The organism is Chromobacterium sphagni (genome assembly GCF_001855555.1).
Classification (GTDB): domain Bacteria; phylum Pseudomonadota; class Gammaproteobacteria; order Burkholderiales; family Chromobacteriaceae; genus Chromobacterium; species Chromobacterium sphagni.
Genome location: NZ_MKCT01000050.1, coordinates 56,931 through 148,465 on the forward strand (window position 1 = coordinate 56,931; position 91,535 = coordinate 148,465).

92 protein-coding genes, 12 tRNA genes and 1 riboswitch (1 of these 105 only partly in view) are annotated in these 91,535 nt (G+C 64.0%); of the genes, 50 read left to right on the top strand and 54 right to left on the bottom strand.

Annotated elements, in window-relative coordinates; translation table 11 throughout:
- The 5 genes from BI344_RS16750 to htpX form a co-directional block, all read right to left on the bottom strand.
- Positions 1–911, bottom strand: partial view of a porin gene (locus BI344_RS16750; protein ID WP_071114003.1) — the 5' portion only. It extends 178 nt beyond the left edge of the window; 911 of the gene's 1,089 nt are visible here — the first part of the coding sequence; its start codon is at positions 909–911; the stop codon falls past the left edge of the window.
- A gap of 362 nt (positions 912–1,273) precedes the next feature.
- Positions 1,274–2,734, bottom strand: coding sequence for an ATP-binding protein (locus BI344_RS16755; protein WP_071114004.1), 1,461 nt, complete (start codon positions 2,732–2,734; stop codon positions 1,274–1,276).
- Positions 2,731–3,447 carry a response regulator gene (locus tag BI344_RS16760; RefSeq protein WP_071114005.1) on the bottom strand — a complete coding sequence of 239 codons (717 nt, stop codon included), beginning with the start codon at positions 3,445–3,447 and terminating at the stop codon, positions 2,731–2,733. Before BI344_RS16760 ends, BI344_RS16755 begins: the two co-directional genes overlap by 4 nt.
- Before the next feature lie 152 nt (positions 3,448–3,599).
- A complete protein-coding gene (locus BI344_RS16765; RefSeq protein ID WP_239690935.1) occupies positions 3,600–4,592 on the bottom strand; it encodes a TerC family protein in 993 nt (330 codons plus the stop codon).
- A gap of 53 nt (positions 4,593–4,645) precedes the next feature.
- The gene (htpX, locus tag BI344_RS16770; protein WP_071114006.1) at positions 4,646–5,527 is read right to left on the bottom strand and encodes a protease HtpX; all 882 of its coding nucleotides are present in this window, start codon (positions 5,525–5,527) and stop codon (positions 4,646–4,648) included.
- Between the two features lie 132 nt (positions 5,528–5,659).
- Between htpX and nhaR the strand changes: the two genes are divergently transcribed.
- From nhaR to BI344_RS16805, 7 genes are all read left to right on the top strand, one after another.
- Complete coding sequence (nhaR, locus tag BI344_RS16775) at positions 5,660–6,541, top strand: transcriptional activator NhaR (RefSeq protein ID WP_193431003.1); 882 nt, start codon at positions 5,660–5,662, stop codon at positions 6,539–6,541.
- A gap of 130 nt (positions 6,542–6,671) precedes the next feature.
- On the top strand, positions 6,672–7,253 hold the full coding sequence (locus tag BI344_RS16780) for a GspH/FimT family pseudopilin (protein WP_071114008.1): 582 nt from the start codon (positions 6,672–6,674) through the stop codon (positions 7,251–7,253).
- The gene (pilV, locus tag BI344_RS16785; RefSeq protein ID WP_206600418.1) at positions 7,250–7,777 is read left to right on the top strand and encodes a type IV pilus modification protein PilV; all 528 of its coding nucleotides are present in this window, start codon (positions 7,250–7,252) and stop codon (positions 7,775–7,777) included. The genes BI344_RS16780 and pilV overlap by 4 nt, the downstream gene beginning before the upstream one ends.
- On the top strand, positions 7,774–8,457 hold the full coding sequence (locus BI344_RS16790) for a PilW family protein (RefSeq protein ID WP_071114010.1): 684 nt from the start codon (positions 7,774–7,776) through the stop codon (positions 8,455–8,457). The genes pilV and BI344_RS16790 overlap by 4 nt, the downstream gene beginning before the upstream one ends.
- Complete coding sequence (locus BI344_RS16795) at positions 8,454–9,008, top strand: pilus assembly PilX family protein (protein ID WP_071114011.1); 555 nt, start codon at positions 8,454–8,456, stop codon at positions 9,006–9,008. Before BI344_RS16790 ends, BI344_RS16795 begins: the two co-directional genes overlap by 4 nt.
- A 2-nt stretch (positions 9,009–9,010) precedes the next feature.
- On the top strand, positions 9,011–12,292 hold the full coding sequence (locus tag BI344_RS16800) for a pilus assembly protein (RefSeq protein ID WP_083370272.1): 3,282 nt from the start codon (positions 9,011–9,013) through the stop codon (positions 12,290–12,292).
- 23 nt (positions 12,293–12,315) lie between these two features.
- Positions 12,316–12,750: a type IV pilin protein gene (locus BI344_RS16805; protein ID WP_071114013.1), complete on the top strand. Its 435-nt coding sequence runs from the start codon at positions 12,316–12,318 to the stop codon at positions 12,748–12,750.
- Positions 12,751–12,836: 86 nt separating this feature from the next.
- On the opposite strand, the gene BI344_RS16810 is transcribed toward BI344_RS16805, so the two are convergent.
- The 25 genes from BI344_RS16810 to BI344_RS16930 all read right to left on the bottom strand — a co-directional run bounded on the left by BI344_RS16810 (position 12,837) and on the right by BI344_RS16930 (position 33,550).
- The gene (locus tag BI344_RS16810; protein ID WP_071114014.1) at positions 12,837–13,097 is read right to left on the bottom strand and encodes an acyl-CoA-binding protein; all 261 of its coding nucleotides are present in this window, start codon (positions 13,095–13,097) and stop codon (positions 12,837–12,839) included.
- A gap of 101 nt (positions 13,098–13,198) precedes the next feature.
- Positions 13,199–13,792: a hypothetical protein gene (locus tag BI344_RS16815; RefSeq protein ID WP_139167061.1), complete on the bottom strand. Its 594-nt coding sequence runs from the start codon at positions 13,790–13,792 to the stop codon at positions 13,199–13,201.
- A 67-nt stretch (positions 13,793–13,859) separates the two neighbouring features.
- Positions 13,860–14,594, bottom strand: coding sequence for a DsbC family protein (locus BI344_RS16820; protein ID WP_071114016.1), 735 nt, complete (start codon positions 14,592–14,594; stop codon positions 13,860–13,862).
- Between the two features lie 17 nt (positions 14,595–14,611).
- The gene (locus BI344_RS16825) at positions 14,612–15,763 is read right to left on the bottom strand and encodes a UbiH/UbiF family hydroxylase (protein WP_071114017.1); all 1,152 of its coding nucleotides are present in this window, start codon (positions 15,761–15,763) and stop codon (positions 14,612–14,614) included.
- A gap of 4 nt (positions 15,764–15,767) precedes the next feature.
- A complete protein-coding gene (locus BI344_RS16830) occupies positions 15,768–16,937 on the bottom strand; it encodes an FAD-dependent oxidoreductase (RefSeq protein WP_071114018.1) in 1,170 nt (389 codons plus the stop codon).
- A 4-nt stretch (positions 16,938–16,941) separates the two neighbouring features.
- Positions 16,942–18,237, bottom strand: a complete 1,296-nt coding sequence (gene pepP, locus BI344_RS16835) for a Xaa-Pro aminopeptidase (RefSeq protein ID WP_071114019.1) — start codon at positions 18,235–18,237, stop codon at positions 16,942–16,944.
- 169 nt (positions 18,238–18,406) lie between these two features.
- Positions 18,407–19,132 (bottom strand): YebC/PmpR family DNA-binding transcriptional regulator, encoded by a 726-nt coding sequence (locus tag BI344_RS16840; protein WP_071114020.1) that lies wholly within the window; start codon positions 19,130–19,132, stop codon positions 18,407–18,409.
- 98 nt (positions 19,133–19,230) lie between these two features.
- Positions 19,231–20,007 (bottom strand): flagellar biosynthetic protein FliR, encoded by a 777-nt coding sequence (fliR, locus tag BI344_RS16845; RefSeq protein ID WP_071114021.1) that lies wholly within the window; start codon positions 20,005–20,007, stop codon positions 19,231–19,233.
- The gene (gene fliQ / locus BI344_RS16850; protein WP_071114022.1) at positions 20,007–20,276 is read right to left on the bottom strand and encodes a flagellar biosynthesis protein FliQ; all 270 of its coding nucleotides are present in this window, start codon (positions 20,274–20,276) and stop codon (positions 20,007–20,009) included. Before fliQ ends, fliR begins: the two co-directional genes overlap by 1 nt.
- Entirely contained in the window at positions 20,273–20,764 is a 492-nt protein-coding gene (locus BI344_RS16855; RefSeq protein ID WP_239690934.1) for a GNAT family N-acetyltransferase, read from the bottom strand. The genes fliQ and BI344_RS16855 overlap by 4 nt, the downstream gene beginning before the upstream one ends.
- Before the next feature lie 17 nt (positions 20,765–20,781).
- Positions 20,782–21,534: a flagellar type III secretion system pore protein FliP gene (gene fliP / locus BI344_RS16860; protein WP_071114024.1), complete on the bottom strand. Its 753-nt coding sequence runs from the start codon at positions 21,532–21,534 to the stop codon at positions 20,782–20,784.
- Entirely contained in the window at positions 21,534–21,992 is a 459-nt protein-coding gene (fliO, locus tag BI344_RS16865) for a flagellar biosynthetic protein FliO (RefSeq protein WP_239690933.1), read from the bottom strand. The genes fliP and fliO overlap by 1 nt, the downstream gene beginning before the upstream one ends.
- 5 nt (positions 21,993–21,997) lie before the next feature.
- Positions 21,998–22,441, bottom strand: coding sequence for a flagellar motor switch protein FliN (fliN, locus tag BI344_RS16870; RefSeq protein ID WP_071114025.1), 444 nt, complete (start codon positions 22,439–22,441; stop codon positions 21,998–22,000).
- Positions 22,438–23,442, bottom strand: a complete 1,005-nt coding sequence (fliM, locus tag BI344_RS16875; RefSeq protein WP_071114026.1) for a flagellar motor switch protein FliM — start codon at positions 23,440–23,442, stop codon at positions 22,438–22,440. Before fliM ends, fliN begins: the two co-directional genes overlap by 4 nt.
- A 5-nt stretch (positions 23,443–23,447) precedes the next feature.
- Positions 23,448–23,906: a flagellar basal body-associated FliL family protein gene (locus BI344_RS16880; RefSeq protein ID WP_239690932.1), complete on the bottom strand. Its 459-nt coding sequence runs from the start codon at positions 23,904–23,906 to the stop codon at positions 23,448–23,450.
- Positions 23,907–24,076: 170 nt separating this feature from the next.
- Positions 24,077–25,015: a flagellar hook-length control protein FliK gene (locus BI344_RS16885; RefSeq protein WP_071114028.1), complete on the bottom strand. Its 939-nt coding sequence runs from the start codon at positions 25,013–25,015 to the stop codon at positions 24,077–24,079.
- A 53-nt stretch (positions 25,016–25,068) separates the two neighbouring features.
- Complete coding sequence (fliJ, locus tag BI344_RS16890) at positions 25,069–25,518, bottom strand: flagellar export protein FliJ (RefSeq protein WP_071114029.1); 450 nt, start codon at positions 25,516–25,518, stop codon at positions 25,069–25,071.
- 11 nt (positions 25,519–25,529) lie between these two features.
- Positions 25,530–26,924 carry a flagellar protein export ATPase FliI gene (gene fliI, locus BI344_RS16895; protein WP_071114030.1) on the bottom strand — a complete coding sequence of 465 codons (1,395 nt, stop codon included), beginning with the start codon at positions 26,922–26,924 and terminating at the stop codon, positions 25,530–25,532.
- Entirely contained in the window at positions 26,905–27,756 is an 852-nt protein-coding gene (locus BI344_RS16900; protein ID WP_071114031.1) for a flagellar assembly protein FliH, read from the bottom strand. Before BI344_RS16900 ends, fliI begins: the two co-directional genes overlap by 20 nt.
- Entirely contained in the window at positions 27,737–28,735 is a 999-nt protein-coding gene (gene fliG, locus BI344_RS16905) for a flagellar motor switch protein FliG (protein ID WP_071114032.1), read from the bottom strand. Before fliG ends, BI344_RS16900 begins: the two co-directional genes overlap by 20 nt.
- Entirely contained in the window at positions 28,728–30,476 is a 1,749-nt protein-coding gene (gene fliF / locus BI344_RS16910; protein WP_071114033.1) for a flagellar basal-body MS-ring/collar protein FliF, read from the bottom strand. The genes fliG and fliF overlap by 8 nt, the downstream gene beginning before the upstream one ends.
- Positions 30,477–30,529: 53 nt before the next feature.
- A complete protein-coding gene (gene fliE / locus BI344_RS16915) occupies positions 30,530–30,853 on the bottom strand; it encodes a flagellar hook-basal body complex protein FliE (RefSeq protein ID WP_071114034.1) in 324 nt (107 codons plus the stop codon).
- A gap of 2 nt (positions 30,854–30,855) precedes the next feature.
- Positions 30,856–32,232 carry a sigma-54-dependent transcriptional regulator gene (locus BI344_RS16920; protein WP_071114035.1) on the bottom strand — a complete coding sequence of 459 codons (1,377 nt, stop codon included), beginning with the start codon at positions 32,230–32,232 and terminating at the stop codon, positions 30,856–30,858.
- A gap of 17 nt (positions 32,233–32,249) precedes the next feature.
- Positions 32,250–32,945 (bottom strand): chemotaxis protein CheB, encoded by a 696-nt coding sequence (locus BI344_RS16925; protein ID WP_071114036.1) that lies wholly within the window; start codon positions 32,943–32,945, stop codon positions 32,250–32,252.
- Positions 32,946–33,037: 92 nt separating this feature from the next.
- Entirely contained in the window at positions 33,038–33,550 is a 513-nt protein-coding gene (locus BI344_RS16930) for a low molecular weight protein-tyrosine-phosphatase (RefSeq protein ID WP_071114037.1), read from the bottom strand.
- Positions 33,551–33,724: 174 nt separating this feature from the next.
- Between BI344_RS16930 and BI344_RS24100 the strand changes: the two genes are divergently transcribed.
- From BI344_RS24100 to BI344_RS24105, 6 genes are all read left to right on the top strand, one after another.
- Positions 33,725–33,952 (top strand): PAAR domain-containing protein, encoded by a 228-nt coding sequence (locus BI344_RS24100; protein WP_139167062.1) that lies wholly within the window; start codon positions 33,725–33,727, stop codon positions 33,950–33,952.
- 386 nt (positions 33,953–34,338) lie between these two features.
- Positions 34,339–35,589 (top strand): hypothetical protein, encoded by a 1,251-nt coding sequence (locus BI344_RS16935; RefSeq protein ID WP_083370273.1) that lies wholly within the window; start codon positions 34,339–34,341, stop codon positions 35,587–35,589.
- A gap of 364 nt (positions 35,590–35,953) precedes the next feature.
- Positions 35,954–36,310, top strand: a complete 357-nt coding sequence (locus BI344_RS26195) for a transposase (protein WP_083339002.1) — start codon at positions 35,954–35,956, stop codon at positions 36,308–36,310.
- 332 nt (positions 36,311–36,642) lie between these two features.
- Complete coding sequence (locus BI344_RS16940; protein ID WP_139167063.1) at positions 36,643–36,918, top strand: hypothetical protein; 276 nt, start codon at positions 36,643–36,645, stop codon at positions 36,916–36,918.
- Between the two features lie 127 nt (positions 36,919–37,045).
- Positions 37,046–37,507 carry a CsbD family protein gene (locus BI344_RS23185; protein WP_083370274.1) on the top strand — a complete coding sequence of 154 codons (462 nt, stop codon included), beginning with the start codon at positions 37,046–37,048 and terminating at the stop codon, positions 37,505–37,507.
- Positions 37,508–37,857: 350 nt separating this feature from the next.
- A complete protein-coding gene (locus BI344_RS24105) occupies positions 37,858–38,349 on the top strand; it encodes a CsbD family protein (protein ID WP_139167064.1) in 492 nt (163 codons plus the stop codon).
- Positions 38,350–38,622: 273 nt separating this feature from the next.
- Here BI344_RS24105 and BI344_RS16955 read toward each other — a convergent pair whose 3' ends face one another.
- Positions 38,623–38,886 carry a hypothetical protein gene (locus BI344_RS16955; protein ID WP_071114041.1) on the bottom strand — a complete coding sequence of 88 codons (264 nt, stop codon included), beginning with the start codon at positions 38,884–38,886 and terminating at the stop codon, positions 38,623–38,625.
- A gap of 350 nt (positions 38,887–39,236) precedes the next feature.
- Here BI344_RS16955 and BI344_RS16960 point away from each other — a divergent pair, with 350 nt between their 5' ends.
- On the top strand, positions 39,237–40,154 hold the full coding sequence (locus tag BI344_RS16960; RefSeq protein WP_158020809.1) for a SphA family protein: 918 nt from the start codon (positions 39,237–39,239) through the stop codon (positions 40,152–40,154).
- Here BI344_RS16960 and BI344_RS16965 read toward each other — a convergent pair.
- Positions 40,123–41,091: a LysR family transcriptional regulator gene (locus BI344_RS16965; protein ID WP_083370275.1), complete on the bottom strand. Its 969-nt coding sequence runs from the start codon at positions 41,089–41,091 to the stop codon at positions 40,123–40,125. The two genes, BI344_RS16960 and BI344_RS16965, sit on opposite strands and share 32 nt — an antisense overlap.
- 94 nt (positions 41,092–41,185) lie before the next feature.
- On the opposite strand from BI344_RS16965, the gene BI344_RS16970 reads away from it, so the two are divergent.
- Positions 41,186–42,178, top strand: a complete 993-nt coding sequence (locus BI344_RS16970) for a bile acid:sodium symporter family protein (protein ID WP_095210846.1) — start codon at positions 41,186–41,188, stop codon at positions 42,176–42,178.
- Between the two features lie 30 nt (positions 42,179–42,208).
- Here BI344_RS16970 and uvrB read toward each other — a convergent pair whose 3' ends face one another.
- On the bottom strand, positions 42,209–44,221 hold the full coding sequence (uvrB, locus tag BI344_RS16975; protein ID WP_071114089.1) for an excinuclease ABC subunit UvrB: 2,013 nt from the start codon (positions 44,219–44,221) through the stop codon (positions 42,209–42,211).
- Between the two features lie 297 nt (positions 44,222–44,518).
- Between uvrB and BI344_RS16980 the strand changes: the two genes are divergently transcribed.
- A complete protein-coding gene (locus BI344_RS16980) occupies positions 44,519–45,388 on the top strand; it encodes a serine hydrolase (protein ID WP_071114044.1) in 870 nt (289 codons plus the stop codon).
- Between the two features lie 48 nt (positions 45,389–45,436).
- Here the strand turns inward: BI344_RS16980 and BI344_RS16985 are convergent, their stop codons facing one another.
- Entirely contained in the window at positions 45,437–46,366 is a 930-nt protein-coding gene (locus BI344_RS16985) for a LysR family transcriptional regulator (protein WP_071114045.1), read from the bottom strand.
- A gap of 109 nt (positions 46,367–46,475) precedes the next feature.
- Between BI344_RS16985 and BI344_RS16990 the strand changes: the two genes are divergently transcribed.
- The 3 genes from BI344_RS16990 (at position 46,476) to BI344_RS26200 (ending at position 49,059) form a co-directional block, all read left to right on the top strand.
- Positions 46,476–46,973: a GNAT family N-acetyltransferase gene (locus BI344_RS16990; protein WP_071114046.1), complete on the top strand. Its 498-nt coding sequence runs from the start codon at positions 46,476–46,478 to the stop codon at positions 46,971–46,973.
- Positions 46,974–47,721: 748 nt separating this feature from the next.
- A complete protein-coding gene (locus tag BI344_RS16995) occupies positions 47,722–48,267 on the top strand; it encodes a kinase inhibitor (protein WP_071114047.1) in 546 nt (181 codons plus the stop codon).
- Between the two features lie 642 nt (positions 48,268–48,909).
- Positions 48,910–49,059 (top strand): helix-turn-helix domain-containing protein, encoded by a 150-nt coding sequence (locus BI344_RS26200; RefSeq protein ID WP_083370277.1) that lies wholly within the window; start codon positions 48,910–48,912, stop codon positions 49,057–49,059.
- Here BI344_RS26200 and BI344_RS24525 read toward each other — a convergent pair.
- Complete coding sequence (locus BI344_RS24525) at positions 49,020–49,181, bottom strand: hypothetical protein (protein ID WP_162275550.1); 162 nt, start codon at positions 49,179–49,181, stop codon at positions 49,020–49,022. The genes BI344_RS26200 and BI344_RS24525 overlap by 40 nt on opposite strands.
- Positions 49,182–49,243: 62 nt before the next feature.
- On the bottom strand, positions 49,244–49,657 hold the full coding sequence (locus BI344_RS17005) for a VOC family protein (RefSeq protein WP_071114048.1): 414 nt from the start codon (positions 49,655–49,657) through the stop codon (positions 49,244–49,246).
- 134 nt (positions 49,658–49,791) lie between these two features.
- On the opposite strand from BI344_RS17005, the gene BI344_RS17010 reads away from it, so the two are divergent.
- Positions 49,792–50,334, top strand: coding sequence for a MarR family winged helix-turn-helix transcriptional regulator (locus BI344_RS17010; RefSeq protein WP_071114049.1), 543 nt, complete (start codon positions 49,792–49,794; stop codon positions 50,332–50,334).
- A 75-nt stretch (positions 50,335–50,409) separates the two neighbouring features.
- Here BI344_RS17010 and BI344_RS17015 read toward each other — a convergent pair whose 3' ends face one another.
- From BI344_RS17015 to BI344_RS17030, 4 genes are read right to left on the bottom strand one after another with little or no spacing between them, the layout of a single operon-like run.
- Positions 50,410–51,357 carry an ABC transporter ATP-binding protein gene (locus tag BI344_RS17015; RefSeq protein ID WP_071114050.1) on the bottom strand — a complete coding sequence of 316 codons (948 nt, stop codon included), beginning with the start codon at positions 51,355–51,357 and terminating at the stop codon, positions 50,410–50,412.
- Positions 51,332–52,903: an ABC transporter permease gene (locus BI344_RS17020; RefSeq protein WP_071114051.1), complete on the bottom strand. Its 1,572-nt coding sequence runs from the start codon at positions 52,901–52,903 to the stop codon at positions 51,332–51,334. The genes BI344_RS17015 and BI344_RS17020 overlap by 26 nt, the downstream gene beginning before the upstream one ends.
- On the bottom strand, positions 52,900–53,454 hold the full coding sequence (locus BI344_RS17025; RefSeq protein WP_083338997.1) for a GNAT family N-acetyltransferase: 555 nt from the start codon (positions 53,452–53,454) through the stop codon (positions 52,900–52,902). The genes BI344_RS17020 and BI344_RS17025 overlap by 4 nt, the downstream gene beginning before the upstream one ends.
- A 52-nt stretch (positions 53,455–53,506) precedes the next feature.
- Positions 53,507–54,523: a thiamine ABC transporter substrate-binding protein gene (locus BI344_RS17030; RefSeq protein WP_071114052.1), complete on the bottom strand. Its 1,017-nt coding sequence runs from the start codon at positions 54,521–54,523 to the stop codon at positions 53,507–53,509.
- Between the two features lie 49 nt (positions 54,524–54,572).
- Positions 54,573–54,667, bottom strand: a riboswitch (TPP riboswitch).
- Positions 54,668–54,790: 123 nt separating this feature from the next.
- Between BI344_RS17030 and BI344_RS17035 the strand changes: the two genes are divergently transcribed.
- A complete protein-coding gene (locus tag BI344_RS17035) occupies positions 54,791–56,236 on the top strand; it encodes a DUF1800 domain-containing protein (RefSeq protein WP_071114053.1) in 1,446 nt (481 codons plus the stop codon).
- Positions 56,237–56,246: 10 nt separating this feature from the next.
- Entirely contained in the window at positions 56,247–57,425 is a 1,179-nt protein-coding gene (locus BI344_RS17040; protein WP_071114054.1) for a DUF1501 domain-containing protein, read from the top strand.
- Positions 57,426–57,444: 19 nt separating this feature from the next.
- Here BI344_RS17040 and BI344_RS17045 read toward each other — a convergent pair whose 3' ends face one another.
- On the bottom strand, positions 57,445–58,230 hold the full coding sequence (locus BI344_RS17045; protein WP_158021084.1) for a substrate-binding periplasmic protein: 786 nt from the start codon (positions 58,228–58,230) through the stop codon (positions 57,445–57,447).
- Between the two features lie 156 nt (positions 58,231–58,386).
- Between BI344_RS17045 and BI344_RS17050 the strand changes: the two genes are divergently transcribed.
- Positions 58,387–59,217, top strand: a complete 831-nt coding sequence (locus BI344_RS17050; RefSeq protein WP_071114056.1) for a hypothetical protein — start codon at positions 58,387–58,389, stop codon at positions 59,215–59,217.
- A gap of 19 nt (positions 59,218–59,236) precedes the next feature.
- Here the strand turns inward: BI344_RS17050 and BI344_RS17055 are convergent, their stop codons facing one another.
- Positions 59,237–59,749 (bottom strand): winged helix DNA-binding protein, encoded by a 513-nt coding sequence (locus BI344_RS17055; RefSeq protein WP_071114057.1) that lies wholly within the window; start codon positions 59,747–59,749, stop codon positions 59,237–59,239.
- A gap of 147 nt (positions 59,750–59,896) precedes the next feature.
- Between BI344_RS17055 and pxpB the strand changes: the two genes are divergently transcribed.
- From pxpB to pcp, 6 genes are read left to right on the top strand one after another with little or no spacing between them, the layout of a single operon-like run.
- Positions 59,897–60,574, top strand: a complete 678-nt coding sequence (pxpB, locus tag BI344_RS17060; protein ID WP_071114058.1) for a 5-oxoprolinase subunit PxpB — start codon at positions 59,897–59,899, stop codon at positions 60,572–60,574.
- The gene (locus BI344_RS17065) at positions 60,562–61,488 is read left to right on the top strand and encodes a 5-oxoprolinase subunit C family protein (RefSeq protein ID WP_071114059.1); all 927 of its coding nucleotides are present in this window, start codon (positions 60,562–60,564) and stop codon (positions 61,486–61,488) included. Before pxpB ends, BI344_RS17065 begins: the two co-directional genes overlap by 13 nt.
- A complete protein-coding gene (gene pxpA, locus BI344_RS17070) occupies positions 61,478–62,218 on the top strand; it encodes a 5-oxoprolinase subunit PxpA (protein ID WP_071114060.1) in 741 nt (246 codons plus the stop codon). The genes BI344_RS17065 and pxpA overlap by 11 nt, the downstream gene beginning before the upstream one ends.
- Before the next feature lie 57 nt (positions 62,219–62,275).
- Positions 62,276–62,992, top strand: a complete 717-nt coding sequence (locus BI344_RS17075) for a DUF969 domain-containing protein (protein WP_071114061.1) — start codon at positions 62,276–62,278, stop codon at positions 62,990–62,992.
- Positions 62,989–63,945 carry a DUF979 domain-containing protein gene (locus BI344_RS17080; RefSeq protein ID WP_071114062.1) on the top strand — a complete coding sequence of 319 codons (957 nt, stop codon included), beginning with the start codon at positions 62,989–62,991 and terminating at the stop codon, positions 63,943–63,945. Before BI344_RS17075 ends, BI344_RS17080 begins: the two co-directional genes overlap by 4 nt.
- A 12-nt stretch (positions 63,946–63,957) precedes the next feature.
- The gene (pcp, locus tag BI344_RS17085) at positions 63,958–64,590 is read left to right on the top strand and encodes a pyroglutamyl-peptidase I (protein WP_071114063.1); all 633 of its coding nucleotides are present in this window, start codon (positions 63,958–63,960) and stop codon (positions 64,588–64,590) included.
- A 63-nt stretch (positions 64,591–64,653) separates the two neighbouring features.
- Here pcp and BI344_RS17090 read toward each other — a convergent pair whose 3' ends face one another.
- The 3 genes from BI344_RS17090 to phhA all read right to left on the bottom strand — a co-directional run bounded on the left by BI344_RS17090 (position 64,654) and on the right by phhA (position 68,697).
- A complete protein-coding gene (locus BI344_RS17090) occupies positions 64,654–65,829 on the bottom strand; it encodes a glycosyltransferase (RefSeq protein ID WP_071114064.1) in 1,176 nt (391 codons plus the stop codon).
- A gap of 85 nt (positions 65,830–65,914) precedes the next feature.
- Positions 65,915–67,369, bottom strand: coding sequence for a mannose-1-phosphate guanylyltransferase/mannose-6-phosphate isomerase (locus BI344_RS17095; RefSeq protein WP_071114065.1), 1,455 nt, complete (start codon positions 67,367–67,369; stop codon positions 65,915–65,917).
- Between the two features lie 434 nt (positions 67,370–67,803).
- Entirely contained in the window at positions 67,804–68,697 is an 894-nt protein-coding gene (gene phhA, locus BI344_RS17100) for a phenylalanine 4-monooxygenase (protein ID WP_071114066.1), read from the bottom strand.
- Positions 68,698–68,827: 130 nt separating this feature from the next.
- Between phhA and BI344_RS17105 the strand changes: the two genes are divergently transcribed.
- Positions 68,828–69,307 carry an Lrp/AsnC family transcriptional regulator gene (locus BI344_RS17105; RefSeq protein WP_071114067.1) on the top strand — a complete coding sequence of 160 codons (480 nt, stop codon included), beginning with the start codon at positions 68,828–68,830 and terminating at the stop codon, positions 69,305–69,307.
- A 169-nt stretch (positions 69,308–69,476) separates the two neighbouring features.
- The gene (locus BI344_RS17110; RefSeq protein ID WP_071114068.1) at positions 69,477–70,040 is read left to right on the top strand and encodes a cysteine dioxygenase; all 564 of its coding nucleotides are present in this window, start codon (positions 69,477–69,479) and stop codon (positions 70,038–70,040) included.
- A 65-nt stretch (positions 70,041–70,105) separates the two neighbouring features.
- On the opposite strand, the gene BI344_RS17115 is transcribed toward BI344_RS17110, so the two are convergent.
- Positions 70,106–71,140, bottom strand: a complete 1,035-nt coding sequence (locus BI344_RS17115) for an outer membrane protein transport protein (RefSeq protein WP_083370279.1) — start codon at positions 71,138–71,140, stop codon at positions 70,106–70,108.
- A complete protein-coding gene (locus tag BI344_RS25895; RefSeq protein ID WP_071114070.1) occupies positions 71,046–71,468 on the bottom strand; it encodes an OmpP1/FadL family transporter in 423 nt (140 codons plus the stop codon). Before BI344_RS25895 ends, BI344_RS17115 begins: the two co-directional genes overlap by 95 nt.
- Before the next feature lie 280 nt (positions 71,469–71,748).
- On the opposite strand from BI344_RS25895, the gene BI344_RS17125 reads away from it, so the two are divergent.
- The 5 genes from BI344_RS17125 to BI344_RS17145 all read left to right on the top strand — a co-directional run bounded on the left by BI344_RS17125 (position 71,749) and on the right by BI344_RS17145 (position 80,348).
- Positions 71,749–72,306, top strand: coding sequence for a peptidylprolyl isomerase (locus tag BI344_RS17125; protein ID WP_071114071.1), 558 nt, complete (start codon positions 71,749–71,751; stop codon positions 72,304–72,306).
- A gap of 36 nt (positions 72,307–72,342) precedes the next feature.
- Positions 72,343–72,834: a peptidylprolyl isomerase gene (locus BI344_RS17130; protein WP_071114072.1), complete on the top strand. Its 492-nt coding sequence runs from the start codon at positions 72,343–72,345 to the stop codon at positions 72,832–72,834.
- Between the two features lie 69 nt (positions 72,835–72,903).
- Positions 72,904–73,629 carry a UDP-2,3-diacylglucosamine diphosphatase gene (locus BI344_RS17135; RefSeq protein ID WP_071114073.1) on the top strand — a complete coding sequence of 242 codons (726 nt, stop codon included), beginning with the start codon at positions 72,904–72,906 and terminating at the stop codon, positions 73,627–73,629.
- Between the two features lie 799 nt (positions 73,630–74,428).
- Positions 74,429–76,780: a TonB-dependent receptor gene (locus BI344_RS17140; RefSeq protein ID WP_071114074.1), complete on the top strand. Its 2,352-nt coding sequence runs from the start codon at positions 74,429–74,431 to the stop codon at positions 76,778–76,780.
- Positions 76,781–76,991: 211 nt separating this feature from the next.
- The gene (locus BI344_RS17145; protein WP_158021085.1) at positions 76,992–80,348 is read left to right on the top strand and encodes a S41 family peptidase; all 3,357 of its coding nucleotides are present in this window, start codon (positions 76,992–76,994) and stop codon (positions 80,346–80,348) included.
- Between the two features lie 324 nt (positions 80,349–80,672).
- On the opposite strand, the gene tilS is transcribed toward BI344_RS17145, so the two are convergent.
- Together tilS and BI344_RS17155 are read right to left on the bottom strand one after the other, a co-directional pair.
- A complete protein-coding gene (tilS, locus tag BI344_RS17150) occupies positions 80,673–82,004 on the bottom strand; it encodes a tRNA lysidine(34) synthetase TilS (protein ID WP_239690928.1) in 1,332 nt (443 codons plus the stop codon).
- Positions 81,994–82,959: an acetyl-CoA carboxylase carboxyltransferase subunit alpha gene (locus BI344_RS17155; protein ID WP_071114076.1), complete on the bottom strand. Its 966-nt coding sequence runs from the start codon at positions 82,957–82,959 to the stop codon at positions 81,994–81,996. Before BI344_RS17155 ends, tilS begins: the two co-directional genes overlap by 11 nt.
- Before the next feature lie 212 nt (positions 82,960–83,171).
- Between BI344_RS17155 and BI344_RS17160 the strand changes: the two genes are divergently transcribed.
- The 14 genes from BI344_RS17160 to BI344_RS17225 all read left to right on the top strand — a co-directional run bounded on the left by BI344_RS17160 (position 83,172) and on the right by BI344_RS17225 (position 87,724).
- A tRNA-Val gene (locus tag BI344_RS17160) sits at positions 83,172–83,247 on the top strand.
- A 10-nt stretch (positions 83,248–83,257) separates the two neighbouring features.
- Positions 83,258–83,334, top strand: a tRNA-Asp gene (locus tag BI344_RS17165).
- A 27-nt stretch (positions 83,335–83,361) separates the two neighbouring features.
- Positions 83,362–83,437, top strand: a tRNA-Val gene (locus BI344_RS17170).
- Between the two features lie 10 nt (positions 83,438–83,447).
- Positions 83,448–83,524 (top strand) — tRNA-Asp (locus tag BI344_RS17175).
- 27 nt (positions 83,525–83,551) lie between these two features.
- A tRNA-Val gene (locus tag BI344_RS17180) sits at positions 83,552–83,627 on the top strand.
- 11 nt (positions 83,628–83,638) lie between these two features.
- Positions 83,639–83,715 (top strand) — tRNA-Asp (locus BI344_RS17185).
- 25 nt (positions 83,716–83,740) lie between these two features.
- Positions 83,741–83,816: transfer RNA gene (locus tag BI344_RS17190), tRNA-Val, on the top strand.
- A 10-nt stretch (positions 83,817–83,826) separates the two neighbouring features.
- Positions 83,827–83,903: transfer RNA gene (locus BI344_RS17195), tRNA-Asp, on the top strand.
- A 27-nt stretch (positions 83,904–83,930) separates the two neighbouring features.
- Positions 83,931–84,006, top strand: a tRNA-Val gene (locus BI344_RS17200).
- Between the two features lie 11 nt (positions 84,007–84,017).
- A tRNA-Asp gene (locus tag BI344_RS17205) sits at positions 84,018–84,094 on the top strand.
- Positions 84,095–84,119: 25 nt separating this feature from the next.
- Positions 84,120–84,195: transfer RNA gene (locus BI344_RS17210), tRNA-Val, on the top strand.
- Positions 84,196–84,206: 11 nt separating this feature from the next.
- A tRNA-Asp gene (locus tag BI344_RS17215) sits at positions 84,207–84,283 on the top strand.
- A 174-nt stretch (positions 84,284–84,457) separates the two neighbouring features.
- Complete coding sequence (locus BI344_RS17220; RefSeq protein ID WP_071114077.1) at positions 84,458–86,002, top strand: FecR family protein; 1,545 nt, start codon at positions 84,458–84,460, stop codon at positions 86,000–86,002.
- Positions 86,003–86,077: 75 nt separating this feature from the next.
- On the top strand, positions 86,078–87,724 hold the full coding sequence (locus BI344_RS17225; RefSeq protein ID WP_071114078.1) for a CHASE2 domain-containing protein: 1,647 nt from the start codon (positions 86,078–86,080) through the stop codon (positions 87,722–87,724).
- Positions 87,725–87,795: 71 nt separating this feature from the next.
- Here BI344_RS17225 and BI344_RS17230 read toward each other — a convergent pair whose 3' ends face one another.
- The 5 genes from BI344_RS17230 to BI344_RS17250 all read right to left on the bottom strand — a co-directional run.
- Positions 87,796–88,278 (bottom strand): disulfide bond formation protein B, encoded by a 483-nt coding sequence (locus BI344_RS17230; protein WP_241499391.1) that lies wholly within the window; start codon positions 88,276–88,278, stop codon positions 87,796–87,798.
- A 101-nt stretch (positions 88,279–88,379) separates the two neighbouring features.
- A complete protein-coding gene (locus tag BI344_RS17235) occupies positions 88,380–89,519 on the bottom strand; it encodes a patatin-like phospholipase family protein (protein ID WP_071114080.1) in 1,140 nt (379 codons plus the stop codon).
- An 83-nt stretch (positions 89,520–89,602) separates the two neighbouring features.
- Positions 89,603–90,502, bottom strand: coding sequence for a DNA-3-methyladenine glycosylase family protein (locus tag BI344_RS17240; RefSeq protein ID WP_071114081.1), 900 nt, complete (start codon positions 90,500–90,502; stop codon positions 89,603–89,605).
- Positions 90,502–91,149, bottom strand: coding sequence for a DNA oxidative demethylase AlkB (alkB, locus tag BI344_RS17245; protein ID WP_071114082.1), 648 nt, complete (start codon positions 91,147–91,149; stop codon positions 90,502–90,504). Before alkB ends, BI344_RS17240 begins: the two co-directional genes overlap by 1 nt.
- A partial coding sequence (locus BI344_RS17250; protein WP_241499392.1) for a metallopeptidase TldD-related protein occupies positions 91,146–91,535 on the bottom strand: 390 nt, incomplete at its 5' end. The genes BI344_RS17250 and alkB, both read right to left, overlap by 4 nt.

Sequence of the window (91,535 nt, forward strand, 5' to 3'; positions counted from 1 at the left end):
TTGTCCTGGCGTACGCCGTCCTTGTCATAGTCTTTGGCTTGCGCGTAGGTGACCTTCGGAGTGAAGGCGCCCAGGGTGTAGGCGGCGGTCAGCGCGTATTCCTGCGACTTGTACTTGCTGCCATCCAGCGTTGCCGGGGTATTCACCTTGCTCTGCAGGAAGCTCAGCGGGGTCACGGTGACATCGCCGCGGTCGTTGCGGTAGCCGAAGGCCAGCAGCAGGTTGTTGGCGTTGTAGCCGGCTTCCAGGCGATGGCTGTCGTTGGACTGGGTGCGCGTGCCAGCGACATTCACCGGAGTTTGGTGGATGAACTGGTACTTGCCGAAGAAGCCGCTGTTCTCGTAGGACAGCCCCAGGTTGTACAGTTCGCGCGAGCTGTCGGAAACAGCTGCGGAGTCCGCGAACGCGCTGGTCTTGTCTTCCTTGGTGCCGTACAGGAAGGCAGCCTGGAAGCCGTTGTAGTTAGCGGTGTCGAAGCGGATGGCGTTCTTCACGCGTTCGTCATCGCGGGTGAAGGCGTTCAGTTGCAGCGCGTTGCTGGCGCTTTCCCACGGGTTCACGACGCTCATGTTGGAGTCGCTGAAGGTGGAGATGTTACCCAGACGCACCTTGCCGAAGCCGGTATCCAGGCCGACAAAGGATTCGCGGCTGGCGAAGCTGCCATAGCCTTGGCGGTTGGAGCCGTCGATGTCCAGACCGCTCTCAACCTGCCAGATAGCCTTCAGGCCGTTGCCCAGATCTTCGCTGCCCTTGAAGCCGATGCGGGAGCCCAGGTCATCGATATTGGTCTTGTTCATGCCGCCGGCATCAACATTTTCAACACCGGCCTTGATTTGGCCGTAGATGGTTACATCGGCGAAAGCGGCTGCCGGCAGAGTGGCTACTGCCAGGGCGATCAGAGTCTTTTTCATTTGGCACATCCTGTTAGGTTGTCTTAGAAAGCGATCAAATACTAATTTCCAAAACCAACATACGCAAGCATACACTCTTTTTTTTGTAGTAAAAAAGACACACTTTGTGCATAAATACAACACTAACAAATCATGTCTTACGACAACAAATTTATGTATTTTTGTTGCTTAATGAAAATTTACAAAGCTGTTAAGTTAATAAAAAGAAAAATAAGAAAAAAAAGGCCCACTCATTGGCGGGCCTTACAAGGATAGACTTGACCGGAGATCTGTTGAACCAGAAGAAGCTCGGTTCAATAAACTCACAATTAGAGTGTATTTGCTTGCAATCTTAAGGTCAACAGTGCATGGACTACGGATTGTCAAATAGTGTTAAGCGGCACGCACTTGCTCCGCTCCACCGGGAATCCCATCTCGGCGCAAAGCCCGCCCATCGGATGATTGAACAACTGGATGTCGCCATGGTGCTCGCGGGCGATGGCGCGGGCGATGGCCAGCCCCAGCCCGCTGCCGCCGGTATGGCGCGCCCGGGAGTCCTCCAGCCTGACATAAGGCTCGAACACCCGGTCCAGATCCTTTTCGGCAATGCCCGGACCGTGGTCGCGCACCTGGATCTCCAGCCGCCCTTCCCGCTCGCGCAACCGCACTTCTATCGGCCCGCTGCCGTAACGGCGGGCATTTTCCAGCAGGTTGGCGATGCAGCGCCGCAAGGCCTGGGGCCTGGCGCACAGCGGCTTCACCGGCTCGGAACGGTAGACGACCTCCGCCCCCAAAGCCTCGACATCCTCGATCACGCCCTCCAGCATCGCGTCCACATTGAGCAGCACGCAGCTCTCGCTGCGCTGCCCCATCCGCAGATACGCCAGCGTGTCGCCGATCAACTGGTCCATCTCCTCCAGATCCCGCTCTATCGCCTGGCGGGCGGGCGACTCGCCCAGTTGCTCCAGCCGCAGCCGGATGCGGGTGATGGGCAGGCGCAGATCGTGCGACACGCCGGCCAGCATCTGGCTGCGAGTCTGCAGATAGCGCTGCAGCTCCTTCTGCATCCGGTTGAAGGCCCGGGTGGAATTCACCACTTCCTGAGTGCCGGTCTCCGGCAAGGGCGGCTGATCCAGATTGGCCGCCAGCCCGGTGGCCGCCTGGGAAAACACCGCCAGCGGCCGGGTCAGCCGGCGCACCGCCCAGGCCGACACCGCCGCCACCACCAGCGCCACCAGCAGCAGCCAGGCGGTCACCCGCCACGGCGTCTCCACCGCGGAGGCGATCTGGCCGATGCGGAAAGTCGCCACCATGCCGTCGCGCAGCCGCACCTGTACGGTGGCCATCTGAATCTTGAACTCCGCCTCGCCCTCGCCCAGCTTGCTGGGCAGCGCCTGCACCCAAAACTGCTTGCCCGGCGTGAACACGTGCTGACCCGGCGCCAGGAACGGCCGCAGCAGGTCTTCCACCGCATCCGGCGTATCCTCGCGGAAGGACAGCACCTGCATGCGATAGGGGAAATTGAGATCGGTGCGGATCAGTTGGCACAGCTTGCTGGCCTCGGGCCAGCCGCTATTGCGCTCCACCCAGGGATGGTCCAGCAACACCTGGGCGGACGGCGAGGACAATGCGCTGGCCAGCTTGGGCCGATTGGCCGCGGCGGTCTCGTCCAACAGGTTGATCATGTCGGCCAGATGCTGGGCGACATATTCGGCGCGCAACGTGCGGGTCAGCCGCTCGCGGTCGGTCAGCACCAGCCCGATGCCGATCACGTTGGCCAGCAGCACGCTGGTCAGCAGGGTCAGCAGCAACTGGCCGTACAGGGTGCGCGGCAAATGCCTCATCGCACCGAGACTACCTCGCATGCCAGCATATAGCCGCCGCTGCGTATGGTCTTGATCAGCAGCGGTTCGCGGGCGTCATCGCCCAGCCGGCGGCGCAGCCGGCCTATCATCACGTCGACGGTGCGGTCGAACGGACCGGCTTCCTTGCCGTTCATCGCCTCCATCAACTGGTCGCGCGACATCACCCGCTGCGGGTTTTCCGCCAGCGCCTGCATCAGCTTGAACTCGCCGCCGGACAATGGCGTCACCACGCCGCCGCTGTCCACCAGATGCTGCGCGCCCAGCTCGAGCCGCCAGTCGGAGAACTGCAGGCTGCGCAGCGCGCTGTGGCTGCTGCGCCTCTCCTCCACCCGGCGCAGGATGCTGCGCACCCGCGCCAGCAGCTCGCGCGGATTGAACGGCTTGGGCAGGTAGTCGTCGGCGCCCATCTCCAGGCCGATGATGCGGTCCAGTTCGTCGCCGCGCGCGGTGAGCATCAGGATGGGCATGCTGGAGCGCGAACGCAAATCGCGGCACAGGGTCAGGCCGTCGGTGCCGGGCAGCATCAGGTCCAGGATCAGGATGTCGAAGGACTGCTCGGCCAGAATGCGGTTCATCGCGTCGCCATCTCCTACCGCGGCCACAACCATGCCCTGGCGGCTCAGATAATCGCTCAGCAGATCGCGCAGATCGGGATCATCATCAACGATAAGCAATCGGGACGCTTGGGACATCGGACTATTCCTAGAATTTTGGATTGAAAAATAATCGCGCCGTCCATGATGAAAACGGCGGGGCGCCGCTGCCCGGACACGCATGTCAGGAGACGCTCCGCCTGTTTGAGCCGCAAAGGCGGCGATTGGTTCCATCGCCGCTCCTTCCGCGCTCAGGAGCCAGGCGGCACCCGCCGGGTTTTATGCCAGGAGTAGGCGATGCCGCCGCTCAGCAGCAGCACGGTCAGCAGCAAGGACAACAGGGTGGGAATCTTGAACGCCACCAGGCCGGCATCATGCAGATACACCAGCCCCACTTTCACGCCGATCAGCACCAGCACCAGCGCCAACGCGTACTTCAAATAATGGAAGCGGTGCACCATCGCCGACAGCGCGAAGTACAACGCGCGCAGGCCGAGAATGGCGAAGATGTTGGAGGTGTAGACCAGGAACGGGTCCTGCGTCACCGCGAAGATCGCCGGGATGCTGTCCACCGCGAACACCAGATCGGCCGACTCGACCAGGATCAGCGTCAGCAACAGCGGCGTCGCCCACCAGCCGCGCGCCATGCCATGCGTCTCGCCGCGCAGCAGGAAGGCGTTGCCGTGCAGGGCCGGCGTCAGGCGCATGTGGCGGCGCAGCCACTGATAGAAGCGCTGCTCGGACAGCGGCTTGGCTTCGTCATCCGCCGACAGCAGCATTTTCAGGCCGGCGGCCAGCAAGAAAACGCCGAACAGCAGCAGCACCCACTGGAACTGCGCCACCAGCGCCGCGCCGGCGCCTATCATCAGCGCCCGCATCGCAATGGCGCCCAGAATTCCCCAGAACAGCACTCGATGCTGGTAGACGCGCGGCACCGCCATGCTGGAGAAGATCAGCGAGATCACGAACACATTGTCCAGCGACAGCGACTTTTCCAGCAAATAGCCGGTGAAATACTGCACGCCGGCGTCCGCGCCGCGATACCACCACACCCAGCCGCCGAACAGCAGGCCGATGCCGATATAAAAGGCCGACAACCTCAGGCTGTCTTTCACGCCGATCTCGCGGCCATCCTTCTGCAACACGCCCAGGTCGAAAGCCAGCAGCGCCAGCACGCCCAGCAGGAACATCAGCCAGACCCACAGCGGGTATCCCAGCGCCGGGGACATCAAAAATTCGATCAATTCATCGCTCCATCAATGGTTTTTCGGCGGCGGCCCATGCCGCCGCCCCCGCGTCAGCCGCGGCCTTCCAGCCTGGCGATGCGCTCGTCCAGGCTGGGGTGGGTGGCGAACAGGCCCAGCAAGCCGCGGCCGCCGGCGATGCCGGAAGCGGCCAGTCCTTGCGGCAAACCGTCGGCCTCGATGCCGCCCAGGCGGCGCAAGGCGTTGGCCATAGGCCGGGTGGAACCGAGCAGCTCGGCGGCGCCGGCGTCGGCGCGGAATTCGCGCTGGCGCGAGAAATACATCACCACCACCGAGGCCAGGATGCCGAAGGCGATCTCGCAAACGATCACCGTGATGAAATAGCCGATGCCGGTGCCGGCCGAAGTATTCTCCTCATCGCGCTTGAGCCAGCTGTCCACCAGATAACCCACCACCCGCGCCAGGAAGAACACGAAGGTGTTAACCACACCCTGGATCAGCGTCAGCGTCACCATGTCGCCGTTGCGGATGTGGGCAATCTCGTGCGCCAGCACCGCCTCCACCTCCTCCTCGGTCATGCTGGACAGCAGGCCGGTCGACACCGCCACCAGGGAATTGGAGCGGCTGGGACCGGTGGCGAAGGCGTTGGGCTCGCCTTCATATACCGCCACTTCCGGCATGGCCAGGCCGGCGCGGTCGGCCAGCCGGCGCACGGTGGCCAGCAGCCAGGCTTCAGTCTGGCCATTGGGCTGGGTAATCACCCGCGCCCCGGTGCTCCACTTGGCCATGGTCTTGGACAGGGCCAGCGAAATGAAGGCGCCGCCAAAGCCCAGCACCGCGGAAAACATCAGCAGCATCCCCAGGTTCAGCCCGCCGGCGGTGATAAAGCGGTCCAGGCCCAAAAGGCGCACGCTCACGCTCAATACCAGCATCACCGCGATGTTGGTGGCAATCAGCAAGATCACCCGTTTCATTATTCATCTCCCAATAGTCATTCATTTGAGCAGCCACGGCACAGCAATGGCCACACTGCAGTGTATGCAATCACACGCATCGAAAAAATAAATTAAAATCTGATTATTATTACGATTTTTTCGAATTAAATCATGGACAAGCTCAACTACAAGCATCTGCACTATTTCTGGACCGTGGCCCGCACCGGCAGCGTCACCCAGGCGGCCGAGCAACTGGGCATCAGCATGCAGACTATCAGCGGCCAAGTGTCCAAGCTGGAGCAACAGCTGGGCTGCGCGCTGTTCCGCCAGCAAGGCCGCGGACTGGCGTTGACCGAAGCCGGACGGGTGGCGCTGGGCTACGCCGACAATATCTTCATGTTGGGAGAGGCGCTGGGCGAAGCGCTGGCGGACGCGCAGCTGGATCAGGTGATCCGGCTGGCGGCGGGGGTCTCCGACGTGCTGCCCAAACGCATCGCCAGCCATCTGCTGCAACCGGCGCTGCAAATGGGGCGCAAGCTGCGGCTGAGCTGCGGCGAAGGCGATTTCGACGAGTTGCTGGGCGAGCTGGGCCGCCATAGGCTGGACCTGATCCTGGCCGACCGGCCGGTGGCCAGCAGCGAGCAGCAGCTGTTCCAATCCTGGCAGTTGCTGCGCTGCCCGGTGCTGCTGTACGCCAGCCCCGGGCTGGCCCGACAATACGGCGCTGGCTTTCCCGCCAGCCTGGACCAGGCGCCGCTGCTGCTGCCCAGCCGCGACAATGTGCTGCGCCGCCAGCTGGAGCACTGGTTCGAAGCGCAGCGGCTGCGTCCGGATGTGGTGGGGGAATTCGACGACGGCGCGCTGATGGAAACCTTCGCCCGCCAGGGGCTGGGCCTGTTTCCCTCGCCGGCGCTGCCCGACATCGCGCAAAATCTGCCGGGGCTGGAGCTGGTGGGATGCCTGGATGGCGTATGGGAGCACTACTACGCGGTGGCCAGCCGCCGCAAGCTGCAACATCCCGCGCTGCAAGCCATCCTGCAGGCCTGGAACTGAGCCTTCCCCGCCGCGAAAGCCGCGGCAAACGACAGACGGCGGCCCGGGCCGGACCGGCGGAGCGATTGGCAATTTAATCTGCCTGGCACTTATCCGATAATGGTTCGAATACAGACGAGCAGGCGAAGACATGCCAGGCAAGCGATCAAGCGTCACAGACCACCAAAACGGCTTCACCCTGCTGGAGTTGCTGATCGTCATGGCCTTGCTGGCCGTCGTGCTGGCGCTGGCGGTGCCCGCCTATCAGAGCACCATCGCCACCAATTCCATCCTGTCGGAAAGCAACAATCTTTACGGCGACATCCTGTTCATCCGCAACGAGGCGATCAAGCGCGGCCAGGTGGTGCTGCTCTGCCCGTCCAGCAACGGCAACAGCTGCAATACCTCGGTCAGCAACAACACCAACTGGGCCACCGGCTGGCTGGCGCTGGTGGCGGCCAACAACAGCTGCGGCGACAGCACCGGCACCATCCTGCGCCAGCAAAAGGCCTTCACCAGCGGCGACAGCGCCAGCTACAGCAATGCCGGCAACACCACGCTGTGCTTCAACCGCATGGGCTACGTGCCATCCGGCAATGTCGGCATGGTCAGCTTCAACACCCCCGGCAATATCGCCGCCAACCGCCGCTGCGTGGTGCTGGCGGCGGTCGGCCATCCGCAGATACTGTCCAGCGGGCAGACCGACACCACCGGACAATACTCATGCCCTTGAGCCGCGCACTCCGCCAAACCGGCTTCAGCATGCTGGAAGTGCTGGTGGCGCTGGTGGTGATTTCGCTAGGCCTGCTCGGCGTCGCCGGCATGCAAGCCGCCGCCATCAACAACACCTCGATCGCGCGCACCCGCAGCCTGGGCTCCATCGCCGCCGAAAGCATGGCCGCCGCGATGCACGCCAACACCGCTTACTGGGGCGCTCTCTCCAACGCCGCCAGCAACACTTGGTCGGTCAACGCCAGCGGCGTCAGCGGTTCGCCCAGCCTGAGCCAGACCGTGGACTGTTCGGCGTCAGGCACCAGTTGCAACTCCGCCAACCTCGCCAGCTACGACACCACCCAGTGGGGCAGCGGCACGCTGGCGGCGCTTCCCGGCGGCAGCGGCCAGATCGCCTGCACCTCCACAGCGCCGATCGCCTGCACCATCACGGTTTCATGGCTGGAAAAGAAGAGCGCGGTCAATGCCGCCTCGGTCGCGTCCGGCACCGTCAGCCAGAACTACCAGATGGTGGTGGAGCCGTGAAACGGCCGGCGCGGCAAGCAGGCAGCGGACTGATAGAGGTGATGGTGGCGATCACCATCGGCCTGTTTCTGCTGAGCATGCTGATCATCATCTTCAGCTCCACCGAACTGACGGAAAACAATGAAAACGGCCTGGCGCAGCTGCAGGACAACCAGCGCACGGCGATGACCATCATCAACTCCATCGTCCAGTCCGCCGGCTATTACCCCAGCCCGCAGTCGCAGACCGCCGCCGCCGCGCTGCCGGCGGCAGGCGTCTTCGCCGCCGGCCAGTCGATAGCCGGCACCGCCGGCCCGCCGGACACGCTGAGCATACGCTTCGCCACCGCGCCCAACGACAGCGTGCTCAATTGCAACGGCAACGGCAACAGCGGCAGCGCCAACCAGGTGTATGTCAATCTGTTCGCCATCAACAGCGGCAATCAGCTCACCTGCTCGGTCAACGGCGGCAGCGCGCAAGTGCTGGTGGACGGCGTGAGCAACATCAGCGTGCTGTACGGTGTGGACGGCAGCGGCAACGGTTCGGTCAACCATTACTACAACGCCGCCGGGCTGCCGGCGGGCGCGACCGTGCGCTCGGTCAGGGTGACGCTGACCATGGTCAATCCGCTGGCCGCCAAGCCCGGCCAGCCGGCCAGCGTGACCATGTCCTGGCTGATAGGACTGATGAACCAGCTATGAACCCCGCCGCCCATCCCGCCACGGCCAGAAACGGACAGTCCGGCTTCACGCTGATAGCCGCGCTGATGATACTGATCGTCATCACCATCATCGGACTGTCGATGATGCGCAGCGTCGGCCTGCAGGGACGGATGGCCGGCAATATGCGCGAGAAGGGCCGCGCCTTCGAAGCCGCGCAATCGGCGCTGCAATACGCCGAGTGGTGGCTGCAGGGCAATGCCGGCACCCAAACCGTGGTCAGTTGCAGCGGCGCGATCAATTCGCCGCAGATCTGCAGCAATGCGCTGGCCGCGCCGACCACGCTGCCATGGAGCACCGGCTACAGTTATACCCCGCCATACCTGACCCTGCCGGTCAACGGCGTCTCCGGCGGCAGCCAAACCTTCTACCAGGCACCGCAGCTTTACATCCAGTATCTGGGCCTCAACGCCACCGGCAATGGTGCCATTTACCAGCTCACCGCGCTGGGCTATGGCGGCAACGCCTATTCCGTAGTGGTACTGCAAAGCACGTACACCTTGTATTCCGGCGTCTCCAATCTGGGGAAATGACCATGAAAACTCCCTTCCGCGCATCGCCCCCCCCGCTCACCGTCTGGCTGATGGCGGCTCTCTGGCCAGCTATTGGACAGGCGGTGACGGTGGGCGACAACTTCACCGGCGGCAGCGCGCAGCTGAACTGGCTGGTGTTCGGCGGCGCCTGCATGACGGCGGGCAACGGCGCCGGCAGCATCCCGGCCTGCGGCAGCAAGGACCCCAGCGGCAACACTCAGATCGGCGGCTACGGCGGCTCCCTGCCCGACGCTTCAGGCAACGGCGCGCTGCGGCTGACCAACAGCGCCGGCAGCCAGTCCGGCGCCATCATCTACAACAGCCTGTTCCCATCCAACAGCGGCCTGCAGGCCACCTTCACCAGCTACACCTATGCCGGCGACTCCGGCGGCTCGGCGGGCGACGGCGCCGACGGCATGAGCTTCTTTCTGCTCACCGCCATTCCCAGCGCCGTCGGCTCGTTCGGCGGCAGCCTGGGCTACAGCTGCTCCAACGTCAACTCGCCGTACAACGGCATCATCGGCGGCTATCTTGGCTTGGGCATGGACGAGTACGGCAACTTCCCCAACGGCGGCTACTCCAACGACAACACATCCTCTGGCCCCGGAGCCAAGCCACAGAACATCTCGCTGCGCGGCGCCGGTTCGGTGGCGGCCAGCACGCTGGCCAGCCAGTTCGGCGGCAGCTTCAGCGCGTCGGCGGTGCAAAACGTGTGCCGCAACGGCAGCTACGGTGGACACAGCGTGATGAACTACCAGTTCATCAACATCCCCGGCACCAGCAGCGGCGTCTACCAGTTGCCGAGCACTCAGCCGATGGCGGCGGAGTCGGCCGCCACCCGCGGCCAGGCGGTGCCCATCAGCTACAAGCTGAAGATCACCACCGGTAATCTGCTCAGCCTTTGGTACAGCTACAACAACGGCGCCTACGTGCCGGTGATCAACAACTACGACATCAACAACACCGCGGTCAGCGGCCCGCTACCCAGCCAGATCACCTTCGGCTTCGCCGGCTCCACTGGCGGCAGCCGCAATGTGCACGAGCTGACATGCTTCCAGGTGCAGCCATCCACCCAGTCGGCCAGCTCCAGCGGCCTCAACAGCCAGCAGACCAGCCTGATCAAGACCGGCACCCAGCAGTACGTCGCCAGCTACCACTCCGACAACTGGTGGGGCGAGGTGGCGTCCTACGCGCTGCTGGGCAACAGCGGCACCGGCCAGGTGACCGTCTCCGCCACCGCGACCTGGGACGCATCCTGCGTACTGACCGGCGGCAGCTGCAGCGCCACCGGCGCCAGCAATATGAGCGCGCAGACCAGTCGCGCCATCCTCAGCTGGAACGGCAGCCAGGGCATTCCCTTCCAATGGGCCAGCCTGTCGTCGACCCAGCAAACCGTGCTGAACGCCGACGGCAATGGCTCGGCGCGGGTGTCCTATCTCAGGGGCGCGCGCAGCAATGAAGTCACCACTCTGGGCACCGGCCTGTTCCGCGACCGCGACAGCGTGCTGGGCGACGTGGTCAACAGCAGCCCGATCTGGGTGGGCGCGCCGCAGAACAGCTATGCCGACGTCTGGAGCGACAAGTTGTACCCCGGCAGCTCTCCGGCGGAAAACGCCAGCGGCGCCCAGGCCTACAGCAATTACAAATCCGGCAACCAGACCCGCGCCGACATCATCTACAACGGCAGCAACGACGGCATGCTGCACGGCTACCGCAGCGGCGCCAACGACTCCAGCGGCAATTACTCCACCGCCGCCACCCCCAACGACGGCCAGGAGGTCATCGCCTATGTGCCCGCCGCCGCGCAAGCCAACACCCTGCAGTACAGCAACCCCACCTATGCCCACCAGTACTTCGTCGACGCCACCCCGGCCGCCGACGACCTGTTCTACAACAACGCCTGGCACACCTGGCTGATAGGCGGACTGGGAGCCGGCGGCCAAGCGCTGTTCATGCTGGACATCAGCAATCCGGCCAACTTCGCCGAAACCAACGCCGCCAGCCTGGTGATCAAGGAAATCAGCAATGCCACGCTCAGCTGCGTCAACAAGAGCACTTGCGGCAACGATCTGGGCTACACCTTCGGCACGCCGGTGATCACCCGCTTCCACAACGGCCAATGGGGCGCCGTCTTCGGCAACGGCTACAACAGCAGCAACGGCCATGCGGCGCTCTTCATCATGCTGGCGGGCAGCAGCGGCACGCCCAGCTTCTACGAGCTGGACACCGGCAGCGGACAGTCCAACGACCCATCGGGCGGCGGCAACAAGAACGGCATCTACTACGCCACCACGGTGGATCTCGACGGCGACGGCACCGCCGACTACGTCTATGCCGGCGACCTGTTCGGCAACGTCTGGCGCTTCGACCTCACCAGCAACACCCCCGGCAACTGGAGCGTTTCCCAATACGGCAGCGGCGCCGCAGCGCCGCTGTTCACCAGCCAGTACACCTACTGCACCAACACCCAGGTCAACAACGGCACCTGTACCCGCAGCCTGCAGCCGATCACCAGCAAGATGCTGGTGTCGGCCATTCCCACCGGCAACGCCAGCCCGCGCGTGCTGGTGGCCTTCGGCACCGGCCAGAAAATCCCCTTCACTACCTCGTCCGCCGACATCTACGCCGGCGGCACCCAAAGCCTTTACGGTGTCTGGGACTGGGACCTGTCCGGCTGGAACACCCTGGTCGGCCAGTCGGCCTACTACAGCCAGGCCGCGCCCTCCGGCGGCAAGACGCTGCGCCCGAGCAATCTGACCGCCCAGACCGTCACCGCCTCCTACAACTCCACGCTCAGCAGCGTGCAGGGCTACCGCTCGCTGTCCAGCAACACCGTCTGCTGGCAGGGCAACAGCGCCTGCGGCACCAACAACAGCTACGGCTGGAAGCTCAACTTGCCGTCCAGCGGCGAGCAGGTGGTGTACAACCCGGTCAACGAACTGGGCACCTTCACCGTCAACACCTCGATTCCGCCCAACAACAATGCCTCGTCCTGCACCGTGGCCTCCGCCACCAGCTTCTCGATGTCGCTCAACATGAAAACCGGCGGCGCCACCGCATCGTCGTTCTACGCCAACGACCAGGGCAACTTCAGCGGCATCAGCGGCAGCGTGATCAACGGCATTGCCATCAATATGGCGGGCAGCCCCAATGTGGTCAGCTACCAAAACAACTTTTTCGCCATCGGCAGCAGCACCAACGGCGGCCCCATCGCCACGCCGCCGCAGATCAACCCGGCCGCCTTCGACCTGCACACCCGGCTGAACTGGATAGAACTGCGCTGACAAGCGCCAAGGAAAACATCACGATGCATAGCAGTCGCAAAGCAAACGGCTTCACCATGCTGGAACTGGTGATCGCGCTGGCGGTATTGTCCATCCTGGTGGCCATCGCCTTGCCGTCCTACCGCACCTTCATCCTGCAGTCCAACCGCACCTCGGCCAAGACCGCGCTGCAGGATCTGGCCACGCGCGAGGAAAGCTACTATTCGCTGCAGAACACCTACGCCAGCCAGCTGATCACGCTGGGTTACGGCAGCGGCACCGTCTACGTGCCGGGCAACGGCAGCAATTACTACGCGCTGGCCATCTCCAGCGCCAGCTCCACCGCCTTCGTCCTCACCGCCACGCCCCAGGGCCAGCAGGCGCAGGACAGCTGCCAGACCTACCAGCTGGACAATCTGGGCAACCAGACCAATCTAAGCGCCAGCGGCGGCATACTCGGCATCAGCGGTTGCTGGTAGCGCGCGCCCGCCCCGAAACGGAAAAAGCGCCCAAGGGGCGCTTTTTCATTCAGCCGGCTGCCGCGCGGCAGCCGTCTGTCGCAGACTTAGTCAGCCAGCAGGCGCTTGACCACGTCGACATAGCCTTGCATCGCGTCATCGGCGGATTGGCCCTTCAGCTTTTCCCAGGCGTCGAACTTGGCGCGGTTGATGAAATCCATCATGCCCGGGCGCTCGCCGCTGGCGTCGCCTTCGGTCGCCTGCTTGAACAGCGCGTACAGCTGCAGCAGGGTCTGGTTGTCCGGGCGCTCGGACAGGGTTTTGACATCGGCCTGAGCTTGGGTGAAAAGCGTCTGCAGATCAGACATGACTGTATCCTTTGTTGAAAACCGGGATGGTTGTCCACCCCTGATGATGTTAGCCCCCCCGGCATGCGCCGGAACGACCGCCAATTTATCACGAAGCGCCCTCAATGCGACAGTGCCGGCGACAGCGCAGCGGGCTCAGGCTGCGGCTCTATCCGTATCCGCTTGTAGCTCTTAACCGGCACGCCGTCCTTCAAGGCCGGCTGGTAGCTGGCGGCGCCGAACACCGGACCGATGGCGTCGGCCAGCCGGGCAGGCGCCGCGCCCTCGAAACGCACGCCATCCACCCGGCCGGTTTCGCTGATGAACACCAGCACCAGCACCGACGCCGGCGGATGGCCGTCCAGCTCGACATCCGGCAGCACGATGGCGCTGCGCTCCTGCGCCAGGCGGTCAAGCTCGCGGGCAGGATAATAGATATCCGCCCCCAGGCGCATCCGGTCGCCGGCATCCGGCTGCGGCGGAGCGTCGACCGGCGCGGAGGCCGCCGCGCTCCCGCCCGGAATCCCGGCGGCAACCGCCGCCGTGGGCGGGGGTGCCGGCTCCGACGCAATGGACAGACGCACCGTCAAGCCGCCCGCTTCGCCAGCCGGCTGTCCCGGCCGCAAGGGCAGCCACCACAAAGCGCCATGCAGCAGCAAGGACAGCCACAAGGCCAACAGCCAGCGCTCCGTCACGGTCCAGGGCCGGAGTTTCATCAAGCGATCCCCTTGGGCGCGGCCAGGCAAAAAAATCGGGCCAGGTTCCTCCTGTCCCGACTTCCGCTTACTTGGCTTTCAGCAGCTCTTCGATGTCGCTGCCGTCGATCGCGCCCGGCACCAGCCTGCCGTTGGCGAACACCAGCGCCGGCGTGCCTGTGACGCCCAGCTTCTCGCCCAGCGCCTGGATCTTGTCCAGCGCGCTGGTATCGCAATTATCCGCGCCGGTCAGCGGCTTGCCGTCGCGCATGAAGGCGGTCCAGACCGCTGGCTTGTCGCTGGAACACCAGATCTGCTTGGACTTGCGCATCGCGTCCGGGTGCAACTGGGTCAGCGGATAGAGGAAGGTGTAGATGGTGACGTTGTCGATGTCCTTCAGGCTTTCGCGCTCAAGCTTCTTGCAGTACGGGCAATCCGGATCAGTGAAGACCGCCATCTTGCGCTCGCCCTTGCCGCGCACGTCCTTGAACGCGTACTGGAACGGCAGCGAATTGAAGTCCACCTTGGACAGTTCGGCCATCCTCTTCTCGGTCAGGCTTTCCTTGGTCTTGGTGTCGATCAGGTCGCCGACGAACAGGTAGCTGGCGTCGCTGTTGGTGTACACCACCTGCTTGCCGTCCACCACCAGCTCGTAGATGCCCTTGACCGGCGTGGCGCTGACACTCTTCACCTGCTTGCCCGGAAAGTGTTCCGCGAAGGCCTTCTTCACGTCGTCGAGGTTGCCGCCGGCGGCCTGAGAGCAGGCGGCCAGCGACATCAGCATCGCGCTGGCCAGCGCCAGCGACTTCAATCTTGTCTTCATCAAGTGTCCTTTGAGGATCAGTATCCAATCGCCTGCCTGGCGAACCGCCGCTTCAGTGGCGAACAGCAGTTGGTCAGGGACAGGCCGGTATTGCGCAGCCATGGCAGGCCGGGCAGTTTGGCATGGAACAGCCGGTACAGGCTGTCACAGCCGATTTGCATCGTAGTGACCGCTTCGCGGCGTTGGCGCTGGTAGCGGCGCAGCAGCATCCAGTCGCCGCAGTCGGGCGCCGCTTGCAGCAGGGCCGCCAGCTGCGCCGCGTCCTGAAAGCCCAGGTTGACCCCCTGGCCGGCCAGCGGATGGACGGTATGGGCGGCATCGCCCACCAGTGCCACTCTTTCCGCCACCACGGCTTCGGGCTGGACCAGCCGCAGCGGAAAGGCCGCGGCAGCCGTCAGGGTGGCGAACGCGCCCAACTGATGGCCGCCGGCGGCGGCTACCTTGTCGGCCAGCGCTTCGGGCGGCAGCTCCAGCAAAGATTGCGGATCAGATGTGGACCAGACCATGGAGATTCGGTTCCCCGCCATCGGCAGCCAGGCCAGAATACTGTCGCCGGTGAACCATTGCCGCGCCACCTGGCCATGCGGCTTCTCGCAGGTGAAGTTGGCCACCACTCCGCTCTGGCCGTATGGCTTGACGCTGGCGGCAAGGCCCAGCTGGCCGCGCACCCAGGAGTTGGCGCCGTCGGCGCCCACCAGCAGCTCGGCGCTCAGCAGCCGGCCATCGTCCAAGACCAGCCGCGCCTCGGAAGCGGTGGTGCTCAACGATTGCGCCTGGCAGTCGCCGATGCAATCGACTTCGCTGTCGGCCAGTTGCCGCCACAGCGCCGCCTGCAACCAACGGTTTTCCACGATCCAGGCCAGCGCGTCGGCATCGGCGTCGCGCGCGGAAAATTCGATTCGTCCGCCGGCGTCGCCGCAGACATCCATCGCGGCGATGATGCCTATCCGTTCCATGCCAGGCCAGGCACCCATGCCTTCCAGGAAACGGCGGTTGGCCGGACTCACCGCATAAATGCGCGCGTCCCAGCCCTGCTCCAATTCGTTACATTGCGCCGGGCGCGGCTCCAGCAGGGCCACCCGCTTGCCGGCGCGCGACAAGGCCAGCGCCAGGCTGGCGCCCACCAGGCCGCCGCCGACTATGATTGCGTGGTATTGACTGTCTCGCATCCGTTTATCCTTGCACGCCGAACACCAGATGGCCGGCAAATGCGCGGCGCAGCGGCGGTATCACGTCCAGCGCGGTCATGCCCAGGCCGCGCAAGGTGTTCAGCAAGGGATGGTGGCCGTCAAACAGCTTGATCAGGCCATGGGTGAAGCCCACCACCACGTGGCTGTCCAGCTTGCGGGCGGCGGCGTAACGCTTCAGCGCCGCCGGATCGCCGGCGTCGGCCGCGCCCTCCAGCGCGCGTGCGAGGCCCACGGCGTCGCGCAGCCCCAGGTTCAGGCCTTGCGCCGCAACCGGGTGCATGGTCTGGGCGGCGTTGCCTATCAGCACCACCCGGCCGCTGGCCACCTTGTTGAGCTGCCGCAGCGCCAGCGGAAAACTGGCGCGCGGACCGATGCCCAATATGCGGCCTTGGCGCTCGCCGAAGGCTTGCTGCAATTCAGCGCGCAATCCGGCCTCGTCGCCGCCCACCAGCTTTGCCGCATCGCCCTGGCTGCGCGTCCATACCAGCATGTAGCCCTCGCCGTGCGGCAGCAATGCGAATGGTCCGCTGTCGGCGAAGCGCTCATAGGCCACGCCCTTGGCCGGCAGCTCGGTCTCTATCTCGGCCAGTACCGCACACTGGTGGTAATCATGCTCCAGGCGGCGGACGCAGGGCAGCGTTTCCGCCAGCGCGCCGCCTTCGGCCAGCACCAGCAGCCGGCCGGTCAACAGCCGCGCGCCGTCCGGCGTCTCCACTTCGGCGCAGGCGTATTCGCTCAGGCTCTTCACCGATGTCACCCGACTTTGCCACAGCACCTGCACCCCGGCCCGGTCCAGCACCTCGGCCAGGCTTGCCACCAGCGCCGGGTAGTCCACCACCACGCCCAGATGCGGCAGCTGCAGATCCTCCTTGTCCAGCCGGGTGCGGCCGCAGCTGCCCTGCTGCGACACGTGCACCGTGTCGATCACCGTTGCCGGCAGCGCGTCCGGCCAGGCGCCGGCTTCGGCCAGTTGCTCGCGGCTGTGCCAGGACAGCGCCAGCGCGCGGGCGTCGCGCACCGCGGCGTCGCGCGCGCGCGCCTCCACCAGCAGCACACTGCGGCCCTGCCGCGCCAGCCGCAGCGCCGCCAGCGCGCCAACCGGGCCGCCGCCGACGATCAACACATCGGCGTGTTCGCTCGTTCTCGCTTGCATATTCTCAATCTCCGCGCATCAGCGCCTCGATCTCGTCGATCTGTTTAGGCACTGCTGCGGTATACACTTCATTGCCATCCGCCGTCACCAGCACATCGTCCTCGATGCGGATGCCGATGTTGTGGAAGGCCTCCGGCACGCCGGGCGCCGGGCGGATGTACAGGCCCGGCTCCACCGTGGTGCACATTCCGGGCTGGTAGCCGCGCCACTGGCCGTGCAGCTTGCGCTGGCCGACGTCGTGCACGTCCAGCCCTATCATGTGGCCGATGCCGTGCATGTAGAACTGGCGGTAGCTGCCGGATTCGATCACGCCGTCCACGCTGCCACTCAGCAAGCCCAGGTCCAGCATGCCCTGCGCCAGCACCTTGAGCGCCGCCTCGCCTGGCGCGTTCCACAACGCGCCGGGACGCACCGCGGCGATGCCGGCCAACTCCGCCGCCAGCACCACCTGGTAGACGTCGCGCTGCGCCGCGCTGAAGCGGCCGCCCACCGGGAAGGTTCGGGTGATGTCGCCGGCGTAGCCTTCGAGCTCGCAGCCGGCGTCTATCAGCAGCAGCTCGCCATCGTTGAGGCGAGCGTTGTTGGCGGCGTAATGCAAGGTACAAGCATTGGCGCCGCCGGCGACGATGCTCTCATAGGCCGGATAGCGCGCGCCGCGGCGGATGAAGGCGCGCAGAATCTCCGCCTCCACCTCGTATTCGAACATGCCGGGCCGGACCGCCTGCATCGCCTTGATGTGGCCGACGGCGGAGATGTCCCCGGCACGGCGCAACAAGGCGATCTCGGCTTCGTCCTTGACCATGCGCATCTCGTCCAGCAAGGCGCGCAAGTCCCCATAATGCGCAGGCGCGCGCGCGCCGCTGCGGGAACGCTGGCGCACGCTGTCCAGCCAGCGATTGACGCGGCGGTCGAAGGCCTCGTCGTGGCCCAACGGCCACCACAGCTGATTGCTGTCGGCCAGCAGGTCCGGAATCCGCTCGGCCATCTCGTCCAGCGGATAAGCCTCGTCGAAACCGAACGCCTCGCGCGCGCCATCCGGCCCGTGGCGGAAGCCGTCCCAGATTTCCATAGCGGGATTCTTGGCGCGGCAGAACAGGACCGACTTGCCGCTGCGGCCATCCAGCAGCAGCACCGCTTCCGGCTCGATGAAACCGGTCAGGTAGAGGAAGTAGCTGTCGGCGCGGTAAGGATAGTGGCTGTCGGCATTGCGCACCGCTTCCGGCGCGGTGGACAGCAGCGCCACACCGTCGCCCATGATGGACAACAGGCGGTTGCGGCGCTCTGCGTGCGGCTGATACATGTTCGGCTTTCCCCGGCGGACCTTGCGCGGCAGTGGCAAAAACGCCAGTTTACACCCTGGCAGGCAAGCCCCCAAGCCTGCCGCGCCAATGCGCAAGGACGACGGCATGAAAAAACCCGGCTTGGCCGGGTTTGGGGTGCCTGCGCCGGATGGCTGCGCGATGGCGCGCTTATTCGTCCAGCACCGCGGAAGTGTAGACATCCTGCACGTCGTCCAGATCCTCCAGCGCGTCCAGCAGCTTCTGCATGCGGGCCGCGTCTTCGCCGGAGAGCTCGGTGTCGTTCTCGGCGCGCATGGTCACCTCGCCCATTTCGGCCTTGAAGCCCTTGGCCTCCAGCGTCGCCTTGATGTCGGTGAATTCGTACGGCCCGGTGATCACTTCGATGGAACCGTCGTCGCTGCCGACCACATCGTCGGCGCCGGCTTCCAGCGCCGCTTCCATCAGCGCGTCTTCGTCCACCCCCGGCGCGAACACCAGGTAGCCGCAATGCTTGAACTGGAAGGACACGCAACCGTCGGTGCCCATATTGCCGCCGTACTTGGAGAAGGCGTGGCGCACGTCGGCGACGGTGCGGGTCTTGTTGTCGGTCAGGCAATCCACCATCACCGCCGCGCCGGCGATGCCGTAGCCTTCGTAGCGGCACTCGACGTAATCGACGCCTTCCAACTGGCCGGTGCCGCGTTTGACCGCGTTCTCGATATTGTCCTTGGGCATGGACTCGGCCTTGGCCTTTTCCACCGCCAGGCGCAAGCGCGGGTTCATGTTGACATCGCCGCCGCCCATCTTGGCGGCAACGGTGATTTCCTTGATCAGGCGGGTGAAGATCTTGCCACGTTTGGCATCCTGGCGACCCTTGCGGTGCTGGATGTTAGCCCATTTACTGTGACCTGCCATATTTGCCTCTGTCTGTTATCTGGTTCCGACGAACCCAATCGTCCAAAAATCGCGGTATTTTAGCAGAAAGCCGGCACCGTCTACGAATATCGGCGCCGCTACTTCGCCTGCAGCATTTTCAGCATCATCTCGAAACCGGCGCGGTACATCTGCTCGATCGCCGGCACCATCATCGGCAGCGTCAGGTAGAAAGCGCCGAAGCCCACCATGATGGTCAGGGGAAAGCCGAAAGAGAAGATGTTGAACTGCGGCGCCGCCCGCGTCATCACCCCGATGGCCAGGTTGGTGATCAGCAACGCCCCTATCACCGGCATCGCCAGCCACACGCCCCACTCCACCAGGTGCGTTCCCCACAGCGCCAGCGCCTTGATCCCGACCGCCGGCATCGACATGCCTATCGGCAGCACGCGGAAGCTTTCCACCAGCGTCTGCAGCACCACATGATGGCCATCGAAGGACAGGAACAGGAAAAAGGTGAACAGCGACAGCATCTGCGACAGCACCGGCACCTGGGCCGCGTGGACCGGGTCGAAGAACATCGCGAAACCCAGGCCGGTCTGCGCGCCGATGATGAATCCCGTCAGCTCCACCGCACTGATCACGATGCGCATCACGAAACCCATCGCCAAGCCGATCAACAGCTGTTGCAACAGGATGGCGATGCCGGCGGCGGAAACCAGCGGCACCGTCGGCAACGGCGGCAGCATCGGCGCGATCATCACGGTCAGAATCAGCGCAAAACCGACTTTGAAGCTGCGCGGCACGCCGCGGTAGGCGAACAGCGGCTCGGCCAGGAACAGGCCGATGATGCGGGCGAAGGGCCAGACGAAAGCCCCTACCAGCGCGTTGATCTGCACATCGCTTATCGTCAGCATCAGCCGATCACGTTGGGTATGCTCTGAAACAGGCGGGTGGTGTATTCGATCAGCGTATTGAGCATCCACGGCCCGGCCAGCACCAGCACCAGGAACATCGACAATAGCTTGGGGATGAAGGTGAGCGTCATCTCGTTGATCTGGGTGGCCGCCTGCAGGATGCTGACCAGCAGGCCCACCAGCAAGGATGTCAGCAGCACCGGCGCCGACACGATGATCAGGATGTACAAGGCGTTCTGCACGATGCTGATGATGAGTTCCGGCGTCATGTCGTTTCCTCCTGTTCCGGCTCGCGCCAGCCGCCTTTGGCCAGCAGCCAATTATCCAGCGCCACGCCCTGGCGATCGATGCGATTCGCGCGCAGCAGCTGGTAGCCCGCCCGCTCGAACACCGGCCGCGCAGCATGGCTGGCCCAGGCATGGAGGGCCGTCACGCCGTGTGCCGCGGCCTTCGATTCCAGTTCGGCCAGCATGCGGCCGGCCACGCCCTGCCGCCCGGCCCAGGGGGCGACGAACAGCATGTCGAATTGGCCATCGAAACTCAACCAGGCGAAGCCCGCCAGCCGGCCATCGCCGGCCACGGCCTTGCAGGCCCAGGAGCCGCCCAGCCGGCGCGCCCAGCTCTGCTCCCGCTCGTCGGTCCATCGCTCAAGCGGCACCCAGGCGCGGCACTGCTCCGCCGTATAGCATGCGCCGGCCAGGCCATGCACGCTGGCGCCGAACAGATGGTAGCAAGCGGGCAAATCGGCTGGGGTCAATTGTCGCAAGTCCATCGCTACCCCGTGTAGAAGCTCTGCACCAGCGAGCCCATCAGCAGCGTCCAACCGTCCACCAGCACAAACAGCATCATCTTGAACGGCAGCGAAATGGTGACTGGGGACACCATCATCATGCCCATCGCCATCAATATGCTGGCGACCACCAGGTCGATGATCATGAAGGGGATGAAGATCATGAAGCCGATCTGGAAAGCGGTTTTCAGTTCGCTGATGGCGAAGGCCGGCACCAGCGTCTTCATCGACACCTCTTCCTTGGTCTGCGGCTTCGGCGATTGCGAAATCTCTATGAAGAAGGCCAGGTCCTTTTCCCGCGTCTGCCGCAGCATGAAGGCCTTCATCGGCTTGCTGGCTTCGTCCAGCGCCTGGTTCATGCTGATCTTGTCGTCGGAGAACGGCACCCAGGCCTTGGCGTAGACCTGATCGAAAGTGGGACCCATCACGAATAGCGTCAGGAACAGCGCCAGGCCAACGATGACCTGGTTGGGCGGCGACTGAGTGGTGCCCAGCGCCTGGCGCAGCAGCGACAGCACGATCACGATGCGGGTGAAGGCTGTCATCATCAGCAGCATCGCCGGAATAAAGCCCAGCGCCGTCATGAACAACAGCATCTGCAGGCTGAGCGAGTAATTCTGCCCGCCGCCCTCGCCCGGCGTGCTGGTCATCAGCGGCAAGCCGATGGCGGCATCCGCCAGCAAGGGAAACAGCAAAGCCCCGCTGGACAACAGGGCGATAACGGTAGCTTTTTTCATCACGTGTCCTGCCGCCCCCGCAGCGGACGGCCTTTCTCCAGCGCCGCCTTCAGCCAGCGGGCGAATGGGTCGGCCGGCTCGGCAGGCGGCTGATCCGCCCCTTCAGGCCGCGGCATCTTGCTCAACAGGTTGACCTGGCTGGGCGTCACGCCCAGCACCAGCCACTCGCCCTCCAGCTCGACGATGACCACCCTCTCCTTCTGCCCGACCATGGTTCCGCCCACCACCCGCAGACGCCCCGCGGCTCCCATCACGCCGCCGGACAGCCGCTTGAACAGCCAGGCGACGCCGACGATGGCGCCCAGCACCACCGCCAGGCCCAGGATCACCTGCACCAGGCTGACAAAGGGGGAGGGAGCGGCCGCCGGCGCGACGGCCGGCGCCGCCATCAGCGGCGCCGATGCCAGAAAACAAAATGCGCCCCGCAGCGCCAGGCGCACTTTCGATGCTTGTGCCATGTCCATTATTTCTGCAAACGGCGGATGCGCTCGGCCGGGGTGATGATGTCGGTCAGGCGGATGCCGAACTTGTCGTTGACCACCACTACTTCGCCCTGGGCGATCAGGCAGCCGTTGACCAGCACGTCCATCGGCTCGCCGGCCATGCCGTCCAGCTCCACCACCGACCCCTGGGCCAGCTGCAGCAGGTTGCGGATGGCGATCTTGGTCCGGCCCAGCTCCACCGTCAGCTGTACCGGGATGTCCAGGATCATGTCCAGATTGGGCGGCCCGCCGGCGATGGCCACGCCCGCGCCTATCTCCTGGAACAGGTTCTGCGCCGGCACGGCCTCCTCGGCCGGAGGCGGCGCGTCGGCGACCTCCTGCTCGGCCATCGCCGCCGCCCAGTCGTCCATCGAGACTTCTTCTTCCGCGCCCGCGGCGCCGGCCTGCTGTTCTTCTTCGCTCATTGCTCTTTATCCCCCGGCGACTCCATGAACTCATTGGCGCCCGCCAGTATCTTTTCCACTTTCAACGCATAACGGCCCTGCACGGTACCATAGCTGGCCTCGAACACCGGAATGCCGGACACATCGGCCTCCACCAGTTCGGGGATTTCTATCATCACCACATCGCCGTTCTTCAAATTCAGGATCTGCCCCAGCGTCACCTTGGTATGCGCCAGGCTGGCCACCAGCTCCACCTCCGCCGCCTGCACTTGATGGGTCATCAGGTTGACCCAGCGGTTGTCGACTTCGGTGCGGTCGGCCTGCATGGTGCTGGACAGCAGGTCGCGGATCGGCTCCACCATCGAATACGGCAGGCAGATGTGGAAATCGCCGCCGCCCGCGCCCAGCTCGATATGGAAGGTCATCGCCACCACCACTTCGGTAGGGGTGGCGATGTTGGCGAACTGGGTGTTCATCTCCGAGCGCAGATAGACGAACTCGATCGGATGCACCGGCTCCCAGGCCTTCTGGCATTCGGTGAACACCACCTCCAGCAGCCGATGAATGATGCGCTGCTCGGTGGGCGTGAAATCGCGCCCCTCCACCCGCACATGATAGCGGCCGTCGCTGCCGAACAAATTATCCACGATCAGGAAAACCAGATCGGGATCGAAAATCAGCAGGCCGGTGCCGCGCAATGGCTTGACATGCACCAGGTTGAGGTTGGTGGGAACCACCAGGTTGCGGATGAATTCGCTGTACTTCTGCACCCGCACCGGCCCCACCGAAATTTCGGCGTTGCGGCGCAGGAAATTGAACAGGCCGATGCGCAGATTGCGCGCAAAACGCTCGTTGATGATCTCAAGGGTCGGCATCCGTCCGCGGACGATGCGCTCCTGCCGACCAATATCATAGCCTCGGACACCCTGGGCATCCTGGCCGCCATCATCATCTTCGTCCTCCCCGGAGACGCCTCGTAATAGCGCGTCTACCTCTTCCTGGGACAGGATATCGTCGCCCATGGCGCTTATTGCTTCTGAATGATGAAGGAAGTGAAGAGTACGCTATCCACGACGGGTTCGTCACCCGAATCCATGGACTCGTTGATGATCTGCTTGACCTGGGCCTTCAGCTTGACCTTGCCTTCGGCAGTGCTGACCTCGGTCGCACTCTTGGAGGACAGCAGCAGGATGACGGCGCTGCGGATCTTGGGGCCGTAATCGGTGAATTTCTTCTTGGCGTCCTCGTCGGCCAGCTCGGCCTGCATGTCGACCTGCAGCAGGCTGCCGTCGTTGCCGGCCAGATTCACCACGAAGGTATCCATCTTCTCGAAAATAGGCGGACCTTCATGCTTCTTCTTCGGCTTTTCCTTGACCTGTTCGGCCTGGGCGCCGGCCGGCGCCTTGCTCATGCTGGTGAACATATAGGCAGCCAAAGCGCCCACCGCGGCCAAAACCAGAATCAGCAGCACAATGACTATCATCATCAGCTTGTTGCCGCCTCCGCCTGGTTTTTTTTCCGCCTTTTCCGCCTTTTTATCATCCGACATAAGTTATGACCTGTTCTTTATGGAGTGCCTAGTGAAATCTTAAACGATTTCCTCGCCATATTTTCCAGTTTTCTCGACCGGCTGAACAGGGTCAATATCAAATCAGGTCAGGCAAATATGCTGAGTATGCCGCGCGCGGCCTTGATGGCGCTCAGCGCGTCCACGCCGTCCACCTCTCCCACCACCGGCTCCGACCGGCCTTTTTTCTGCTGATAAGCCTGCTGTTGCTGGCCGGATTGGCCGCTAGAAACCTGCGAATCGGTCAACTGGATGCCGCTGGACGACAGCATCGAACGCAGCTGGTGCATATTGTTTTCCAGCGCCTCGCGCGTGGCCGGCACGGCGGCGGTGAACAATACCTGAGCCTGGTCGGTGCCATTCATCTTGAGCGTGATCTCGATCGGCCCCATCTGCGGCGGGTTCAGCTGGATCTGGGCCTTGTCGGCCTTCATGTTGACCATGGTCAGCATCTGCTCGCCCAGCGCCTTGCCCCAGGCAGGGTCATTCAGCGTCTGCGGCAGGGTCAGCACCGGCATATTGGCGCTGGACTGCGCATTGGCCGGCTGCTGCTGTTGCAACTGCTGCAGCGGCAAGAATTGCACGGCGTTCGGATCGGGGTCCGGCAATTTTTGCTGGTTGCTTTGCCAGTTGAACAGCGGCTTGGCCTGCACCATGGCGCTCAGATCGGGCTTGCTGGACACCTGTTGCGCCAACAGGTCCTGGCTGGGCGTCTTCGGATCGACCGGCTGCGGTTGCTGCTGCAGGCTGGCCTGCATGGCGGCCAGCAGAGGCATCGCCGCCGCGGCCTGGGCGTCGCCGCCGGCATCATCGTCCTTGGCGGCAGGCTTGTCGCTGACGGGTTTGGCGTCTCCGCCATCTCCCGTGCCGGGCAACATCGACCCAATCGCAGTCATCTGGATGCCCAGCAGGCTGGCGAACAGATCGCTGCCCGCTCCGCTGCCGGCGCTTCCGGTCGCGCCGCCGCCCGCGCCGGGGGAGGCCGCGGATGCGGCATTAGTCACTGGCGTGTTTACCGTGATGGTCATGATGAAGCCTCGACTGAGTGTAACGTCGCTATAAAAGCAAGTAGCGTGCCAACTCAGGCGTCTTCGTCGTGGGTGCGGTCCCAGAATTGGCGGGTGGCGAATTCATCGGTCTGCTTCTGCTGCCGCCGGGCTTCCGTTTGCGCCTCGCGCTCCTGCTCGCGCTGCAACAGCTTTTCATAGGCCTTGAATTTTTTGTACTCCATCTGCCAGGCCTGACGCTCCATGACGAAGCGCTGGGTGCTGCGATCCAGATCCAGCTGCTGCTGAAGCATCGCCTCGTCCAGCCGGGACAAGAAACGCTGGAAGTCCTGATACTGGATGATGGACATGCCCTTGCCGCCGCCCCCCAGCAAACGCTGGCGGTATTCGTTGCGGAAGGCGTCCAGTTGCTCAAGCCGCGCCTGCGACTCGTTCAACCGGCTCTGCGCCAGGCTCATCCGCTCCGCCGCCGCCTGCTGGCGCTCATCGGCCAGATGAATCAGCAGCTGGTACTTGCCGGACATGGCTTAGCGCCTCAAGCCAGCACGCTCGCCAGCTGCGCGCAGCAGGACGCGTAGTCGTGCGATTCGTGCATAGGCTGGGTCAGGAAGCTGACCATCGGCAGCTGGCGGCGCATCGCGTCGTCCAGCACCGGGTCGGAGCCGGCGACATAGGCGCCGACGCTGATCAGATCGCGATTGCGCTGATAGCGGGAGTACAGTTGCTTGAAGTGGCGCGCCAGGTCCATCTGCTGCTGCGGCACCACATCCACCATTACCCGGCTGATGGATTGCTCGATGTCGATGGCTGGGTAGTGGCCGGATTCGGCCAGATCGCGCGACAGCACGAAGTGGCCGTCGAGAATCGCGCGCGCCGAGTCGGCGATCGGATCCTGCTGGTCATCGCCCTCGGACAGCACGGTATAGAAGCCGGTAATCGAGCCGCCGCCCTCCTCGCCATTGCCGGCGCGCTCTATCAATTGCGGCAAGCGGGCGAACACCGATGGCGGATAGCCCTTGGTCACCGGCGGCTCGCCGATGGCCAGCGCGATCTCGCGCTGCGCCATCGCGTAACGGGTGACCGAGTCCATCAGCAACAGCACATCCTTGCCCTGGGCGCGGAAGTACTCGGCCAGCGCCGTGGCATAGGCCGCGCCATGCAGACGCATCAGCGGCGGCATGTCGGCCGGCGCCGCCACCACTACCGAACGGGCGCGGCCCTCCTCCCCCAGGATGTTCTCGATGAAGTCCTTCACCTCGCGGCCCCGTTCGCCTATCAGTCCCACCACCACCACATCGGCCTTGGTGAAGCGCGCCATCATGCCGAGCAGGACCGACTTGCCGACGCCGGAGCCGGCGAACAGGCCCAGGCGCTGGCCGCGACCCACCGTCAACAGACCGTTGATCGCGCGCACGCCTACGTCCAGCACATCGTGCACCGGAGTGCGGTCAAGGGGATTGATGGGCTGGCTGTACAAGGGGAACCAGGCATCGGGATGGACCGGGCCCAGGCCATCCAGCGGACGCCCCAGCGAATCCAACACCCGCCCCAGCAAACCTAGCCCCACCGGCACCTGCCGTCCGATGGCGCCATTGGCGCGCACCTGGCCGCCATGGTAGCCGTACTCGGGAGGGGTGGCGGTGGACAGAGGAGAAACCGGCGTGCCGGGCAACAAGCCATGTACATTGGTAAGCGGCATCAGGAACACCTTGTCGCCGGAAAAACCCACCACTTCCGCCTCCACCACCTCATCGCCGGACAACGCCACCTGGCAGGCGCTGCCAACCGGCAGCTTGATGCCGACCGCCTCCATGACCATGCCAGTGACGCGCACCAACTTGCCGCAAGGCTGCCACAGCGAGGCGGATGCCGCCGACTCGGCGCAGGCCGCCAGCCAGCCGCGCTGGCGCTCAATCAGGCTGCCGCTCATCGCCCGCCTCCAGGCCCAACGCCCGGCTCAAGGCCGCCAGGCGCGTGGGAAGCGTCATGTCCAGGCGGACCGACGCGGTATCGATGATGCAGCCGCCACGGGCCATGTTCGGGTCTTCCATCCACTGCCACGCGGTTTCCGGGGTTTCCTGCTGCAGGAATTCGCGCGCGGCGGCCAGGTCGGCGGGATTGACCCGCAGACGGGCATTGCCCAGCGTGGACGGCAACTCGGCCAACACGGACTGCAACAATGGCAGCAGCGCCTGGTCGTCCCGCTGCAAGCGCTGCTGCAGCAGTTTTTGCGCCAGCTGCCAGGCCAGCTGCAACACGCCCCCGGCCAGCTCCCGCTCCACCCGCTTCAGTTCGCCGGCAAACTCGCCGCCCATGTGGTCAAGCGCCCGCCAGGCTTCTTCCAGCCTGGGCAATTGCTCGGCCCGCACCTCGGCCATGCCCTGTTCGCGCCCTGCCTGCAACCCTTGCTCGAAGCCTTCGGCGCGGCCCGCCTCCAAGCCGGCGTCGTGGCCGGTCTGCCAGGCCTCCTGGTGGATGGCCTCCAGTTCGGCGGCGGTCGGATACCCCAAACCGGGAATGTCCTCCTCTTCCGCCGGCGCATCCGCCGAGACCACCTCGGCCAGCGGTTGAGCCGCCTCCGCTTCAGCCTGAGCCACTTTCTCCGCCAGGCTGACGCCGGGGCGGCGCAACTGGCTCATCGACACCAACTGCGCCGGCGACAGCACCTGGGTGAAGCCGTCGAGGGACTCGGGACTCCAGGTAGTCCAGCTTTCCAGCTCTTCGCCGGGAATGATGGGATTGTTACTCGATGAGGCCTTCATCTCCGCCCTTGCTGCCTAGCACGATCTGGCCGTCGTCGGCTAGCTTGCGCACCACCTTGAGGATTTCCTTCTGCTCGGCCTCCACTTCGGACAGCTTGACCGGCCCCTTGGACTCCAGATCGTCGCGCAGCATTTCCGCCGCGCGCTGCGACATATTGCGGAAGATCTTTTCCTTCAGATCGGTGCTGGTGCCCTTGAGCGCAATCACCAGCGAGTCGGACTGCACTTCGCGCAGGATGGTCTGGATCGAGCGGTCGTCGATATCGAGGATGTTCTCGAACACGAACATCTTGTCCTGAATGCGCTGCGCCAATTCCGGATCGTATTCGCGGATGAAACTGAGGGCCGAAGCCTCGACATTGCCGCCCATGAAATTGAGGATTTCGGCGGTCAGGCCCACGCCGCCGGACGCGCTCTTCTTGATGCGGTCGGAGCCGGACAACAGCTGGGTCAGCACGTCGTTCAGCTCGCGCAGCGCCTGCGGCTGCACCCCCTCCAGCGTGGCGGTGCGGATCAGCACCTCGTTGCGCATCCGCTCCGGGAAAAACGACAGGATGGAACTGGACAGGTCCGGCTCCAGATGCACCAGGATGGTGGCGATGATCTGCGGGTGCTCGTGGCGGATCAGGTCGGCGGCGGACGACGGGTCCATCCACTTCAGGCTCTCGATGCCGCTGTGATCGTTGCCCTGCATGATCTTGTCCAGCAGGTTGGCCGCCTTGTCCGGACCCAGCGCCTCGATCAGCACGTTGCGCAGGTATTCGTCCGAGGCGCCGATGCTGGCGCGGGCGTTGCATTCATTGCGGAAATCCGCCACCACATCGTCGATCTGCTCATAACTGAGGTTGTTGATCGCCGCCATCGCCAGGGAAATCTTCTGCACCTCCTTGGGTCCCAGATACTTGAACACCTCGACCGCTTCATTCTGGCCGAGACTGAACAGCAGCACCGCGCTCTTGCGCACTCCGTTTTCACTCATCGGCGGTTATCCATTCCTTGATGATCTGGGCGGCCATGCGCGGATCGGATTTCACCAATTCGCGCACCGCTTCCAGATTACTACTGTATTGGCGCCGCTGCACTTCGCGCGGATCGTCGGAGGAACCGGGAACCGAGCCGGAACCGGCGCCGGCGCCAGCCGCGCCCATTTCGCCCTCTTCCCCGGCCACGCCCAGCAGCCTGCCGCCGGCCGCGGCACCGGCCGCGCCCTCCATCCCGCCACCAGCGGCAGACGCCGGCTTGACCAGATCGCGCATGATAGGACGGACCACGCCGAACAGCAGGTACAGCACAGCGATGGCCAACAGGCCATACTTGACCAGATTGGTGCCGTTGTCCGACACGTAATCCACCACCCGGTCCTGCATCGTCACCGGCTGGGCATTGTCGGCGAAGGCCGCGTTCACCACGTTCAGCGTGTCGCCGCGCGGAGCGTTGTAGCCCATCGCCTCCTTGACCAGATTGTTGATCTGCTGCACCTCCTGCGGCGTCAGGGGCGTCGGCTTCATCTCCCCGCTTTTGTCCGGCATGCGACGATAGTTCACCACCACGGCAGCCGACAAGCGCTTCACCACGCCGGTCGGCACCTTGGTGTGCTGGATGGTCTTGTCTACCTCGTAATTGGTGGTGATGTCGCGCTGCAGCGTGCCGCTCGGACTGACGCTCTGGCCGGACAGGTTGGCCGTGCCCGGTGCCGCGGCCGGCGGCAATGTAATGGGGGCGGAGGCGGCCGACGGCGGTTGGTTGGACAGCGCGCCCGGCACCCCGGAAGGCTGGGCCGCGCCATTGGCCAGCTTCTCGCTGATCTGTTGGCTGCGGGTGGCCGAGGGATTGGGACTGGAGTTGGGACGGTAGGTCTCGGAAGTCTGCTCAGTCTCGGAGAAGTCGACATTGGCCGTCACCTGCGCGCGGGCGTTGCCGTGGCCAAAGATAGGCTCGAGGATGTCCTCGATCCGCTTGACATAGCCATCCTCAATCTGGCGCACGAAGCCGAGCTGGCGCTGATCCAACCCGGAATTCTCGTCGGGGCCCATCTGTTTGGACAGCAGATTGCCGTCCTGATCGACGATGGTAACGTTCTTCACCGGCAAGTTGGGCACCGAGCTGGACACCAGATGCAGGATGCCGGCCACCTGGCCGCCATCCAGCAGCCGGCCGGGATACAGCTGCAGCATCACCGAGGCGGTGGGTGCCTGCTGGTCGCGGACGAATACGCTCTGCTTGGGCGTGGCGATATGCACCCGGGCGCTCTGCACCGACGATACCGACTCGATGGTGCGCGCCAGCTCGCCTTCGATGGAGCGTTGATAATTGACCTGCTCGGCGAACTGGCTGATGCCGAACTTCTGGTTGTCCATCAGCTCGAAGCCGACGCCGCTGGCCTTGGGCAAGCCCTGGGCCGCCAGCTTGAGGCGCACGTCGTACACCTTGTCCGAGGGCACCGAAATCACACCGCCATCAGTAAGCTGGTAAGGAATGTTCATTTGCTGCAGCGCAGCCGTCACTTGGCCGCCGTCGCGGTCGGCCAAATTGGAGAACAAGACTTTATAAGAAGGCGTGCGGTTAAGCGCCACGGCACCGACGATCACGGCGAAAAGCGCGGCGATCGCGGTTAGAAAGAGGATTTTTTTGTTGTTCGGGAAGGCCTTGAAACGATCGCCCGCTTCGTTCAATCGAGCCCGCCAAACCGGAGTTGCGTTTTCTTCTGCCAGATCAGCCATACGGTGGTTTTTGGTTTAGGTCCACCGCTGCCCGTCCGTGAAGCCGGTCAGCGCTAGACTTGGGTATTCATGATTTCCTGATAGGCGCTCACCAGTTTGTTGCGCGCCTGAACCATGGTCTGGAACGACAAGCTGGCTTTCTGCAGTGACACCATCACATCCTGCAGATTCACCTCCTTGTTGTCACCCAACTGGAACTGCTTCTGCATCTCCTCCGAAGTCTGCTGCGCCGAATTCACCTGCTCTATGGTCGACTTGAGCACATCGGAAAAATCGACCTGCGACGTTTCCTGTGCCGCAGGGGCCTGCTTGCCGGCGGCCAAGGCCGCCGCGCTTCTCAGTTCGCCCAGCAACTGGTCGATATTATTGACTGACATGGCTACTCCGTGCCATTTCCTTCCGGAACATCCAGGCCAGAACCTGCAGCGTCTTCATCACGGTATCGCTGCAATTTGTAACGCAAGGTGCGCTCGCTGATGCCCAGTTTTTCGGCCGCCAGCTTCTTCACGCCGCCGACGACTGCCAATGTTTCCAGAATATGGCGTTTTTCAAGGGTTTTCATGTCGGTTTCATCCGACACCGAACTGTCTGAATCAGACACTGCCCGGGTAAACTGCCCCACGCCTGCGATATCGCCCAGCAAAAGATCGGCGGCAAGAATTTCCGCCCCGGCGGCAAGAATCACCGCCCGCTGCACGACATTATCCAGTTCGCGGATGTTACCCTCCCAACTATAGGCCGTCAAATGACGTTCCGCATCCCTGGAAAACACCAGGGACCCCCGCCCGGCGGCCTCCATATGTTTCTTAAGCAGGAATCGTGCCAGTGGCAGGATATCGTCCGTCCGGTCGGCCAGCGCCGGGATGCGCAAGGGGAAAACATTCAGGCGGAAATACAGGTCTTCGCGGAATTTTCCGCCCTCCACTTCAGCTTGCAGATCGCGGTTGGAAGTCGCCAGCACCCGGATGTCCAGCTTGATGGTGCGGGTGCTGCCGATGCGCTCCACCTCCCTCTCCTGCAGCACCCGCAGCAGTTTGGCCTGCAGCGTCAACGGCATCTCCGTCACCTCATCCAGCAGGATGGTGCCGCCCTGCGCCTGCTCGAACTTGCCCGGCAAGGCCTGGGCCGCCCCGGTGAAGGCGCCGCGCTCGTGGCCGAACAGCGTGGACTCCAGCAGATTGTCCGGTATCGCCGCGCAGTTCACCGCCACAAAGGGCCCATCCTTGCGGCGGGAGTAGCGGTGGATGTAGCGCGCCAGCACTTCCTTGCCGGTGCCGCTGGGGCCGCTGACCATCACGCTGGCGTCGCTTTGCGCCACCCGCCCCGCCAATGCGAACAGCTGACGCATCGCCGCCGACTCCGCCACCACTTCGCCGGTTTCGTCCCCCGGCATCCGCAATAGGTGCTTTTCCACTTCCGCCAGCAGACTGGGCGGCTCGAATGGCTTGAGCAGGTAATGGGTGGCGCCGGCGCGCAGCAGCTCGATCGCGCGCTCGATCACGCCATAGGCGGTCATCAAGATGAAGGGGATGCCCGGATACTGCTTCTTCACCTCCTCGAACAGCGTGTAGCCATCCATCGGCGCCATCTGGGCGTCGGAAATGATCAGGCCCACCGGCTCCTGCTTCAGCTTTTGCAAAGCCTGGGTGCCGTCGCCGGCCTCCAGCGTGGGATAACCGGACAGGGACAGGGTATCGATGATGGCCTCGCGCAGGTCTGCGTCGTCCTCGACCACCAGAATGGGTAGAAACTTCATGGAATCCAATGCTTTGTCTATGCGGAAGGTTGGCGCTGATGCGCCAGCGCGACCAGGCGCTGGGCGATGCTGGTCAACGCCAGCACCTCGTGGGCGCCGCCCATGGCTATCGCCTCCTTGGGCATGCCGAACACCACGCAGCTGGCCTCGTCCTGGGCGATGTTCCAGCTGCCGGCCTGCTTCATCTCCAGCATGCCGCTGGCGCCGTCCCGCCCCATACCGGTCAGAATGACGCCTATGCTGTTCTTGCCGACCAGATTGGCGGCAGAGCGGAACAGCACGTCCACCGAAGGCTTGTGGCGGTTGACCGCCGGGCCGTTGTTCAAGGAGGTGCTGTAGCCTATGGTTGGCGCGCTCTTGATCAATAAATGGGAATGGCCGGGGGCGATATACACTGTCCCGGCTTGCAGCCTTTCATTGTCCTCCGCCTCCTTCACCCGCAAACGGCACAGCGAATCCAGCCGCTGGGCAAAAGAATGGGTGAACATTTCCGGCATGTGCTGGGCCACCAGGATGGGTGGCATAGCCGCCGGCAACGCGGTCAGCAGCGTGCGCAGCGCCTCGGTGCCGCCGGTGGAGGAGCCGATGACGATTACGGTCTGACTGGCCAGCGGCGTCTTGCCCGGCTGGCGTGGCAGGATGACATCCGCGCTATGGCTGGGGACAATTTCCAGCGGGGTCTTGTTCGCTCTCTCGTGCGAAGTCAGGGCCATGGATTTACCTTGCTGACATGGTCCGCCCGCGCCGGCGATAGCCTCTTTTGCATCACCGGCCTTTCGCGGGCTTGATAGGTTATTCAGGTAGCTTAGCAGGACTTGCCCCGCTCCGGCAGCCCGTCGTCCACTCGGCGCTGCACCAGCCCAAGCCGCGCCAGCCAACCATCGCAGGCCGCCTCCAGCAAATCCAGCACGGTTTCAAACCCTTGGCTGCCGCCATAATAAGGGTCCGGCACCTCGCATCCTTCGCCCAGCGGCTCCAACATCAGGCGCAACTGCCCTTGCAGGGCGACCGGGCACCGCTGCCGCAGACCGGCCAGATTATGGTTGTCGGCGGCCAGAATCAGGTCGAACGCGGCAAAATCGGCATCGTCCACCTTGCGGGCGCGCAACGGCGCCAGATCATAGCCGCGCCGGGCCGCAGCCCGGATGCTGCGCGCGTCCGGCGCTTCGCCCGCGTGATAGCCGTGCGTGCCGGCGGAGTCGACGCGAAGCGCCTGCGCCAAGCCCGCCTCCGTCGCCCGGCGCCGCATGACGGCCTCGGCAGTGGGAGAGCGGCAGATATTGCCGTGGCAGACGAACAAGATTGATAGTTTTTCCATTAAAAACAAATGACCACTAAGAAAACACAGCGAATTCAATACGCGGCCACGGCCCCAAATTTGCGCATCTGCGCATATATGTATATCGAGAGCTTAAATATTGACACGAAATCAGCCTTACAACCATCCTCAACAGAAGATATAAAGTTTGATTAGTAACCCTCTTCGCCGCCCATGCCTAGCCCGCAAATAACATCTAAGGCAAAAACCAGTCCAGGAAAATTAAATACAGATTTTAAAAGAATCATCCGCTTAGTCGACCCGACCGACCACTGCGGAAACATCACCAGCGCCAGCAGCACAAACGCAATATTTGGCAAGGCCGCCGCGCCGGCTGGCAACTCCGTCAGTTACCCGAAGCAAAGCCACGTAAACTGCGCGACTGTCGAAGGCGATCCATAGTGGGCAGTCGGCGGCGAAGACGTGACTCTGAATGGCCATAAAGCCAGCTGCGGCGCTCAAGGTAAATCTTCATGAAGGACCAACAAGCAGGCAGTCGGCTCATCTGTCGTTAACCACACCTTGCCGACCGCAGACGTCCGGCCAATGACGCCGAACCACCTGACGCCAAATCAGGTGATCGCTTTTTGAAAGCCTCGCCTCCCCTGCTCTGACACTCTCGACATCAGGAATAGGCAGATCGAACGGCAACGAACCGGGCGTCGCTTCGCGCGCAACCATGGCTTCGGCAACCTGCCGCTCCTGCAGGCAAACAGCCAGCGCTCCATACCAGCCTGGCAAGGCAACTTGTCTCCGCTTTTTTTGTTATCTGCACAGGCCAAAATACGATGTCTACCTCCATCCACGTCAATACCCGCCAAACAGCGTTCTCCCTGAGCAACGAACGAGCGGCCCGCATGATGAGCGGCGACAAGCAAACTGCTACTCATATGGGCCTGTGGGACAAGTTCAAGGACTTGTTCCGCGCCGAGAAAAAACAGGACGCGTTGAATACGCTGTTCGAACTGACGAACACCTGGCGGGGCCCCTCCCACTCGTTTTACGCTTTCAACCAGCTGGCCCAGATGGCCACGACGAACAACCGCACGCTGTTCACTATCGCGGTGTCGCCGGATCAGACCGGCTACAAAATCAGTTATTGCATTAGCGGCCACGCGGTGAAAACGGAGCAAGTGTCGCTGGAAGCGCGGGACATGATTCTGGCGCGCCTGGGCCTGCCGCCCAGCGCGGAGCACGCGCAAACGCAAGCTTTATCGCTGGAGGATTACCGGCGGGACATCTCCGCGGATCAACTGAACCAGCTCAAGGACAGCGACTTTGGCGCCGGCGGCGTGCACAAGCGCTTCCACGCCGGCACCGGGGTGCTGCAGGCCCGCGATGATGTCGGCCGCGAGGACTTTGTCCGCGAAAACCGCCTGCAGGAGTACGCGGAATCCCACCCGGATCTGCAGCACTACATTTCCACCCAGCAGCAGATCGCCACGCCGCCGGGCGTCAGCGACAAATTCGCCTACGCCCAAGTACCGCTGTACGACCCGGCGCTCATCGCCAGCCGCGAGCTCGATGTGGCGTTGCCCGCGCTGTCGCTGGACCAGGCCAGAAGCATGGCGACCCAACTGGTGGACATGGCCAGGGCCTTTTATTGCAATCAGCTGTCCCACCGCGATTTACACATGCAGAACCTGCTGGTGCACGAACGCAAGGAGGACGGCGCCGTATTCCTGAAGGCCATCGACTTCGGCCGCGCCAAGTTCGGCGCAGCGGAGTTCGAAGCTGACCGCTTCAACGACATCGACTACCTGTTCGATCGGCAGGGTTGCTCCCTGGCGGAAACAGTGGGACGCAATTATCTGGCCGGCAAGGACTCGGCGATATCCAGAAAGCACTACCCTCTGCACAAACTTCTGGAGCGCTTCAATAACCGCGGCGCGGACGTGGCGGGAACCTTGTCCGGGATCGGCGAACGACTGAAGGCCGACTTGCAGATGGCGGGGGATGATCGCGAGCGCATCGATCAGGCGTTCGAATGCGCCGCCGGGGAAGTGCAGATGGCCTTGGGCTGGGGTGCGCAGCTGTAATAACCCCTGCCTGCCGCTCGTTTTCATCATTGAGGAATCCGGCCACGCCACTCCAGTCTCGATCGGGGTGGCGACACCCGCAGAAAACCGCGCTATGCGATGTAGCCTGACAAAAACAACCGGACGGGCGCCCCCGCCGCGACCACATCCGGCATCGCGCACAGATTGAATCTCCTCCGGCAGGCAGGTCTGTCGCTTTTCCTCTTGACGCCTCCGCATGGCCTTGCAAATCAGCCTGTGCCGCGGTTTGACGGCCTAGCTGCTTGGCCAAGCCGCTCCTAAGCAGTGCCGGACCACCAACTGGCAAACCTGTAGCCAGGCCCTACGTCAACGCGGCTCTTTGTCCATCTGACTGGACAACGACATGGCATGGCGGGCAACGCCGCGCGCCAAACGTGGACGGGCGCAGACCTCTAACGATGCAGCCATCCTGCTGTGCCTGACCACGAGATGCCTGTTCGGCCTGGAGTCGCGGCAGCTCGGTGGAAGCCAGGATGCGTTGTTTCACATTGCTGGGGAAAAGAGCGATAGCGCGGCGCTTCGATGGCCAAGCAGAGTTGCAAGCGCTTTCATCCTTTCACAGATTTATGCAATACAGCCCGACCAAAGCATTCGCGCAAAATACTCACGCCGGCGCCCAGCGCATTTGCGGCAAGCACTCCCGCTCGCCGCCGGCGGTCGTCGCGCAGTCCGTCTAAGCCAGCCAATGCACTCATTCTGATACGGACAGCGCCCGCATCTCGGCGAGCAAGCCACCAAGATGGTCTGCATCGCCGGCAGCAATGCGCTTGGCCGGCCTCTGCTCGCCCACAGTCGGCGTTCGACAAAACAGTTGATTGACTTGCGCGCCACTCAGGCTGGTCGGCAGCGAGGCAAGTTTGATGATCTTGCATTTAGGTTTCCCAAAATGTCACCGCCCCGAAGAACCGGAACCGCTAGCGCCATGCGCACGCACCGCTAGGCAGCACACAGATAATCAAAGTAATGATAATCATCATTTTAATTTCTTGCAGCCGCCATATCGCGGCACAGACTCGCCACGGAGTAATGAATATGAGCAAAGTCATTGGACAGATTCAATCAGAAACCACCATCCAGCCAACATCTCAAATAGGAGGCCGTTACGATGACTCGCCCAGCCATGATGGCGCAGCGGGTCATGAGATGCCTTACCTAGACACCTATGAGTTTGGTGATGATGGAACAGATGGCTTTCCAACAGAACATAAGGGCAGCCGCTACTGGATGGATAGGCTACAAGTGGACGAAGCCGATCCCGAATTTTTCAGCCCAATGGACAATGCCATGGAATTGGATTTTGACGACTAGGCTCCCCTGCCTACTTTGAAAACACATGCTGGGCACGATAGCGTACAGACCATTTCAACATCCAGACTTACTCTTTAGCCATTCCGACAGTCGTTATTCCCCAGCATGGAATTAAGGAGCAATAGCCATGGTGAACTTCATTTCGCATACTCAGTCCAGCAGCATAGGCCTGCCCCTCCCCCGACCAACCAGCCACTCTGAAAAGATCGCAGGAAAAACGGGCACTGACAAGACAAGCGGAAAGCCCTCCATTTCAGGTGCAAAAAATCAACTCAGCCTTCATGCCGACAGCGCCGATCAGACCATGTCGCAAGCTGAATCATCAACCAACTTTTCCGCCTACGATATGATCGCAGCCAATCAAATCCAAGCCGCATGGGAGCAATACATTGGAAACTCACAGAAATTCTGGGACCTATTGACTGAAAATGAACTATTGGAAACCGAGGGCGATCTGCTAAAGCTTACTGAATTAGTGCAACAGCGCTATGACATTACGCATCAAGTTGCTGAAAGACAAGTCAGGTCCATTCTCGATCAGTCCATATTGATTTTCCAACTACAAAAAATGTACCAAAAAAACACATAACTCTCATCGCATTCGCAGCCTTGCTTGAAAGCGTGCCTCTCTGTCCTCCACATCTCACTTGCTCCGATTTTGCAAAAGGAATTTCTCAAAAACATACCACCGACATCAACCATGGGGAAGCTTCAACCTATCGCTCCTATGCGTAGAATCATACTACCTACCTTGGCGAATCGCTTCATTTAGCACTCACCAAGCAAATAGGCAAATAGTATCCTACAAGTTTTTCATGAAGATATTAACTAACAATCGCAGGGTACGATAACAGACTGACTAGATATGAATTGGCATTTACCCTCTAGTTTACCTAGCGGTTTGCCATTTGGCAGCACTAGGCTAAAGGAGTAATGATCATGAGCGAAACCCTTAACAAATCCAGCACTACCGGCCAGACAACGAACCAAAATCCGACCGCCCCCGACAAGTCGGCAAGCAATACTGAAGCTTCCAAAAAGACTATAGGCTACCCCGGTCATTCAGGCAGCCAAAGCACCGCGGCGCCCACACCAATCGACCAAGACAAGCCAATCTGCCATAGCGCGCTTGAGCAAGCCCCCGCCCATCAGGCCGCCGACTGCGAAGACAAGCCGGTCGGCCATGCCGAAGGCGCCGGTCAAACCCAAGCTCATGCAGACCACTGCGGGTCTACGCCAGACCAGTCCAAGCATGCGTGGAAAGAGCATATCAGCAAAGCCAAACAAGCTTTGAATCAACTGACTGAAGCAGAGCTATTGCAAACAGAAGGTGATTTGCTGAAGCTTACCATCATCGTACAGCGACGATATGGCATCACTCACGAAGCTGCAGAAAAGCAGGTCAAAACCGTTCTTGATCAATGCCTATAATTTTCAGCTGCAAATAAAGCGACGCAATCGCAAAAAAGGCCCTCGGCATTAGTGAGGGCCTTTATTTTACTAACGACGCTCACTCTTCATCAGTAGCGTCTGGCTTTTAGAGTTCCAGCTCGATGAAAGGGCACCGCTGCAGCCAGCAGCCTTGCATGCAAGGCTGCTGGAGTCAGCCGAAAGCCGCTTCCTGTTGTGTTGGTATTGCCGACACTCCTTCTGCATCCCTATCCAGCCATGAGCCATGGCTGTTAATCAGAGCAGCATTCGCAGTCAGTCCCAGCCAAAAAGATAGGCCGGCTCGCTCAACTCGGCCAACATCTGGCGGATGGAGGGACAGGGGTTGCCCTCCTCGTCCACAACGGGCACATCGAGTTCATCCTCCGCAATCGGAGCGACATCCCCGACAGTCAGATCCGTCTGGCCTGCCAGCTCCTCCAGCACGGCCAAAGCCTCTTCCCGGGAACCGGCGGCGACGATATCGTTGCCGCCAACCTGATAAGCCTTCAATGGCTGCTCCATCCCTGCGTCCCTCATCAAAATGCTTCCAATGGTTTACTCATCCAACCGCCCCTGCAAGGGGCCGGGCTCCCTGCCGCAACGTTTTTCATGCGCACTCGCATTCCGGCACATGATATTCCTTTTGCCGGCATTTTCCGATCCGCCAACGCCGGCAAATCTGCTCTCCACCGCATGCCGGGGAGGCATCCAGTCCATGCATGCCTTCCAGACCGCCTGGCACGCGCAATCCATGATCATGGCTGGCGAGCAGACAGCACCTCTTTGGAATGATCGGCCTATACTCAGCTTGCCTAGCGCCAGGCCTGCATACAATCGCCTCGCATGCCACCGACCACAAAGCGCAACCTAACAGGGACACTTTCAGGATGAAACCATCAAAAATGATCGTGCAGGCCGCGTCTGTCGCCATCGCCTGCCTATTGCCGCACTCCAGCGCCAATGGGCAGGAACTGTGGGACCCTCATCTGCGCGGCATCAACGAAGGACTGGCCGCAGGCGTGCTGCCGCCGGAAGGCGTCTATGGCGTGCTGAACAACTACTGGACCTGGGTGGACAAATACGACCACAACGGCGACAAGACCGGCCTGCGGGTAAGAGCGCTGATCGAACTGCCGGAAGTGCTGTGGTCGACCGGGCTTAAGGTGCTCGGCGCCGACTACGCCGTGGCCATCGCCCAACCGGTCGACTACACCACGCTCAGCGGCGGCGGCCTGCCACCCAATGGCCGTTGGGGCACCTTCAACACCATTCTGGTTCCAGGACAGCTGTCCTGGGCGTTGCCTAACAACCTCCACCTCAAGACCAGCCTGGCGGTCTATCTGCCTACCGGCAGTTCATCGCCGGGCCGGCTGCCGAACGGCACCTATCTAGGCGCCGCCAACGGCTTCTGGACGCTGCAGCCCGGTTTGGCGCTGAGCTGGCTGCACAACGGCTGGAACCTGAGCATGGACGCCACCTACGCCTACAATTTCCGCAACCCGGACACCCAGTACCAGTCCGGCCAGCAGCTGGCCATCGACTACACCGCCGCCAAAACCATAGGCAAATGGACGATAGGCCTGGGCGGCTACCAGGAAAACCAGCTGGGCAACGACTCCGGCAGCGGCGCCGCGGCCTGCGCTCAGACCGGAGGCTGCCGCGCCAGCAACTACGGCATCGGCCCGCTGCTTGGTTATCAGTTTGGCAAAGTGAAGCTGATGGCGATCTACAACTACGGCTTCCACACCAGCAGCGATGTCGGCGGCAATTCCTTCAATCTGCGGCTGAGCTTCCCCTTCCAGTAGCGGACGGCCGGCCCTCTTCGCTGCCGCAGGCCGCGCGCGCCAGCCGCTGCAAGGGTTCGCGCATGTCCAGCACCAGCCGCCACAGGCTCTCCGCCGCCGGCGACAAAGTGCGGTTGCAGCGGCGGATCAGCACGATGCGGCGGCTGGCGCGCGGCGACAAGGGTTTCGCCAGCAGATCGCAGCCGGCCGGCAAGGGCATGGCCAGGCCCGGGGAGATGCTGACCCCTATGCCGGCCGCCACCATGCGGAACACCGAATGGGAATGCCCCAGCTCCTGCGCCACCGGGCAATCCAGGCCGTATCCCCGCAATAGCTGGTCTATCAGCGGCCGGCTGCCGGAGCTGCCGTCCAGCAGCACCAGCGCCTCGCCGTCCAGCTGCCGCCACTCCACCCCGGCGGCGGCGGCCAGCCGGTGGTCGCTGCGGCACACCAGCCAGAAATCGTCAGCCAGCACCTCTTCCTGCCACAGATCGTCGCAAGGCTCCGGCTCCACCACCAGGCCGAAGTCGGCCGCGCCGCCGCGCACCGCCGCCACGTTGAGCCGCTGCACCTGGTCCTGCAGATGCAGCGTCAGCTGCGGATAGCGCTGGCGGCAAGCGGCGATGATGACCGGCATCAAGCTGGCGGACACGGTGGGGCTGCTGGCGACATGCACGCTGCCCATCGCCTGTCCACCTTCCTTGCGCGCGGTCCGCAACACTTCGTCCAGTTCATTCAGCGCGCGTGCAAGCTTGGACAGCAAGCGCTGGCCGGCATCCGTCAGCACCACTTCGCGGGTGGTACGGTCCAGCAGCCGCAACTCCAGCGCCTGCTCCAGTTCGCGCACCGCGCGGCTGACCGCCGGCTGGCTCAGGCCCAGCTCGTCCCCGGCCCGACTGAAGCTGGCCAGTTCCGCCACCCGGCGGAATACCTTCAGTTGACGTAGCGTGACATTCATAAAAAATAATCATCAATTGATCAGATAAATACATTTGTATTCTGAATCCGGCTGCGCTTCAATACTCGCATCGCTGTTTCACCGAATGACCGCCATGCCCAAACTGCTTGATTCCTTCACCCTGGCCCTGCTCTCCACCGTCGCGCTAGCCAGCCTGCTGCCCTGCTCCGGCGCAACCGCGCAGGCCTTCAACCTGATCACCAATCTGGCGATAGGGCTGTTGTTCTTCCTGCACGGCGCCAAGCTGTCGCGCGAGGCGGTGATCGCCGGCGCCGGCCACTGGCGGCTTCACCTCACCGTGCTGGCCTGCACTTTCGCGCTGTTTCCGCTGCTGGGCGTACTGCTGCGGCCGCTGTTGACGCCGCTGGTCACGCCCGAGCTGTATCTGGGCATCCTCTACCTGTGCATGCTGCCGTCCACCGTTCAGTCGTCGATCGCCTTCACCTCGATGGCGCAAGGCAATGTGCCGGCGGCCATCTGCAGCGCCACCGCGTCCAATCTGCTGGGCATCTTCATCACGCCGCTGCTGGTGGGCTGGCTGGTGGTCAGCCATGGCGGCGCGGCACAGGGCATGGGCTCGGCGCTGGACATCGTCTACCAGCTGCTGCTGCCCTTCATCGCCGGCCAGATCGCGCGGCGCTGGATAGGGCTCTGGGTGGACAAGCGCAAGGCCCTGCTGAAGTACGTGGACCAGGGCTCCATCCTGTTGGTGGTGTACACCGCCTTCAGCGCCGCGGTGATCGGCGGCCTGTGGCGGCAGACGCCAGTCAGCGCGCTGCTGGGCCTGCTGGTGGTGAACGGCATCCTGCTGGGCCTGCTGCTGGCGATCACCACGCTGGCCGGGCGCAAGCTGGGCTTCAACCGCGAAGACCAGATCACCATCCTGTTTTGCGGCTCCAAGAAGAGCCTGGCCAGCGGCGTGCCGATGGCCAAGGTGCTGTTCGCCGGCCACGCCATCGGCGCCATCGTGCTGCCGCTGATGCTGTTCCATCAGATCCAGCTGATGGTGTGTGCGATGCTGGCGCAGCGCTTCCGCCGCCAGCATCTTCGGCAGAGCCGGATGCAAGAAAAATCCCCGCTGGCCTGAGCGGGGATAGAGGATGGCGGAAAGCCTGGCTTACAGATCGCTGAGCCAGGCCTTTTCCTTCAGTTGCTTCAGTTCATCGCGCACCCGCGCCGCCCTTTCGAACTCCAGATTGCGCGCGGCCTCCATCATCTCCTTCTCCAGCCGCTTGATCTCCTTGGCCAGCGACTTTTCGTCCATCATCGCCACGCGGGCTTCGTCCACCAGCTTTTTGCGCTCGTCCTCCACGCTGTAGACGCCGTCGATGATGTCCTTGATCTTCTTCTCCACCCCCCTGGGCACGATGCCGTGCTCGGTGTTGAAGGCGATCTGCTTGTGGCGGCGGCGCTCGGTCTCGTCCATCGCCCGCCGCATCGAATCGGTGATGCGGTCGGCGTACAAGAGCGCGCGGCCGTGCAGGTTGCGCGCCGCGCGCCCTATGGTCTGGATCAGACTGCGCTCGGAGCGCAGGAAGCCTTCCTTGTCGGCGTCCAGGATGGCCACCAGGCTCACTTCCGGGATGTCCAGGCCTTCGCGCAGCAGGTTGATGCCGATCAGCACGTCGAACACGCCGAGGCGCAGATCGCGGAGGATCTCCACCCGCTCCACCGTGTCGATATCGCTGTGCAGATAGCGCACCTTGATGCCGTGCTCGGTGTAGTAGTCGGCCAATTGCTCCGCCATGCGCTTGGTCAGTGTGGTGACCAGCACCCGCTCGCCGCGCTCCATCCGCAGGCGGATTTCCGACAACAGGTCGTCCACCTGGGTGGCCACCGGGCGGATTTCGATCTCCGGATCCACCAGACCGGTGGGGCGCACCACCTGCTCCACCACCTGGCCGGCGTGATCCTTCTCGTACACCGCCGGCGTGGCGGAGACGAATATGGTCTGCGGCATCAGTTGCTCGAACTCATGGAATTTCAGCGGCCGATTGTCGGCGGCAGAAGGCAACCGGAAGCCGTACTCCACCAGGTTGGCCTTGCGCGCGGCGTCGCCCTTGTACATCGCCCCCACCTGCGGCACCGTGACATGGCTTTCGTCTATGAACATCAGCGCGTTTTTAGGCAGGTAGTCGATCAGCGTCGGCGGCGGATCGCCTGGACCGCGCCCGGAGAAGTGGCGCGAATAGTTTTCGATGCCCTTGCAGAAACCCATCTCGTACAGCATTTCCAGATCGAAGCGGGTGCGCTGCTCGATGCGCTGCGCCTCCACCAGCTTGCCTTCCTTCAGATACCACTCGACGCGGCGGGCCAGCTCCTCCTTGATCTCTTCGCAGGCGCGCAGCACGGTGTCGCGCGGCGTCACGTAGTGGCTGGACGGGAACACGGTGAAACGGCCGACGCGCTGCTTGGTGACCCCGGTCAAGGGATCGAACAGCGTCAGCGTTTCCACCTCGTCGTCGAACAGGCTGACACGCAGCGCGGTGTCGCTGCTTTCCGCCGGGTAGATGTCGATCACGTCGCCGCGCACGCGGAAAGTGCCGCGGCTGAAGTCCAGGTCGTTGCGGCTGTACTGCATGGTGGTGAGGCGGCTGATCATCTCGCGCTGCGGGGTGGTTTCGCCTTCCTTCAGGTGCAGGATCATCTGGTGGTAGTCGGACGGATCGCCGATGCCATAGATCGCCGACACCGTCGCCACGATGATGCAGTCCGGCCGCTCCAGGATGGATTTGGTGGCCGACAGCCGCATCTGCTCGATGTGCTCGTTGATGCTGGAGTCTTTCTCGATGAACAAGTCGCGGCTGGGGACGTAGGCCTCCGGCTGGTAATAATCGTAGTAGGAGACGAAATACTCGACCGCGCTGTTCGGGAAAAACTCGCGCATCTCGCTGTACAGCTGCGCCGCCAGCGTCTTGTTGTGCGCCATGATGATCGCCGGCCGGCCGGTCTGGGCGATGACGTTGGCCATGGTATAGGTCTTGCCGGAACCGGTGACGCCCAGCAGGGTCTGGTAGGACAGGCCGTCGGACAGGCCCTCCACCAGTTGGGCGATGGCGGCGGGCTGGTCGCCGGCCGGGGCGAACGGCTGGTTCAGCTGAAACGGGCTATCGGGAAAGGTCAGCAGCATGGGCGGGTGCACGGAGGTGGCGAAACCGTTGATTTTACGCTCATCGCCGCCCAATCTCATCCCCCGTGTGCGCCGCGCCTCCAGCCCGCGCCGCCCGCGGGGATATCGGGCGAAAATGACCGCGGTCGGAAAATGTTTTTTTGCACTACACAGCAGCGGAACATTGTTTAAAATGCAAGCAGGACGCCATTGGCCATTGTGGCAAACGATGACTGCAACTTGGCAGAATTTAGGCGCAAATGCCGAAGGAATACCGTCCAATCCTCTCCAAAATAAGCGCTCATGATGGAGTGACGCATGATCAAGAAAATCGCAAGTTTGCTGGTGTCGGCGGCGTTGTCCATGCCGGTGCTGGCGGCTTCGCCCAAGGGCGTGATGGTGGCCAGCGAGATGTCCGGCTACAGCGCCCCCAGGCTCAATTCCCACTCGGTGCTGGTGCTCAACGGCAGCACCGGCGAAACCCTCTACGAAAAGAACACCCATCAAAGGATGCCGATCGCGTCGATCAGCAAGCTGATGACGGCGATGGTGCTGCTGGATTCCGGCGTGCCACTCGACGAGCAGGTGACGGTGTCGAATGCGGAGATAGACCGCGTCAAACACACCACCTCGCGCCTGGCCGTCGGCACCACGCTCAGCCGCAAGGAAATGCTGCTGTTGGCGCTGATGTCGTCGGAGAACCGCGCCGCCGCCACGCTGGCGCGCACCACGCTGCCGGGCGGCACCGCCGCCTTCGTCGAGCGGATGAACCGCAAGGCGCGCAGCCTGGGCATGAGCGAAACCGTGTTCCACGACCCCACCGGCCTGGACGTGCGCAACACGTCCACCGCCGCCGACCTGGCCAAGATGGTGATGGCGGCGCAGAAATACCCGCTGATCCGCGAATTCACCACCACGGAAAAACACCAGATCGTATCGGCGCGCAACCGCGTGCTGCAGTACAAGAACAGCAACGCGCTGGTGCGCGAAGGCGACTGGGACATCGCCGTCCAGAAAACCGGCTACATCCAGGAAGCCGGCCGCTGCATGGTGCTGCAGGCGGTGGTCGGCTCGCAGCCGCTGGTCATCGTGCTGCTGGACGCCGGCGCCAGTTCCGCCCGCGTCAACGACGCGAGAAACATCAAGATTTGGCTGGAGGCCCATCCCGGCAGCTGGCTGGCCGGCTGAAACCGCTCTTCCCACGCCAAGGGCCGGAATATCCGGCCCTTTTTCATTTCACCTCCCCGGCTTGCAGGCCAACAGCTGCCGCCGCACCCAATCGTGAGCCGTGGCGCGAGCGTGCCGGGCGTGGCAATACACCTTGAGCCGATAGGGCGGAATGGCGAAAGGCGCGGGGAAGATATTGACCGGCACCGCCGCCGCCAGGGTTTTCACCGCCAGTTGCGGCAGCGTCATGACCAGATCGGTATCGGCAATGATGAAAGGCGCGGCCAACACTGACGGCACCTGCACCGCCACCTCGCGCGCCAGGCCCAGCGTGTCCAGCACATGGTCCACCACCCCGCGCGCCTCGTTCCACGGCGTCACCACCACATGCCGCGCCTGCAGATATTGCCGCAACGTCAGCCGCTCGCGGATGGCGGGATGGTTCTTGCTGGCGATGGCGACGTAGTCATCGCTGAACCAGTCGAAATCATCAATGCCCGGCGGCAGGCCCCCCTGTTCTTCCGAATAGCCCAGCGCAAAGTCTATGCTGCCCGCCAGCAGTTCCTGCAACGGCACCTTCTGCCCGGTCTGCACCACGCGGAAACGCAAACGCGGCGCCAGTTGCTGCATCCGGCGCAGGAATTGCGGCAGTATCGCGAAAGTGGTGTAGTCGGTGGCGGCGAACACGAAGACGCGGTCGCTGTCGACCGGATCGAAATCCGCGCCCTGCGTCAGGCCGTCGGACAACAGCGCCAAGGCGGCCGCCACCGCCGGCGCCATGGTTTCCGCTCTTTGCGTCGGACGCATCTCGGCGCCCACCCGAATGAACAAGTCATCGGCCAGCGCCTGGCGCAAACGCGCCAGCGCATGGCTGCAGGCCGAGGCGCTGATCACCAGCTCGTCGGCGGCAGCCAGCACCGAGCGCCGGCGGAACAGCGCGTCGAACAGCAGCAGCAGGTTGAGGTCCAGCCGCCGCAGTACAGGATGAATATTTTTCATTTTTCACTGAAAACAATGCACTGTATTCATCTTACTGGCTGACATAAGATTGCGCTCAATGTTTTCCCCTGCAACATCATGCCAGGGCCCAGCCATCCAAGGAGTCGCAATGAGCATCCAGATTCACCCCGCCCAGCCGCAGGACTCGGCATCGATCCACCGTTTCATCACCGAACTGGCCATCTACGAACGCGCCGAACATGAGGTGAAGGCCAGCGTCGCCGACATCGAAGCCACGCTATTCGGCCCCGACGCCAAGGCCAGCGCGCTGCTGTGCCATGTCGACGGCCAACTGGCCGGCTTCGCCGTATATTTTTTCAGCTATTCCACCTGGCTGGGCAAGAACGGGCTGTACCTGGAGGATCTGTACGTGACGCCGCAGATCCGCGGCGCGGGCGCCGGCAAAGCGCTGCTGCGCCATCTGGCGCGACTGGCCTGCGAAAACGACTGCGGCCGCTTCGAATGGAGCGTGCTGGACTGGAACCAGCCGGCGATAGACTTCTACCAGTCGATAGGCGCGGCGCCGCAAGCGGAATGGGTGCGCTACCGGCTGGCCGGCGCGGATTTGCGGCATTTCGCTTACGGCGAGGATGCCGCCACCGCCTGACCGTTCCGCCTAATGCCGCTGCTTGCGGCGGCGCCACACCACTCGGGCCAGCAATTCGCCAGGCTCTGGGCGGTCTCGCAAGCCACATCCTCGGCCCCGTGGCAATGTGTCGGGGCCAGATAATCGGAAGCACATGGCGGCTCGCAATAGCCGGCCTGCCGTAGACGGCGGGCCGGCATGCTGGTTACCGGACACAGCGCAACAGACCCTCCCGAGCCATCCAGCCGCGGCGCCGCAACTCGTGGCCGCGGATCGCCCGATGCGCCAAGCCCAAGCATCCGGCCCGCCCGCTCACCCGGCGATGGGCGCAAACAAAGACTTGCGCGGCGATAGATGCCATTGATACCGTCGAATCCGTTCAAGAGCGAAAACCTTCAGCGTGGTTGATGTATGGGATAAATCAACACATCATATCAACCCGCCATCCCTAAGAGCCTGTTCAAAGTCCTTTTCGTCAACGGTCGCTTTCTGCCGGATGGGCCACGCGGAAAACGGCACGTCGGCAGCAACCGGCCTTGTTGTCGGGCTTGGCTTTGGGCTGACCCAAGCCTGTGCTCTCCTCCGCGCATCTGGCTGCGGCTCAAGCCAGCGCTGCGCGGAAAGAGACGTTGAACAGGCTTTAAGCTTAAGCTAGAAGTCCGGCAGGCAGGATGCGAGCGCCTCGGCGCATCAATCGAGCGTCACGGCACAACGCCACCCTACGCGCCCACCTATCATCCGTCTTGCCTCATTCCACAGGTGAATCGATATGCGCAATACCCTGCTGATCGCGAGCCTGCTGGCCCTGCCGCTGGCCGCCCATGCCGATGGTTTCAAGTTGTCCAGCAGCAGCATCGCCGACGGCAAGCCGCTAACCCTGCGCCAGGTCTATCAGGGCTTCGGCTGTGAGGGAAGCAACATCTCGCCGCAGTTGTCTTGGAGCGGCGCGCCAGTTGGCGCCAAGAGCTTCGCCATCACGGCCTACGACCCGGACGCGCCCACCGGCAGCGGCTGGTGGCACTGGACCGTGGTCAATCTGCCGGTCAGCGTGAATGCGTTGCCAGAAGGCGCCGGTAGCGCAAACGGCAAGCTCCCCGCCGGCGCGGTGCAGGGCCGGACCGACTACGGCGAATCGCGCTTCGGCGGCGCCTGCCCGCCGGTGGGCGACAAACCTCACCGCTACCAGTTCACCGTCTGGGCGCTGAAGGTGGACAAGCTGCCGGTAGACGCCAATGCCAGCGGCGCGCTGGTGGGCTTCATGCTCAATGCCAATGCGCTGGGCAAAGCCACTCTCACCGCCACTTACGGCCGCTGAACGCTTGATGTCCGCTCCGCGTCACCGCCTCAGCCGCATCGAGGCCGGAGAGATCCGCGCCCGTCTGCCGCAGAACATCAAGCGGGTTCCGTGTTCGTGCCGGCGCTATGCCGCGTCCGCCTAGGCCTCAAACGCATCTGGCTAGGCGAGCGAAATGTCGGCCGGGCCGGAGCGGCTGGTGCTGCTGCCGGCCGGCATCGAGGCGGACATCGCCAATCTGTCCGGGCCGGACGGCTATCTCGCCGACATCGTCAGCTTGCCGCCCGAGTTGCTGGACGATTTCCGCCAGCGCCACGGCCCCCTGTTGCTGAAGCAACGGCCAGGATTCGAACTGTGCCCGCGGCTGGACCCGTGCGCCGAGTTCGCCTGGAACGTCCTGCTAAACAGCCTGCGCGCGGATGACGCGCCGGAAATGTCCACTCACCACGCCTTCGGCGCGCTGCTGGCCCTGGCCTTGGCGGGACAGGTCGAACCGCTGCTGCGCCCCGCCTCTGGCACCGTCACCGAGCAGGTGCGGCACTTGCTTCTGCTCGACCCCGCCGCCGGTTGGAGTGTGGACATGGCGGCGCGGCGGCTGAACCAAGGCGCATCCACCCTGCGCTGCCATCTGGCCACTTTCGGGGCATTCTGGAAAACGTGCGCATGGGCTTGGCCTTGCAACAGGTGCAGAACGGCGAGCGCGCCATCGCCGACATCGCGGCCAGCAGCGGCTACGCCTCCGCCTCGCGCTTCAGCGCCCGTTTCCGCCAACGCTACGGCCTGACGCCGATGGAGCTGAGACGCACCTGCTGACCCTGGCGTTTCTCTGCAAAGTCCCAGGCCGCGTAGCGATCTCCCAAGCCATCGCCAAAGACTGCCGCGCTTTCCGGCTGGCGCGGCATCACGTCGCATGCTTTCGCGCCAGCCATGCGCATGACTTCACTCCCGTCCGCGGCCCTCCTTGTTGTCGCTGCCCGCCTTCGAAGCTACCGCCCCATCAAGCAGCGGACGTCTCCGCCTGCCGCAACTCCAGCAGGTTGCCCGCTGGATCGCGCAGGAATAGTTGAGTCAAGCGATCCGCCGCCACATTGCGCTGGCTGAAAAAGTCTAGCCCCAAGCCGCTCAGCGCCTCGGCGGCATGACTCAGGCTTTCCACGGTGAGGGCGACATGATTGGCCACCGGATCGCGGCCCGGACCCTGGGCGTAGCGCGACTCGCCTGCATTGCCCATCACGTGCAGTTGCCGCGCGTCCGGCAGATCGAGAAAACAGCCGGGCACGCCGGGAATGTCCCAACGCGTCGGATCGGTCTCCAGGCCGAACACCTGTTGATAGAAATCCCGCATCGCCTCCACTTTGCCGGGCGGAACCGCGAAACCGACATGGTGAAGCGCTTGAATCGAAATCGTCATGACAGCTCCTTTTGACAGAATGAGCTCAAATAGTACGCTAGGCATATAATTAGTCAACCTAATTATTTCAAGAGATCGACGCTTTGTCGCTTTTCCGCTAGCATCCGTGCAGCTCTCCTAGCGATCGATGGACCATGAATACCGCAGACACACCCTCCTGGCGTGAAGAATCCGCCGGACTCCAAGCCCCCCATCTGCTACTGATGCGGGAAACCTTGCCTGCGGATAACGCGGAAGATGGCGCGACGGCGGGTTTGCTGCTGCTATGGCTGGGCGATGACGCGCTCAAGCTGGTCAATGAAAGGCTGGCGGAGCACGGCTTGTCAGAAAACAAGCTGCAAGTGCTCATGCTGTTCTTGCTGCAGGAGAAGGGCTGCTTCGGCGATGACACGCCGACGCCATCCAGTATCGCCAATTACTGCGGTATCACCCGCGCCTCCGCCACCGGCTTGTTGGACTGGCTGGAAAAACGCGGACTGATCGCCCGAACGCCCCACCCCACCGATCGGCGCAGCCTGCAGCTCAAGCTGACGGACCAGGCCAGAACCGTGCTGGGAGATGCGCTGCCTGGATTCTGGCGCAGCTGCTCGGCGCTCACCGACGCGCTGGACGCGCAAGAAAAAAGCCAGCTGCTGACGCTGCTGGCCAAGATGTGGAACGCGACGCAAGCCCGGTAACATGGCTTGAGCCGCCCGCAATCCGGAAGCCTGAGCCAACACCACCCGGTCTGCCACGCGGACTCGCCGCCTGAGTCAGTGAAAACGCAGCAGCGCGGTCTCGTCCACCCCCACGCCGATTTCGCCGCCGACGAACAGCGCTGCGCCCCAGCGCGCCGCCTCCCTGGCGGACAAGGTCAGCACCAGCTCTCCCTGCGCCGCCGCCACTTTGACTCTCGCGCCCTCGGCCAGCGGAATCAGCTCGATTACCGTCGCGGCGGGCTGATCCTCTCCCAGCAGAATGGCGGCTGGAGGGATCGCCGCCTGCTCGGTCACGTTGTCGTAACCGATAAAACGCGCCAGCCAGGCATCCGCCGGCTGCGCCAGCAATTTTTCCGGCGCCGCGCATTGCAGCAGGCGGCCATCTTTCAGCACCGCCACCCGGTCCGCCAGCGCGAAGGCTTCGTCGCGGTCATGGGTGACGATGATGGCCGGCATGCCGGCCTCGCGCAGCAAGGCGCGAAACTCCCTTTGCAGTTGGCTGCGCAGATCCGCGTCCAAGCTGGAAAAAGGCTCGTCCAGCAGCAACAGCCGCGGCTGCGTCGCCAGCGCACGCGCCAGCGCCACCCGCTGCTGCTCGCCGCCGGACAGCGTCCATACCTTGCGCGCGCCATGCTCGGCCAGGCCCACCCTGGCCAGCATCGCCCCAGCCTGGACCGCCGCCTGGCGCCGGGCGCAGCCCTGCTCGATCAGGCCGAACATCACATTGCCCAGCGCGTCCAGATGCGGAAACAGCGCGAAATCCTGGAACATCAGCGCGAAGCCGCGCCGCTCCGGCGGCAAGGCTGCCAGGTCGGTTCCGTCAAAGCGCAGCTCGCCGCTATCCGGCCGCGCCAAACCGGCGATCATCTTCAGCAGCGTGCTCTTGCCGCAGCCGGATGGCCCCAGCAAGGCCAGCGTCTCGCCAGCGGCCACGTTTAGCGAGATGTCGTCCGCCACCCGGCGCTGGCCGAAACGCTTACTCAGATTTTGCAGCGCCAGCATGGCCGCCCTCCTTATGTCCAGCCGGCGCGCCGCCGCTCGACTCGATTATCCAGAACGCCAGCAGCGCCAGCAGCATCAACAGGCAGGACAGTTGCATCGCCGCATCCATATTGGCCGCGCCGGGCCGGCCCAGCCGCTGGTAGATCAGCGTGGTCAGCGTCAGCCATTCCGGCCGCGACAGGAACAGCGTCACCGCGAACTCTCCCACCGCCGTCGCCGCGGCGAAAGCCAGGCCGCGCCGCAGCGCCGGCTGCAGCAGCGGCCACTGCACGCGGCGGAACACCCGCCACGGGCCGGCCCCCAGGCTGCGCGCCGCCTGGGCCCAATGCGGCGGCTGGCCGTCCAGCGCCGAGAGCAAGGCCTTGGACACGAAGGGGTAGGCCAGCAGCGCATAAGCCGCCAACAGCAGGGCCAACGCCGCGCTCCACTGCGGGTACAGCAGCAAGAGGCCGAAAGCCACGCACACCGGCGAGGCGACGAAAGGCAGGAAAATCAGGGCCCGCAGCGCCAGGCTGCGGCCGGCGGCCAAAGCGTGGCACAGGCCCAGCGCGCCGGCGGCCAGCACCGTCAGCGCGGTGAAGCGGGCGCTGTTGAACAGCGCCAGCCGGGTATCCTCATCCCACAAGGCCAGCCAGCTGCCGGCGGCGGCAAGGCCGCGCCACAGCACCGCCAGCAGCGGCAGGCCGGCGAACAACAGCAACACCGCCAAACCCGCCAGCAGAGCCAGCCTCTCGCGCCAATTTCGCACCGGCTGCAAGGGCAAGGGCTCCACTTTGGCGCTGGTGGCCAGCCTGCGCGCCAGCGCGGCGTAGACGGCGGCGATGGTCCCGCACACCAGCAGCACCAGCAGGGCCAGCGCGCCGGCGTCGGCCAGATTCAGTTCGTAAGCCACCAGGGTGTAGATTTCCACTTCCAGCGTGGCGTAGCGCTGCCCGCCCAGAATCAGGGCCAGGCCAAAGCCGGAGAAACAGTAGAGGAAGACCAGGCACAGGCTGGACAAGAGCCAGGGCAGCGCCGCCGGCCATTCCACCCGCCAGAAGGCGCGCCAGCGCGTCGCCCCCAGCGTGCGGGCGGCGGCAAGCCGGCTGGCCGGCACCTGTGAGAAGCCGTCGCAGGCGGCGCGCACCACCAGCGGCAGATTGAAGAACAGGTTGCCGTAAAGCAGCAGCCACGGCGTGTCCTGCAGATTGACGCCGGCCGCGCCCTGCGGGCCGAACAGCGCCAGCACCCCCATCGCCGCCACCAGGGTGGGCATCACGAAAGGCAGCATCAACAGCCGCAGCAGCAAGCCGCGGCCGGGAAAACGGTAGCGCGCCAACAGCCAGGCCAGGGGCACGCCGATAAACAGGCACAGCAGGCAGCTGACCGCCGCCTGCAGCAAGGACCAGCCCAGCCGCCAGCGCAGATAGCCGTCGGCAAACAGGCCGGGACTGATCCTCAGCCCGCCTTCCGCCAGCAGCCGCGCCAGCGGCGCCAGCGCCAGCGCGGACAAGAACAACAAGGGCAGGCCGGCCAGCGCCAGCCGCCGCGCGTCAAACTGCTTCAAATACTTGCTCCAGACAACGGCCAATCGGCCGTCAACACCTCTTCGCAACCCTCGTCGTCGCGCACCTGGGCCACCTTGGCGAAGCCCAGCTGCGCCGCCAGCCGCTGCGACGGCAGGTTGTCCGGCGCTATCGACAGCACCAGCCGCTGCACTCCGCCCTGCCCAGCCGCCCAGCCCGCCATCGCCAGCAGCGCCTCGCGCGCATAGCCCAGGCGGCGGAAAGCCGGGTAGACGGCGTATCCCAGCTCGACGTCGCCGTGGCCCCGCAGATAGGGATGGCCCGGCAGGGTGTGAAAATTGATATGCCCCACCATCGCCAGATCGTCGCGGCGCAGCATGGCGCGCACCGACCACGGCGCATACTCCGGCTGTTGCGCCATGTCGTCCAGCCGCATCGCCATCAGTTCACCCTCCGCCAGCCAGCCGGCGTCCGGCTGGCAACCCAGCGCCGCCGCCGCGGCGTCGATATCGCCGCGCAGGCAGGCTTGCAGGAAGTCTGCGCTCATATGGCGCAGGATCAGACGAGGGGCGACAATATCCTCGATCATCATGACGTTTCGCTCAGTTTCAGACAAACCGGCATTATCGACCCGTCAAGCCGGACTAGCCAGCCGACTTCAACACCACCCGCGTCCAGCGGCTGATCCAGCCGCGCTGCTTGGCGGCCAGGGTGGCGGCATCCGGCGTGTCGTGCGAAACCGGCAGCAACGAGTGCTTGAATACCGGATCCAGCGCGATATTGTCCGCCGCCGGGTACATCCACATCCGGGTGGGGATGTCTTTCTGTACCGCGTCGGAACGCAGGAAAGCGATGAACTGCTGCGCCAGTTGCGGTTCCTTGCCGCCCTTGACCAGCGCCGCGCCCTCCACCTGACGGAACACCGTGCCCGGCAGCAACAGGTTGGCGGTAGGCGCTTCGGCAGGCTTCTCCTTGCTGTAGAACACCTCCGCCGCCGGGCTGGTGGCGTAGCTCACCACGATGGGGCGGCCGCCGCCGTTCTTGGAGAAATCGGTGTAATAAGCCTCGGTCCAACCCTTGCTCACCTTCACGCCGTTGTCGCGCAGCTTGCCCCACAAGGCGAAGGCCTTGTCCTCGCCCAGCGCATGGATGGTGGACGCCAGGAAGGCCAGGCCCGGGCTGGAGGTGGCGGGATTCTCCACCACCAGCAGGTCCCTGTAGGCCGGCTGGGTCAGATCGTCCAACGACCTGGGCAGCGCCAGCTTGCGCTTGGCGAACCAGGCCTTGTCGTAGTTGAGGGTGACGTAGCCGTAGTCGATGGCGACCGCGCCGGGCAAACTCACCTTGCCGCCGCGCGCCAGTTCCGCCGGCAGCGGCGCCAGCACGCCAGCCTGCTGCGCCTTGCCGATCAGGCTGTTGTCCAGGCCGAACACCACGTCGGCGATCGGGTTGGACTTAGTCAGGATCAGCTTATTGGCCATCTCGCCGGCGTCGCCGGCCTTGATGATGGACACCTTGGCACCGTATTGCTTTTCGAACGCCGCCAACAGCGGCTTGTCTACGCTGAACGAACTGTGGGCCAGCACGCGCAATTCCGCCGCCTGAACAGGCAGGCAGGCCAGGCTCAAAACGATGATGGCGAGTTTGGGGAACAACTTCATGGACAATCTCCGTGCGGTGAAACCACGGAGCAAGCAGGCAAGGCGGGCGATATCCCGCACATCACGCTCCCTCCGCTGGCATGATCCAGATCAGGTTCTCAGGGTGTCTCTCAGCCCGTTTGCAGGGCACCCCCGGTGACAGGGCGACAGTATAGCGCAGATGCGGCCATACAACTTAACACTCTGGCCCCACCGCTTAACACCGGTATTAGAACAAATGGCTAAGCTGAGAAACGAACCCGCTTTTGGCTATCCGTGGTGAAAACAATGATCAAAAACATCCTGCTGGGCGCCTCCCTGTGCAGCCTGCCCATACTGGCCATGGCCGACATAGGCATAGACGGCGCCCGCCATCTGCTGCTGCGCACCGGCTTCGGCGCCAATCCGGCGCAGATCGCCGTGTACGCGCCGCTCAGCCGGGAGGCGGCGGTGGACAAGGTGCTGGCGGCCACCGCCACCCAGGCCGTCACCCCGCCGCCCAGCTGGGCCAACGACCCCTTCGAGCGTCCCGGCCAGCCCGGCCTCACCGAAGAGCAGAAAAAGACGCTGCAGCAGGAGCGCAACCAACATGCGGTGGAACTGCGCAGCTGGTGGCTGACCGAGATGCGCAACACGCCGTCGCCGCTGACCGAGAAGATGACCCTGTTCTGGCACAACCACTTTGTCTCGGCGCTGGACAAGGTGAGGTCGCCGCAAATGATGTACCAGCAGAACCTGCTGCTGCGCCATTACGCGCTGGGCGACTTCGGCCAGCTCTTGCACGCGGTGGCGCGCGACCCGGCGATGATGCGCTACCTGGACACCGCCAACAACCGCAAGGAACAACCCAACGAGAACTTCGCCCGCGAGGTGATGGAGCTGTTCACGCTGGGCGAGGGCCATTACAGCGAACAGGACATCCGCGAGGCGGCGCGCGCCTTCACCGGCTGGGGGCTGGACCATGATGACCAGTTCATCGTGCGACCGCGGCTGCGCGATACCGGCGAGAAGACGATCTTCGGCCAGCGCGGCAATTTCGACGGCAACGACGTGATCGACCTGCTGCTGCAACAGCCTGCCACCGCGGTCTTCGTCACCAACAAGCTGTGGCGCAACTTCGTGTCGCCGACGCCCGACCCGGCGACAGTGGGCCGGCTGGCCGAGCAGTTCCGCCGCAGCCATTACCAGATCAAGCCGCTGCTGCGGGCCATGCTGCTGACGCCGCAGTTCTGGCGCAGCCAGGGCCAGTTGGTGAAATCGCCGGTGGAACTGACCGTCGGCACCCTGGTCACCTTCGACCTGATGCCGGCCGACTGGCGGGTGATAGCCGGCCTCAACCGCCAGTTGGGCCAGGACCTGTTCGCTCCGCCCAACGTCAAGGGCTGGCCCGGCGGCGAAGCCTGGATCAACAGCGCCACCCTGCTCACCCGCAAGCAGTTCCTCGACCGCATCGCTCACGACGCCGCCCCCGCGCGCGACGCCTTCGCCCAGGCCGACGGCGACATGAGCGAAATGGCCGGCCGCGAGGCGCGCATCCGCCGTTTTGCCGCCAACGGCCTCAACTCGATGAAGCTGCAGCCCGACGAATGGGCGGCCATCTATCATGCACGCAGCGCCACCGACAGCGCCCGCCTGTTGCTGGCGCTGCCGCCCGCCAATCCCCTGCCGCCGGATACCAGCGGCGCCAAAGCCATCGCCCAGCTGCTGCTGGACCCGGCCTACCAGGTTGAGTAAGGAAACCGCCATGTTCAAGCGACGCGAATTTCTCAAGACCATGGGCGCCGGACTGATGGTGTCGGTGCTGCCCAACCTCAGTTGGGCGCTGGCGCCTGCCGGCTATCAACGGCTGCTGGTGCTGGTGGAGTTGAAAGGCGGCAACGACGGCCTCAACACCGTGGTGCCCTACGCCAGCGCCGATTACTACCGGCTGCGCCCCGGCATCGCCATCGCCCGCGAGCAGGTGTTGCAGCTGAACGGCGAGGTCGGCCTGAATCCAGCGCTGTCGCCGCTGATGCCGCTGTGGCAGGACCAGCAGCTGGCGCTATTGCAGGGCGTCGGTTACCCCGAGCCCAATCTATCGCACTTCCGCTCGATAGAAATCTGGGATACCGCCTCCGCCAGCCAGCAATACCTGAGCGAAGGCTGGCTGACCCGGCTGTTCCGCGAGCAGCCGACGCCGAAAAACTTCGCCGCCGACGGCGTGGTGCTGTCCAGCCAAGTGCTGGGGCCGCTGGACGGCGGCTCGCGCGCGGTGGTGCTGTCCAATCCGCAGGATTTCGCGCGCCAGGCCAAGCTGGTGGCCGACCAGCAGCCCGGCCACGCCGGCTCGGCGCTGGAGCACATCCTGAAAGTGGAAGGCGACATCCGCCAGGCCGCGGCCAGCCTGGCCCCGCTGCCGCGCACTGCCGCCAGCGAATCGCCGATGGCCGGACCCAAACCGAACGGCGGCTTCGGCCAGGCGGTGCGCACGCTCTCCGACACCCTGTCGCGCGGCGTAGACATCGCCGTCGCCCGCATCACCCTCACCGGCTTCGACACCCACGGCAACCAGCAGCCGGTGCAGGCGCGGCTGCTGGCCGAACTGGCCGACGGCCTGGCCCAGTTGCGCAGCGAGCTGAGCCAGCAAGGCCGCTGGGACGATACCCTGGTTCTCAGCTATGCCGAATTCGGCCGCCGCCCGCGCGAGAACGGTAACCGCGGCACCGACCACGGCACCGCCAGCGTCCACTTCGCCGCCGGCGGGCGGGTGCATGGCGGGCTATACGGCCAGACGCCGCAGCTGGCCGGCGTCAGCGACGGCAATCTGCAGCACGCGATAGATTTCCGCCAGGTCTACGCCACCGCGATAGACAGCTGGTGGGGCAAGGACAGCCGCAATGTGCTGGGCGGACGTTTCCGCCCGCTGCCGATACTCAAGGCCTGAGCCGCCCCAGCGCGCCGCCTCAATCGACGGGATAGGCCTCGGCGAAGTTGCGGCGGTAGATGGCCGGCAAGGTGCCGTCGCGCTTCATTTCCCGCAGCGCGCCGTCAAACGCGCGGAACAGCGGCTCCGGCACGCTGCCGCGGCTGAAAACGAAATAGGCGTCGCCGACATACCAGGACAGCGCCAGCGGCGCGACCGCCGGCTTGGCCGGCAAACCGCTCAAGATGCCGCGCGCCGCGTTGCCTGACGCCAGCAGCAGATCCACCCGCCCCAGCTGCAGCTTGCGCAGATTGCCCTCCAGCTCTCCTCCCACCTCCACACGGACATTGGCGGGCAGTGCCCGCAGCCATGCATCCAGCTGCGGGCCGAAGCTGTCGCCGCGCGTGATGCCCAGGGTCAGCGGCCCCAGTCTGCCGATATCCTCCAGACGGCGCACCTTCCAGCGGTCGACACGCTCGGCCCGGGCCCAGAAGCGGATGAAGGTGGGGCTGTAGCCGGAGGCGAACCAGGCGAACCGTTCGCGCGCGGGGGTTTTCAGCGCCTGCATCGCGATATCCAGCTGACCGGTCTGCAATTGCTGCAACGTGCGCGGCCAAGGCGTCTGGCGGTATTCCAAGGTGCAGCCCAGTCTTTGCGCCGCGGCGTTGAGCACCTCCACCGCATAGCCGGCCATCCGGCCCTGGGTGGTGCGGTAGTGGAATGGCGGCCACTGATCCCAACCCACGCTCAGCGGCCGCGGACACAGTCCGGCCGCCATCGCGGGCGCGCACAAAACGCATAGCCAGATCTCATGGCGGATTTTCAATGCCCCTCCCCTCGCGATGCCGGCGCGGCTGCCGGAACCGGTTTGTGGCTTAGCCGGTAGTTCTCTAGAATGTAGGATAGAATCAAATGGCCGACGCTTGACGGCCAGGCCGCGCTCGTCCCGAAAATATAGTCCGCTTAAAGAACGCAATCGCAGATGACCACTCCCGCCAGCGCGCAAAACAATCCTCCTACCCATCAGGCGGAAGACATTCCTCTGCCGCCGCCGGAAAACGAGATCAACCTGGCCAATCTGGCCATGCCTCTGGGCGAAACCATCCTCACGCTGAATATGGAAGGCGGCCCCATCTACGGCATCTTGCAGCGCAGCCGGGCGATGACCGCGCAATCCGACTATTTCCGCCTGCAATTCCGCGGCTACGCCCGCGCCGACGGCCAGCACTGGCAGATGTTGGAGGGGGACGACAACCGCTTCCACGCCGTGTACAACGTCGCCTGGATACGAGTGGATCGACCGAGCAAGACCGTCACCTTCGGCCCCAAGAGCGGGGTGAGCTGCAGCCCGGGCCTAGTGGGCAGCAATCTGGAAACCTATCTGTTCGCCAACATCATCGCCTGGGCCAAGGGCATCTATCCCGACTACGCGATCACCCCCGGCCTGGTCACCATGGGTCAGAGCAACTCCGAGGAAGAGCGGCTGCAGCGGCATGCCTTCTTCGCCACCCAGGGCTTCCAGTTCGAATGGCAGGACCCGGCCCAACGCAGCGCGCTGTACTTCAAGGACAAGGTGAACAAGCTGCTGGGCGTCTGGAACAAGGACGCGATCAAGGAGTTCGGCGGCGAAGACATGCTGAAGACGCTGGCCAACCAGGACGAGACCAGGGCGTCGATGCAGCAGAGGATAGACCAGCTGGAAGGCGCGCACGACAGCATCAAGCGTGCGCTGCAAAAAGAAAAAAGCACTTCGCAGATCCTGACCGGCGTGCTGGTGCTGGTGGCCATCCTGGCGCTGTGGGCCGTGCTGTAGACCTCAGCCCGGCCAAGCTTCAGAACGAGGCGCCGGCCCGCGCCGCCTGATCGTACACCCCGGCCAGCGCGCGCATCAGCTGGGCCACCTCCCCGATGGCCGGGTTGGCGATGCCGCCATCGCTCAGCGTCGGCATCAGACATTGCTCGCGTACCTGGCGGTAGCGCTCGCACAGCTCGCGCCCGCTGTTGGTGGTGGAAAACAGCACTTCCTTGCCGTTCTTCTCGCTGTGCACATACCCCATCTTCACCAGCTTCTTCAAGGCATAGGCCACCACATGGGTATCCTCCATGTTCAGCACGAAGCAAATGTCAGCCAGCTTCTTCTGCCGGCCGCGATGATTGACGTGATGCACCAGCAGCACCTCGGTCGGCGTCATGTCCTTTTCCCCGGCGGCGGCCATGCAACGCACCATCCAGCGGTGGAAGGCATTGTTCACCACTGTCAGGCTGAATTCGAACTCCGACAACTCAGGGCTGCGCTCCGACACCAGATGCTGTGAAGACACGATCTTCGGCAAATCATTCGTCATTGACATTCGTCTCCGGTTTCTCGAAATCCAAGGCCTTCCCATCCCTTTATTCTAATAAATTGACGAGAAATTATTAACATTGCATCATTACATTCAATTAACCCATAATCATAACTATATTCCCAAACCGCATTTCTTCAAAACCCGATGCCTACAGCCCTTCCCTCCTCCCCCTCGATACACTGGCTGGGCAGCCAGGCGCTGACGCTGGAAATGCCCCCGCCCGCCACCCTGGATTGCCAGCGCCGCATCTGGTGGCTGGCCCAGCAGCTGCAAGGCGGCGACGGCATACGCGAAATCGTGCCGGGCATGAACAACCTCACCGTGGAGCTGCACGCGGATTCGCCGCTCGCAGCCGCGTTGCCGGCCCGGCTGCGCAAGCTGTGGCAGCAAGCCGGACAGGCCGACATCCCGCAGCGGCAGGTGGAAATTCCGGTTTGCTACGGCGGCCGGCACGGCCCGGATCTGGACGAAGTGGCGCGTCACTGCGGACTTAGCTTGCGCCAGGTGGTGGACATGCATTGCGCAAGCGACTACACGGTTTTCTTCCTCGGCTTTCAGCCCGGCTTCGCCTACCTGGGCGGCCTGGCGTCCCGGCTGGCCACGCCGCGCCGCGCCGCGCCCAGAACCAAAGTACCGGCCGGCTCGGTGGCGATAGGCGGCAGCCAGACCGGCATCTATCCGGCCGCCTCACCCGGCGGCTGGCAAATCATAGGCCACAGCGACGTCGTATTGTTCGATCCCAACCGCCAGCCGCCCTGCAGCCTGCAGCCGGGCGACATCGTCCGCTTCGTCGCCATCGAGGAGCCCGCATGCTGGAAGTGATCAAGGCCGGACCGCAAACCACGGTGCAAGATCTGGGACGCTTCGGCGTCCGGCATCTCGGCGTCTGCCGCGCCGGCGCCATGGACACGCTGGCGCTGGGCATCGCCAACCGCCTGGTGGGCAATCACGCCAATACCGCCGCGCTGGAGATCACGCTGCCGCCGGCCAGCTTCCGCCTGCTGCGCGACGGCCAGCTGGCGCTGGCCGGAGCCGACTGTCTGGCCCTGCTCGACGGCGCGCCGGTATGGCCAGGCTGGCGCACCCGCTTTCATGCCGGACAGGTACTGCAGCTGCAAGCGCCGCGCTTCGGCATGCGCGCCTACCTGGCATTGGACGGCGGCATCGTGGCGGCGCGCCCGATGGGCTCGGCCAGCACCGACCTGATGGCCGGCTTCGGCGGCCTGGACGGGCGCGCGCTGCGCGACGGCGACCGGCTGCCGCTGGGCGAGCCCCAGCCGCCCGGACCGAGGATCGGCGTCTGGCTGCCCCGTCCCGGCAACCAGATCCGGGTCTGCCCCGGACCGGAGTTCCACTTGCTGCCCAAGCCGGCGCGCGAGCGCTTCTGGCATACGCGCTGGCGGGTGACGCCGCACAGCAACCGCATGGGCTATCGGCTGGCCGGCCCGCCGCTGCCCTCCGGGGAAGGCGGCAGCATGCTGTCCCACGGCGTGCTGCCCGGGCTGATCCAGTTGCCGCCGGACGGCCAGCCCATCGTGCTGATGGCCGACGCCCAGGCCACCGGCGGCTATCCCCGGCTGGGCATGGTGGTAGAGTCGGACCTGTGGCAGCTGGGGCAGGCCGCGCTGGGCAGCGAGCTGCATTTCATCCCGGCGGATCAGGACAGCGCCCGCCAGGCCCGCCAGCAATTGCTGCGCTATCAGAACCGCATCGAAAGGCTGCTGCATGCAAATTGACCTCAACGCCGACCTGGGAGAAGACTGCGGCGACGACGCCGCGCTGCTCGAGCACATCAGCTCGGCCAACATCGCCTGCGGCTGGCATGCCGGCAGCGCGGAAACCATGCTGCAGGTAGTGCGCATGGCGCTGCAACGCGGCGTCGCCATCGGCGCCCACCCCAGCTTTCCCGACCGCGACAACTTCGGCCGCAGCGAAATGCAGTTGTCGCCGGGAACCATCCGCGCCGGCTTCCTGTATCAACTGGGCGCGCTTGACGCCATCGTCCGCGCCGAGGGCGGCGCGATGCGCCACGTCAAACCACACGGCGCGCTGTACAACCAGGCTGCGCGCGACCCCGCGCTGGCCGCCGTCCTGGCCCGCGCCATCCGCGACTTCAACCCCGCCCTGCGGGTGGTGGGCCTGGCCGGCAGCCGCTTCCTCTCCGCCTGCCGCACCGAGGGGCTGGCCGTGTGGCAAGAGGCTTTCGCCGACCGCGGCTACCGCCCCGACGGCAGCCTGGTGCCGCGCGGCACGCCAGGCGACCTGCTGAACAACGCCGAGGCGATGCTGGCCCAGGTCGACGACCTGGTGCGACGGCAGCGGGTGCTCGCGGTCAACGGCGAAAGCGTGCCGCTGCGCGCCGACACCATCTGCCTGCACGGCGACGGTCCCCGCGCGGCGGAATTCGCCGACCGCCTGCGCCAGCACCTCGCCGCGCAAGGCGTCAAGGTGAGCGCAGGCAAATAGCAAGCGCCGCGCCAGGCGGCGGCAAGACCGCGACGCGGCCCAACCCAAGGAGACACCATGGATCAAGCTGTCAATCTGTGGCCGCTGCTAGGCATAGCGGTGGTCGTCGCAGGCTTCCTGCTGCGCTTCAATCCGCTGTTGGTGGTATGCGCCGCCGGCATCGTCACTGGCCTGGCCGCCGGCATGATGCCGCTGGCCATCCTCGCCAAGCTGGGCCAGGGCTTCATGAAAACCCGCAATCTCACCCTGATCCTACTGCTGGTGCTGCCGGTGGCCGGACTGATGGAAAGGCATGGCCTGCGCGAACAGGCCCGCGACTGGATACAGGGCATACGCAACGCCACCGCCAGTCGTCTGCTGATCGCCTACCTGCTGGTGCGCGAGTTGTCCGCCGCGCTCGGCCTCACCGGCCTGGGCGGCCACCCGCAGATGGTGCGTCCCATCCTGGCGCCGATGACCGAAGGCGCCTGGGAAAAACAGCACGGCGAGCTCAATCCGGCGCAACAGCAGCAGCTGCGCGCCATGTGCGCCGCCACCGACAATGTCGGCCTGTTCTTCGGCGAAGACATCTTCGTCGCCTTCGGCGCGGTGATCCTGATGCACACCTTCCTGCAAGAGAACGGCGTCGCCGCCGAGCCGCTGCACATCGCGCTATGGGGCATTCCCACCGCGTTGTTCGCCTTCATCATCCACGCCGCGCGGCTGATGCGGCTGGAGCGCCAGTTGCTGCGCCGTTCCGGCGCGGCGCCCAGGCTGAAGGAGCAGCACGCATGATCCTGCATGTCGATTACCTGTACTGGCTGGCCGGCGCGGCGCTACTGCTGGTGGCCGCCTACACGCTGGCCGACACCACCCACCCGCGCCGCTACGGCAGCGCCGCCTTCTGGGGACTGTTCGGCCTGCTGTTCCTGGCCGGCGACTGGCTGCCGGCCGAACTCTCCGGCATCATCGTGCTGGCCATCGTGCTGCTGGCCGGCCTGGGCCGTCTCGGCAGCGGCCACCATGTCGCCTTGCCGGCGCTCCGTTTACAGGACAGCCTGCAGAAGCTGGGCCGCAAGGTGTTTCTGCCCTCGCTGCTGGTGCCGTTGCTGACCGTGGCGCTCAGCCTGGCGGTCAAGGATATGAAACTGGCCGGCGCGCCGCTGTTCGACCCCAAGAACGTCACCCTGCTGGCACTGGGCGTTTCCTGCCTGGCCTCTTTCGCGCTGGCCTGCCGCCTGACCCGGGAAACGCCCGCCCAGGGCATGCGCGAAACCCACCGCTTGCTGGACTGCATGGGCTGGGCCGTGCTGCTGCCGCAGATGCTGGCGGTGCTGGGCCTGCTGTTTGCCGATGCCGGCGCCGGCAAGGCGGTGGCGCATATGGCCACCGGCTATCTAGCGCTGGACACCCGCTGGGTGGCGGTGCTGGCCTACGTGCTGGGGATGGCGCTGCTCACCATGATCATGGGCAATGCCTTCGCCGCCTTCCCGGTGATGACCGCCGGCATCGGCATTCCCTTCCTGCTGGGAATGCATCATGGCGACGCGGCGGTAATGGCGGCGATAGGCATGTTCTCCGGCTACTGCGGCACGCTGATGACGCCGATGGCGGCCAATTTCAACATCGTGCCGGTCGCCTTGCTGGAGCTGCCGGACAAGAACGCCGTGATCAAGGCCCAGGTGCCCACCGCGCTGCTGCTGCTGGCGGTCAACGCCGCGCTGATGAACTGGCTGATGTTCCGCTGAGGAGAACACAAGATGAAAACCGTACTGCTGACCGGTTTCGAGCCATTTGGCGGCGAAACCGTCAATCCGTCCTGGGAGGCCGCCCGCCGGCTGGATGGCGTGCAACTGGGCGGCGCGCGCATCGTCGCGCGCCAGTTGCCCTGCGTGTTCGGCGCGGCGCTTGCGGCGCTGGACGGCCATCTGGCCGAATTGCGGCCGGCCATGGTCATCGCCGTCGGCCAGGCCGGCGGCCGGGCGGATATCAGCGTGGAACGGGTGGCGATCAATATCGACGACGCCCGCATCGCCGACAACGCCGGCCAGCAACCGATAGACAGGTCCATCGCCGTGGACGGTCCGGCCGCCTACTTCTCCACGCTGCCGATCAAGGCCATCGTCGCCGGCTTGCGCGCCCGGGGCATCCCGGCCTCGGTATCGCAAACCGCCGGCACTTTCGTCTGCAACCATGTGATGTACGGCCTGCTGCACCGCCGCGGGCCGCGCGCCGGCTTCATCCATATTCCCTACCTGCCCGAGCAGGCGGCCCAGCATCCCGGCGCCCCCAGCATGAGCCTGGACGACTGCGTGGCGGCGCTCAAACTGGCGGTGGAGCTGGCGCTGGCCCACCGCCAGGATCTGGCCGTGGAGGGCGGCGCCACCCACTAGCGCCATCGGCGATGGCGGTTCGAGCCGCAACAGGCTTCCGGCATCGCCCGCCTGGCCAGAAGCTCATTCCGCCCTGCTGCGCCGCAACGGCTCGAACACCTGCCGGAACTGCTCGGCGATGCGCGGCCAGGCACGCTCCCGTCCCAGGTCCGCAGCCCGCTCTCCGCGTTCGGCCAGCAACTGCGGCTCATCCAGCAAACGCCCCAGTTCGCGCGCCAAGGCCTGGCAATCCCCCTGCGGATACACCGCGCCGTAGCCGCGCGACACCTCCTCGGCCTGGACGAAGGCATCCGAGCTGACCACGCTGCGCCCACAGGCGGCGGCCCAGGACAACACGCCGTGCCCCCCCCTGCGCCGACCCAGCCAAGCTGATTTCGGCGATGCGCGGCAAGGCAGCGCCAGCGCGTGATGCGACTGGACCAGCCTGGGAACCTGGCCTATCGGCACATTCAACCGCCATTCCAGCATCGACTCGCTCAGGCCCAACCGCCGGGCATGCTCCTTCAGCCGCTCCAGATCGCTGCCGGCGCGGCCAAGCACGGCCCCGCCCGCCAGGGTCAACTTCAGCTCCACAGGCAGCCTGGGCCGCGTTCTGCCTAGAATCGCCAGCGCGCGCAATAGATCCTCTATGCCTTTGCCGCGGGAGATAAAACCGAAATACAACAGCTTGAATGGGTGGACTGGCGGCAACGGCTCCGCCGGCAATGGCTGATTGCCATGCGCAATATGCAGCACCCGCCCCGACGGCAGCCGCATCTTTTGCGCCAGACACTGCGCCCCGCCAGCAGTCAGGGACACCAACCGTGACAATCTGGCAGCCAAGCTGCGCTCGCGCGCCAACAACAAAGGATCTGCCAGCAACGCGGCCATCAGGTACAGAGGGCGCGGCAAGCGTTCGGCCAGCGCCAGCGGCCCCGGCAAGCGCATCGGTCGCCACACCAGCCGCTCGGGATCGTGCGCGGTGGCGGTCAGCGGCAGATCGGGATGGTTCTCGGCCAGCCATTCCAGCGCCAGGAACTCGTTGCCGCCGCCCAGTTCGGCGTGCACCAAATCCACCGCTCCCCAATCCACTTTCTGCATTTTCCGGGCCAGCAGCAATGGATAGGGCGACAGCGTCTGGCCGCGCAGCGGAGTCGACACATCGACGCCGCCTACGCGCATCGCTTGGCTCCAGGCCTCGGCGTAATCGGCAATATCGTTTTGCTCCGGCGGCAGCGGCGCCAGCAGTGCAATGCACATCAGAATGCCCTCGTCAAACTGGCGGGTTGCGCCAGGATACGGCTAGGAGTATACGGACCGCCCGTTGCCACCGGCGCCGCGCGCGTCATCCGGCCGGACCTCGGCCATAGTGGTCGTCGAAACGGACGATATCGTCCTCGCCAAGGTAATCGCCGCTCTGCACTTCTATCATCACCAGCTCGATCACGCCCGGATTGGCCAGACGATGCCTTTTCCCTGCAGGGATGAAGGTGGATTGATTAGTGTGAACCAGCTTCTCGTCCTCGCCGTTGATTACCAGAGCGGTGCCACTGACCACGATCCAGTGCTCGCTGCGATGGTGATGCAATTGCAACGACAATGAAGCCCCTGCTCTGACCACAATACGCTTGATCTTGTAATGCGGGCTGTCCTCCAGCACCGTGTACTGGCCCCAGGGACGTTGCGAGGTGCGATGCAACAAATAGGCCGGGTGGCCGCGTCGCTTTAACTCCGCAGCGATGTTTCTCACCTCCTGGCTGCGGGTGCGGTCGGCTACCAGCAACGCGTCCGGCGTATCGATCACCAACAGATTGTCCACTCCCAGCGTCGCCACCAGCCGACCGCAGCTTTGCACGAAAGAATTATGGGTATCGTGAAGCAGCGTCTCGCCGCAACTGGCATTGCCGTTTTCGTCTTGCGGGTATTCTTTGGCTAAGCTGTCCCAGCTGCCAATATCGCTCCATCCCAACTCACACGGCACCACCGCCACTTCGCTCGATCTTTCCATCACGGCATAATCAATGGAAATATCGGCACAGCGGCTGAAACTGTCCCGATCCAGTTCGCGCTGGCGACGACCGGCGCCAACCAGGTCCGGACTGACCTCCAGGCACGCGGCGACGCTGGCAAGCACATCCGGCGCATGCCTGGCCAGTTCAGCGCGCATGGTTTCAGCGGCAAAACAGAACATGCCGCTATTCCACAAGAAACGGCCATCGGCCAGATAGCTGGCGGCGGTGGCGGCATCCGGCTTTTCGATGAAGCGCGCCACCCGGCAACCCAGCTGGGAAACGGCCTCTCCCTGTTCGATATAGCCGAAACCTGTTTCCGGCCTGCTGGGTTTCAAGCCAAAGGTGACAAGACGGCCTTGCTCAGCCAACGCTTGGGCGCGGGCCACCGCCTCGGCAAAAGCCACCTCGTCCTCCAGCAGATGATCAGCTGGCAACACCAACAACATCACGCGGCGTCCATCGCCACGCGACAGCACATCCAAGACAGCGGCGGCGATGGCGGGAGCGGTATTTCGGCCCACCGGCTCCAACAACATTTCCAGATCCAGGCCCCGTTCATTGACCTCCCCGTACTCCGCCAAGGTATGGAACATCACTTGCTGGCTGGTGATCACCATCATCCGCCGAACGCCAGGCAGCCGTGCCGCGCGCAGAAAAGTCTTTTGCAGCAAGCTCTGCTTGTCGGCCATCCGGATGAAAGGCTTGGGAAGCTCCTGACGCGAAACCGGCCATAAACGGGTACCGGCTCCGCCGGATATGATGCAGGGAATCAGCTCTGTCGTTTGCATGTTCGCCATCTCGATAGGTCGCCCGGTTCCCCGTTGAGCATCGCGCGCAGCACGATGCATCTGTCGAACCACGCTGGCCAGTTTCCTCTATGCGCTCCAGGTCAGACCCGACCCGTTATCATAACTAGTGTATAGGCTTCGCTTGATCACCGTTGATCTGAACATCCCGCCTGAATCAGCTACGCGCGTCATGGCGAATGCAGACATAAACACATGAACAGACGGGCCGGCATCCATGCAGCAAACAGAATGTGCATGCAGTGATCAAGCGGCCGCAGTCCGTCCATAGGCTCCTGCCATGCGGGAGTTAGCAGGTTTAAGGGGATGGTGTATCCGCGTTTCTGAATTATTTCTTGTTTCTATGGCTGTAGCCCAGCCAGCAAACATGAAAAAAGCCCGCGCAATGCAGGCCCGGCCATCTGCAGGAAAGCCGTCTAGACGTCGTCGCTGTCGGCCCAACCTTGCCGGTCGCCGCGATTGACCACCTTGTCGTCTGGAGCGATATCGCCGGCGCCCCACGGCTGCGCGTCCGCCAACTGCTGGTAAAGCGGCGTGAAGTCGGGCGCGGTGGCGTCGAATAATTGCTTGAAGCTGTCGATGACGAAATAGGTTTTCTGGAAGGTGTCTATCCGGTAGCGGGTATTCATGATGCGCAACAGATCGAAACCCACCCGGTTGGGGCTGGCGCTGTCAAGGCAATAGATCGACTCCGACTTGCTGGACAGGATGCCGGCGCCGTAGATGCGCGTGCCCTGCGGCGTATCGATCAGGCCGAACTCCACCGTGTACCAGTACAGGCGCGCCAGCATCGGCAACGCGCCCAGGCTCTTGGCCTTCATGCCGCCCTTGCCGTAGGCCTCCAGATAGTCGGCGAACACCGGGTTGATCAGTAGCGGCACATGGCCGAACAGGTCGTGGAACACGTCCGGCTCCTGCAGGTAATCCAGCTGGTGCGGCTCCCGCAGCCACCAGGTGACGGGGAAGCGGCGGTTAGCCAGGTGCTCGAAGAACACGTCGTCGGGAATCAGCCCCGGCACCGCGACAATCTTCCAGCCGGTGGCGGCCATCAACTGCCGGTTGAGCTTGTCGAAGTCCGGCACCCTATCGGCGTCCACGCCCAATTGCTCCAGACCCTGCAGGAACTCGTCGCAGGCGCGGCCCGGCAACAGCGCGCACTGGCGCTGGTAAAGCGTGGCCCAGGTGTCGTGGTCTTCCGCGCTGTAACGATCCAGCGGCTGCGGCAGCGTGTAATCGCTGGCGTCGTGACTCAGCCCCACATTCTTGCGGGTGGTGATGTCGGGCACGACAAAGTCGGCGCGGTCGTTCATTGCGGGGCTCCTGGAACTGTGGGTTATTTACTCTAGTTTAGCCCCTTGAACATGCGGGAAGACCGCATTATTTGCCTAAATTCCATAAATTTTGCATACTTGCCGCATTAAATGTCATATAGTGCAAATTATGCGCAAAATAGAGCTAGACCGCTTCGACCTGCAGATCCTGCAGCAACTGCAACAGGATGCCCGCGCCACCCACCAGAAGCTGGCGCAGGAAATACCCCTGTCCGCTTCGCAGATCGGCCGCCGCATCCAGCGCATGGAGCAAAGCGGCATCATCCAGGGTTATCAAGTGGCGCTGGATCCGGAGCAGGTGGGCCTCTCCGTGATGGCTTTCGCCAATGTCAGCCTGGAGCGGCATAACGAAAGCGCGCTGCTGGACTTCGCCCAATCCATCCACGCTTTGCCGGAAGTGCTGGAATGCTACGCCGCCGCCGGCGAAGCCGACTACCTGCTGCGTATCGTGGTGCCGGACCTGCCCTCGCTGTCCACCTTCGTGATGAACAAGCTGATGCAGTTGTCGCTGGTGCGCAGCGTGAAATCCACCATCGTGCTCAACGCCATCAAACAGACGATGAAACTGCCGCTGTCATCCTTGCCCTGACATTTCTGCCATCCACTTTCCACGCCGCAGCGGCTATACCGCAACCGTGCCGCCAGCTGAATTCGCTGATAAGCACATCAAGCCGTCCCCAGCGATATTCCATCAAGCTGTCGAGACGAGACATCGCCGCAATGCGCCAACCTCACGCCCGGACCGGAAGGAGAAGCCGATGGAAGCGCCCAGCCCGCCATTGTCGCCGGATGACATGAGCGCCGGCCTGCTGTCATGCCTGAGCCAGCTGGAGCAATGCCGCGCCAGTCTCGGCCTGGAGGAAATCCGCCTCTTCCATCATGCGTTGCGGCTCTCCCGCGCCGACCTCGCGCCGTTCTGGCGCTTCGGCGACCGCCAGTATCGCCGCAACCGCATTTACGCCAACGATTTCTGCGAACTATTGTTGCTGTGCTGGCGCAGCGGCCAGCGCAGCCAGATCCACAACCACCGGGGCAGCCTGTGTGGCGTGCGGGTATTGCAGGGCGTCGCCGTCGAAACCGTATTCGAGCAAACGCCGTCCGGCTTGGTGGCCTCGCGCGAAACCCGCGAGCTGGCTGCCGGCAGCCTGGTGGTCAACGGTCATCTCGACATCCACCAGGTGGCCAACCAGCAGCCGGACGGCGAAGATCTGGTCACCCTGCACCTGTACTCGCCGCCGTTGCGGCGGATGGAGTTGTTCGGACTGGAACCGCAGCAACACAGGCTGAGGCATGGCGACGATTGCCTGGAATACCAGATATAAGCTCTCGCGGAACGCAAAAAAGGCACGGCGCAATGCCGTGCCTGTTTTCATTTCGCATCAAGCGATCAGAAGCGGTATCGCATCTGCATGCCCAGCAGATGGCCGGTGATGGAGCCGTATTGGCCCTGCAGATGGCTCTGGGTGCCGAACGGGCTCTTGGAGACGTTGTCGATCTTCCTGTCGCCCACCGCGCGCAGGTAGGCGTAGCTGATGTCCACCGTAGCCTGCTTGCTGATCTTATAGCCGGCGCCCAGGCTCAGCCAGATGCGGTCGGCGTCCGGGATCAGCGGATTGCGGTGCTGGGCGTTGGCCACCGGAGTGGTTTCATAACCCAGGCCGCTGCGCAGCGTCAACGCGTCGCTGTAGAAGTAGTCGCCGCCCACCGAGAACATCCAGCTGTTCTTCCAGTGGTTGTCGATGGTGGTGGTGGTATCGACCGATCGGCCGCCAAGTCCGGGCACGATCGCCGGATAAGTGAAAGTCGGACTACCCTTGATCACCAACTGGTCGAAACGGCTCCAGCGCGTCCAGCGCGCGGTGGCGCCAACCGCAAACTTGCTATTCAACTTGCTGTAGCCGCTCAGCAGCAGCGACTCAGGGGTGCTGACGTCCGCCGAACCGGCGTAGGTGCCGTCCAGTTGCGCCAGCAACGGACTATTGTTGGCAAAACCATTGTTGGTGTAGTCGCCCTTGGCATGGTGGTCGATCTTGGAACGGTAGGACAGGCCGACGCGGGTGTCGGCGCTATAGCTGTACATCACGCCCAGATCGTAGCCGAAGCCCCAGCTGTCGGCCTTGATCTCGCCGGTGGCGCCGGGCAGATAAGCGCCCTTTTTCAGATGGGCCTTGGCGTACTGGGCGGAAACGCCGGCGCCGAAGCTCCAATGCTCGTCAAACTTGTAGGCCAGCGAAGGATTGATGTCCAACGTCATGATGGAGCTGGAGATGCCGCTGTCGCGCCCCCCCAGCTGTCGCTGTAACGCGCGCCCAGGCCGAACGGCGTGGTCAAGCCCACCCGGCGTACAGCTTGTCGCTGATCTGGTGGGTAAAATAGGCGTTGGGGATGGCCACGCCCGGAGCGCGGCCATTGTCCGAGGCATCCGCCGTATGCACACTCATCACCTGTTTGGTGATCGGGTTGACACTGGTGGTGGCATTGCTGCCGCTGAACGGCGCATCGACTTCGGCGTAGGTCAAACCGCCTTGCACGCGGCTGCCTTGCAGCAGAGTCATGCCGGCCGGGTTGTAGAACACCGCCGACAGGTCGTCGCCGGCCATGCCGGCGCCGGCGTGGGCGCGGCCCATGCCGGCCACGCTCTGTTCAGTCAACTGGAAACCGGCTGCATGAGCGGCGGGGGATGCGGCGCACAAACTGGCGATGACCAAGGAAAGCAGACGCGGCGAGCGGTGCGAGACAGCAGATTGCATTATGGTTATGTTCCTGACGTGTTCTTCATTGCGCCGCATGGCCGTCAAGGGGCCGGCCCGGGCTTATCGCGGAAGCAAGCATGATAAGTAGATAGCGCTTGCATCTTTTTTAGGGCGTGGAGTCTAAACTCGAATCCCAGCCGCCGCAAGAAAAAAACACATCTTCCTGAACTTATATTAACGTCCGCCAGTCCGCTCCCGGCGCAAGCGGGCTGGCAATCCCCATCTCCGGCTGTGTTAGAATCACAGCCCCAACTTCCACGTCGGCAACCGTTCAATCATGAAGAAACTGATCTGCAGCCTGGCTCTGGCCGCTCTGCCCGCGCTGGCCTTCGCCGCCCCGGTGGTCGAAATGGTCACCAACAAGGGCAATATCGAAATCACGCTGGACTCGGCCAAGGCGCCGAAGACCGTGGCGAATTTCGTTGCCTACGCCAAAGCCGGCCACTATAACGGCACGGTATTCCACCGCGTGATCGACGGCTTCATGATCCAAGGCGGCGGCTTCGACGCCAAGCTGAACCAGAAACCGACGCGCGCGCCCATCGTCAACGAGGCGAGCAACGGCCTGAAGAACGATATGGGCACCATCGCGATGGCCCGCACCAATGATCCGAACTCCGCCACCGCGCAGTTCTTCATCAATCTGGTCAACAACGACTCGCTCAATTACAAGTCGCCCAGCCCGCAAGGCGCCGGCTACGCCGTGTTCGGCAAGGTGAGCAAGGGGATGGATGTGGTGAACCGCATCTCCAAGACCCGCACCGGCAATATGAACGGCATGGATGACGTTCCGTTCGAACCCATCGTCATCCAAAAAGTCACCATCAAACCCTAAGGCCGCGCAGCCGGCCTCAGCGAAAAGGAAAGCATCATGATCAAATTGACGACCAACTTCGGCGAAATCACGCTGGAACTGTTCCACGAGAAGGCTCCGCAAACCGCCGCCAACTTCGAGCAATACGTGAAGAGCGGCCACTACGACGGCACCATCTTCCACCGCGTGATCAACGGCTTCATGATCCAGGGCGGCGGTTTTGACGCCGATATGAAGCAGAAGCCGACCCTAGATCCGATCCAGAACGAAGCCAACAACGGCCTGTCCAACAAGACCTACACCGTGGCGATGGCCCGCACCTCGGACCCGCACTCCGCCTCGGCGCAGTTCTTCATCAACGTGTCCGACAACGACTTCCTCGACTTCAAGTCGGAAAGCTCGCAGGGCTGGGGCTACGCGGTGTTCGGCCAGGTCGTGGCCGGCCAGGACATCGTCGACCGCATCAGGACCGTGCGCACCGGCCGCAGCGGCATGCATCAGGACGTGCCGGTAGAACCGGTGGTGCTGGAAAAGGCGGAAATCGTCTAAACCGCCAAGCGTCAGAAACCAGCCGGGGCCAAGCCCCGGCTTTTCATTGCCTCACACTGATCCGCAACCATGGCCATCCACTTCATCTCCGACCTGCACCTCGCCGACGACACCCCCGCGCTCAACCAGCTGTTCCTGGACACGCTGGCCGAATGGCAGGGCCGGATAGACGCGCTCTACATCCTGGGCGACCTGTTCGAATACTGGGTGGGCGACGACGACGACTCCGCCTATCTCGACGCGCCGCTGGCGGCGATGCGCGGGTTCGCCCGCCACACCCCGCTCTATGTGATGCACGGCAACCGCGACTTCCTGATGGGAGAAGGCTTCGAGCGGCGCAGCGGCGCGAAGCTGCTGGCCGATCCGACCATGCTGGAAGCTCATGGTCTGCGCATCCTGCTGAGCCACGGCGACGCGCTGTGCGCTGACGACGCCGCCTACCAGCAATTCCGCGCCGTCAGCCGCCAGCCGCAATGGCAGCAGGCCATGCTGGCCCGCCCGTTGGCCGAGCGCCACGCCATCGCCCGCCACGCCCGCGCGCAAAGCGAAATGAACAAGCAGGAAACCGGCCTCTCCGCCATTTCCGATGTCACCGAAGCCGCGGTGCAGACGCTGCTGGCCGCGCATGACTGGCCCACGCTGATCCACGGCCACACTCACCGTCCAGCGCATCACCGGCACCTGGCGGAAGACCGCGGCGCCAGCCGCTGGGTGATCCAGGATTGGCACGGCGAGCATGGCGGCTACCTGCGGTTGGACGAAGCCGGCGTCAGCGCCTTGCAACTGGGCCGCTGAGCCTGCTTGGCCGACAAGCCACCGGCCCGGCTACAGACTCAGACCCCAGCAAAGCTCCCACGCTTGGCCAGCGCCATCCAGCATGACGCTGGCCTTCAAGCGCGCGGCCCTCAGGACCAACGGCAACCGACACGCGCTAAGCTCTGCATTCAACATCCGGCCCTCCGCCGCCCCCTCCCCAGGCCTTCGCCTCGACTACTGTCCATACAGAAACAGACGACATTGCCACACCTTGCCGGAGCGGCTGCGGCTCCCGATCCCGGCGCCTTCCGCAGCGGCCCTCGCTTTTCAAATCCATCGAAAAATCCAACTGAATAAAATTTAAATGCCTGATGGATATAAAAATTTCTGCATCGCAGCATTTCCATGAAATTGTTAAATCGCGGAAAACCGTTCACACACAAACCTGAAATCACGGCAAATCTCAATTCAAAGACATATTTATTTATTATTTTTGCAATGCTCATTTCTTGAAAATGAAATGACAGTCAACTAGATTTGCGGCTTCCGAAATTATTTTCAAGACAAAATATGTTCATCCAGCCAGAACCGCAACTTCCTGGATTCGCATCGGCAGGCGTGCGCCGCGCGCCCGCACCTCCCCTGTCCGCACAGACCCGCGCCACACCGCCCGACATGCCTGCATGCCCCGCCGGCGTTGGCGATCCAGCCGCCAAACCGCCGATTTTCGCTTAGGCGAACCAAGCCGCCACGCCTGGAGCGCAAGGCTGACAGAGCGGCCGCCCCATGAACGACAAAAGCATTAAACGACGTATCTGGCTCACAATAGGAAAATAGAATGAAACACCAGAATTATTATCTGCGTCCGGTGGCGCTCGCAGTCCTGGCCGCGCTAGGCAGCCAGGCCGCCCTGGCCGACAGCACCCAGCTGGAAACCGTCACCATCACCGGTGCCGGCGACAAACTGGGCGTCGGCATGCTGCAACAGCAGGAAGGCGTGCGCGCCCGCAGCGACGTCAGCAAGGCCGCGCTGGAAAAGCAAAGCCCGACATCCAACATCTACCAGGGCATCAATATGCTGCCCGGCGTCAACGCCTCCAGCCAGGACGCCTCCGGCCTGTTCGGCGGCGCGCTGACGATACGCGGCTTCAACTCCGACCAATTGGGCATCACCATCAACGGCGTGCCGGTCAACGACTCCGGCAGCTACGCCGTCTACCCGCAGGAATTCATCGACAATGAAAACCTGTGTCAGGCCTTCGTCACCCAGGGTTCCAGCGACACCGACTCGCCGCACATCGGCGCCAGCGGCGGCAACCTCGGCTTCGTCACCTGCGACCCAGAAAAGACCCGCCGCTTCCGCATCTCCCAGACCATGGGAGGCAACCATCTGCACCGCACCTATCTGCGCGGCGACACCGGCCTGTTCGACGACGACAAGGCGCGCGCCTTCATCAGCTATTCTCATACCGAGTCCGACAAGTGGAAGGGGGCGGGCGAAGTCAAGCGCGATCACATCGACACCGGCTTCCGCTACGACTTCAATTCCGGCAGCTACATCAACGCCTCCATCCTTTACAACCGCCAGGTCGCCAACGCCATCTACAGCCCCACCCTGGCCGAGCTGCAAAAGAACGGCTACAACTACGACTATTCGTCCCGCTTCACCCCGGGCCACCTGCCGCCAAAATACGGCACCGCCCAGATCGAGACCGGCCCCAGCCCGGCCTACTACCAGCTGGCGATGAGCCCGTTCCAGAACGTGATCGCCAAGGTGGACGCGGTGCTCAAGCTGGGGCCGGACACCCGGGTCAAGATCGAGCCCTATTACTGGTACGGCTACGGCACCGGCGGCAGCCAGCAACAGCTGCAGTCGGAAAGCGGCTTCCTCAACCGCGCCACCCATAGCGACACCGCCGCCAAAGACCTGAACGGCGACGGCGACACGCTGGACAAGATTCTGATCGCCTCCAGCTCCGTCACCCGCACCCGCCGCCCCGGTGTGACCGTCACCATGGAGCAAAGCCTGGGCAACCACCTGCTGCAGGCCGGCCTGTGGTACGAGCGCGCCGAGCACGTCCAGACCAGCCCCGGCGTGCCGGTCAACAACGACGGCACTTCCAGCAGCGTCTGGCTGAACTCCAACTACATCACCCGGCCGGACGGTAGCCTGTACCAATACCGCGACTGGGACACCATCAGCACCGCCACCCAGCTGTTCGCGATGGGTACCTTCAACTTCCTGGACGACAAGCTGGGCATCACCGCCGGCGTGCGCACGCCGTCGATCAAGCGCGACTTCACCAATCACGCCAACGAAGGCTGCGGCGCAACCGCCAACTGTCCCGCCGCCTATGACTACAACATTTCCCGCACCTACCACGAAACCCTGCCCAGCATCGGCGCGCGCTACTACCTGACGCCCAAGCAGCAGGTATTCGTCAACGTCACCAAGAACTACCGCGCGCCGCCCAACTACGTGTACAGCAGCACCAACGGCAATGTGCAGGTGGTGAACGGCCAGGTGCAGCTGGTGAGCGATATCGTGCCGGAAACCGCGATCAACACCGATCTGGGCTACCGCCTGCAGTCGGACTACGTGACGCTGAGCGGCTCGCTGTTCAATGTCGACTACAGCAATCGCCAGGCCAACACCTATGACCCGGTGACCCTGAAATCGGTCAACGCCAACGCCGGCAGCGTCCACACCTGGGGCGCCGAATTGGAGCTGGGCACAGTTCCGGTCAAGGGCTGGAGCGCCTACGCCTCGTTCACCACCAACCACAGCGAAATGAAGAACAACATCAACTGGCAGAAGGACAGCGTGCTGGCCACCCAGGGCAAGGACTTCCCGATGACTCCGCAATGGATGGCGGCGCTGTCGCTGCAGTACTCGCCGGGCGCCTGGTATGTCCGCTCCGACGTCAAGCACACCGGCAAGCAGTACGCCACCCTGGTCAATGACGAGGCGGTGCCGGAATACACGCTGGTGGACCTGGATGCCGGCTATCGCTTCGGCAATACCTCCATCTTCAAGAACCCGACGCTGAAGCTGAACGTCGGCAACATCTTCAACACCAGCTACCGCATTCCAGCCGGCATGAAGGCCAACTCCACGGATGGCGGCGGCGTCCGCTACTACCTGGGCGCGCCGCGCAGCGTGGCGATCTCGCTGTCGGTCGATCTGTAAACGCGCAACCGCCGGGGCTTGCCCCGGCGGCAATGGGGGGGCGAAGCCCCCCCATCCCGCCTGGCTAGCGGTCAGGCTGCCTTGCGTCGGCCCATCCCATTCCTCTCCCCTCGCCCGACAACCTCAACCCCATTGTCATTATCAGGACTTTCCCGCATCATCGCCGTCTACCGTTTCTCATGGTTTGGAGAGTCCTTTGCCAAGTCGTTCCATGTCACGCCTTGCCCTACGCCCCGCCATTCTGGCGCTGGGACTGGCTTTCGCCGCCCCAGCCATGGCTGCCCTCCCCGCCGGTCCGCTGGCGGTGGACAGCCAGGGACTGGGTTATTACCGCCAGGCCGCCGCCGGCCCCGACGGCATCGTCTTTGTCGCCGAGGGCGATTTGTGGAGCGTGCCGTACAGCGGCGGCGCGGCCCGGCGGCTGACCAGCAGTCCGGCGGACGCCGCCAATCCGGCCATTTCCGCCGACGGACGCTGGCTGGCCTTCGTCGGCCGCTACGACGGCGCGCCGGAAGTCTATGTCATGCCGGCCCAGGGCGGCGCCACCCGGCGGCTGACTGTGGACGGCGACCGCGGCATCAGGGTGGAAGGCTGGAGCCGCGACGGCAGGGTGCTGGTCTCCAGCAGCCGCTACAGCGGCAAGCCGGACACCCGCCTGTACCTGATCCATCCGGACAGCGGCGAGCGCGCGCCCTTGCCGCTGGCCGAAGCCGCCGAAGCCTGCCTGAGCGATCAAAACCTGCCCATTCTGTTCGCCCGCGAACCTCAGCCGACCGACAATGTCATCGGCTACGTCGGCGGCCAACGCCAGCAACTGTGGAGCTGGCAGCCAGGACATGAGGCGAAGCCGGCTTTCCCGGACCACCCCGGCACCAGCCGCCAGCCGTTGTGCGACGGCGATCAGGCCTATTTCATCAGCGACAAAGGCGGCCGGCTCAATCTGTGGCAGGCCCGGCTGGGCGCCGACGGCGTACTGGCGGACAGCCGGCCGCTCACCCGCTATCAGGATTTTGAAGTGCGCGGCGCCAGCCTGGCGCGCACCGCCGCCGGCAGCCGCATCGTCTTCACCCGCGCCGGCCAGCTTCACGTGCTCGATCCGCGCACCGGCCTGGACCAGACCCTTTCCATCCAGTTGAATTCCGATTTCGACCAGTTGCGCGCCAGGATGATCAGCAATCCGGTCAACTACCTGTCGGCGCTGGCGCTGTCGCCGAACGGCGACCGCGTGGCGGTGCAGGCGCGCGGCTACGTCTCCATCTTCCCAGTGGGCTCAGGCCGCCGCGTCGACGTGCTGATCGACAGTAGCCAGCGCGCGCGCGAACTGAGCTTCAGCGCCGACGGCAAATCGCTGCTGCTGGCCAGCGACAAGGACGGCGAACAGGAATTCTGGCGCGTCGCCGCCCGCGGCGGCGACGCCGCGCAACAGTTGACCCGCGGCAGCGACTCGCCGATATACCAGCCCACCCCCTCGCCCGACGGCCGCAAGCTGGCCTATGCCGACGGCCGCCGGCGCCTGTGGCTGCTAAATCTGGATAGCCGGGAAAAGGAGCTGATCCGCCAGCTGGAGCAAGGCGATCTTGGCGATTTCAGCTGGTCGCCGGACAGCCGCTTCCTGGTATACCGGGCCGATGCCGCCAACGAATTCAGCCAGCTGTGGCTGTACGACGGCCAGCAAGGACGCGAGCAGCCGCTGTCAAGCGACCGCTACCACGCCCGCAGCGCGGTATTTGCGCCGGACGGCAAGACGCTGTATTTCCTCAGCGACCGCAATCTGGACTCCCAGGTTTCCAGCCCCTGGGGCCAGCGCGATCCGGGACCCTATTTCAACAAGCAGACCAAAATCTACGGCCTGATGCTGGACGCGGCCAGCCGCTGGCCGTTCCAGCCCAAGGATGAACTGGCCGGCAAGGGCGACGGCGACCCTGGCGAGAAAGACCGGGACGAAGCCAAGGGAAAATCCGATGCCGCCAAGCCGGTGAAAATAGATGCCGGAGTCAGCCAGCGGCTGTACGAAGTGCCGCTGGAGCCAGGCAATTACGACAACCTGCAGGCGGACGCCAAACGGCTGTACTTCACCCGCAGCGACACCCCGGAAGCCGAACTCAAACAACTGTTGAGCCTGGCCATAGAAGCGCCGAACCCGACTCCGCCCAAACCGGAAACCTTCAGCGAAGGCATCAAGGAGTTCCGCCTGTCCACCGACCGCAAGCAGCTGCTGCTGGTGAAAGAAGTCAACAAGCAAGCCAGCCTGCTGGTGGTGCCGGCCGCGGCCCAGGCGCCCAAGGAGCTGGACAAGTACACGGTGAACCTGCGCGCATGGTCGCTGCCGCTGGACCCGCGCGCCGAATGGCGTCAGATCTTCAACGACACCTGGCGCATGCACCGCGACAAGGTGCATACCGCCACCATCCAGGCGGTGGACTGGCAAACCGCGCGCCGCCGCTTCGAACCGCTGCTGGACAAGGTGACCAACCGGCAGGAACTGAACGACGTCATCGCCCAGATGATCGCTCAGGTCGGCATCCAGCATAGCCAAGTCGGCATCCGCGACGCCGCCCCCGCCAACAGCGATGTGGATGTCGGCCAATTGGCCGCCGACTTCAGGCGCGCGCCCGGCGGCCTGCGGGTGGGCGCCATCTGGAACGGCGACCCCGAGCTGCTGGAAGAACGCTCGCCGCTGGCGCAACCCGAAGCCGGCATCCGCGTCGGCGACGTCATCCGCGAGATCAACGGCCAGCCGCTGCAGAGCGAATACGCGCTCGCCAGCGCGCTGCGCGGCCAGGTCGGCAAACAGGTGCTGCTCAAGGTCCAGCGGGCGGAGAACACGCCGCGCGACGTCATCGTGCGACCGGTCAACCTGGGCCGCGACCGCGAGCTGCGCTACCTGGGCTGGGAGAACCAGCGCAAGCTGCGGGTGGAGCGGGAGTCGGGCGGCCGCATCGGCTACCTGCACCTGCAGGCGATGGGCAAGGAGGACGCCGCGCGCTGGGCGCGCGAATACTATCCGGTATTCGAGCGCGAAGGCCTGATCCTCGATCTGCGCCACAACAACGGCGGCAATATCGACCAATGGCTATTGGAAAAACTGCTGCGCCGCGTCTGGGTGTGGTGGCAGGACGGCAATCAAACCATCGCCAGCCCGAATCCGCCGCACGCCTTCCGCGGCAAGGTGGTGGCCTTGATAGACGGCGACACCTATTCCGACGGCGAAACCTTCTCCCTGGGGCTGCAGCGCCTGGGCATCGCCACCCTGATAGGAAAACGCACCGCCGGCGCCGGCATGTGGCTGAGCGACAACAACTGGAGCCGCGACAAGGGCATCGCCCGCGCCGCCAGCTCGCCGCAATTCGTGGTGAATGCCGATGGCAGCCGGCGCTGGGTGGTGGAGGGCCGCGGCGTGACGCCGGACATCGAAGTGGATAACCCGCCCTGGGCCAGCTTCCAGGGACAAGACGCCCAACTGGAGGCCGCCATCCGCTACCTGAAGCAAGGCCTGCCGGCGCAGCCGGCCAGCAAGCCGCAAGCCCCTGACGGCGGCGCGCAAGGCTCGCATTACCAGGGTTTCTGACACCCGCCCGGCGCGCCGGCCCGCGGCTGGCGCGCTGCCCTTCCCCCACTCCAGACATATGGCGCCGGAGAGCAAACCATGGCCGGCCCAAAACCATAGCGCACATCGGAACAACGCCCGGCGCGGAAACAAGACCGGCAGGCGCCATATTCGGCGTCCTCGACTGGGCGGCGCGGATGGCAGGCCCGATGACCGCCGCGCCAAGCTCAGCGCATCCCGCGCCTGCGGCGGCAAGGCATCGGCGGCCCGATCTTCAATGGAATCGCCAATCGCCATCCAGCTCTGCCGGCTGGTTTGAATAAATCAAAATAAGCGCGCAGCGCTTCAACGGCTGCGGCCGGACCGGGCCGGCGTCCACTGCGGCCACCAGCCCGGTCCGGCGGAATGGGCGAAAGCAACCGCGATGCCCGGCAGCGCCAACAGCTGCCCGTCGGCGCCATACAGCAAGGGCCAGCGCTGGCGCAGCAGAGGAGGCAAGCCGGCCTCGCGCAGCAAGTCCTTCACTTCGCGGCGGCCCGTCCTGGCGGACAACTTCTCCCCGCCCTGACGCAAGCCAAGCCGCAAACCGGCGGCCAGCAAATCATCCGGCAGACCATGCTCGCGCCACTCCCAGCTCAGCTCGCCGCCCCATCGCGGCAACACGAGAGCGGGTCCGCCGCGGCAATCCGGCAACACTTCTGACGCTTGATCGAGCTGGACTTTAGGCCAGGCCTGCAGGGTATCGGCAAAACGCAACACATGGCCGGAGGGCAACGCCAGCTGCGGACAACTGGCAGCCGCGGCCTGTTGCGCCTGCCGCAGAAATTCCTGCAGCGCTCCCGGCTCCGGCGCGGCCCAGCCCAACTCTTGCAGCCATGCCAGCAGCAGCTGCCGCTGGCGCGGGGCCGACAAAGCAGCCACCGCCAGAAAGTCCAGGCCTGCGGCCACGCGGCAGGCCTGCAGATCCACCAAAGCCACTTCCTGCAAGATGGCGGCCGCATCCGCCTGCAAAGCGGCGGCGCGCGCCAGATGCTGCCGGTAATCGGGAATGCCCTGCGCTATCCGCGGCAGGATGTCCCGCCGCAGCAGATTGCGGCGGTAGCGGGTGTCCTGATTGCTTTCGTCCTCTACCCAGCTCAGGCCCTGCCGCCGGACATACTGTTCCAGTTGGAGGCGGGTCAGGCCCAGCAAGGGCCGCCACAGCAGCTTGCCATCGGCCAGTGGGCGCAACGCCGGCATCGCCGCCAGCGCCCTCACCCCGCCGCCCCGCAGCAGTTGCAGCAACACGGTTTCCGCCTGATCGTCCAGATGATGGGCCAGCGCCACCACTTCGGCGGCCGACTCCCGGTACACCGCGTAACGCGCCTCGCGCGCCACCGCTTCCAGGCTGTCGCCGCCGGCCAGCTGCAACGCCACGCGCTCGACGCGCAACGGCACTTGCAGAGCCCCGCACAATCGCCGGCAATGCTCCGCCCAGGCATCGGCGTTCGGACTCAAGCCATGATGGACATGCACCGCGGACAGCCGCAATTGCGGCCGCTGTTCGCGGATGCGGCACAGCAGCGACAATAGCGCCACCGAGTCCAAACCGCCGGAAAGGCCCACCTCAAACGCACATTGGCCGGACAATTCGTCCGGCCAATGCTTGATGAGGCGCCCGATCAGATCAGGCTGCATCTTCCTTGTAGCGGCCATAGCTCATCAGCCGGTCGAAGCGCTGCTTCAGCAGCTCGTCCAGCGGCTTGGACTGAACTTCCTTCAATTCTTCCTGCAGCACGCGCTTCATGGTGGTCATCATCTGCGCGTGCTCGCGGTGGGCGCCGCCCACCGGTTCGTTGACCACCCGGTCGATCAGGCCCAGCGTCTTCAGACGCGGCGCGGTGATGCCCAGCGCCTCGGCCGCCTCGGACGCGCGCTCGGCAGTCTTCCACAAAATGGAGGCGCAGCCCTCCGGCGAAATCACCGAATATGTAGCGTATTGCAGCATATTGACCTGATCGCCGACAGCGATCGCCAACGCGCCGCCGGAACCGCCCTCGCCGATCACGGTAACGATGATGGGCACGCGCAGGCGGGTCATCTCGTACAGATTTCGGCCAATGGCTTCCGACTGGCCGCGCTCTTCCGCGCCGATGCCGGGCCACGCGCCGGTGGTGTCGACGAAAGTCATCACCGGAATGCCGAACTTCTCCGCCAGCTTCATCAGGCGCAATGCCTTGCGATAGCCTTCCGGGTGCGGCATGCCGAAATTTCGGCGAATTTTTTCCTTGGTATCGCGGCCCTTCTGCTGGCCTATCACCATGACGGACTGGCCATTGAAGCGGGCCAGTCCGCCCACGATGGCGGCATCGTCAGCAAAGGCGCGATCGCCGTGCAGTTCTTCAAAATCGGTAAAAATGGCCTGGATATAGTCCAGGGTATAAGGACGCTGCGGGTGGCGGGCCACCATCGCGATCTGCGACGGGGTCAGCTTGGCGTACAGCGCCTTGGTAAGCTCCATGCTCTTCTTCTGCAGGCGAGCGATTTCCTCGGAAATGTCCAGCACCGAGTCGTCTTGAACAAAACGCAGTTCTTCTATTTTGTTCTCAAGCTCGGCGATCGGCTGCTCAAAATCGAGAAAGGTCGGCTTCATTCTTCACATCATCCGGTCAAACCTAATCGCGGCATGATACATGAGGCGCAAAGTCGCCGTCACCCGTTACACCGGCAAAACGGCAGAAAATTGGAGCAATTATTCAAAACGGACCGGTTTTGGAAAAAAACCCGGCCAAGACACTTGCGCGAGCTTAAACCCTGTGCTTTAATTCGCCTCCTCGCCGAAACACACACGGCGAAACGAATTCAGGGCGTTTAGCTCAGTTGGTAGAGCGTCTGCCTTACAAGCAGAATGTCGGCGGTTCGACTCCGTCAACGCCCACCAGTTTGCGGTTGGAGTGGTAGTTCAGTTGGTTAGAATACCGGCCTGTCACGCCGGGGGTCGCGGGTTCGAGTCCCGTCCACTCCGCCAACAGTTACAAGTGATGTACACGTTTTCGGGCGTTTAGCTCAGTTGGTAGAGCGTCTGCCTTACAAGCAGAATGTCGGCGGTTCGACTCCGTCAACGCCCACCAGTTTGCGGTTGGAGTGGTAGTTCAGTTGGTTAGAATACCGGCCTGTCACGCCGGGGGTCGCGGGTTCGAGTCCCGTCCACTCCGCCAACAGTTACAAGTGATGTACACGTTTTCGGGCGTTTAGCTCAGTTGGTAGAGCGTCTGCCTTACAAGCAGAATGTCGGCGGTTCGACTCCGTCAACGCCCACCAAGTTTGCGGTTGGAGTGGTAGTTCAGTTGGTTAGAATACCGGCCTGTCACGCCGGGGGTCGCGGGTTCGAGTCCCGTCCACTCCGCCAACAGTTATTAGCAGTACCCGTTATCGGGCGTTTAGCTCAGTTGGTAGAGCGTCTGCCTTACAAGCAGAATGTCGGCGGTTCGACTCCGTCAACGCCCACCAGTTTGCGGTTGGAGTGGTAGTTCAGTTGGTTAGAATACCGGCCTGTCACGCCGGGGGTCGCGGGTTCGAGTCCCGTCCACTCCGCCAACAGTTACAAGTGATGTACACGTTTTCGGGCGTTTAGCTCAGTTGGTAGAGCGTCTGCCTTACAAGCAGAATGTCGGCGGTTCGACTCCGTCAACGCCCACCAAGTTTGCGGTTGGAGTGGTAGTTCAGTTGGTTAGAATACCGGCCTGTCACGCCGGGGGTCGCGGGTTCGAGTCCCGTCCACTCCGCCAACAGTTATTAGCAGTACCCGTTATCGGGCGTTTAGCTCAGTTGGTAGAGCGTCTGCCTTACAAGCAGAATGTCGGCGGTTCGACTCCGTCAACGCCCACCAGGTTTACGGTTGGAGTGGTAGTTCAGTTGGTTAGAATACCGGCCTGTCACGCCGGGGGTCGCGGGTTCGAGTCCCGTCCACTCCGCCAAAAATAAGAAAAGCAGCCTACGGGCTGCTTTTTTGCGTTTCCACCAACGAGTACCGCTTTTCGCCCTTCCCCCTTGCCGCGAAAATAATTCCATAGGCATGGAAAGTCGGGTTGCCAAACCTCTCCGCGGCGGTAATACTGTCTGACTTTACACATTTAACATCAAGAGATTACATGACAAGCAAGGCAATCCTGCTGGCGCTCTGCCTGCCCTGTACCACCGCCATCGCCAGCACGACCGCCGACACCGCCATCTGGCAGTACCGGGTGCAAGCCGGCGATACGCTCTGGTCGCTGGCATCCCAACACCTGCTCTCCCCCAGCTACGTTCCCATGCTGCAGGCGCAGAACCACATCGCCAATCCCTACAAGCTGCCGCCAGGCAGCGTGCTCAACATCCCCTACGCCTGGGTCAAGCAGGATGTCGCCGATGCGGTGCTGGACGATATGTCCGGCAAGGTCGGCGCACAGGGACGCAACGGCGCCACCCTGAACCTGGTGCGCGGCCAGCACTATCCCAGCGGCACCCGTTTTTCCACCGGCAGCGACGCGATGCTGCGGCTGAAATTCCAGGACGGCTCCACCCTGGTGCTCAACGCCAACACCACGCTGACGCTGGAAAACCAAGCCTATTACCCCAGCACCGGCGCCATTCAGTCGCAGAGTCAGCTGGACCAGGGCAGCACCGGCAGCTCGGTGATACCGAATCTGCTGATGCCCAGCCGCTACCGCATCCAGACGCCGTCCGCCGTCACCACCGTGCGCGGCACGGAATTTCGCGTGCGCAGCGAAAGCCGCGAAGACACCGCCGCCGAAGTGCTGCGCGGCAAGGTGAATGTCCTCGGCCAGCAAGGCGAAGTCGACGTGCCCGCCGGCTTCGGCAGCCGCGGCACATCCGGCAACGGCCAACCGGTCGCCCTGCCCGTCGCCCCGGCGCTGAACGGCTTGCCGCAAAGCTCGGAATTCAACCCTCCGCCGCTGCGCTGGCAGGCGGCGGCCGGAGAAACCGGCTATCACCTATCCATCAATCAAAGCTCCAGCAGCCAGGCCTTGCTGCTGGAGCGCGACAGCGCATCCGCCGCTTTCTTCCCGCCGCTTGCGCAAAACGGCAAGTATCGCCTGACCGCGCGCGCCATCAATGCCGCCGGCCTGCAAGGCTTCGACAGCCAGCGCGAATTCACCTTGCGCGCCCACCCGCTGCCGCCCTTGCTGGTCGCCAGCCTCGGGCCGCAGCAACAACGCGGCCAATCGTTCACGCTGCGCAGCAGCGCCGACGCCAGCCATCCGGCCTGGCTGCAGGTGGCGCGGGATCCCGGCTTTCAGCAATTGCTGTTCGACGGCCGCGTCGCCCAACCCAGCCTGACGCTGAAACTGCCGGCCCAGGACACCTGGCACTGGCGCGCGGCCTCCATCGCCGACGACGGCGCGCTCGGCCCCTACAGCGATGCCCAGACCCTGGTGGTGACGGGCTGGCTGGTTCTGCCCGACATCCGGCCCGACGCGCTCGCCACCCGGCGCTACCCGCTGCCCGACGCCCGCTACACGCTATCATTGCGCCGCGCGGGCCAGGCCGGAGCGCCGCTGCTGCAACTCACTTCGGACCAGCCGCTCTGGCCGTTGCGCGACTTGCCGCGCGGCCGTTTTGCCGTCACCATCCACATTGACGACAACAATGGCTACCATGCCGAAGAGCAATACCCATCGCTCGACCTGCCGTGAAGCCGGCGCCTGCCAAGGCCATCCGGCTGCAGCCATGCCCGCGCGCCGAGCACGGGTCCGATCCGGAAAAGATGAATGCACGCCCCCACCCTTCCCAGGCTAGCCCGGCTGGCGCCGCTGCTGCTGGCCATTCTGGGTTTGCTGCTGATAGGCAGCCAGTTGCTGAACCGGCTGGACTTCTGGCTGTACGACGGCCTCATCCGCAGCCAGCTCAAACATGACGACCACAGCGGCATCACCGTCATCGCCATCGATGAAAAAAGCCTGGCCGAACTGGGCCGCTGGCCCTGGCCGCGCGCCTACCATGCCCAGTTGCTGGACAAGCTGCTGCATGCCCGCGCGATTGGACTGGACATCGCCATCGTCGAACCCTCGACCCAGCCCGAAGCCGACCAGCACCTGGCCGACGCCATCCGCCGCAACGGCAAGGTCATCGGTCCGGTTTTTCCGGAGATGCAGGGCCACCGGCTGGTGGAAACCCGGCCGCTGCCGCTGCTGGCCAGCGCCATGGCCGGCCTGGGCCATACCGACTACGAGCAGGACGAAGACGGAATCATACGGCGCGCCTATCTGCAGGCCGGCCTGGGCAGCCCGCGCCATCCCAGCTTTGCCGGCGCGGTCAGCCAACTGGCCCGCGGCATTCGGCCGGCTCCGGCTCCGCCGCCGCCTGCGCTCTCCGGCCTTGCCTGGTACCGCGCGCAGGCGGTGATGGTGCCGTTCAGCAACGGCGCGCGCCCCTACCAGACGGTTTCCTATTCGGACGCGCTCAACCGGCTGCCCGCGGACAGTTTCGCCAACCGCATCGTATTGATCGGCGCCACCGCCACCGGGCTGGGCGACAGCCACCTGACGCCGCTGTCGGCCAACAACCGCGGCCTGTCCGGCGTGGAGATCAACGCCTTCATGCTGCACGGCCTGATGGAGCATCCGCTGGTCACGCCGCTGGATCCTGGCTGGAAAGCCCTGCTGAGCGCGTTGATCCTGCTGCTGGCCGACTGGCGGCTAGCGCGGCAAAGTTCGCCGCGCCGCCTGCTGGCCAGCTACGCGCTGGCGGCGCTGGCCATCCTGTGCGGTTCCGCCATGGCGCTGTATCTGGGGCGGATCTGGCTGGGAGGCAGCGTAGCCGCGCTGCTGCTGCTGCTGGCCGGCATCCTGCGCTTCGTCGCCAGCCTGTCGCGGCTGCATACGCTGGCGATGACCGACAGCCTGACCGGCTTGCACAACCGCCGCCACTTCGACGCGACCTTCGCCGCGGCGCTGGCGGAACACCAGCGCCGCAACTGGCCGCTGGCGCTGCTGATCGTCGACCTGGACAACTTCAAGGGTTACAACGATCACTACGGCCATTACGCCGGCGACGAAGTGCTGCAACAAACCGCCCGCGCGCTGCGCAAATGCTTCCGCCGCAACGACGAGACGGTGGCGCGGCTGGGCGGCGAGGAGTTCGGCATCCTGCTGGAACGCCGCCAGCCGGAACAGGCGCTTGCCGCCGCGGAGCGCTTCTGCCGCCATCTGGAAGGCCTCGCCATGCCGCATGCCGCCAGCCCGCAGGGAACGGTCACCTGCAGCATAGGCCTGACCGCGCGCCATCCGGCCGAGGACACCACTCGCAGCCTGTTTGAAGACGCCGACCAGGCGCTGTACCTGGCCAAGGGCGAAGGCCGCAACCGGGTGCGCCTGGCCCGCCCGGACCAAGCCGCCGCGCAAGCCTCCCCGCCCTGACGGCCGCTCAGCGGCGCCCATAAGGAAAATGCCGCCAAACGGGCGGCATCAAAACGGCAATCGCGCAGCGCTCAGCCGCGGCGCCACACCAGGCGCAGCGTCCAGACGATGACGCCGACGAAAAACACCGCCACCCAGAACGGCATGCTCATGCCCAGGAAGGTACCCTGTATCGTGGCGCATTCACCGCTGCCTTTGAGCACCTTGGACAATACCTGCCACAAGGGGAAGGACTCCATCAGGAATTCCAGCCCAGGCCCGCATTGCGGCACCTGGTCCGCCGGCAGGCTCTGCAGCCACAGCTGGCGCAACGACACGCCGCTGCCGGCCAACGCCGCCAGCACCACCAGCCCGCCCCACACCTTGGCGCCGGCGCGCCGCGGATTATGCAAAGCCGCCAGCAAGGCCAGCGTGCCCGCCGCCATCACGCCGATGCGCTGCAGGATGCACAGTGGGCACGGCTCCTCCCCCAACTGATATTGCGCATACAGGGCAAACGCCATCGCGCCGGCGCAGGCCGCCGCCACCAGCAGAAAGCCCTGCCTGTTCGTCATATTCAAACCCATCCCCTCAGCCTTTCCTTGTATGTCTACCGCGTTAACGCAGTGTAAACGGAAAAGCTGAGATTTTGACAGCCTCGCAAAGTTCCGCGCGGCTAAAGTTCCAGAAACTGGCTGATCGCCTCTTTCTGCTGCAGGGTATCGCGGTAGCCCAGCGCGATCAGCTCGCGGCAGTAGCCCGGCTCGAACAACAGGTAGGTGGCCAGCGCCGTGCCACGCTGGCGGGTGGCGCCGGTGCCTTTCATGATGAAGCGCAGGATGGGTGGAAACAGGTGGGTATGGCGGTAGACGATGCCCTCCAGCGACTTGCTGGGATTGAGCTGGAATATCTCCACTCGTTTCAGCTGGGTCTGGCTAGCCAGCGCCTCGTTGCTTTGCAACAGGGAAACCGTGTGGTTGACCCGCGTCAGCCGTTCCATGTCCACCGCCATGCTGTCGATGAACACGCTGTTGAGCAGGTGGCCGAAAATCTGCGCCGGCATCGGATACGCGCCGCTGTTGCGCCGCTCGATGATGTCCGGCCGCTGGCTGGCCAGCCCCACCACGAACAGCTTCTCCGCCCCCAGATGCAGGGCCGGCGACAACGGCGACAACTGCCGCACCGCGCCATCGCAATAAAACTTCTCGCCTATCCGCACCGAAGGGAAGATCAACGGGATGGCGGCGGTAGCCATCAGGTGGTCCAGCCCTATCCTCTCGCGTATGCCCAGCCGCTGGTAGCGCGTCCACTCCTCCAGCGTTTCCAGCCCCTGGAAAAACGTCACCGACATGCCGGTGGTGTAACAGGATGCGGTCAGCGCCAGCGCCTGCAGGCAGCCGTTGTCGATTGAATGCTCGATGCCGCCGAACTGCATGGTGCGGGCCAGCATCTCCCGCAGTGGGGCATTGTCGAGGAAGCTTTGCGGATTGGGCCAGGCATGGCCGGCGCTCATCAGCGAAATGCCGAAATGCAGGAAGGTCTTGAAGAAATAGCCGGCGCTGGCATCGTACACATCCTGGATGTGCAGCTGCTTCCACACCTTGGCCAGCGTGGCCACGGCGAGCTGGTAGTTGGCGGCGCCGGAAGCCAGCGCCACCGCGTTGATGGCGCCGGCCGAAGTGCCGCAGATGATGGGGAAGGGATTCTTGGCCGGATCAGGCAGCAGCTTGGAGATGCCCAGCAGGACACCCACCTGGTAAGCCGCGCGAGCGCCCCCTCCCGACAATACCAAACCGATTCTGCTCGGCCTGTGCATGACAGCCTCTTTCCGCGCGTCTTATTTGTTCTATTAGAGATAGTCAAAAACGCAGCGCAGCAGCAAGCCGCACATCGGCAGAATCAGAAACCCCCGGCCTGCAGCAACGCCCACAAATGCGCGGCCACCAGCGCCCGCCACGGCGAAAAGTCCTGCAGCCAGCGCTGCGCCTGCGGCTGCGACACCTTGTCCGGCAGCCCCAGCGTCATCTGCATCGCCCGCCGCACCGCCACATCGCCATGCAATGAGCCATCCAGCCAGCCATAACCGCGCAGCAAGGCGTAGCTGACCGTCCACGGCCCGATTCCCGGCACCGCGAGCAAGCGCTCGGATATCTCCTCCACCGGCACGCCATCCAGCCAGGCATCCAGCGGCAGCGCGCCCGCCGCCGCATCCCGGCTCAAGGCCAGGATGGCGCGGCTCTTGGCGTGGGAAAAGCCGGCCTGTCCCAGTTGGTCGGCGTCCAGTCCGGCCAGCCGCGCGGCGTCCGGGTGGCACAGCAGGCCGGAGGAATGGCGGCAATCGCATAATTGCAGCATGCGCCGGCGTATGCTCACCGCCGCCTGCACGCTGATCTGCTGGCCGGTGATTGCCCATGCCAGCGCCTCGAACGGAAAGGCCGTCTGCGGCACCCGCAAGCCCGGCCGCGCGGCGATCAGCCGGCCCAGTTGCGGGTGCGCGCCATACTGCCGCTCAAACGCCTCCACCGGCTGGTCCAGGCCCAGCATGCGCCGGCCCAGGCTGGCCAGCCGCCCGGCGTCGTCCGCCGCGGCAGCGCCGTCGATGGCCAGCGACAGCCGAGCCGCCCCTGGCTGGAAGCGCAGTTCGAGACAGGACGGCAAGCCCCGCCACAGCAGCCCCTTCTTCAGGCCGTGATCGTCCACCTGCTCGGCCAGCCGCTCGCCGTCGCGGCGGTGGAAGGCCAGAATATCTTCCGGACGGAAGTTCTCCGGCAGAGGAATGTCACAGCGGGAAACGGACATCAGCGCGCCTTGCGGAAAGTGAGATTGATGCGGCGTTCGCCCAACAGCGGGTGGATGCCGGGCTTGACCGGCTGCACGCCGTGGAAACGCATGCGGTCCTCCGCCCCCCATACCAGCACGTCGCCATGATGCAGCGCAATCTTCAACGCGCGGTCGGCGCGGCGCAGGCCGCCCAGCAAAAACACCGCCGGCAGGCCCAATGACACCGACACGATGGGCGCTGCGAAATCGCGCTCGTCCTTGTCCTGGTGCAGGCCCATGCGGGCGCCGGGCAGGTAGCAGTTGATCAGGCAGGCATCGGGCAGGAAGCCGGAAAAACCGGCAGCCGCGGCGGCGCCCTGCGCCAATTGCCGGAACCGCTCCGGCATACGCGGCCAGGGCTGGCCGTTTTGCGGATCCGCTGCGGCATAGCGGTAACCATGGCGGTCAGACACCCAGCCCCAGTCGCCACAGCTACTGGTCTGCACCGACATGTTCTGGCCGCCGGGCGTCGCCATGCCGCGCAGCGGCGCCAGGCGGATGATTTCGCCAATTGCGGCGCACAAATCGGCATCCTGCGCACAGGCCCAGCCATGCAGCAAAACAGTGCCGGGCGCCAGCCGCTCCACCCAAGCGCCGTCGTCCGGCGCGAACAGGTCGCCGCTCACTCCTCGCCAGCCACCATCATGCTGCCGATCAGCACCGAGCCCATGCGGCGGCCGCCGCGGTCCAGCACGTCGGTGCCGATCGCCTCGATGCGCTGGAACATCTCGCCCAGGTGGCCGGCGATGGTGATTTCCTCCACCGGGTAGGCGATCACGCCGTTCTCCACCCAGAAGCCGGCTGCGCCGCGCGAATAGTCGCCGGTAACGGTGTTGACGCCCTGACCCAGCAGCTCGGTCACCAGCAGGCCGCTACCCATCTGCGACAGCAACTCCTGGAAGCTTTCGCCAGTGGAGTGGACGATCAGGTTGTGGGCGCCGCCGGCGTTGCCGGTGGTCTGCATTCCCAATTTGCGCGCCGAATAGCTGGAGAGCAGATAACCCTGCAGCAC

What these genes read in the sequence shown, in the direction of transcription:
- BI344_RS16755 (WP_071114004.1), bottom strand. Translation starts at nt 2,734, where the DNA reads ATGAGGCATTTGCCGCGCACCCTGTACGGCCAGTTGCTGCTGACCCTG.
- BI344_RS16760 (WP_071114005.1), bottom strand. Translation starts at nt 3,447, where the DNA reads ATGTCCCAAGCGTCCCGATTGCTTATCGTTGATGATGATCCCGATCTG.
- htpX (WP_071114006.1), bottom strand. Translation starts at nt 5,527, where the DNA reads ATGAAACGGGTGATCTTGCTGATTGCCACCAACATCGCGGTGATGCTG.
- nhaR (WP_193431003.1), top strand. Translation starts at nt 5,660, where the DNA reads ATGGACAAGCTCAACTACAAGCATCTGCACTATTTCTGGACCGTGGCC.
- BI344_RS16780 (WP_071114008.1), top strand. Translation starts at nt 6,672, where the DNA reads ATGCCAGGCAAGCGATCAAGCGTCACAGACCACCAAAACGGCTTCACC.
- BI344_RS16795 (WP_071114011.1), top strand. Translation starts at nt 8,454, where the DNA reads ATGAACCCCGCCGCCCATCCCGCCACGGCCAGAAACGGACAGTCCGGC.
- BI344_RS16800 (WP_083370272.1), top strand. Translation starts at nt 9,011, where the DNA reads ATGAAAACTCCCTTCCGCGCATCGCCCCCCCCGCTCACCGTCTGGCTG.
- BI344_RS16805 (WP_071114013.1), top strand. Translation starts at nt 12,316, where the DNA reads ATGCATAGCAGTCGCAAAGCAAACGGCTTCACCATGCTGGAACTGGTG.
- BI344_RS16810 (WP_071114014.1), bottom strand. Translation starts at nt 13,097, where the DNA reads ATGTCTGATCTGCAGACGCTTTTCACCCAAGCTCAGGCCGATGTCAAA.
- BI344_RS16815 (WP_139167061.1), bottom strand. Translation starts at nt 13,792, where the DNA reads ATGAAACTCCGGCCCTGGACCGTGACGGAGCGCTGGCTGTTGGCCTTG.
- BI344_RS16820 (WP_071114016.1), bottom strand. Translation starts at nt 14,594, where the DNA reads ATGAAGACAAGATTGAAGTCGCTGGCGCTGGCCAGCGCGATGCTGATG.
- BI344_RS16825 (WP_071114017.1), bottom strand. Translation starts at nt 15,763, where the DNA reads ATGCGAGACAGTCAATACCACGCAATCATAGTCGGCGGCGGCCTGGTG.
- BI344_RS16830 (WP_071114018.1), bottom strand. Translation starts at nt 16,937, where the DNA reads ATGCAAGCGAGAACGAGCGAACACGCCGATGTGTTGATCGTCGGCGGC.
- pepP (WP_071114019.1), bottom strand. Translation starts at nt 18,237, where the DNA reads ATGTATCAGCCGCACGCAGAGCGCCGCAACCGCCTGTTGTCCATCATG.
- BI344_RS16840 (WP_071114020.1), bottom strand. Translation starts at nt 19,132, where the DNA reads ATGGCAGGTCACAGTAAATGGGCTAACATCCAGCACCGCAAGGGTCGC.
- fliR (WP_071114021.1), bottom strand. Translation starts at nt 20,007, where the DNA reads ATGCTGACGATAAGCGATGTGCAGATCAACGCGCTGGTAGGGGCTTTC.
- fliQ (WP_071114022.1), bottom strand. Translation starts at nt 20,276, where the DNA reads ATGACGCCGGAACTCATCATCAGCATCGTGCAGAACGCCTTGTACATC.
- fliP (WP_071114024.1), bottom strand. Translation starts at nt 21,534, where the DNA reads ATGAAAAAAGCTACCGTTATCGCCCTGTTGTCCAGCGGGGCTTTGCTG.
- fliO (WP_239690933.1), bottom strand. Translation starts at nt 21,992, where the DNA reads ATGGCACAAGCATCGAAAGTGCGCCTGGCGCTGCGGGGCGCATTTTGT.
- fliN (WP_071114025.1), bottom strand. Translation starts at nt 22,441, where the DNA reads ATGAGCGAAGAAGAACAGCAGGCCGGCGCCGCGGGCGCGGAAGAAGAA.
- fliM (WP_071114026.1), bottom strand. Translation starts at nt 23,442, where the DNA reads ATGGGCGACGATATCCTGTCCCAGGAAGAGGTAGACGCGCTATTACGA.
- BI344_RS16880 (WP_239690932.1), bottom strand. Translation starts at nt 23,906, where the DNA reads ATGATGATAGTCATTGTGCTGCTGATTCTGGTTTTGGCCGCGGTGGGC.
- BI344_RS16885 (WP_071114028.1), bottom strand. Translation starts at nt 25,015, where the DNA reads ATGACCATCACGGTAAACACGCCAGTGACTAATGCCGCATCCGCGGCC.
- fliJ (WP_071114029.1), bottom strand. Translation starts at nt 25,518, where the DNA reads ATGTCCGGCAAGTACCAGCTGCTGATTCATCTGGCCGATGAGCGCCAG.
- fliI (WP_071114030.1), bottom strand. Translation starts at nt 26,924, where the DNA reads ATGAGCGGCAGCCTGATTGAGCGCCAGCGCGGCTGGCTGGCGGCCTGC.
- BI344_RS16900 (WP_071114031.1), bottom strand. Translation starts at nt 27,756, where the DNA reads ATGAAGGCCTCATCGAGTAACAATCCCATCATTCCCGGCGAAGAGCTG.
- fliG (WP_071114032.1), bottom strand. Translation starts at nt 28,735, where the DNA reads ATGAGTGAAAACGGAGTGCGCAAGAGCGCGGTGCTGCTGTTCAGTCTC.
- fliF (WP_071114033.1), bottom strand. Translation starts at nt 30,476, where the DNA reads ATGGCTGATCTGGCAGAAGAAAACGCAACTCCGGTTTGGCGGGCTCGA.
- fliE (WP_071114034.1), bottom strand. Translation starts at nt 30,853, where the DNA reads ATGTCAGTCAATAATATCGACCAGTTGCTGGGCGAACTGAGAAGCGCG.
- BI344_RS16920 (WP_071114035.1), bottom strand. Translation starts at nt 32,232, where the DNA reads ATGAAGTTTCTACCCATTCTGGTGGTCGAGGACGACGCAGACCTGCGC.
- BI344_RS16925 (WP_071114036.1), bottom strand. Translation starts at nt 32,945, where the DNA reads ATGGCCCTGACTTCGCACGAGAGAGCGAACAAGACCCCGCTGGAAATT.
- BI344_RS16930 (WP_071114037.1), bottom strand. Translation starts at nt 33,550, where the DNA reads ATGGAAAAACTATCAATCTTGTTCGTCTGCCACGGCAATATCTGCCGC.
- BI344_RS24100 (WP_139167062.1), top strand. Translation starts at nt 33,725, where the DNA reads ATGCCTAGCCCGCAAATAACATCTAAGGCAAAAACCAGTCCAGGAAAA.
- BI344_RS16935 (WP_083370273.1), top strand. Translation starts at nt 34,339, where the DNA reads ATGTCTACCTCCATCCACGTCAATACCCGCCAAACAGCGTTCTCCCTG.
- BI344_RS26195 (WP_083339002.1), top strand. Translation starts at nt 35,954, where the DNA reads ATGGCATGGCGGGCAACGCCGCGCGCCAAACGTGGACGGGCGCAGACC.
- BI344_RS16940 (WP_139167063.1), top strand. Translation starts at nt 36,643, where the DNA reads ATGAGCAAAGTCATTGGACAGATTCAATCAGAAACCACCATCCAGCCA.
- BI344_RS23185 (WP_083370274.1), top strand. Translation starts at nt 37,046, where the DNA reads ATGGTGAACTTCATTTCGCATACTCAGTCCAGCAGCATAGGCCTGCCC.
- BI344_RS24105 (WP_139167064.1), top strand. Translation starts at nt 37,858, where the DNA reads ATGAGCGAAACCCTTAACAAATCCAGCACTACCGGCCAGACAACGAAC.
- BI344_RS16955 (WP_071114041.1), bottom strand. Translation starts at nt 38,886, where the DNA reads ATGAGGGACGCAGGGATGGAGCAGCCATTGAAGGCTTATCAGGTTGGC.
- BI344_RS16960 (WP_158020809.1), top strand. Translation starts at nt 39,237, where the DNA reads ATGAAACCATCAAAAATGATCGTGCAGGCCGCGTCTGTCGCCATCGCC.
- BI344_RS16965 (WP_083370275.1), bottom strand. Translation starts at nt 41,091, where the DNA reads ATGAATGTCACGCTACGTCAACTGAAGGTATTCCGCCGGGTGGCGGAA.
- BI344_RS16970 (WP_095210846.1), top strand. Translation starts at nt 41,186, where the DNA reads ATGCCCAAACTGCTTGATTCCTTCACCCTGGCCCTGCTCTCCACCGTC.
- uvrB (WP_071114089.1), bottom strand. Translation starts at nt 44,221, where the DNA reads ATGCTGCTGACCTTTCCCGATAGCCCGTTTCAGCTGAACCAGCCGTTC.
- BI344_RS16980 (WP_071114044.1), top strand. Translation starts at nt 44,519, where the DNA reads ATGATCAAGAAAATCGCAAGTTTGCTGGTGTCGGCGGCGTTGTCCATG.
- BI344_RS16985 (WP_071114045.1), bottom strand. Translation starts at nt 46,366, where the DNA reads ATGAAAAATATTCATCCTGTACTGCGGCGGCTGGACCTCAACCTGCTG.
- BI344_RS16990 (WP_071114046.1), top strand. Translation starts at nt 46,476, where the DNA reads ATGAGCATCCAGATTCACCCCGCCCAGCCGCAGGACTCGGCATCGATC.
- BI344_RS16995 (WP_071114047.1), top strand. Translation starts at nt 47,722, where the DNA reads ATGCGCAATACCCTGCTGATCGCGAGCCTGCTGGCCCTGCCGCTGGCC.
- BI344_RS26200 (WP_083370277.1), top strand. Translation starts at nt 48,910, where the DNA reads ATGGGCTTGGCCTTGCAACAGGTGCAGAACGGCGAGCGCGCCATCGCC.
- BI344_RS24525 (WP_162275550.1), bottom strand. Translation starts at nt 49,181, where the DNA reads ATGCGCATGGCTGGCGCGAAAGCATGCGACGTGATGCCGCGCCAGCCG.
- BI344_RS17005 (WP_071114048.1), bottom strand. Translation starts at nt 49,657, where the DNA reads ATGACGATTTCGATTCAAGCGCTTCACCATGTCGGTTTCGCGGTTCCG.
- BI344_RS17010 (WP_071114049.1), top strand. Translation starts at nt 49,792, where the DNA reads ATGAATACCGCAGACACACCCTCCTGGCGTGAAGAATCCGCCGGACTC.
- BI344_RS17015 (WP_071114050.1), bottom strand. Translation starts at nt 51,357, where the DNA reads ATGCTGGCGCTGCAAAATCTGAGTAAGCGTTTCGGCCAGCGCCGGGTG.
- BI344_RS17025 (WP_083338997.1), bottom strand. Translation starts at nt 53,454, where the DNA reads ATGATGATCGAGGATATTGTCGCCCCTCGTCTGATCCTGCGCCATATG.
- BI344_RS17030 (WP_071114052.1), bottom strand. Translation starts at nt 54,523, where the DNA reads ATGAAGTTGTTCCCCAAACTCGCCATCATCGTTTTGAGCCTGGCCTGC.
- BI344_RS17035 (WP_071114053.1), top strand. Translation starts at nt 54,791, where the DNA reads ATGATCAAAAACATCCTGCTGGGCGCCTCCCTGTGCAGCCTGCCCATA.
- BI344_RS17040 (WP_071114054.1), top strand. Translation starts at nt 56,247, where the DNA reads ATGTTCAAGCGACGCGAATTTCTCAAGACCATGGGCGCCGGACTGATG.
- BI344_RS17050 (WP_071114056.1), top strand. Translation starts at nt 58,387, where the DNA reads ATGACCACTCCCGCCAGCGCGCAAAACAATCCTCCTACCCATCAGGCG.
- BI344_RS17055 (WP_071114057.1), bottom strand. Translation starts at nt 59,749, where the DNA reads ATGACGAATGATTTGCCGAAGATCGTGTCTTCACAGCATCTGGTGTCG.
- pxpB (WP_071114058.1), top strand. Translation starts at nt 59,897, where the DNA reads ATGCCTACAGCCCTTCCCTCCTCCCCCTCGATACACTGGCTGGGCAGC.
- BI344_RS17065 (WP_071114059.1), top strand. Translation starts at nt 60,562, where the DNA reads ATGCTGGAAGTGATCAAGGCCGGACCGCAAACCACGGTGCAAGATCTG.
- pxpA (WP_071114060.1), top strand. Translation starts at nt 61,478, where the DNA reads ATGCAAATTGACCTCAACGCCGACCTGGGAGAAGACTGCGGCGACGAC.
- BI344_RS17075 (WP_071114061.1), top strand. Translation starts at nt 62,276, where the DNA reads ATGGATCAAGCTGTCAATCTGTGGCCGCTGCTAGGCATAGCGGTGGTC.
- BI344_RS17080 (WP_071114062.1), top strand. Translation starts at nt 62,989, where the DNA reads ATGATCCTGCATGTCGATTACCTGTACTGGCTGGCCGGCGCGGCGCTA.
- pcp (WP_071114063.1), top strand. Translation starts at nt 63,958, where the DNA reads ATGAAAACCGTACTGCTGACCGGTTTCGAGCCATTTGGCGGCGAAACC.
- BI344_RS17090 (WP_071114064.1), bottom strand. Translation starts at nt 65,829, where the DNA reads ATGTGCATTGCACTGCTGGCGCCGCTGCCGCCGGAGCAAAACGATATT.
- BI344_RS17095 (WP_071114065.1), bottom strand. Translation starts at nt 67,369, where the DNA reads ATGCAAACGACAGAGCTGATTCCCTGCATCATATCCGGCGGAGCCGGT.
- phhA (WP_071114066.1), bottom strand. Translation starts at nt 68,697, where the DNA reads ATGAACGACCGCGCCGACTTTGTCGTGCCCGACATCACCACCCGCAAG.
- BI344_RS17105 (WP_071114067.1), top strand. Translation starts at nt 68,828, where the DNA reads ATGCGCAAAATAGAGCTAGACCGCTTCGACCTGCAGATCCTGCAGCAA.
- BI344_RS17110 (WP_071114068.1), top strand. Translation starts at nt 69,477, where the DNA reads ATGGAAGCGCCCAGCCCGCCATTGTCGCCGGATGACATGAGCGCCGGC.
- BI344_RS17115 (WP_083370279.1), bottom strand. Translation starts at nt 71,140, where the DNA reads ATGCCTCGGACAATGGCCGCGCTCCGGGCGTGGCCATCCCCAACGCCT.
- BI344_RS25895 (WP_071114070.1), bottom strand. Translation starts at nt 71,468, where the DNA reads ATGCAATCTGCTGTCTCGCACCGCTCGCCGCGTCTGCTTTCCTTGGTC.
- BI344_RS17125 (WP_071114071.1), top strand. Translation starts at nt 71,749, where the DNA reads ATGAAGAAACTGATCTGCAGCCTGGCTCTGGCCGCTCTGCCCGCGCTG.
- BI344_RS17130 (WP_071114072.1), top strand. Translation starts at nt 72,343, where the DNA reads ATGATCAAATTGACGACCAACTTCGGCGAAATCACGCTGGAACTGTTC.
- BI344_RS17135 (WP_071114073.1), top strand. Translation starts at nt 72,904, where the DNA reads ATGGCCATCCACTTCATCTCCGACCTGCACCTCGCCGACGACACCCCC.
- BI344_RS17140 (WP_071114074.1), top strand. Translation starts at nt 74,429, where the DNA reads ATGAAACACCAGAATTATTATCTGCGTCCGGTGGCGCTCGCAGTCCTG.
- BI344_RS17145 (WP_158021085.1), top strand. Translation starts at nt 76,992, where the DNA reads ATGTCACGCCTTGCCCTACGCCCCGCCATTCTGGCGCTGGGACTGGCT.
- tilS (WP_239690928.1), bottom strand. Translation starts at nt 82,004, where the DNA reads ATGCAGCCTGATCTGATCGGGCGCCTCATCAAGCATTGGCCGGACGAA.
- BI344_RS17155 (WP_071114076.1), bottom strand. Translation starts at nt 82,959, where the DNA reads ATGAAGCCGACCTTTCTCGATTTTGAGCAGCCGATCGCCGAGCTTGAG.
- BI344_RS17220 (WP_071114077.1), top strand. Translation starts at nt 84,458, where the DNA reads ATGACAAGCAAGGCAATCCTGCTGGCGCTCTGCCTGCCCTGTACCACC.
- BI344_RS17225 (WP_071114078.1), top strand. Translation starts at nt 86,078, where the DNA reads ATGCACGCCCCCACCCTTCCCAGGCTAGCCCGGCTGGCGCCGCTGCTG.
- BI344_RS17230 (WP_241499391.1), bottom strand. Translation starts at nt 88,278, where the DNA reads ATGACGAACAGGCAGGGCTTTCTGCTGGTGGCGGCGGCCTGCGCCGGC.
- BI344_RS17235 (WP_071114080.1), bottom strand. Translation starts at nt 89,519, where the DNA reads ATGCACAGGCCGAGCAGAATCGGTTTGGTATTGTCGGGAGGGGGCGCT.
- BI344_RS17240 (WP_071114081.1), bottom strand. Translation starts at nt 90,502, where the DNA reads ATGTCCGTTTCCCGCTGTGACATTCCTCTGCCGGAGAACTTCCGTCCG.